Source organism: Streptomyces sp. NPDC017940, from assembly GCF_044328435.1.
Taxonomy (GTDB): domain Bacteria; phylum Actinomycetota; class Actinomycetes; order Streptomycetales; family Streptomycetaceae; genus Streptomyces.
Genome location: NZ_JBIRHJ010000006.1, coordinates 169,836 through 283,940 on the forward strand (window position 1 = coordinate 169,836; position 114,105 = coordinate 283,940).

A 114,105-nucleotide genomic window follows, 5' to 3' on the forward strand; every position below is an offset into this window, starting at 1 on the left:
AGGGGCGCCGCGGCGAAGGCGGGGGACGGCGCCGCGAAGGCCGCGGTCGCCGTCCGGGCCGTGTCCCTCAGCAGCCCCATGGTGCTGCTCGCCGCGGCCACGCTCGTCGCGGGCGCGGTCATCGGCAACTGGTTCGCGCTGACCGCGGGCTGGGTCGTCGCCTGGTTCTCGCGCAAGCTCAGCGGCGCCGAGAAGAAGGTCGGCGTGTTCGTGCTGCCCGGGCTCTCCGTCGCCGCGGGTGTCGGCTGGCTGTGGGGGCGCTCGCAGGGCAAGTGGGGCGAGACCATCGTCAAGGGCCATATGAACGAAGCCGTGGCCGAGACCTGGCCGTGGGTGGTGCGCGGCGCCGCCGTCGCCTCCGCGCTGTTCCTGGTGTGGCGGTCGCAGCGGCGGGGGCCGGTGGAGGAGTAGCGGCTCCCGGGGGCCGGGAGCCGGGGGGCGGGACCCGTCAGCCGGGTCCCGGCGGGCCTACTTCCTCGTGAGGTCCGCCCGCAGCTCGTCCAGGATCTTCGCGGCGGCGGTGTAGCCGATGCCCTGGATCCACAGCTCGTCGTCGACGACGTGCACGTCACCGGACTTGACCGCCCGCATGTTCTTCCACAGGCCGCTGCCCACGGTCTGCGTCTGCTTGGCCTTCTCCGGATCGCCGTACGTGGACCGGAAGATGACGTCGGCGTCAGCGAGGTCGATCTTCTCGGGCGACACGTCGTAGGAGAAGCCGTCCTTGGCCTTCGCGGAGATCGGCGCCCGCCCGAGGCCCACGTCCTTGAGGATCGTGGCGATGTAGGTCTGCTCGCCGTAGACGCGGATGTCCGCGCCCTCGATGAAGCGCAGGACGTTCACCTCGGTCGCCCCGGCCTTCGCGGGACCGCCGAGCGCCGCCGTGACCTCCTTCGCGTGGGCGGTGTAGTCGGCGACGGCCTTCTTCGCCTCCGCCTTCCTGCCGAGGGCGTCGGCGTGCGTGCGGAAGTTGTCCTTCCAGGGGTAGCCGGTGGTCTCCGTCATCACCGTCGGGGCGATCTTCTTCAGCTGGTCGTACTTCGCCGCGTGCCGGATCTTGGAGGTGAGGATCAGATCGGGCTTCAGCGCGGCGATGGCCTCCAGGTTCGGGTTCGTCATCTCGCCGACGTCCTTGACGCCCGCGACCTCGTCCTCCGGCAGATAGCTCAGGAACCCGCCGGACGCCGAGACGTGCGTGGCGCCGACCGGCTTCACCCCGAGAGTGATCGCGGAGTCCAGCTCGGCGGTGTCGAGCACCACGACCCGCTCGGGCCTCTCCTTGACCTCGACGTCACCCATGGCGGTCTTGACGGTACGCGTCCTGCCCGCGCCCGCGCCGGAGCCGCCCGAGTCGTCGGAGGAACCGCAGGCCGACAGCGCGAGCACACAGGACAGGACGAGGGCGCCGGACAGGGCGAGGGGGCGGCGGGAGGATCCGTTCATGAGGCAGGCCTTTCGTCGGGAGAGGGCTTGCGGTCCTGGGGATCTGCGGGGTCTTAGGGAACTGCGGGGTCTTCGGGGTCGGCGGGTTCTTCGGGGGTGGCCGGGTCGGCCGGGGGGCCGGGGGCCGGTGCCTCCGCGGCGGGGGGCGGGGGCTGCCACGGTGTGCCGGGCACCACCAGCGGGGACCCGGTGACCGGATCGGGGACCACCACGCACTCCAGGCCGAAGACCTCGCGTACGAGGTCCTCGGTGACGACCTCGGCGGGCGTGCCGGTGGCGGCGATCCGCCCGTCCTTCATGGCGACGAGGTGGTCGGCGTACCGGGCGGCCTGGTTCAGGTCGTGCAGGACGACCACGACGGTCCGCCCCCGGTCGTGGTTGAGCTGCCGCACCAGGTCGAGGACCTCGACCTGGTGGGCGATGTCGAGGTATGTCGTCGGCTCGTCCAGGAGCAGCAGCTCCGTCTCCTGGGCGAGCGCCATCGCGATCCACACGCGCTGCCGCTGCCCGCCCGACAGCTCGTCCACGGGCCGCTCGGCGAGCGCGGTCACGTCGGTGCGCTCCATCGCCTCGGTCACCGCCCTCTCGTCGGCGTCGGACCACTGCTGCCACCAGCGCTGGTGCGGCTGCCGGCCGCGCGCCACCAGGTCGGCGACGGTGATGGCCCCGGGGGCGAGGGGGGACTGCGGGAGCAGCCCGATGCGCTGGGCGATGTGCCGCGTGGGCAGCTTCGCGAGGGCTTCGCCGTCGAGCAGGACCGCCCCGCCCCTGGGCTTGAGGAGGCGGCCGAGCGCCCGCAGGGTCGTGGACTTGCCGCAGGCGTTCGGGCCGACGACGACGGTGACCCGGCCGTCGGGGACCGCGAGGTCGAGGCCGTGCACGACCGTGCGGTCCTCGTAGGCGAGGGTCAGCTCGCGGGCCGCGAGGCGGGCGTGGGCGGGGGTGCGGGCGGGGGCGGTCACGCGGTGCCTCCATCGCGGACGGTACGGCTGCGCACGATCAGCCAGATCAGGTACGGGGCTCCCACGGCCGCCGTCAGGACGCCCACCGGCAGCTCGGTCGGCGCGAACAGCCTGCGGGCGAGGAGGTCGGCGGCGACGACCACGAGGGCGCCGAGCAGGGCCGAGGAGAGCAGCGGGATCTGCGCGGTGCGGGTGAGGCGGCGGGCGATCTGCGGGGCGAGCAGCGCGACGAAGTCGACGGGGCCCGCGGCGCCCGTCGCCAGCGACGCGAGGACGACGCCGAGCAGGACCAGGCCGAGGCGGACGCCGCCCAGGCGGGTGCCGAGCGCGGTCGCCGTGTCGTCGTCCAGGGTGACCGCGCGCTGGGCCCGTGCCGCCCAGGCCACGAAGGGGAGCAGGGCGAGGAGGGTGAGGGCGAGGGGTTCCGCCTCCGGCCAGCCGCGGCCGTTCAGGGAGCCCGTCATCCAGATCTGCGCCTGCTGGGCGACCAGGTGGTCGCCCTTCGTCAGGAACAGCGTGGTCACCGAGCGCAGCGCGATGGCGAAGCCGATGCCGACGAGGACGAAGCGGGTGGCGTGCAGGCCGCCCCGCCAGGCGAACACGTACACCAGGGCGGCGGCCAGGGTGCCGCCCGCCACGGCGAGGTACGGGAGCGCCGTGTGCCCGGTGAGGCCGTACGTCATCGCGCCCACCGTCAGGGCGCTCGCGCCCTGGCTGATGCCGATGATGTCCGGGCTGGCCAGGGGGTTGCGGGCGACCGTCTGGATGAGGGCGCCCGCGACGCCGAAGGCTCCGCCGACCAGGAGGCCGACCGTCATCCTCGGGGTGCGGAGGGTGTTCACCACCAGGTCGTGGGGGGTGGGGTGGCCGAAGAGGGCCTTCAGGGCTTCCTCGGGGGGTACGTAGGTCTCGCCCGTGCAGAGGTACGCCAGGCAGGCGGTGGCCAGTAGGGCGGCCAGGGCGGCCGCTACCGCCCCGGAGCGGCGGTGGACCAGGAAGGTCGCTTGCCGGAACCGGAGTACCGCGTAGCCGGGTGGGCGCATACGTGACGGCTGGCCGGAACATGGGCTGTGCCCACCCGTTCCGCCCTCTGGGCGAACCGGTTGCCCACAGAGGTTGGAGACCTTCACGCCGTCACCGCCCTTCTGCGCACCAAGGTCACCAGGAACGGCACCCCGATCAGGGCGGTCATGACGCCTGCCGGGACCTCGCTCGGGGGGAAGAGGATGCGGCCGGTCGTGTCGGAGGTGAGGAGCATGACGGGGCCGAGGAGGGCGGCCAGGGGGAGGGTCCAGCGGTGGGCGGTGCCGACGAGGGCGCGGGCGATGTGGGGGACCGCGAGGCCGACGAAGGCGACGGGCCCGGCGGCGGCGACGCCCACGGCGGTGAGGACGGTGGCGCCGAGTCCGCCCACGACCCGGACCGCCGCGACCTTCTGGCCGAGCCCCTTCGCCACGTCGTCGCCGAGGGCGAGCGCGTCGAGCCCCCGGGCGACGGACAGGACGAGGAGGAGGCCCAACAGGAGGAACGGCCAGATCCTGGCGGCGATGTCGGCGTCACGCCCGGACAGCGAGCCGACCTGCCAGAAGCGGAACTCGTCGAGCGCGGAGGCCTCGGTGGTGAGGACGGCGGTGGTGACGGAGACGAGCAGGGCGTTGACGGCGGCACCGCCGAGGGCGAGCTTCACGGGGGTGGCGCCGCCCCGCCCGCTGCCGGCGATGGCGTACACCGCGACGGCGGCGACGCACGCACCGGCGAAGGCGTACCCGACGTAGCCGGTCAGCGTGTGCGCGCCCGCCCAGGCGATGGCGAGGACGACGCCGACGGAGGCGCCCTGGCTGATGCCGAGGATGCCGGGGTCGGCGATGGGGTTGCGGGTGATGCCCTGGAGGGCCGTACCGGCGACGGCGAGCGCGGCGCCCACCATCACCCCGACGAGGGTGCGGGGCACCCGCATCTCCCGGACCACCTCGGCGGCGTCACCCTGCCCACCGCCGACGAGGGCGTCGAAGACGTCGTACGGAGAGATCGCGCGGGCGCCGACAGCGAGGCTGAACAGGACCGCGAGCAGCAGGGCCACCACCGCCGCCGTCATCGCGACAGCGCGTCGGACGGACACACGCATCGGGACAAGTCTAGAGCGGAAGGGGCGCCCGCGCCCCGGTATCAGGGCGCTCGGCAGAATGGAGTCATGACCTCACGGACCGACCGGGCACCCGGCGCACTCACCGTCGGCTTCGACCTCGACATGACCCTGATCGACTCCCGCCCCGGCATTCGCGCCTGCTACCTGGAGCTTTCCGCGCGCACCGGTACATACATAGACGCGGACCTCGCGATCACCCGGCTCGGGCCTCCCCTGGAGGAGGAACTGAGGCACTGGTTTCCAGCCGATCACGTGGCGCCCATGGCCACGCTCTACCGTGAGCTCTACCCCGCGTACGCGATCGAGGCGTCGCCCGCGATGTCCGGCGCCCGCGAGGCCGTCGCCGCGGTACGGGCGGCGGGCGGGCGCCCGCTGGTCGTCACGGCGAAGTACGAGCCGAACGCCAGGCTCCACATGAAGCACCTGGGCTTCGACGTGGACCTCGTCGGCAACCTGTGGGCCGAGCAGAAGGCGCAGGCCCTGCGCGAGTACGGGGCCTCGGTGTACGTCGGCGACCACACCGGGGACGTACGCGGCGCGCGTACGGCGGGCGCGCTGTCCGTAGCGGTGCCGACCGGGCCGTGCGACGCAGCCGAACTGCGCGCCGCGGGCGCCGACGTCGTACTCGACGACCTGAACGCCTTTCCGGCCTGGCTGGCCGCCCGCACCGCCTACGGTGCCGAGGGGCCCGCGGCTGACCTGGCCTGACGGCGCTGGTGGGCGATGGAGCGCAGCACACCTCCGCCCGCGATGAGGAAACCGACGCCCATCAGCATGCACACGGCATAAGCGACGGGCGGGAATGGGTCCGCGCCGAGGAACAGCGGGGCCACCGTGACCAGAGTGGCCACGGCGCCGACGAAGAAAACGATCGCGCCAATCCGGACGAGTCCGTCGCCCGGCCCGGTGGAATTCGCTTGGGTTTTGTCACGCACCGGACCAGGGTAGTTCCCAGCGCGAAGGAAGAAACCGGGGACGTCTTGTCACCGGCGCAGGGACCCATAGTCTTGGAGCCGGCGGGTCGGGCGACCCGCTGTACTGCTATCCAGAGCCGATTACGCATGCCCGGCGGGCCGTACGGTCCGCCGGGCGGCGTCGCGGCACCCACGTGTACACCCACGTGTACGACGACGAGTACGAGGACGAGGACTTCACGTGCCTACCGGCAAGGTCAAGTGGTTCAACAGCGAGAAGGGCTTTGGCTTTCTCTCCCGCGACGACGGCGGCGACGTCTTCGTGCATTCCTCCGTACTGCCCGCCGGCGTCGACACACTCAAGCCCGGCCAGCGCGTCGAATTCGGCGTGGTGGCGGGCCAGCGCGGGGACCAGGCCCTTTCCGTGACCCTTCTCGACCCGACCCCGTCGGTCGCCGCGGCCCAGCGCCGCAAGCCGGACGAACTGGCGTCCATCGTCCAGGATTTGACGACCCTGCTCGAAAACATTACGCCCATGCTGGAAAAGGGGCGTTACCCCGACAAGGCCTCCGGCGCGAAGATCGCCGGTCTGTTGCGGGCGGTGGCGGACCAGCTCGACGTGTGAGCGTCCACGTTCGGGTGGCCGCGGCGCGCCGCGCCGCGGATCGCGCTGCGCGCTCGTCCTCGAACGTCGTCCTCAAACGCCGGACGGGCTGAGATCTCCGCCGCATCCAGCCCTCAGGGAAACTCCAGGGCGCCCGGGCGCAGGGCAGGGACCAGGCCTTCCGCGGCCGCGCGGGTGAGGAGGCCGCGGACCGCCGCGTAACCGTCCTCGCCGAGATCCGCCGTGAACTCGTTCACGTACAACCCGATGTGCTGATCGGCGACGGCGGGATCCATCTCCTGGGCATGGTCGAGGACATAGGGACGGGAGGCCTCGGGATCGTCCCAGGCCATCCGCACGGACGTGCGGGCGGCCGAGGCGAGCCCCCGCAGGGCCTCCTCCCCGAGCCCGCGCCGGGCGACGATCGCCCCGAGCGGAATGGGCAGCCCGGTCGCCGCCTCCCAGTGCTCACCCATGTCGGCCAGCTTGTGCAGCCCGTAGTCGCGGTAGGTGAACCGCGCCTCGTGGATGACGAGCCCGCCGTCCACCTTCCCGTCCCGCACGGCGGGCATGATCTGGTCGAACGGCAGGACGACGATCTCGGCGACACCACCGGGCAGCACATCGGCGGCCCACAGCCGGAACAGCAGATAGGCGGTCGACTTCTCGCTGGGCACGGCGACCGTCCCCCCGGTGAGGTCGACCCCTGCCTCCCGGGTGAGGACCAGCGGCCCGCACCCGCGCCCGAGGGCGCCGCCGCAGGGCAGCAGGGCGTACTCGTCGAGGACGTAGGGCAGGACGGCGTACGACACCTTCAGGACGTCGAAGTCGGCGTCGGCGGGGGCCCGGCCGTGCGCGGTGGCCTCCGCGATGCCGTTGGTGATGTCGATGTCGGCGAAGGTCACGTCGAGCGCGGGGGCGCCGGGCACCCGGCCGTGCGCCCACGCGTCGAAGACGAAGGTGTCGTTAGGGCAAGGCGAGTAGGCGATCTTCAGGGGGCGGTCCGGGTATTCAGTCATGCCTGTTCCAACTCTCCAGTACGGGCGTGAACTTCCCGAACGCCCCGGTGAGCGCGGCGAGGGCGGCGCCGATGCGCCAGGCGGCGCGGTCGCGCGGGCCCACCGGGTTGGAGATCGCGCGGAGTTCGATGACGGGCAGGCCGTGCGGGGCGGCGGCCTCGGCGACGCCGAAGCCCTCCATCGCCTCCGCGAGGGCCCGCGGGTGCCGGACACGCAGCTCGGCGGCGCGCTCGGCGGTGCCGGTCACGGTGGAGACGGTGAGGACGGTGCCCGTCGTGGCGCCCGTCGCGGTGGCCAGGGCGGCGACGAGGGCGGGCGGGGGTTCGTGGGTGACCCGGCCGAAGCCGAGTCCGGTCACGGGCACGAAGCCGTCGGGCGTCTCGGCGCCCAGGTCGGCCGCGGTGACGGCGTCGGCGACGACGAGCGAGCCGACGGGCGCGTGCGGTGGGAAGCCGCCGCCGATCCCGGCGGAGACCACCAGGTCGTACGGGGTGCCCTGCGCTTCGGCGAGGGTGAGGGCGCGGGCCGTGGCGGCGGCTGCGGCGGCCGGTCCGACGCCGGCGACCAGCAGTTCGACGACGGGGCCCGCGGGGGAGCCGTCGGCGCCGTGCAGGCCGGACGCCACCGCGTCCCTTTCGGCGGGGACCGCGGTGGCGATCAGGACTCGCGGGCCCGGGGGCCGGGTCCGGGGCGGGGTCCCGGTCAGGCGTCCGAGTCCTTCTTGAACTTGAACGACCACAGACCGGTCGCCTTCGCGCCGCCCTCGGCCTTGCCGCCCTCCAGGAGGCTCACCGTGGTCGACTTGCCGCCGCCCCCGTACTGCTGGTTGAAGAACACGCTGCCCGGGATGACGACGTACGTCTTCTTGCTGGCCTCCGTCAGCGGCTGCCCGTTCATCAGGAGCGTCCAGCCCTTGTCGGCGACCTCCGGGTCCACCCCGAAGCGGACCTTCTCGTCCGGGTCGACCGTGATGGACTTGATGTCCGTCTTGTCCTTCAGGCACTTCTGCACCTCGGACGGCTTCAGCTCCTTGCCGTCGTTGTAGCAGGCGGCCTCGGAGTGCACGGACTTGCTGCCGACCGTCACGGTGGCAAGGGGCGTCGGCTTGTCACAGGCCGACAGGACGAGGAGTCCGGCGGAGACGGCGCCGAGGGCGGCGACGGTGCGGCGGCGACGCGCCGAGCGGAGTACCAGGAGGGTCATACCCGAAGGTTATCGGGCCAGGGCCCGACGCCCCCCAGGCGGGGGTACGGCGTGCCGTGCCCCGTCAGGGCCACGGGTGCGCCCCGTCAGGGGCGCGGGGAACGGCGCGAGCGGCCGACGACTGGCCGCAGTCGCGTCTGCGTGCTTGCTCGGCAGATGCGTCTGCGGCGTTTCCTGGGCTGAGCGCGCAGTTCCTCGCGCCCCTGGGCGGGGGGTGCGTGTGGTGCCCCGTGAGGGGCGCGGGGAACTGCGCGAGCGGCCGACGACAAGCCGCAGACGCGTCTGCACAGTTGCTCCGCAGACGCGTCTGCGGCGTTTCCTGGGCTGAGCGCGCAGTTCCCCGCGCCCCTGGGCGGGGGGTGCGTGTGGTGCCCCGCGCCCCGGGCGGGGGCGCGTTAGACGACTCGGGGGCGGCCGAGGCCGCCGGTGCGGCGGGAAGCTGTCAGGAGGCCCTTCGCCGTGGGAAGCCACCCCGCCGCGACGATCACGGCGGCGACGGTCAGGCCGAGCGTGCCGTTGAGGGGCAGCGCGATGCCGATGCCACCGCCCACCACCCACGCCATCTGCAACAGCGTCTCGGACCTGGCGAACGCCGACGTACGGACGGCCTCCGGCACGTCCCGCTGGATCACGGCGTCCAGGGACAGCTTCGAGAGGGCCTGCGCGAAACCCGCGACGGCCGCGAGCGACGCGATGCCCACCGGCCCGTAGAACAGCACCGCGCACACCGCGACCCCCAGCACCACCGCCACCACGGTCACGATGATCAGCTCGGGGGCCCGCGCCTTCAGCCACGCCCCGACAGCCGTACCGAGCGCGTTGCCCGCGCCCGCCGCCACGCCCACTATCCCCAGGGACACCGCCGCGCTCTGCCCGCCCATCGGATGCTCGCGCAGCAGGAACGCGAGGAAGAAGATGAGGAACCCGGACAGCCCGCGCTGCGCCGCGTTCACGACGAGCCCGTGCGTCACGGACGGGCCGACGGTACGCAGCCCGAGCCGCCCCCGACGCGAGGTGTCGTCGTCCCGGTCCTGGCTCCGGTCCTGGCCCGCGTGCCGCTCGCGGTGCCGCTCCCGGGCGCGCTTCAGACGCAGGTGCTCCTCGTCGGCCGCGAGCAGCGCCTTGCTCTCACCCTTGGCCGAGTCCACCTTGTGCGGCAGCGTGAACGACAGCACCGTGCCCGCGATGAACAGCGCGAAGGCCCCGTACAGAGGCCAGCGCGCCCCGAGCGCCTGGAGCCCCGCCCCGACGGGCGCGGCGACACCCGTGGCGAGCAGCCCGCTGAGCGTCACCCGGGAGTTGGCCTTCACCAGCGAGAAACCCATGGGCAGCAGCCTCGGCACGACGGCGCTGCGCACGACGCCGTACGCCTTGGAGGCGACGAGCACGCCGAGCGCGGCCGGATACAGCTCAAGACCGCCCGTCACGACGGCGCCCGACAGCATCAGGGCGAGCAGGGCACGCGCCAGCATCGCGCCCGCCATCGCGGCACGGCGGCCGTGCGGCAGGCGGTCGAGGAGCGGGCCGATGACGGGGGCGAGGAGCGTGAACGGGGCCATCGTGATCGCCAGGTACAGCGCGACGCGGCCGCGGGCCTCGTCCGTCGGCACGGAGAAGAACACCGTCGACGCGAGCGCCACGGTGACCATGACGTCACCCGCGCCGTTCACCGCGTGCAGCTCGATCAGCTTGCCGAGCCCCGACTCGCCCGCACCGTGCGCGTGCGTGGCCTTGCGGATGCCCTTGGCCGTACGTGTGAAGGGCCACCGCAGGGCGCGCCCGAGCGCCCGGGCGGCCCGGGTGCCCGCACCCGGCCGCCCGGTGGGGCGGGACGATGACCACTTGACGCCAGTCACGCAGTCATAGTGCCCCGTAGGACGCAGGACTAGCGGGATATTCGCATCGGGTGCGCAGCCGGGGGCCACCAGCCCGCCCGCCCTTCGAGGACGAGCGAGGACGAGCGAGGACGAGGAGGACGAGTGGAGATGAGCGGAGGCGAGCGGAGGCGAGCGGAGGCGGGTGGGGACGAGTGGAGGCGGGTGGAGACGAGTGGAGGCGGGTGGAGACGAGTGGAGGCGGGTGGAGACGAGTGGGGACCAGAGCCGAGGCCCGAAACGAGTGGGGACGAGGGCCGAAGGCCCGAAAGCGGGGGGACGGGGGCGCCGCCCCCACAGCCACCCGGTACGCCGGTGTGGGCCCAGGGGCCAGAAGAAGGTAGCGTGCGTAACGCGCTACGGCGGTTGTCCTCGGCCGCGCGCCTCACGGTCATCCCGCAGAATGGATGGCGAAGGTGCGCCCGGCGACGTCGGGCGCGGACGTCGACGCGGCCCCCTGGTCCGCTCCGTTCGTGCCCCCGCGTCAGGGTGGCGCACTCGTGAGACGGCGTAGGAGAGAAGCGATACCTGTGAGCGCAGCGACAACGCGAAGCCGTACCCCGCGCACCCCGCGTACCCCCGACCGTCTCTGCGCCGAGGCGGTGGGCCTCGCCCGCACGGCCGCCGAGGAGGCCGCCGCGCCGGGCGTGGTCGGCGAGCACGTCGAGGTCGTCGTCGAGGGCGACCGCGTGGTCACGCATCTCTTCGAGTGCAAGGAGCCGGGCTACCGCGGCTGGCGGTGGGCCGTGACGGTGGCCCGCGCGTCCCGCGCGAAGTTCGTCACCCTCGACGAGACGGTGCTTCTGCCCGGGCCCGACGCGCTGCTCGCACCCGAGTGGGTGCCGTGGAGCGAGCGGCTCCGGCCCGGCGACATGGGGCCCGGCGACCTGCTGCCCACAGACGCCGAGGACCTGCGCCTGGAGCCCGGCTACTCCGGCGACGACGAGCCGCCGCCCAACTCGGTCGCCGCGGGCCCCGCCGGCGTCCCCGGCGTCCCCGGCGGGCGCGGTGTTCTCGCAGCCCCCGACGACTCCGGCCCCTCCGACGCCTCCCGCTCCTCCCGTCCCGCGCGCCCCTCCGTCCTCTCCGGCGAGCTGGCCGAGCGGGCCGACGCGGAGGACGCCGACGTCACCCCGGTCCCGCCCGCCGAGCTGACCATCACGCCCGCCCGCGGCTCCCTCGCGTCGATCGCCGACGAGCTGGGCATGCGGCGCGCCCGGGTGCTCTCGCGGTACGGGCTGCACACCGCCGCCGACCGGTGGGACGAGGCGTACGGCGCCAAGACCGCGATGGCGCAGGCCGCGCCCGCCGCCTGTGTGAGCTGCGGGTTCCTGGTGCCCATCGGCGGGTCGCTCGGGCAGGCGTTCGGGGTCTGCGGCAACGAGTTCGGTCCCGCCGACGGGCACGTGGTGTCCCTCGCCTACGGCTGCGGAGGGCACTCGGAGGCCGCCGTCATGCCGAAGCCGCCCCGTCCCGCGCCGCCCGTCCTGGACGAGACCAAGGTCGACGTGCTGCCGCTGCGGCCCGATCCCGACTCGGGGTCGGTCTCGCTCGCGGGGGTCGGCGAGGACCTCGGCCACTCCTAGCCCCCACGGTTCCTGGGACTCCCCCCTGACCCCGCACGGCCGGGCCCGCCCGCCCCTGCCGGGCGTCGGGCCGCGCGTGCGCACCCCCCGGCGGGGACCGGCCACCGCGCTACCGCCCGTCGGGTCCTCCGCCTGCCCGTGACCGTCCGCCTCGCGTGTCAGGACCCTCGTGTGCGGCGGGGCGCGCGGAGGGGAGCCCACGACGCGCGGTAGCGCGGCGGAACCGGTCACCGGGCCGCACCCGGAGCCCGGTACCCGGGGACGGGGAGCGGGAGGGCACCGGCGGTCCACCCACCGCCGGGACGCGGTACCGTCGGCCCCCGACCCACCACCACCGCCACCGACCGCGGCCGCGGGCCCCGCGGCGCAGGCAGAGGGAGAGCGAGCACCGTGAGCAAGTTCGTGCGGCCGGCCGCCGAGGGGAGCGACCCGTTCGGCACCGCCCGCCTGCGCCGCTCCGTCCTGGAGACATGGGCGGCGAGCCCGGCCCGGTTCCGGGAGGACGCCAACGCCGAGGAAGACCTCGCGCTCGGCGGCTACCGCGACCGCCTGGTCGTCGAACTCGCCCAGAACGCCTCCGACGCCGCCGCCCGCGCGGGCGTACCGGGCCGCCTGGCCCTCACCCTGCGGGACGGAACCCTCGCGGCCGCCAACACCGGCGCCCCGATCGACGCGACGGGCGTGGAGTCCCTCTCCACGCTGCGGGCCTCCGCGAAGCGCGCGGACCGCGACGACCGCCTCGACCGCGCCCTGCCCGACCGCGCCACGGCCGGGCAGGACGAGGCACCCCTCGCGGACCCCGCCGCACGGCGGACGACGGGCCGCTTCGGCGTGGGCTTCGCCGCCGTACTCGCCGTCTCCGACGAACCCGCGGTCGTCGGACGCACCGGCGGCGTCCGCTGGTCCCTCGCCGAGGCCCGCGAACTCGCCGACGAGACCGCACGCTTCAGCCCGGGCCTCGGTGACGAGATCCGCCGCAGGGAGGGCCACGTACCGCTGCTGCGTCTGCCGCTGGCAGCGGAGGGCGCCGCTCCGCAGGGGTACGACACCGTCGTCATCCTGCCGCTGCGCGACGCGGCGGCAAAGGACCTGGTGACCCGCCTCCTCGACGGGGTCGACGACGCGCTGCTGCTCGCGCTGCCCGGCCTCGACGAGGTCACCGTCACCGTCCAGGACGCCCCGCCGCGCACGCTGCGCCGGTCCGCCGAAGGCCCGTACACCGTCGTCGAGGACAGCCGCGACGGCACCACCCGCTGGCGCACCGTCAGCGACCAGGGCACGCTGGCCGCCGAGCTGCTCGCCGACCGGCCCGTCGAGGAGCGGCAGCGCCCGTACTGGCACCTCACCTGGGCCGTGCCCGCCGGGCCCGACGGCGCCCCGGAGCGCCCCCGTACCACCGCGGTCCTGCACGCGCCGACCCCCAGCGACGAGCCCCTCGGCGTCCCCGCCCTGCTCATCGCCTCCTTCCCGCTGGACACCAGCCGCCGGCACGCCGCGCCGGGGCCGCTCACGGACTTCCTGGTGGAGCGCGCGGCGGACGCCTACGCCGAACTCCTCGCCGGGTGGCGCCCGGTGGGCGAGGACATCATCGGTCTCGTACCGGGCCCGCTCGGCAGGAGCGAGCTGGACGGGGCGCTGCGCCAGGCCGTCCTCGACCGGCTGCCGCGCACCGAGTTCCTGCCGCCCGCCGTCCCGCCCGCCGCGACCGGCACCGGCACCGACGCCACCGACGCCGACACCGGTCACCACGACTGGCCCGACGCCGAGACACCGGTGGCCCTGCGCCCCCGTGACGCCGAAGTCGTCGAGGGCGCGGGCGCGGACACCGTGCGGGTGCTCGCCGAGGTACTGCCCAGCCTGCTGCCCGCGGGCCTGGAGCGGCGCAGCGAGCTGCGCACGCTCGGCGTCGCCCGCGTCCCGCTGACCGACGCCATCGACAGGCTCGCCGGTCTGGAGCGCGAACCGGCCTGGTGGCGGCGGCTCTACGACACCCTCGCGGGCGTCGACCCCGACCGGCTCTCGGGCCTGCCGGTGCCCCTGGCGAACGGCCGGACCACCATCGGGCCCCGCCAGGTCCTGCTGCCCGCGCCCGGCGCGTCCGGCGGAGCCGCCCCCGAGGCCCTGGCCCGCCTCGGCCTCAAGGTCGCGCACGCCGACGCCGCCCATCCCCTCCTGGAGAAGCTGGGCGCCCTGCCCGCCACGCCCCGAGCCGTCCTGACGACTCCGCAGGTGCGGGCCGCGGTCGCCGCCTCCCTCGACGACGACGACAGCTGGTACGGGGACGCCGACGCGGGGGTGGGCGGGCTCGGCGCCGACGACCTCGCCGACGTCGTCCTCACCCTCGTACGCGACGCGGAGCTGGCCCCCGGCGACGAGCCCTGGCTCGGCGCCCTCGCGCTGCCCGACGAGGACGGGGAGCAGGCGCCCGCCGGTGAACTGGTGCTGCCCGGCAGCCCCTTCGCGCAGGTCGTGCGGGAAGGGGAGCTGGCCGAGGTGGACGCGGACCTCGCCGGGCGGTGGGGGGAGCAGCCGCTCGCCGCGTGCGGGGTGCTCGCCTCCTTCGCCCTGGTCCGCGCCACCGACGTCGTCCTCGACCCGGACGACCTGGAGCCGCGCGACTCCGACTTCGCCGAACCCGACGACGCGGGGCTGCTCGACGCCGTCGACGTGTGGTGCGAGGACGTGCTCGACCGGCTGCCGGACACGCCGGTGCCGCCGGTCGCGACGGAGCTGGTCGCCGTGCGCGACCTCGACCTCGTCGACGACGCGCACTGGCCGCGGGTCCTCACGATGCTCTCCCGGCCGCCGCTGCGCGACGCGCTCGTGCACCCGGTGCGGGTGCTGCTTCCTGACGGTACGACGGAGAGCGTGCGGTCCTACACCGCCTGGTGGCTGCGCGGGCACCCGGTCATCGGGGGGCGGCGGCCCGCGGGGCTGCGGGCCGCGGGCGGGGACCCGCTGCTCGACGGGCTCTACGACGACGCCGACGCGACCGGGTTCGAGGACGAGCAGGTGCTGCGGGCGCTCGGCGTGCGCACCTCCGTCGGCTCGCTGCTCGCGGAGCCGGGCGGCGCGGCGGAGCTGCTCGACCGGCTCGCGGACCCCGAGCGGACCGTGTCCGCCGCGCAGTTGCACGCCCTGTACGGGGCGCTCGCGGATTGCGACCCGGACCGGGTGACGCTGCCGGACGACGTGCGGGCCGTCGTGGACGGCGAGGTCGTCGTCGTGGACGCCGCGGACGCCGTCGTCGCCGACGCCCCGGACCTGCTGCCGTTCGCCGCCGGGCTGCCGCTGCTTCCCGTCGCCCCGTCGCGGGCGGCGGACCTCGCCGAGCTGTTCCAGGTGCGGCGCCTGAGCGAGCGGTTCCCCGCGGCGGAGGCCGTCGCCTCCGGGGACGGGGTCGAGCACGAGGTGCCGGACTCGGTGCGGGTGCTGCTCGGGCCCGCGACCCCGGCCACGTACCGCGAGTACGACGAACTGCTCGTCGACGGCGTCGACCTGGAGTGGCGCCGCACCGCCGACGGCGTCGTGCACGCGGCCACCCTGGAGGGCGTCGCCGCCGGCCTCGCCTGGGCCGCCCGCCAGTGGCCGCGGCGCTTCGAGGTGGCGGCGCTCCTCGAGGACCCGTCGCGCACGGAGGAACTGGCCAGGGACCGCTGGTTCGACTAGGGGGCGGGGCCGTCGGGGGGTCCGCCTGCGGGTCTGCCGATGGGTCCGCCTGCGGGTCTGCCGACAGGCCCGCCTGGGTCTGCGACGGGCCCGCCTGCGGGTCCGCCTCCGGGCCTGCCTGCGGGGCCTGAAACAGCCTGGCGCAAAACTTCCCCCGCGCGTACAACCCCTGGCCATGGCTGGGGGTCTGATCTGCCGGGTCAACAGACTCCTAGATCATCGGGACCTCGTGTGCGGGCGTCAGCGCCGCGGGGCCCCCTTCTCCCCCTGGGGACATCACCATGCGCATCCGTGCCACCGTCGCCGCCGTCTCCGGCACCCTGGCTCTGTCCGCTCTCGCCGTTCCCGCCGCGCACGCGGGCGACGGCCCCGCCGCCCCCCGGCTGTCCGCGTCCGTCGCCGACGCCTCCGAGGCCGCGGGCGGGCAGCGCGTCGCCGCCGCGGCGGGCGACATCAAGGTCACCAAGGTCACCGTGAACGACGGCAAGGACGTCTCGATCGGTACGACGGCGAAGAAGCGGTTCAAGCTCGCCTTCACCGCGACCGCCCCGTCCGGCATCGACGTCTCCAGCGGCTTCCTCTGGCTGGGCCGTGACCTCGACACCGCCGACGTCATCACTCCCGCGACCCCGGCGGAGTACAACCCCACCTGCGTCGACGTGAACGACACCACCTCCACCTGCACGCTCTACGTCACCGCGGACCCGGCGCGGCTCGGCAACGCCGGTGCGGGTGTGCGCTGGAACGCCTACGCGGCCGTGACCGACAACGAGGGCACGCAGGTCAAGCTGAAGAACCTGAAGTCGGACGTCCGCCTCCAGCGCGCCTCCCGCCTGACGGTCAACGCCTCCCCGGAGCCGGTGAAGAAGGGCCGGACGATCACCGTGGCCGGTGCCCTGACGCGCGCCAACTGGGACACGAAGAAGTACGCGGGGTACACGAAGCAGTCCGTGAAGCTCCAGTTCAAGAAGAAGGGTGCCTCGGCCTACACCACCGTCAAGACGGTCAAGTCCGACAGCAAGGGCAACCTGAGGACCACGGTGAAGGCGTCCGTGGACGGCACCTTCCGGTACGTCTTCGCGGGCACGTCCACGACCCCCGCCGTCACGTCGGCGGGCGACGCCGTCGACGTCCGCTGACTTCCCGAGCGGCTCGCTCCTGAACCGCCGGCTTCCTGAGGCGTCTGCTTCCCGACCCGCTCGCTCTCTCACCCGCTCACCCGACCCCGCGGTATCGCCCCCCGGCGTGCCGCGGGGCTCCGCACCCCCCCGAGGACCACATGCGCATCCGCACCACCACCACCACCGTCGCCGCCCTCTCCGGCGCCGTCGCCCTGTCCGCCTTCGCCGTCCCGGCCGCGCAGGCCGCCGACTCGGTGCAGGGCAGCACCAGGATCACGAAGGTCGTCGTCAACGGCGGCAAGGACCTCGTGGTCGGCACGTCCACCAAGCGGTTCACCGTCACCGTCACGGGCACCGACCCCAAGGGCATCAAGGACGGCATCGCCCTGCTCTGGCGCGGCACGAAGTTCGAGCCGGAGCTCCTCACGGGCGTCCTCGCCCCGGGCGACGAGGCCAAGTGCACCAAGGTCGACGCGACCACCGGAACGTGCAAGCTCTCCTTCGAGGCCTCCCCGCGCGAGACCCTCGCGAACCGCAACGCGGGCCAGTGGAAGGTGCTTGCCGGACTCCTCGCCAAGGGCAGCGCCGAGGACCACGTCGTGAAGGAGAGGTACAAGACCGTCACCGTCAAGCGCGCCGCGAAGCTCACCGTCAACGCCTCCCCGGAGCCGGTGAGCAAGGGCCGGACGATCACCGTGGCCGGTGCCCTGACGCGCGCCAACTGGGACACGAAGAAGTACGCGGGGTACACGAAGCAGTCCGTGAAGCTCCAGTTCAAGAAGAAGGGTGCCTCGGCCTACACCACCGTCAAGACGGTCAAGTCCGACACCAGGGGCAACCTGAGGACCACGGTGAAGGCGTCCGCGGACGGCACCTTCCGGTACGTCTTCGCGGGCACGTCCACGACCCCGGCCGTGACGTCCTCGGGTGACGCCGTCGACGTGCGCTGACGGCGGCGGCGTCCACCCGGGGGCGGAAAGGGGGGCCGGGGCTAGGCGGTGAAGCGGCGGTCCACCCAGCGGAAGGCGATCTCGATCAGCGCTGACGCGACCGCCGCGATCCCGACCGCCGCCCACGGCATCGTCGTACCCACCAGCTTGAGGGCGAAGAAGTCCTGGAGCCAGGGGACGACGAGGACCAGCAGGAAGCCGAGGCCCATCGCGGCGACCAGGCCGACGCGCCACCAGGTGTAGGGGCGGGCGATGATCGCCAGGACCCACAGCGACACCAGGAAGAGGGCCAGCGTCGCCGCGCTGGTCTCGGCCTCGCGGGCGCCCTCGCCGGTGTAGTGGTGCCGGGCGACGAGGTACGTCGCGAACGTGGCGAGCGCCGCGATGATGCCGCCCGGAAGCGCGTACCGCATGACCCTTCGGACGAAGTGGGGCTTGGCCCGCTCCTTGTTGGGCGCGAGCGCGAGGAAGAACGCGGGGACGCCGATCGTGAGGGTCGAGAGCAGCGTCAGGTGGCGGGGCAGGAAGAGGTACTCCACCTGCGAGCAGACCACCAGCAGGGCGATGACCACCGAGTAGACGGTCTTCACCAGGAAGAGGGTCGCCACGCGGGTGATGTTGCCGATGACGCGGCGGCCCTCCGCCACCACCGACGGCAGCGTCGCGAAGCTGTTGTTCAGGAGGACGATCTGCGCGACCGCGCGCGTCGCCTCCGAGCCCGAGCCCATGGACACGCCGATGTCCGCGTCCTTCAGGGCGAGGACGTCGTTCACCCCGTCGCCCGTCATCGCGACCGTGTGGCCCTTGGATTGCAGGGCGCCCACCATGTCCCGCTTCTGCTGGGGCGTCACCCGGCCGAAGACGGAGTTGGCGTCCAGCTCCTCGGCCATCTCGGCCCGGTCGTCGGGCAGCCGCCGCGCGTCCACCGTGTTCGCCGCGCCGGGCAGGCCGAGCTTGCCCGCGACCGCGCCCACGGACACCGCGTTGTCACCGGAGATGACCTTCGCCTGGACGTTCTGCTCCTCGAAGTACCGCAGGGTGTCGGCGGCGTCGGGGCGCAGGCGCTGCTCCAGGACGACCAGGGCGGTCGCGCGGGCGTCCCTGGCGACCTCGGGGGCGTCGAGGTCGCCGGCCGCGCGGGCCAGGAGCAGGACGCGCAGGCCGTCGTGGTTGAGCTGCTCGATCTCGTCGAGGGCCGGGTCGCCGGAGGGAAGCAGCACGTCCGGCGCGCCGAGCAGCCACGTCGAGCTCTCGCCGTCGCCCTCGCTGAAGCTCGCCCCGCTGTACTTGCGGGCGGAGGAGAACGGCAGCGCCTGGGTGCAGCGCCACTCCTCGCTGTCGGGGTAGGCGTCGATGATCGCCTGGAGGGACGCGTTGGGGCGCGGGTCCGACTCGCCGAGCGCGCCGAGGACCTTGCGTACGTACGTCTCGTCCGCGCCGTTCAGCGGGCGCAGCTCCGTGACGTCCATGCCGCCCTCGGTGAGCGTGCCCGTCTTGTCCAGGCAGACCGTGTCGACGCGGGCCAGGCCCTCGATGGCGGGCAGCTCCTGCACCAGGCACTGCTTGCGGCCGAGCCGGATCACGCCGATCGCGAAGGCCACGGAGGTGAGCAGGACGAGACCCTCGGGGATCATGGGGACGATGCCGCCGACCGTGTAGGCGATCGACTCCTTGAAGTTGTCGTCCTTGACGACCAGCTGGGAGATGATCAGGCCGATCGAGGTCGGGACCATCAGCCACGTCACGTACTTCAGGATCGTGGAGATGCCCGAGCGCAGTTCGGAGTGGACGAGCGTGAAGCGGCTCGCCTCCTCCGCGAGCTGCGCCGCGTACGCCTCGCGGCCCACCTTCGTCGCCGTGAACGCGCCGCCGCCCGCCACCACGAACGAGCCCGACATCAGCTTGTCGCCCGGCTTCTTCAGGACCGGATCGGCCTCACCGGTGAGCAGGGACTCGTCGACCTCGAGGCTGTCGGCCTCGACCGTCTCGCCGTCCACAGGGATCTTGTCGCCGGGGCCGAGCTCCACCAGGTCGCCGAGGACGATCCCGGAGGTGGAGATCTCCGCGGCCACCCCGTCGCGCCGCACGGTGGGCTTGGCCTCACCGATCACCGCGAGGCCGTCGAGGGTCTTCTTGGCCCGCAGCTCCTGGATGATGCCGATGCCGGTGTTGGCGACGATCACGAAGCCGAAGAGGCTGTCCTGGATCGGCGCGACGAACAGCATGACGACCCAGAGCACGCCGATGATCGCGTTGAAGCGCGTGAAGACGTTGCCCCGGACGATCTCCGATGTGGACCTGCTGCTGCGGACGGGTACGTCGTTGACCTCGCCGCGGGCGACCCGCTCGGCGACCTCCGCCGCCGTGAGACCGGTGGCTCGTCCCGCAGGGGGCGCCGCCGGGTGGACCGGGTCCAGCTCGGCGCCCGCGTCGATATGCGTCATGGCACCGACGGTACGGGGGGAAGGTGGCCGGCACCCCTTGAGTAGGGGAAAGATCCGACCTCGGTAGGACGGGATCCGCCCTCAGGTCGTACGCCGTACTGCCTGGGTACCAGAAACCTCCGCGGCGGCCCGCTTGATGGCCGCCTCCCGCCCCCGGACGTACCGGATGCCGATGAGGCCGAGACCGCCGCCCGCGAGGCACGTCCACACCCACCAGGTGAGGTCCCGGTCGTCGAACCAGCCGTAGAAGGGCAGCTGTACGAGGAAGAGGACGAACCAGAGGATCGTGCCGCCGGTGATGGTGGCGACGACGGGGCCCTCCAGGGGCTCCGGCGCCTCGTGCTTGGGGGTCCACTTCGCCATACGGACACTTTATGCCGGGCGCGGTGGGGTCCGGAGAGGCGGGGTGTGTCGATGCCCATAGGGGTCTACGCGCGGAGATAGCAATTTGAGTCTCATGTATTCATACTGAATCGGTTCGCAGATGGCCGGTAGTTTTCGTGCGAAGACACAAAACCCGGCGCCGGGCAGACGCTCCGGCACCCTCCCCTTCCCTTACCCCTCCCCTTAGGTCATGAGGTCCCGCATGTCCCCCTCGACCCCCACGCCGGTCGACGCCAAGCAGCCGCCACCCTCCTCCCAGGGGGGCCTCGACGGCTACTTCAAGATCACGGAGCGGGGTTCGACCCTGGCGCGGGAGGTCCGCGGCGGCTTCGCCACCTTCTTCGCGATGGCCTACATCGTCGTCCTGAACCCGATCATCCTCGGCAGCGCCAAGGACATGTACGGCCATCAGCTCGACAACAAGCAGCTGGTCACCGCCACCGTCCTGACCGCCGCGTTCACCACGCTGCTCATGGGCGTCATCGGCAACGTGCCGATCGCCCTGGCCGCGGGCCTCGGCGTGAACACCGTGGTGGCCCTCCAGCTCGCGCCGCGCATGTCCTGGCCGGACGCCATGGGCATGGTGGTGCTCGCGGGCTTCGTGGTGATGCTGCTCGTCGCCACCGGGCTGCGGGAGCGCGTCATGAGCGCCGTACCGCTCGGTCTGCGCAAGGGCATCGCCATCGGCATCGGCCTCTTCATCATGCTGATCGGCCTCGTCGACGCCGGATTCGTCTCGCGCATCCCGGACGCCGCCCACACCACCGTGCCGCTCCAGCTCGGCGGCGACGGACACCTCAACGGCTGGCCGGTCCTCGTCTTCGTGCTGGGCGTGCTGCTCACCCTCGCGCTCCTGGTGCGCAAGGTGCCGGGCGCGATCCTGCTCTCGATCGTCGTGATGACCGTGGTCGCCATGGTCATCCACGCGCTCGCGGACGCGCCGTCCTGGGGCCTGACCACGCCCGAGTGGCCCGGCAACCCGGTCTCGACGCCCGACTTCGGGCTGATCGGTGAGATCAGCCTGTTCGGCGGCTTCGAGAAGGTCGGCGTCCTCACCGGCGTCCTCTTCGTCTTCACCGTGCTGCTCTCGTGCTTCTTCGACGCGATGGGCACGATCATGGGCGTCGGCGACGAGGCCCACCTGACCGACGACAAGGGCAACATGCCCGGCATGAACAAGGTCCTGTTCGTCGACGGCATCGCGGTCGCCGCGGGCGGCGCCTCGTCCGCCTCCGCCACCACCTGCTTCGTGGAGTCCACCGCGGGCGTCGGCGAGGGCGCGCGGACCGGGTTCGCGAACGTCGTCACCGGCGGTCTGTTCGCCGTGGCGCTCTTCCTCACACCGCTCGCCACCATGGTGCCCTCGCAGGCGGCCACGCCCGCGCTGCTCGCGGTCGGCTTCCTGATCCTGTCCGGCTCCATCGGGCAGATCGACTGGAGCGACCCCACGATCGCGATCCCGGCGTTCGTGACGATGCTGATGATGCCGTTCACGTACTCGATCACCAACGGCATCGGCATGGGCTTCATCGCCTTCACCGTGCTGCGGCTCGCGGCGGGGCGGGCCCGCGAGGTGCCGGTGGCGATGTACGCGGTGTCGGCGGTGTTCGCCTTCTACTACCTGATGCCGGCGCTGGGGCTCACGTAGCCGCCGCCTCGGGCTGAGCGCCGTCAGCCACTTCCTTCCACGTCCCCCGGGCCGGAGCCCGCGCCGTCAGGCGCCGCTCTCGTCCGGGGGACGTTCCGCTTTCCGGGCCGCATCGCTCGTACGAGTGACGAATGGGGCCTGTGTGCCACATCACGGGCAGGTCGGGCGCCGAGGCGCGATACCGGGTGGTCTTTAGCGAGAGTAATGAGTTAAGCTAAAGAACATGCCGGACCTCTCCCATGGCGACAATGCTGCCGCCGTGAACTCGCTGCGCTCCGCCGTGATGCGCCTGTCCCGTCGACTCAAGCACCAGAGGGTCGACGAGTCGCTGAGCCCGACCGAGATGTCGGTGCTCGGCACCCTCGCCCGCTGCGGCAGTGCCACCCCGGGCGAGCTCGCCCGCAAGGAGCATGTGCAGCCGCCGTCGATGACCCGCATCGTCGCGCTCCTGGAGGCGAAGGGCCTGGTCAGGCTCGAGCCGCACCCGGAGGACCGCCGCCAGAAGGTGGTGACCCAGACGGAGCGGGCCGAGGCGATGCTCGAAGAGAGCCGTCGCAAGCGGAACGCCTGGCTCGCCGGCCTGGCAGCCGACCTCGACGAGGACGAGTGGGAGCGGCTGCGCGCCGCCGCACCGGTCCTGGAGAAGCTGGCCCACCTCTGACCCCCCCGACCGTCCCGGGGGCGGACCCTCTCAGGGTCCCCCCCCGGCCATCCGCACGCCGCGCCAAGGAGGCGACCTCTTTTGAGTACGGGATCCGGAGCAGACTCCGCCCCCGCACCAACCACCCTCGACAAGACCGTCCGCCCTCCCCGGACCGCCCGGACCTCGATGTTCAGCTCCCTGCGGATCCGGAACTACCGGCTCTTCGCCGCCGGAGCCGTCGTCTCCAACACCGGCACCTGGATGGCCCGCATCACCCAGGACTGGCTGGTGCTCAGCATCACCGGATCCTCCGCCGCCGTCGGTGTCACCACCGCGATGCAGTTCCTGCCGATGCTGCTCTTCGGCCTGTACGGCGGCGTCATCGCCGACCGCTTCGCCAAGCGGAACCTGCTCTTCGTCACCCAGGGCGCCATGGGCCTCGGCGGCCTCTTCCTGGCCGCGATGACGCTCTCCGGCCACGTGGAGGTCTGGCACGTCTACGTCACGGCGTTCTTCACCGGCCTGGTGACCGTCGTCGACAACCCCACCCGGCAGTCCTTCGTGTCCGAGCTGGTCGGCCCCGACCAGGTCCGCAACGCCGTCTCCCTGAACTCCGCGAACTTCCAGTCCGCGCGCCTGGTCGGCCCCGCCGTCGCGGGCATCCTCACCGCCGCGGTCGGCCCCGGCTGGGCGTTCCTCGCCAACGGCCTGTCGTTCGTCGCGCCCCTGGTGGGCCTCGCGCTGATGCGCACCGGCGAGCTGACCCGTACGCCGCTCGCGCCGCGCCGCGGCAAGGGCCAGCTGCGTGAGGGCCTCACCTATGTCTCCCTGCACCCCGAGCTGATCTGGCCGATCGTGCTCATCGGCTTCATCGGCACCTTCGGCTTCAACTTCCCGATCTGGCTGAGCGCGTACGCGGACGACGTCTTCCACGGCGGCTCCGGTCTGTACGCGGCGTTCACCACGCTGATGGCGGCCGGTTCGCTGATCGGCGCGCTGCTCGCCGCGCGGCGGCGGTCCTCGCGGCTGCGGATGCTCGCGGGCGCGGCGGGGCTCTTCGGTGTCCTGCTCGTCGTGGTCGCCGCGGTGCCCAGCGTGTACGTGTTCGCGGCGCTGCTCGTGCCCGTCAGCGCGGTCGGTCTGACCGTCAACGTCACCGCCAACTCCTCGGTGCAGATGGCCACCGACCCCGAGATGCGGGGGCGGGTGATGAGCCTGTTCATGATGGTCTTCGTGGGTGGTACGCCGCTCGGCGGGCCCCTCTTCGGCTGGCTCACCGACGCCTACGGCGTCCGCGTCAGCTTCGCCCTCGGCGGGGCGATCGTCGCCGTGGCCTCGCTGGGGGTCGGCCTGATGCTGGCCCGCGCCGCGAATCTGCGCCTGCGGGTGGATCTTCGCCGCGGGCGGCAGCACGTACGGTTCGTGCCCCGCGAGCGGACGCCCGAGCCCGTCCCCGAACGGGACCTCGCGTCCGTGGCGTGACGCCGCCGGCGGTCTTTGCTGCCTGCGGGTGTGTGGGGGTTGCTCGCGCAGTTCCCCGCGCCCCTGACGGGGCCCGCTTCAGACCCGGGGGCGGGAAATTCAGCCCCTCCGGCGTTTGAGGAGCGGGGTCTGGGGCGGAGCCCCAGGAACGGGGAGGGGCGGCAGGGTTACACCCTGCGCTCAAGCACCTGGCCGGGCCATGCGCCGTCCTTCGCCGCGAAGGTCTGAGCCCGCACGAACCCATTGCTCTCGTAGTACGCGACCAGCTTCCCGTCATCACCCGCGTAGCAGTCCACCCGCAGCAGAGACACCCCCGCGGAGCGGGTCTCGGCGGCGGCGTGCGCAAGGAGCGCGCGCCCCACCCCGCGCCCCGCGAAGCGCGGATCCGACGCCAGGAAGTGGACGTACCGCTCGGGCTCCGCCACGGCGGGGATGTAGGAGGACGGCTCGTCGGTGAGGAGGAGCATGCCTGCCGGGGCCCCGCCCACCTCGGCGATCCAGGGCGAGCCGACAGCCACGTACTTCTCGACCAGCTCCACGGTCCGCGGACTCCGCGACAGCGGCTTCGTGCCCCACTGCCCCGTGCGCCCCTGGGAGACCAGCCAGTCGACGGCACTGTCGAGGATGCCGAGGAAGGCGGGAACGTCGGCGGGACCCGCCGCGCGGATGCGTATGCCGGCGTCCGCGTCCCCGGGCTCTCCGGGCCGGCCCCCGGTGTGATCGAAGTCGTCCATGGAGGCAGGCTAGTGGAGGCGGGCTGAGGGAGGCGGGCTGAGGGAGTCGGGCCGGGGGAGGCAGGCTGGTCGTATGAGACTCTTCGCGGCGGTGCTGCCCCCGGACCCCATCGCGGACGAACTGGCCCGGTTCGCGGCGGCGTTGCGGACCCTCAAGGGTGTGGACACGGACGCGGTGCGCTGGACGGAGCGCGCGAACTGGCACTTCACGCTGGCGTTCATGGCCGAGGTCCCCGACGGCGCGGTACCGGACCTGACCGGGCGCCTGGAGCGGGCGGCACACCGCACGGCACCGTTCCGGCTCTCGCTGCGCGGCGGCGGTCACTTCGGCGGCCGGGCGCTGTGGGCGGGGGCGGGCGGCGCGGTGCCCGAGCTGAGGATCCTGGCGGGCCGGGCCGGGGCGGCCGCCAGGAAGGCGGGCGTCACGATGGAGGAGCACCGCGCCTACCGCCCGCATCTGACGCTGGCGCGCTCGCGCGGCGAGGCGGACCTCGGCCCGTACGTCGAGGCGCTCGCCGCGTTCGACGGCACGCCCTGGACGGTGGCCGACCTCGCCCTCGTGCGCAGCAACCTGCCGAGGAGCGGGGTGCCGGGGGAGCAGCCCCGGTACGAGGTCGTCGGCCGGTGGCCGCTGGGAGGCGCCGACGGGGACGGAGCCGGGGCCGGTTAACCTCGATGCCGTGGACCCAAGGACCAGGAACCGGATCATGGCCGGTGTGCTCGTGCTGATGTTCGTCGTCGTGGCGCTGACGGCGGCGCTCGGGAAGTAGCCGAGACCGCCGCCGCCCGCGCGCACGAGCGCCGTATCCCGCCGGGCCCTGCGGCTACCAGGCGAAGGCCTCCGGGGCGGGCCCAGGCCCCGGGAAGATCTCGTCGAGCGAGAGCACGACGTCCTTGCTGAGCTTGAGGTCGACGGCGCGCACGGCGGACGCGAGCTGCTCCGCGGTGCGCGGGCCCACGATCGGGCCCGTGACGCCGGGACGGCCGAGCAGCCAGGCCAGGGCGACCTCGCCGGGTTCGAGGCCGTGCTTGTCGAGCAGGTCCTCGTACGCCTGGACCTGCGCGCGCGTCGCGGGGTCGGCGAGCGCGGACGCCGCCCGTCCCGAGGCGCGCCGGCCGCCCTCGACCTCCTTCTTCAGGACGCCGCCGAGCAGTCCGCCGTGCAGCGGGGACCAGGGGATGACGCCGAGGCCGTACTCCCGCGCGGCGGGCAGGACCTCCATCTCGGCGCGGCGCTCCGCGAGGTTGTACAGGCACTGCTCGGTGACCAGGCCGAAGCCGCCGCGGCGGGCCGCCGCCTCGTTGGCCTGGGCGATCTTGTAGCCGGGGAAGTTGCTGGAGCCCGCGTACAGGATCTTGCCCTGCTGGACCAGGACGTCCACCGCCTGCCAGATCTCCTCGAAGGGAGTGTTCCGGTCGATGTGGTGGAACTGGTAGACGTCGATGTGGTCGGTCTGGAGGCGCCTGAGGGAGGCCTCCACCGAGCGGCGGATGTTCACCGCCGAGAGCTTGTCGTGGTTCGGCCAGGGCGCCGTGCCGTGCGGCGACATGTTCCCGTACACCTTGGTGGCGAGCACGACCTTGTCGCGGCGCTCACCGCCCTGGGCGAACCAGGTCCCGATGATCTCCTCGGTACGGCCCTTCTTCTCGGGCGCGCCGTACGTGTTCGAGGTGTCGAAGAAGTTGATCCCCGCGTCGAGCGCGGCGTCCATGATTCCGTGGCTCTCCGCCTCCCCCGTGTGCGGCCCGAAGTTCATCGTGCCGAGAGTGAGGCGACTGACCCTGACTCCTGTGCGTCCCAGCTGCGTGTACCTCATGGGATCAGCCAAGGGGGTGGAGTGGGCTCAGGGCAAGGGGGCCGGTGGATCAATCACGGGGGAAGTCGGCAGTCCCGAGGGTCAGGCCGAGAGGGGTCTGGGTGAGGTCGATATCCGTGCCGAAGGGGACGGGGGGCCAGGTTTCGGCGTAGTCGCCGCTCTTCGGCTGAGCGTATACGTGGACGCTGCCCTGGTAGGGGTCGGCGATGAGATAAAGGGGGACCCCGGCGGTGGCGTAGGCGGTCTTCTTGGGGCCGTAGTCGTTCATTCCGGTACCGCGAGAGATCACTTCGGCGACGAATTCGACATCCTGCCACCGCCAGCGACCCTCGTCGTCGGCCTGCGCTCCCTCGGCCAACAGCGTCACGTCGCTGCACAGGCCGTTGTGGTCACCGGGATAGTCGATGCGTACGTCGGAGAAAACTCGCCGCTGCGGGAACCTGTTCGTGAGCTGCGTGACGATCTTCCAGATGATCTCCCAATGAGTTGCCCTCTGTGGCGTCATGTGAACGTTGCCTTCCACGACCTCGATCCGCATTCCTTCGAGGACGGGCAACCCTTCGAACGCGTCGAACATCGCGTCCAGACTCTGCGTGTTCTCGTCAGCCATCCTGATCGTGTCGCTTTCTGCGACGGACATGGCGGCGCTGCTCCCCGGCCGCCGACCTCCTGTCCGCGGCCGTGCAGTACAACGATATGCGCGGGGGCAGGGTCACGCCCCGCCCAGCCACCCCGCCGCGTCGAGGCGGAAGGACTCCGCGGGGACGACCGCGCGCAGGTCGGACTCCAGGGCGCGGACGCGGTCCGGGCCGAGTTCCCGGGTCCACTCCGCGCGCAGGGCGTCGAAGATCGCCGCCGAGCGGGCCAGGGCGTCGAGGCCGTGCGGGGTGAGGCGAACGAGTTTGCGGCGGGCGTCGGCCGGGTCGTCGGCGCGCTCGGCGTACCCGAGGGCGACGAGGCGGTCCACCGTCTTGCCCGCCGCCTGCTTGGTGACGCCGAGCCGCCGCCCGACCTCGCTCGCGCTCGCCCCCGCCGCCCCGACGGCCTGCATCGCGAAGCCGTGCGCCGGGCGGAGGTCCGAGTGGCCCTGGCGGGCGAGTTGGGCGTGTGTGCGGTCGATGAGGGTGCGGAAACCGGCGAAGAGCAGGAGGGGCAGCTCGTAGCCGGGAGTGTCGGGACGCTCCTGCCCCCGCGCGCGGTCCGACGGGCCCCCCTTCCCTTTTTCGACAACCTGGTTTACCTTCTTGTCGTCAACCATGTTGTCTATTTTAGGGGTCGCCCGACATGTTCGCCGCCCACACGGTCGAGTCCGCACCCGAGGCGTCACGCGCCGCCATGGAAGGGGTCACGCGGGCCTTCGGGGTGCTGCCGGACGCCGTCGCGCGTCTCGCCGCTTCGCCGGAGACGCTCACCGGATTCCTGGAGCTGAGCCGGAAGTTCGAGCGCGCCACGCTGGACCCGCTGGCCCGCGAGACCGTCGTCATGACCGTCGCCGTGCGCAACGCGTGCCATGTGTGCGTCGAACTGCACACCGCCAAGCTGCGCGAGCTGGGCGCCGACGACGGCCTCGTGGCCGCGCTCCGTGCGGGGCGGGAACTCCCCGGGGAGCACGCGCGGCTCGAAGCCGTGCGCACGTTCGCCGTCCGGGTCATCGCGTGCGCGGGCGGGGTCGACGACGCCGACGTGCGGGCCTTCCTGGACCACGGTTTCACGGAGCGCAACGCCCTGGAGGTCGTCATGGGCATCGGTGCGTACACACTGTCCACGCTCGCGAACCGGCTGACGGGGGCGGTCTGAACCGCCGCCCCCGCCCGGTGGCCCCCGTCAGCTCAGGGACGCCCACTCCTTCCAGTACGCCGCGTCACCGAAGGCGACCCGGTCGGCGAACGTGCCGTTGCCCTTGCCCGCGTTGAGCCACAGGCGGCCCCCGGTGTCCCGGGAGAGCAGGTCGTGCCTGCCGTCGCCGTTCACGTCACCGGCACCGACGACGTCCTTGTAGGAGGCGCCCCAGTCCTTGAAGACGCGCACGCGGTCCTTGAACCTGCCGGTGCGCAGGCCTTCGTGGCGCCACAGCGCACCGGACCGGTCCAGGGTGAGGACGTCACCGACGCCGTCGCCGTTCAGGTCGCCCGCGCCGACGACCCGGGTGTAACCGGTCCAGGCGGAACGCACCTTCACGCGTGCCTTGAAACCGTCGGCGCCGTCGTGCGCGTACACATACACGTCCCCGGAGGCCTTGTCGCGGGCCAGCAGGTCGGGGCGGCCGTCGCCGGTCTGGTCGCCGCTCGCGAACAGCGTGTCGTAGCGGCTCCAGTCGCGGGCGAGCCGCTTGTACGGCGACGCGGGCGTCGGCAGGCCACCGGGGACCGGTGTGTACAGCCGGGCCTCGCCGCCGGGCAACCGCACGACCAGGTCGTTGGCGCGGTCGCCGTCGAAGTCGCCGAAGGGGACGACGCGCGTCCGCTCGTCCCAGGGCGCGGCGGAGAACGTCACGGTGGGGTTCGAGGCGTCACCCGTGTAGAGCCTCATCGCGTCGCCGGTCGACAGGCCCACGACGTCCCCGCGGGTGTCGTCGGCGTAGTCGTGCCACTTCGGCTTCGCACGGGTGCCGGTGGTCGCGGTGTACGACGTGCTCGGGCCGCCGCCGACGGCCGGGTCCGCCTGCGTCCACACCGCCACCGGGCGGCCCTTGGCGTCGACGGCCGCACGGCCCGAGCTCCAGGTGCCCTTCACCCGCGCGCTGAGCGTGCGCGGCTTGGCCGGGTCGCCGCCGCGGACGGTCTGCGCCACGAAGTCCTTGCGGACGGTGCGGCTCGCTTCGAAGCGCTTCTGCGTGTACGTGACGACGACCGTGCCGTCCGCGGTGGCCGCCGCGCCCAGCGAGTCGGCGTCGAGGGACGAGGCGAGCTTGCGGGCGCCGCCCCACCTGCCCTCCTCCGCCCGGCGTACGGCCGCGCCCGCCGTGCCGGGGCCCGTCATGCCGACCGCCGTGACGTCGCCGTTCGGTGCCGTGAGGAGGTCGGCGGGCGCGTACGCCGACGCGCCGACGCCGGTCTGCTCGGCCTCGCTCCAGGCACCCGCCCCTGCCGCCCCCGCCGACTTGCGGGCGTAGGCGCCGCCCGCGAGCAGGTGGAAGCCGCCCTGCGGGTGCGCGGCGAACGCGACCAGCTTCGGCTTCTCGCCGAGCTGCGGCAGATCGCCGGGCTCGGTCCACGACGCGGTGCGCCCCGCGGACGGCTCGGCGGACGACTTCGCGGACGACTCCGTGGCCGCATCCGCGGGCTTCTCGACGTACTTGTAGTGCCACTTGTACGCCGTCGGGTCCGGGTCCACGCCGTCGCCCGTGTAGTGGCTGTTGCCGCCCCAGAGCACGCCGACGGCGCCCGCCTTGTCGACGGCGAGGCGCAGGTCCCAGAGCGTGTAGTGATAGACGTTGTCGTCGCGGACGATGGGGTCGGGGAGCCGGTCGAGCGTCTTCGGCGCGGACCAGGCGCCGCTCGGGCCGCTCTGCTCGACGACGGCCAGACGGTGCTCCTCGTCCATCCACGCGACGGCGCGGTGGCCCGCGGCGTTGGCGGCGAGAGTGGTGCGCTGCGTGCGCGCATGGGCCCGGTCGCCCGCGAGGGTGCCGGTCGTGATGGCCTCGGCGGGCCCGAACGCGGTGCCGTCCGGGGCGAGTCGGGACGCCTTCAGTGTCCGTGTGCCGTCGTCCGCCGGGTCCGTCCACCACAGCAGGGAGACGGCGCCGTCGTCGGTGCGGTGCAGCGCCGCGCCGGGGGCGGGCGCGGGGGTGGCGGGCTGCCAGGCGGTGGCGCCCGCGGGGCGCACCGCGAGTACGGCCTTGCCGTCCTGCGTGAACAGGCCCGCCACGGTGCCGCCGCTCGTCGCCTTCAGGTCGGTGACGCCGGTGACGCCCGGCAGTTCCTTCGGCGCGGTCCAGGGGCCGAGGGCGGTCGGGACGGCGGTGGCGGCTGCTTCGGCCGGTGCGGCGGGTGCGGCGGGTGTGACCGCCTGGGCGTGCGGTGCGGCGACGCCGAGGGCGAGCACGGAGGCGAGTGCGCTCCCCAGGAGCGTGCGGGCCTGCCGGGACCGGTCGGCCGCCGGTCTCCGGGTGGTGTCGGTTGCCGGTCCGGCGTGGGTGTCGGCTGCCGGTCCGGCGCGGTGGGTGGTCATGTGTGGGAGCCCCCCCGGGCTTGAGTGGTGGTGAGAGAGACGGGGCGACGGTCCCGCCGGGCGGCGGGACCGTCCTTGACGAGTGGTGTGTGGCGGGTCCGTCGGTCACGAGTGGTGTCTGGCGGGTCCGTCGGCCACGAGTGGTGTCCCGCGGCTCAACCGACCATGCGATAGCCGAAGTTGCCGCCCCCGGTGGGGCCGCCGACCGTCCCCAGGTGGAAGCTGGTGGCGCCCTCGCCCGTCACACCGGAGGTGCCGGTGGCGAGCTTCCAGACGCGGCCCTTGTAGCCGTCCTCGCCGTTGCCGCCGACGTAGAGGTCCGTGGCGCCGTCCCGGCCCGTGGTGACCAGGGCCGCCGAGGCGCCGAAGTGGTCGTTGTTCTCGGACGTGCTCGGTATGGAGCGGGTGTTCTGCGTGAACGACTTCGCGCCGGTCGTGGTGATGCCGTCGGCGCCGCCGCGCAGGACCGTGACCGCGCCGGACTTCGCGGTGGTGGCGGCGTCGGAGCCGGTCTCGTACGAGGCGCCCACGACCAGGTCCGCGTACCCGTCCCCGTCGGTGTCGCCGACGGCCACGGCCGAGCCGAACCGGTCACCGGCCTCCTCCACGCCGGGCACGCCGGCGCTCGCCTGGGTGTAGGCCCGGGACTCCAGGGTGGTGGAGACGCCGTCCTTGCCGCCGTAGGTGACGAACACGGTGTTCTTCTCGGGGTGGCCGGACACCAGGTCCTGGAAGCCGTCCTTGTTCAGGTCGCCGAACGCGGAGGGGTTCTCGGTGCTGCGCGGGCCGGGGAACGCGCTGCCCTTGACCCAGCCGCCGGGGGAGCCCTTGAGGACCACGCCGCCCGGCTTGCCGCTGCCGAGGACGACGCCGCCGCTCGCCACGACGTCGTCGATGCCGTCACCCGTGAGGTCACCCACGTACACGGTGCCGATGACGAGGTTGTCCTCCTCGGCACTCGCGCGGTTCCAGACGGCGGCCGGCCTGCCCGTGGTGCGGTTCAGCGGGCCGATGAGGGCCGAGACGCCGAACTCCATGCCGTGGTGGGCGCGGGTGACGATGTCGGCGACGCCGTCGCCGTTGACGTCACCCACGCCCATGCCGCCGCCGAGGAGCTTCGGCGAGTCCTTGGTGTAGTTGCCGGGCGGCAGGGCGGTGCCCTCGCCGGTGACGCCGTCCTGGCCTCCCCACAGGACCATGTTCCGCTCCAGGTAGTGCAGCAGCAGGTCGTCGTAGCCGTCGCCGTCCAGGTCGCCCGCGGCCCGGACCTCGCGCCACTTGCCGTCCGCCTCCGGGTCGCCCGGCACGCCCGGGGTGCCCTTGCTGATGATCTGCGACGTCTCGTACCGCAGACCCGTTTCCGAGCCGTACGCGACGGTCACGACACCGGCGCGCTCGACGTCGCCGACCTTCGCCGTGTGCGCGCCGACGGCGAGGTCCTGGAAGCCGTCACCGTTGAAGTCGGCGCCCTTGTCGGCCTTCGCCGCGGCCGCCGGTGCCACGGGTGCCTTCGGGCCTGCCGGTGCCGCCGGTGCCGCCAGGGCCCCGGATGCCAGTCCCGTCGTACCGACCAGGGTGGCCGCGCAGACGGCGGTCGTGATGAGTGCTCTGTGGCGCATGTGGTCCCCCCACTGTCCCCCGGCGGCCCCGGCCCCACCCGGGAGCTGGGCGCCCGGGACATCCGCCAAAAGATCAAAAGTTCAAATTAAGCCAGATGATAAGCACAATCGGCCCGGGAACGCTCATGTTCTTTTCGCGTACATCAGGCGCCGCAGTACGGCCTCGGCGGGACCGCGCTTGCCTCGCAACTCCAGGGCGTACGCTCCCGCGACCGTCACCAGCCACACCGCGAGGGCCACCAGGACCATGCTCGCGCTGCTCAGATGTCCGCCGAGACCGAGGCCCCAGGCCGCGAGGAGCGGGGCGAAGAGCAGGGAGTGCGTCAGATAGCACGACAGGGAGCGCTTGCCGACCGCCGACACGGCCGTGATCGCCTTCGCGCCGCGGCGGTGCGGGCGCCGCGTCCACCAGTGCACGAACAGGGCGACCGCCGCGATGTAGCCGAGGCCGGCCACGTTGCCCGTGACGTCCCGGAGCGTGAACAGTACGCCCGTGTCGCTCTCCGCGTCCGCCGGTACGTCGAGCGCCCCCACGTGTGCCAGGGCCGCGGGCAGGGCGCCGAGCCAGCCGATGCCTGTCCCGATGACCGCCGTGCGGCGCAGCAGCTTCAGGTGCCTGCCCGGTTCCTCCAGGATGCGGCGCCTCGCCGCCCAGTACCCGACCAGGAAGATCACGAAGCCCCCGGAGACCAGGACCAGCGGTGCCGCGACGCCTATCAGGAACAGTCCCGTCGTCATGCGCGTGCCCGCCGCCGCGAGCCAGCTCTCCTCGCCCGCCGCGTACGCCTCGCCGCCCGGGTCCGCGCCCGCGTCACCCATCGACCAGACATCGCCGCCCGTCAGCGCCGTCGCGACGAACGGCGCCGCCGCCAGGACCACGAGCACCGCCGCCGCTGTGCCGATCCACCACTTCAGGGCGCGGTCGCCGCGGCGCAGGAACAGCCAGCCGAGCACCAGGCTGACCAGTCCGTAGAAGCCGATGATGTCGCCCGCCATCAGGAGGGACGCGTGCGCGAAGCCTATGACGATCATCCACAGGCTGCGCCTGCGCAGCAGCCGCACCACCGCGCGCTCGTCCTGGCCGGAGGCCTTCTGGCGCAGGAACAGCTGCATCATGCCGTAGCCGAACAGGAACGCGAACAGGGGGTATACGCGCAGGTCCAGGCCCACGATCATCGCGAACTGCACGGTGTGGTCGAGCCAGTTCCCGGTCACCGGCTGCCAGCCCGACGGGCCGTACTCGGAGTTCCACAGGTGGAAGGCCGTGTTCGACATCGCGATGAACAGCAGCATCAGCCCGCGCCCGAGGTCCGGCGCGAGGGCGCGCTCGGCGGCGCGGATCCCTGTCGGGCGGGGCTTGTCGAGGGGGTCCTCGGCATGGGGCTGTACGTGGGGTTGCCGGTTGGCGCCGGCTTCGACCGTCATGCCTTCCACGCTAGGAATCCCCACCGGGGGCGGGCATCATCCGATCGGCTATCGGCGGCTGCCCAAAGGATGGAACGGGGCGGGGAAGAGGGGACGTTCAGCCCGGCGGGGTGACGGCCGCCGCGCCCTGACCGGGAAGCGCCCCGGCCTGCGCGTCCCGGCCGAGCCTGCGCAGGAGCCGGGCGAGGATCACGGCGAGGTAGTCGAAGCCCAGCCGGGGCGGGGTTGGGGCAACGCACTGACACGTGGTGGACCTGCACCGGGGGTCGGGAAGCTAACGGCGGTCGGTCGCGCGGGGATGCGCTGTCCCGGCGTACGTGACCCAACAGGTGCTGTGTGCCACGTCGACGAGGTACCAGACGCGTCCGCCACCCATTACCTCGATCTGCCACTGCTCACAGGTCCTGGCACGGTACGAAAGTCCCGCTGTCGGTATCGCCCGCACGAGGGACCGCCGCCCGCCCCCCCCGGCGCCGCAGCGGCCCCGCTGGAGCCTAGGGTTCCAGCGGGCCCCCCAGGTCCCACGCCTCCCACATCGCCCCGGCGAACGCCGCCGCCAGCTTCCGTTCGCCCTGTTCGTTGGGGTGGGTGCCGTCGTACGTGTCCAGATGGATGTCGTACGCGGGCGGTGGTGAGGCCAGGAGGAGGGCGGAGGACGAGGTGTCCAGGTCGGCGACCGCCTTGGCCAGGAGTTCGTTGAAGCGGGTGACCTCGCTCGCGAAGGCGGGCTCCGTGTCGGCGCGGACGTTCGGTATCACGGGCAGGACGGCGACGGCGATCCGCGGGTTGGCGGAACGGGCCTCGGCGACGAAGCGGCGTACGTTCTCCGCCGTCTGCTCGGCGTTGGTGTAGAAGCCGAGGTCGATCAGGCCGAGGGAGACGAGCAGGACGTCGGCGCGGTGCGCGGCGACGGCGTCGGCGATCAGCGGGGTCATGTGCGACCAGCCCTCGCCCCAGCCCGCCAAGTGCCGTCTGGGGAAGTCCGGTTGCGCGTACTCGTAGGACGTCGCGTCGCCCGTGGCCTTGTCGTGCAGGGCCTCCCGCGGGCCGACGATCTTGAACGGGGCGCCGTACGCGGCACACAGGTGCCGCCACATCCAGTAGCGCCAGGTGTGCTCCCCGGCGCTGCCGATGGTCATCGAGTCGCCGACGAACATGAACCTGAGCATCCGCTCATCATCGCGTGCGCGGCAGGGGTCCGAAGGCCCCGCCGGGTGTGAGGATGAGCACGCCCCGCGATCACCCGGCCGCAGCCGCCGCGCGGATGGCACGCTTGTCGCCATGCGCTCGCTTCCGCCGGTCGTCCCCGGTGCCGCCACCGCCGTCGCCCTGTGCGCGGTGCTCGCCCTGACCGCCCCCGCCGCCCACGCCGACGGCAAGCCGGGCAACGACGGGTTCACCATCGAGGACCCCCGCGTCACGGAGTCCAGCGGACTCGTCGCCTCCCGCGCCCACCCCGGCGTCTACTGGACCCACAACGACCAGGACAAGGGCGCCTTCCTGTACGCGGTCGACAGCAGAACGGGCAGGACCGTCGCCACGATCACGATGACCGGCGTCGGAACGCCGCGGGACGTCGAGGCGATCTCCATGGGCCCCGACGGCGATCTCTACGTCGGCGACATCGGCGACAACCTCGGCGGCAAGTGGTCCTTCGTATGGGTCTACAAGCTGCCCGAGCCCAAGGAGCTGAAGGACCAGAGGATCCGTGCCACGCAGTACGTCGTGAAGTACTCCGACGGGCCGCGCGACGCCGAGGCCCTGATGGTCCACCCCAGGACCGGCCGCGTCTACATCGCGGACAAGAAGGAGGACGGCGGGAGCCTGTACGAAGGACCGCCGGTCGCGCGGATGTCGACCTCCAGGCCCAATGTCTTCGAGCGCGTCGCGACCACCGACCTGTGGGTCACCGACGGCGCCTTCTCGCCCAACGGCAGACAGCTCGCCCTGCGCGGCTACTTCGGCGGCGTCTCCTTCCGCTGGGAGGGCGCAGGAAAGATCAAGCGCGAGGGGCGGCTGAGCGTTCCGCTCCAGCGCCAGGGCGAGTCCGTCGCCTACAGCCCGGACGGCACCCGGCTGATGTACGGCACCGAGGGCGAGGCCAGTGACGTCGAGCCGGTCGACGTCAAGGGCGTGGGGCGGCCCGCAGGCGCGGCGGACGACGCGGGCGGCGACGGCGACGGCGGGAACGAGGGCATCAGCGGCAACTACAAGAAGGGCATCCTCGTGGCGGGGGCCGCGCTGCTCGCCGTCATCGGCCTGAAGCGGTTGTTCCGGCGTTCGGGGGGATAGTCCCCTCAGCGGTCGGCGTGGTCCCGGCGGGCGCGCTCGGCCACCAGCACGTCGAGCCCGTCCAGGATGCGCTGGAGCCCGAACTCGAAGTGGTCGAAGTCCATGCCGAACGCGTCCTCCGACAGGCCCGCGACCAGCGGGTAGCGGCCGCTCTCCATGGCCCGCTCGAGGACCGGGAGCTGCGCCTGCCAGAACGCCTCGTCCGACAGCTGCGACTCCTCGGCCGCCTGCGCCGCCTGCACCTGGGTGCGCGCGACCCCGGACACATACCCCTCGACCATCACGAGGACCGAGATCAGCTCGGGGTCGCTCAGACCCATCGGCTTGATGTAGGTCAGGAGCTTCTCCAGACCGCCGAGCGCGCTCGGGCCGAGCACCGGCCGCGTCTGGTTGACCTGGAGCAGCCAGGGGTGGTCGCGGTACTGCTGGAGGGTCTCGCGTCCGTACGCCTCCACGGCCGCGCGCCAGCCGCCGCGGAAGGACTCCTCGTCGTCGGTGGGCGCCTGCACGTGATTGAGCATCAGGTCGAGCAGCTCGGCCTTGCCGGGGACGTAGCGGTACAGGGACATCGTGCCCGCGCCCAGCTCGGTCGACAGGCGGCGCATGGAGACCGCGGCGATGCCCTCGGCGTCCGCGAGGCGCACGGCGGCCTCGGTGATCCGCTCCAGGGTCAGGGCGGGTTTGGGCCCGCGCGTGGGGCGCTCGCCGCTGCCCCACAACAGTTCCAGGCTGCGGGTGACGTCACCGCTGCCGCTGGTCTCCGTGGTCGCCATGGCTCTCACGATAAGCCCTTGGACCGAAACTGGGTACGGTGTACTCTCGTATGAGTACGGTGTACTCAGATATGTGCGCGGTGGGTTCGGCCGCTGGGCGGGACGCACGGTGCACTTCGGACGCCTGGAGGGGCAGTGAACAGCGCGGAGCACGCGGTCCGGGCCCGCGGCCTGGTGAAGAGATACGGCGACAAGCGGGCCCTCGACGGCTTCGACCTGACCGTGGAGCACGGCACGGTGCACGGTCTGCTCGGCCCGAACGGCGCGGGCAAGACCACGGCGGTGCGCATCCTCGCGACGCTGCTCCGGCTCGACGGCGGCCGGGCCGAGGTGGGCGGGGCGGACGTCGTGCGCGACGCCCGCGCCGTCCGCGGGCGCATCGGCCTCACCGGTCAGTACGCGGCGGTGGACGAGATCCTCACCGGGCGGCAGAACCTGGAGATGTTCGGCCGCCTCTTCCACCTCGGCGGCCGGCAGGCGGCCCGGCGCGCGGCGGAACTCCTCGAGCAGTTCGACCTGACGGCCGCCGCCGACAAGGGCGCGGGCCGGTACAGCGGCGGCATGCGGCGCCGCCTCGACCTCGCCGCCTCGATGATCCTCGCCCCGTCCGTGCTGTTCCTCGACGAGCCGACGACCGGCCTCGACCCGCGCAGCCGCAGCGAGGTCTGGGACTCCGTGCGGTCCTTGGTGGCGGGTGGAACGAGCGTTCTGCTCACGACGCAGTACCTGGAGGAGGCCGACAGGCTCGCCTCCCGCATCACCGTCATCGACCAGGGCAGGGCCATCGCCGACGACACCCCCGACGGCCTGAAGGCGACCGTCGGCGGCAGCCATCTGGAAGTCGTGGTCGGCGAGGCCGCGGACCTGCCCGCCGCGGTGAAGGCCGTCGCGCGGGTCGCGGACGGCGAGCCGGAGACGGTCGACGCGGAGCGCCGCGTGCAGGCCGCGGTCACCGACCGCGTGGCGGCGCTCACCGAGGTCGCCCGCACCCTCCAGGACGAGGGTGTCGCCGTGGAGGACATCGGCCTGCGGCGGCCGAGCCTGGACGACGTGTTCCTGCGGCTCACGGGGGACAGGCCCCCGGAGGAGTCCGCGGGCGAGGAGACGGGAGCCGCGGCATGAGCGACATCACGACGACCGGCGGGAGGGCGCCGGTGGCCCCCCTGCCGCGCGGACGGGCCCACTGGGCGGTAGCCGACACCCTCAACATCACCCGCCGCTACCTCACGCACTTCCGGCGCCAGCCCGTCAACATCGCCTGGCAGCTGGGCTTTCCCATCATCAGCGTGCTCCTGTACGGCTTCGTCTTCGGCGAGGCGATGAAGGTGCCGGGCGGCGAGGGCGACTACAAGGACTTCCTGATGCCGGGCATGTTCGTGATGACGATGGCCTTCGGCTTCATGAACACCGCGATGGGCGTCGTCACGGACGCCTCCAAGGGCGTCATCGACCGCTTCCGCTCCATGCCCATGGCGCCCTCCGCGGTGTCGGCGGGGCGCGGCCTCTCCGACATCGTCGTGGCCTGCGCCGAGCTGACGATCCTCGCGCTGACGGCCGTCGCGATCGGCTGGCGCCCGGACAACGGCGTCCTGAACGCGATCGCCGCGTTCGCGCTGCTCCTCCTGCTCCGCTTCAGCCTGATCTGGGTGGGCGTCTGGCTCGGCCTCGTGGTGCCGAGCCCGGAGGCGGCAGGCGGCCTCTACGCCGTCGCGTTCCCGCTCACCATGATCTCCAGCGTGTTCGTGGCACCGTCCCTGATGCCGGACTGGCTGGCGCCGATCGCCGCCTGGAACCCGGTGTCGTCCACGGGTACGGCGGCCCGCGAGCTCTTCGGCAACCCGGGCGCGGGCGGCTCCAGCTGGGTGGAGCAGAACGCGGTGCTGATGGGCGTGGTGTGGCCGCTGGTGGTGACGGCGGTGTTCCTGCCGCTCGCGGTACGGCGGTTCAAGCGCCTGAGCCGTTGACGCGGTGGGATCTCTGTACGGGTACGGGTACGGGGCCCGTCCCCGTACCCGTACTGTGTGCTGTCCGTCAGACCTGCTCGGTCACGCTCGCTCGCTCACGGCCGCTCGGTCACGGTCGCTCGGTCACAATTGCTCGGTCACAGTCGCTCGATCACGTAGTCGACGCACTTGGTGAGCGCCTCGACGTCCTTCGGGTCGACCGCGGGGAACATGGCGACGCGCAGCTGGTTGCGGCCCAGCTTGCGGTACGGCTCGGTGTCCACGATGCCGTTGGCGCGCAGGACCTTGGCGACGGCGGCCGCGTCGATCTCGTCGGCGAAGTCGATGGTGCCGATGACCTGCGAACGCTTGGCCGCGTCCGAGACGAACGGCGTCGCGTACTTCGACTCCTCCGCCCAGCCGTAGAGCGCCCGCGCGGACGTCGCCGTGCGGCGCACCGACCAGTCGAGGCCGCCCTGGCCGTTGATCCAGTCCAGCTGCTCGCCGAGCAGGAACAGGGTGGCGAGGGCGGGGGTGTTGTACGTCTGGTTCTTGCGGGAGTTGTCGATGGCCGTCGGCAGGCTGAAGAACTCCGGTACGTGCCGCCCGCCGGCGTGCACGCGCTCGGCGCGCTCGATGGCGGCCGGGGAGAACGCGGCCACCCACAGGCCGCCGTCCGACGCGAAGGACTTCTGCGGGGCGAAGTAGTAGACGTCGCTCTGCGCGATGTCGACGGGCAGACCGCCCGCGCCCGAGGTGGCGTCCACCAGGACCAGGGCGTTCTCGTCGGCGCCCGCCACCCGCTCGATGGGGGCGGCCACACCGGTGGAGGTCTCGTTGTGGGTGAGGGCGTAGACGTCCACGCCCTGCTCGGCCTCGGGGACGGGGTGCGTACCCGGATCGGAGGAGATGACGGTCGGCTCGGCGAGCCAGGGGGCGAGCTTGGCGGCCTTCGCGAACTTGGAGCTGAACTCGCCGAAGGTGAGGTGCTGCGACTTGTTCTCGATCAGGCCGTGCGTCGCGATGTCCCAGAACGCGGTGGAGCCGCCGTTGCCGAGCACCACCTCGTAGCCCTCGGGGAACTGGAACAGTTCGCGTACGCCCTCGCGGACGCGGCCCACGAGGTTCTTCACCGGCGCCTGGCGGTGGGACGTGCCGAGCAGGGAGGTGCCGGTGGCGGCCAGGGCGTCGAGAGCCTCCGTCCGCACCTTGGAGGGGCCCGCGCCGAAACGGCCGTCGGCGGGCTTGATGTCAGCGGGAATCCGGATCTCAGCCACGGGCCGAGCCTAGCCGCTCCCGGGCGCCCGGGCTGCCCCTCGTCCACCTCGCGAGACACCCGCCCCGGGCGAGGCGGCTGTGAGCGCGGGGGCGGCGCTGGGCAGCCTTCGAAGCATGGGTAACGGAAACGACCTGGAGCAGGCCCTGCGCCGAGCGGTCCGGGGGGACGTGGACTTCACGAGGACGGCCCGCGCGCTCGCGACCATGGACGCCTCCAACTACCGCCGCGTCCCGCGAGGAACGGTCGCACCGCGCGACGCGGCCGACGTGGCCGCGGCCCTCGCCGTCTGCCGGGACCACGGCACGCCCGTCGTACCGAGGGGCGCCGCCACCTCCATCGCCGGCCAGGCGACGGGAACCGGCGTGGTCCTCGACTTCACCCGGTACATGAACGAGCTGGTCGACCTGGACCCCGGGGCCCGCACGGCCCGGGTGCAGCCCGGCCTGGTCCTGGACACGCTGCGCGGCGCCGCGGCGCCGCACGGCCTGACCTTCGGCCCCGACCCCTCCACCCACAGCCGCTGCACCCTCGGCGGCATGATCGGCAACAACTCCTGCGGCGCCCACTCCGTGGCGTGGGGCACGACCGCCGACAACGTCCACGAACTGACGGTCGTGACGACGGAGGGCACCGGCGGGGACGGCGGGGACGGCGGCGATCCCCGCACCCCGGGCTCCCGCACCCCGGGCTCCCGCACCCCGGGCCCCCGCACCCTGCGCCCCGGCACCTGGTCCGGCGCCCCCGCGGGTACCGAGGCCCTGGTCGAGGCCCATCTCGCCCTGCTGCGCACCGGCTTCCCCGACCTGCCGCGCCGTATCTCCGGCTACGCACTCGACGCCCTGCTCCCCGAGCGCGGCCCCGACCTCACCCGCCTCTTCTGCGGCAGCGAGGGCACCCTCGGCGTCCTCACGGAGGCCACGGTCCGCCTCGTCGAGGCCCCCCGCGCCCGGGCCCTCGCCGTCCTCGGGTACGCCGACGAGAGCGCCGCGGCCGAAGCCGCGCCCGGCCTGCTCGCGCACCACCCCCTCACCGTCGAGGGCATGGCCGCCGACCTCGTACGGGACACGCGCGGCCTGCCCGGGGGCGCCGCCTGGCTGTTCGTGGAGACGGGCGGCGCGACGGCGGCCGAGGCGCGGGCGCACGCTACGGCGATCGTGCGCGCCGCGGACTGTCTCGACGCCGACGTCGTGGTGGACCCGGCGCGGCAGCGGGCGCTGTGGCGGGTGCGTGAGGACGCGGCCGGCACGGCCACCCGGATGCCGGACGGCAGCGAGGCCTGGCCCGGCTGGGAGGACTGCGCCGTGCCGCCCGCCCGGCTCGGCCCCTATCTGCGGGACTTCCGCGCCCTGTTGGCCGCACACGGCCTGCGCGGCATCCCGTACGGGCACTTCGGCGACGGCTGCATCCACGTACGCATCGACTTCGACCTCCTGACGGGGCCGGGGGTGGCCCGCTTCCGGCGCTTCTCCGAGGACCTGGCGGAGCTCGTCGTCGCCCACGGCGGCTCGCTGTCCGGGGAACACGGCGACGGGCAGGCCCGCGCGGAGCTGCTGCCGAAGATGTACGGGACCGAGCTTGTGGGGCTCTTCGCGCGCGTCAAGGACCTCTGGGACCCGGCGGGCCTGCTCAACCCGGGCGTCCTCGTGCGCCCGGCCCCCCTCGACGCCGGTCTCCGCTTCGCGCCCCTGCCCCGCGAACCCGTCGACGTCGCCTTCGGCTACCCGCACGACGGCGGGGACTTCACCGCGGCCGTCCGCAGGTGCGTGGGCGTCGCCAAGTGCCGTACGGGGAGCGCGGCGTCGGGCGGCGGCGTGATGTGCCCCTCCTTCCGCGCCACCGGAGCGGAGGAGCACTCCACGCGCGGCCGGGCCCGCCTCCTGCACGAGATGCTGGCCGGCGAGGTCATCGAGGGCGGGTGGCGCTCCACCGAGGTGCGGGACGCGCTCGACCTGTGCCTGTCCTGCAAGGGCTGCCGTTCGGACTGCCCGGTCGGCGTCGACATGGCCACGTACAAGGCCGAGTTCCTGCACCACCACTACGAAGGGCGGCGCAGGCCCGCCGCGCACTACGCCATGGGCCGCCTCCCGCGCTGGCTGCGGGCGGTCGCCGCGACCCGCACCGCCCGCCTGGTCAACGTCCTCGCGTCCGTCCCGCCGCTGGCCGCGCTCGTCAAGCGCCTCGGCGGCATCGACCCGCGGCGGCCGCTGCCGCGGGTGGCGCCGCGGACGTTCCGGCGGTGGTGGAACGCGAGGCAGGGGAGCGGTGGTGGCCCCGGCGGGCCGGAGGTCGTCCTGTGGCCCGACACCTTCACCGACCACCTCTCGCCGTCCGTCGCACGCGCCGCCGTACGCGTCCTGGAAGCCGCGGGCCTCACTGTCCTGCTGCCGCCGAAGGGCGTCTGCTGCGGCCTCACCTACGTCTCCACCGGCCAGCTCGACCAGGCCCGCGCGGTGCAGCGCCGCACGCTCGAACTGATGCGTCCGCTCCTCGCGAGGGGCACGCCCCTCGTCGTCCTCGAACCGAGCTGCGCGGCCGCGCTGACGACGGACCTCGTGGAGCTCGCGGCGCCCGGCGACCCGCACGCGCGCGTGCTCGCCGCGTCCGTCCGCACCTTCGTGCAGGCCCTGGAGGAGTACGCCCCCGACTGGCGGCCGCCGCGCGTCGACCGGCCCGCGGTCGGCCAGACCCACTGCCACCAGCACGCCGTCCTCGGTGACGCGGCCGAGCGCAGGCTGCGCGCGAGAGCGGGCCTGGACGGCGAACTCAGCGGCGGCTGCTGCGGTCTCGCGGGGAACTTCGGCTTCGAGAAGGGGCACTACGACGTGTCGACGGCCTGCGCGGACGACCAGCTCCTGCCCGCGGTCCGCCGGGCCCCCGAGGGCGCGGCGGTCCTGGCGGACGGCTTCTCCTGCCGTACGCAGCTGGAGCAGCTCGGCGGCGTACGGGCACGGCACCTGGCCGAGGTCCTTGCGGAGGCGCTGGGCGGCGACTGAACAACCGGGTTTCGCGCCACCGTGACAGTCCATTACCTTGGACGGTGTAGTCCATGAAGCTGGACTACGGCACGTGGGCCAAGGTGGTCTGAAAGTGGTCTGAAGGTGGACTGTACGAGGGGCTGTCGCGCTGGCGGCGGCGGGAAAGGCCTGGCGTGAACATCTCGCGTACGGACGGAGCGGGCGTGGCTGGATCCGCATCCGCGTCCGGATCCGCGTCCGGATCCGCATCGGCGTCCGCATCGGCGGCCGGATCCGCACCGGCGTCCGCATCCGGATACGCATCGGCGGCTGCGGCTGCGGCTGCGGCTGCGGCTGCGGGTCAGGGCGGCCACGGCGGTGTGGCGGGTGCCCCGGCGGCCGTGGAGGCACCGGCCACGGTGGCGACACCGGAGGCGGCGGGGGCGGTGGAGGCCGCGGGTGTGGCGGCGACCGCGGGGGCGGCGGGGGCCGGGCGTGCGGCGGAGGCCGGGCGTGCGGCGGAGGGTGCGGGTTCCGGGAGCGGGCGCCGTGCCGTCCTCGGGCCCGTCGGCCTCGTGCTCGCGGGCTGCGTGTCGGTGCAGTTCGGTGGCGCCGTCGCGGTGAGCCTGATGCCGCGGGCGGGCGCCCTCGGCGTCGTCACGCTGCGCCTGCTGTTCGCCGCCCTCGTCCTGCTCGCCGTGTGCCGCCCCCGGCTCCGCGGGCACTCGCGGGCGGACTGGGGCACGGTGGTGGCGTTCGGCGCGACCCTCGCCGCGATGAACGGCCTCTTCTACCAGGCCGTGGCCCGCATCCCGCTGGGCCCGGCCGTCACCCTGGAGGTCCTCGGCCCCCTCGCCCTGTCCGTCATCGCGTCGCGCCGCGCGGTGAACGTGGTCTGGGCGGGCCTCGCCCTCTGCGGTGTCTTCCTCCTCGGCGGGGGCGGGGAGGGCGGCTTCGGCGCCCTCGACAAGGTCGGCGTGGCCTACGCGCTGGCCGCCGGCGCGATGTGGGCGACGTACATCGTCTTCAGCGCCCGCGCGGGCCGCCGCTTCCCGCAGGCCGACGGCCTCGCCCTCGCCATGGCGTTCGCCGCGGTCCTCGTCCTGCCCCTGGGCATCGTGGAATCCGGCTCGAAACTGACGGTCCCGAGCACCCTCGGCCTCGCCGCGGCCGTGGCCATCATGTCCTCCGTCCTCCCCTACACCCTGGAACTCCTCGCCCTGCGCCGCATGCCCGCGTCCACCTTCGCCGTCATGATGAGCCTGGAACCGGCCATCGCCGCCATCGCGGGCTTCCTCGTACTCGACCAGTCCCTGACCCTCACGGAGTCCCTGGCGATCACCCTGGTCATCGCGGCGAGCATGGGGGCGGTGCGGACACAGGTGGGGCGGGGCAAGGCGAAGACGGGGGTGTGAGGGGGGACTTACCATCGGAGTGCACCTGCCTGAGCGAACGCACTGGGGTGACCGTGAGCAACTGGGCCGAACTGACGACCGGTAGGCGCATCAAGCACTTGCGGGGCTCCGATCTGACGCAGCAGGGCCTTGCCGACGCGGCGGGTGTGTCGCTGGCGCTGGTGCAGAAGGCCGAGCAGGGCCGGGGTGAGCTTTCCGTGGGCTCGCTCCTGCGGCTCGCCCACGCGCTCCGTACCGACGTCGCGGTGATCCTCGGGCAGCAGGCGCCGCGCCGGGGTATGCGCCAGGACACGAGAACCGCCCTGCGGCGGCTCGCCGACGCGGTGCACGACAGTGCTCTCGGGGACTGGGACGGCCTGGACGACCCGAGCACCATCGCTGAGCTGTCGGCCGTTCACGGGCGTGCGTGTTCCGCCTACTGGCGGGGTGAGTACGGTGCGTTGAGCGAACTCGTCGCCAAGGTGCTCCTTGAGGGCAGCGTCCAGTACGGCCAGGCCACAGGGCGGGACCGTGAGCAGCTGGGCTCCTTGCTCGCCGGCACCTATCAGTTCGCTTCCTCGGCGGCCATCCTGCTCGGTCAGCGTGATCTCGCCCTGAGTGCGCTCACCTCGGCCCGGCGTCTGGCCACGACCTCCGGTGACGAGGTGCTGGTCGCGCTGGTGGAGTCGACACTGTCCTGGATCCACCTCCGGAGCGCGAAGGCTGCCCGTGCGGTGACGGTCGCGGAACGGGCTGCCCTGCGTATCGAGCCGTCGTTCAGCAGTTCACCACGCCCACAGCTGCTGGCCTTCGGACGGCTGATGACCTCGGCCGCCGTGGCCGCCTCGCGGAAGGGCGACGCCACGGCAGCGAACGACTACCTGTCGCAGGCGCACGCCGCAGCGGCAAGGCTCGGCCGTGACGAGTCGTTGCACGGAACGCACTTCGGCCCGACGGCGGCCACCACCGAAGCGGTCGGGATCGCCGTGGCGCTCGGAGACCATGGGCGCGCACTGCGGCTGGCGTCACGCACGGAGCTGCCCGGCTCGATGCCCAAACTCGCGCGGAACCGCTACAAACTCGACGTCGCCCTCGCGCAGTGCGCCGCCGGGCTCCACGACCAGGCCGGGGACACCCTGATCGAGGTGGGCCTGGACGCCCCGGAGTGGGTCAGGCACCAGGCGCTGCCCGGTGTGATCGGGCAGCGCCTGGCGAAGGTGTCCACGGCACGGGTGCGCACGATCAGCGAACTGATCGGCGTGCCCCTGATCGCATGAGCCCTACGGATCGTTGCGGACGCGGGTGGGGCGGGGCAAGGCGAAGACGGGGGTGTGAGGGGGGACTTACCATCGGAGTGCACCTGGCTGAGCGAACGCACTGGGGTGACCGTGAGCAACTGGGCCGAACTGACGACCGGTAGGCGCATCAAGCACTTGCGGGGCTCCGATCTGACGCAGCAGGGCCTTGCCGACGCGGCGGGTGTGTCGCTGGCGCTGGTGCAGAAGGCGGAGCAGGGCCGGGGGGAGCTTTCCGTGGGCTCGCTCCTGCGGCTCGCCCACGCGCTGAACGCGGACGTGTCCGTGATCCTCGGGCAGCAGGCCCCGCGCCGGGGTATGCGCCAAGGCGACCGGGCCGCCCTGCGCCGACTCTCGGACGCCGTGCACGAGAGCGCGCTCGGCGAGTGGGAGGGCATCGAGGACCCGAGCACCGTCGAGGAGTTGGGGGTCGCCCGCGATCGTGCGTGGGACGCCTTCTGGGCGAGTGACACAGCGACGCTGAGCAGTTACGCCTCGAAGATCCTTATGGAGGGGCAGGTGCGGTTCGCCGGTGCCACCGGCAGCGAGCGCGAGCGCCTGGGGTCGATCCTCGCCAGCACCTACCGTGTGGCAGCCTCGTGCTCCAACGGCTTCGGGCAACGAGACCTCGCGCTGAGCGCCCTCACGTCGGCGAAGCACCTGGCGAAGGACGTCGACGACCCCGTGCTGACGGCGCTGCTCGAGTCCACGCTGTCGTGGATCTACCTGCGGGGCGCCAAGCTGCCCCGTGCCGTGGCCGTGGCCGAGCGTGCGGCCCTGGCGATCGAGCCGTCCTTCAGCAGCGGTTCCCGCCCGCAACTTCTCGCGTACGGGCGCCTGATGGTCTCCGCCGCCGTGGCGGCGTCGCGGCGCGAGGACGAGAGCGCGGCCGACGACTACCTCTCCCAGGCGCACGCCGCGGCGGCGCGGCTCGGCCGGGAGGAGAAGCTGTACGGAACCAGTTTCGGCCCCACGGCGGCGAAGACGGAGGCCGTGGGCATCCACGTCGCGCTGAAGAACTATGGCCGCGCGCTCGAACTCGCCGGTCAGCCCGACATGAAGCAGCTTCCCGGCTCGATGCCCAAACTCGCGCGGAACCGCTACAAACTCGACGTCGCCCTCGCGCAGTGCGCCGCCGGGCTCCACGACCAGGCCGGGGACACTTTGATCGAGGTGGGCCTGGACGCCCCGGAGTGGGTCAGGCACCAGGCGCTGCCCGGTGTGATCGGGCAGCGCCTGGCGAAGGTGTCCACGGCACGGGTGCGCACGATCAGCGAACTGATCGGCGTGCCCCTGATCGCATGAGCCCTATGGAGCCGCATGAGCCCTACGGAGCGTAGGAGTTGGGGCCTGGCAACCTCGTCCGGTCGTACGCTTCATCACTTCACTCTGGGTGACCGTTCGGGCACGCTTCTCGCATGGTCGGAATCGACGACAGCGGACAGCATGGACAGCGGCGGCCCGGAACCCCCCGCACCGAGGGGGAACTGCGGCGGCGCCGAACGCTCGCGGACGCGGCGGCGGGGGTCGAGCCGGGCGAGCCCGACGTACCGGGGCGGGCCGCGCGGATAGAGCGCTTCCGCTGCGTGATCTACCTGTGCGGCGCCGCCCGTACGAACATCGCGGCGCCCCGCGAGGCGTGCACGCAGTACGCGCGGGCGTTCGGCTGGGAGATCACGGAAGTGATCGAGGAGTACGCCGGGCTGCTCCCGCCGCACGGGCGCCCCGGCCTAGGGCGGGCCGTCGAGCGCCTCACGTCCGGCGAGGCGGGCGCGGTGCTCACGGCGTGGCGCGCGATGATCTCGCCGCTTCCGCAGGAGTACGACGAGGTCGCGCGGCAGATCGAGAAGGCAGGGGGCTTCCTGCACGTCATGGACTCGGTGCGCAGCGCAAAGGGGGCGGCCCTGTGACCCGGCGCGTGTTCCGCTTCGTCCCGTTCACGATCGAGCAGGACCAGACGGCGGAACCGGAGTACGAAGCCCGGTGCGTGTCCGGCGCCGACGCGGACTGCGGCGCGCGATCCGACACGTACGGCACCCCCGGCCCCGTGGAGGAGTGGCAGCGCGGGCACACCCGGGACACGGGGCACGCGCGCTACCGCCGGAACTTCGGGGACTACGCGGTGGTGCGGCCCGCGGGGGAGCTGGTGCGGGCGGAGAGGGGCACGGCGTGAGCGTGGGGGCGATGTGGACGCAGGCGGCAACGGGCAAGCCGCAGATGGAGGCCGGGGGGCGAGTCGTCTACTGCCGCTGTGCGTGCATTGCGCTTATTTCGAATACTGCGGATACTGTGACTATGAGCCAGTCCTGACCGCGATCGCCAGCTCGTCACGCCAGCCCGTTGTCGCGCAGCGGCAGCGGACCTCCACTGGCGCCCACCCACGGAGCCTAGGGGCGCACACATGGCCAAGATCGATGTCCGTCCGGTGAAGCTTCCGGACGACAAGCAGCAATCCGCGAACCAAGCCCTGTCCCAAGTCCGGGCCTACCTGGCGGAACACCAGGACGCATCTCAGATCCACATCACCGTCCAAGGCGAGGGTGAGCGTGAGCCCTTGGCCCTCCCGCGTGAGGCGGTGGAGCTCTTCGCGTCGCTCCTGGCGCACCTCGGAGCCGGCCGCGCCGTGTCCGTCGTTCCCTCCGATGCCGAGCTCACCACCCAGCAGGCGGCGGACATGCTCAATGTGTCCCGCCCCTTCCTGATCGGCCTCCTGGATGCCGGGGAGATCGAGTACCGGACCGTCGGTACGCACCGCAGGATCACCGCGTCGTCCCTGTTGGCGTACCAGCGCAGGGATGATCACCGACGCCGACTGGTGGCCGATGAGCTCACCCAGCTCGGCCAGGAGATGGGAATGATCTAGTTCATGGCATTTGTCGCCGTCTACGATGCCAATGTGCTGTATCCGAGCAGCCTGCGCGACGTTCTCATCCGCGTCGCGCAAGCCGGGCTTGTGCAGGCGAAGTGGACGGACCGGATCCTCGATGAGACGTTTCGCAGCCTGAAGGCGAACCGGCCCCCTGGATCCGGCGAAGCTGGATCTGACGCGGCGGCGGATGGCAGGGGCCATCAGGGATGTGCTGGTCAAGGGGTACGAGCCGCTGATCGACGTCGTTGACCTGCCGGATCCTGACGACCGCCACGTCCTGGCGGCCGCCATCAGGGCGAAGGCGCAAGTCATCGTCACGTACAACCTGAAGGACTTTCCCGCCGAGCACTTGTCCGCTTGGGACGTGCAGGCAGTGCATCCGGACGCCTTCGTCGAAGCGCAGGTCGACCTGTCGCCGGGCCTCGTGTACGCCGTACTGACGCAGATGGCGGATGCGTGGAGGAAGCCACCCGACGCGGTGGTCGCCGACGTGATCGCCTCCTTGGAGCGGGAGGGGTTGGTGGCTTCGGCGGCCGCGCTGCGAGCCCTGACGTAGCCGCCACCCCCCTCTCGGGGCCAGAAAATAACCAAGCACGCTTGATTGTTTCCCTGTGCGCTGCCATGCTCCAGGGCACACCGCCCTGCCGAGGGGAGCGCTCCGTGTCCGACGTACCCACGCCCGCCGCCGCGACCGCCGCAACGGTCGTCGCCGTGCTCGACGACCTGCGGGACGAGAGCGGCGAACTTGACGGTCTGGTCGGTGACTTGGGGGAGCGGAGCTGGGCGCTCGGCACCCCCGCGCCCGGGTGGACCATCGCCCACCAAGTCGCCCACCTCGCCTGGACCGACCGGGCCGCCCTGCTCGCGGCGACCGACCCCGACGCTTTCGCCGCCCACGCCGCCGACGCGATGAAGAAGCCCGACACCTTCGTGGACGACGGTGCCCGGGAGGGGGCCGCGCTGCCGCCCGCCGAGCTGCTTGCCCGGTGGCGGGCCGGGCGTGCGGAGTTGCAGGGGGTGCTGCGGGCCGCCCCTGCCGGGGCCCGCTTCCCCTGGTACGGGCCGCCCATGTCCGCCGCGTCCGTCGGCACCGCGCGCCTGATGGAGACCTGGGCCCACGCCCAGGATGTCGCCGACGCGCTCGGGGTGCGGCGCGTGCCCACGGACCGGCTGCGGCACGTGGCCCGCATCGGCGTACGGGCGCGTGACTACGCCTACGCCGTACGGGGGTTGAGCGCCCCCGGGGAGGAGTTCCGGGTGGAGCTGACCGCCCCGTCCGGCGCGGTGTGGGCGTACGGGCCGAAGGACGCCGTCCAGCGCGTGACCGGGCCCGCCCTCGACTTCTGCCTCCTCGCCACCCGCCGCGCCCACCGCCACGACCTCGCCCTGCACGCCGAAGGTCCCGACGCCGACCGGTGGCTCGACATCGCCCAGGCGTTCGCGGGCCCGCCGGGGCGGGGGCGCGAGGCGGGCGGGGGCGCGGAGGAGAGGGTGGCGCGGGCGTGAGCGGGGCGCGGAGTAGAGGCGTCAGCCCGGCGCGGGGTAAGGGCGTCAGTCCGGCACAGGGCGGGGGCGTCAGCTCGATACGGGGCGAGGGCGTCAGTCCGGCACGGGGCTGGGGTGCCAGCTCGACAGGGGGTTGGGGCGTCAGTCCGGCGCGGGGCGGGGACGTCAGCCCACCACGGGTCGGAGGCGCCAGCCTGACACAGGGCGAAGGCGTCAGCCCACCACGGGTCGGAGGTGCCAGCCCGGCGCGGGGCAGGGGCGTCACCTCGGCACAGGGCGGCGCCGCCACCCCGGCACGGGCCGGAGGCGCCAGCCCGGCACGGGCCGGAGGCGCCAGCCCGGCGCGGGGCAGGGGCGTCACCTCGGCACAGGGCGGGGACGCCACCCCGGCGCGGGGCGAAGGCGTCAGCCCGGCACCGGCCGGAGGCGTCAGCCCGGCGCAGGGTACGGGCGTGGGCCGAGTCGGGGGCGGCGCGTCGTCGCCGCTGCGCATCGGTAATGCCTCCGGGTTCTACGGCGACCGGCACTCCGCCGTGCGCGAGATGCTCACCGGCGGCCCCCTCGACGTCCTCACCGGCGACTACCTCGCCGAGCTGACCATGCTCATCCTCGGCAAGGACCGCCTGAAGGACCCGGCACGCGGGTACGCGAGGACTTTCCTGCGGCAGCTGGAGGAGTGCCTCGGGGAGGCCGTCGACCGGGGGGTGCGCGTCGTCACCAACGCGGGCGGGCTCAACCCCGCCGGTCTCGCCGCCGCCGTACGCGAGCTGGCGGCCGCGCTCGGGTTCGACGGCGTACGCGTCGCCCACGTCGAGGGCGACGACCTCGGCCCCCGCCACCCCGACGCCCTCACCGCCCACGCCTACCTCGGCGGCTTCGGCATCGCGGCAGCCCTGCGCGCGGGCGCCGACATCGTCGTCACCGGACGCGTCACCGACGCCGCCCTCGTCACCGGACCCGCCGCCGCCCACTTCGGCTGGGGCCCGCACGAGCACGACAGGCTCGCGGGCGCCGTCGTCGCCGGTCACGTCCTGGAGTGCGGCACCCAGGCCACCGGCGGCAACTACGCCTTCTTCACCGAGCACGACCCCGCCACCCTGCTCCGGCCCGGCTTCCCGCTCGCCGAGATCCACGACGACGGGTCCTGCGTCATCACCAAGCACGACGGCACGGGCGGCGTCGTCGACATCGGCACCGTCACCGCGCAGCTGCTGTACGAGACGTCCGGCGCCCGGTACGCGGGGCCCGACGTCACCACCCGCCTCGACACCGTCCGCCTCACCCAGGAGGGCCCGGACCGCGTCCGCGTCGACGGTGTACGCGGCGAGGCACCACCCCCCACCCTCAAGGCGGGGCTCACCCGCATCGGCGGCCACCGCAACGAGGTCGCCTTCGTCCTCACCGGCCTCGACATCGAGGCCAAGGCCGCCCTCGTGCGCGCCCAGATCGAGGACGCCCTGGAGCGTGCCGGGTCCCGGCCCGCGGACGTGCGGTGGGAGCTCGCCCGTACCGATCACCCCGACGCGGACACCGAGGAGAGTGCCGGCGCGCTGCTGCGGCTCGTCGTGCGCGACCCGGACGCCGAGGTGGTGGGCCGGGCGCTGAGCGGCGCCGCCGTGGAGCTCGCCCTCGGCAGCTACCCCGGCTTCCACGTCACCGCCCCGCCCGGCAGGGCCAAGCCCTACGGCGTCTTCGAGGCGGCGTACGTCGCTGCCGCCGACGTCCCGCACGTCGTGGTCCTGCCCGACGGACGGCGCCTCGACGTCCCCGCGCCACGGGCCACCCGGGACCTCGCCGACGTCCCCCCACCGCCACTGCCCGAGCCCCTCCCGTACGACCCCGCCCGCGTCCGCCGCGCCCCCCTCGGTCTGGTCGCCGGTGCCCGCAGCGGCGACAAGGGCGGCGACGCCAACGTCGGGGTGTGGGTGCGCACGGACGACGCCTGGCGGTGGCTGGCGCACGAGCTGACGGAGGCGAGGTTCCGTGAGCTGATCCCGGAGAGCCGGGCGCTCGCCGTCACCCGGCACGTGCTTCCCGGCCTGCGCGCCCTGAACTTCGTCGTCGAGGGCCTCCTCGGCGCCGGAGTGGCCTCGCAGGCCCGCTTCGACCCGCAGGCCAAGGCCCTCGGCGAGTGGCTGCGCTCCCGGCACGTCGACCTGCCGGAGGTACTCCTGCGACCGCCCCCGCCCCGCCTCGCGCCACCAGTGGTGCTCCCGTGACCGCCCCCGCCCCGCCCGCCCCACCGGAGGTACGCCCGTGACCGTCCTCGCCTCCGCGCTCGACCCCGCGAGCGCCGAGTACGCCGCCCACCGCGACGCCATGCTCGCCAAGCTGGCCGAGCTGGACACCGAGCAGGCCAAGGCCCTCGCAGGGGGCGGTGCCAAGTACGTCGAGCGGCACCGCAAGCGCGGCAAGCTGCTCGCCAGGGAGCGCATCGAGCTGCTGCTCGACCCCGACACCCCGTTCCTCGAGCTGTCGCCGCTCGCCGCCTGGGGCAGCGAGTACCCCGTCGGCGCGTCCATGGTGACCGGTATCGGCGTCGTCGCGGGCGTCGAGTGCCTGATCACCGCCAACGACCCCACGGTGCGCGGCGGCGCCAGCAACCCCTGGACGCTGAAGAAGGCGTTCCGCGCGCACGAGATCGGGCACGCCAACCGGCTGCCGTCGATCCACCTCGTGGAGTCCGGGGGCGCCGACCTGCCGTCCCAGAAGGAGATCTTCATCCCGGGCGGCGCCCTGTTCAAGCACCTCACGCGGTCCTCCGCCGCCGGGATACCGACCGTCGCCGTCGTCTTCGGCAACTCCACGGCGGGCGGCGCCTACGTACCCGGCATGTGCGACCACGTGATCATGGTCAAGGAGCGCGCGAAGGTGTTCCTCGGCGGGCCCCCGCTGGTCAGGATGGCCACCGGCGAGGAGAGCGACGACGAGTCCCTCGGCGGCGCCGAGATGCACGCCCGCACCTCGGGCCTCGCCGACCACCTCGCCGAGGACGAGCACGACGCCCTGCGCCAGGCCCGCCGCGTCGTCTCCCGCCTCAACCACCGCAAGGCGCACCCCGATCCGGGCCCGGCCGAGGAGCCCGAGTACGACCAGGAGGAGCTGCTCGGCGTCGTCCCCGCCGATCTGCGCACGCCCTTCGACCCGCGCGAGGTGATCGCCCGCGTCGTCGACGCCTCCGACTTCGACGAGTTCAAGCCGTTGTACGGGACGAGCCTGGTCACCGGCTGGGCGGCGCTGCACGGCTATCCGGTCGGTGTCCTCGCCAACGCCCAGGGCGTGCTGTTCTCCGCGGAGTCGCAGAAGGCCGCCCAGTTCATCCAGCTCGCCAACCAGCGCGACATCCCGCTGCTCTTCCTGCACCACACCACCGGCTACATGGTCGGCAAGGAGTACGAGCAGGGCGGCATCATCAAGCACGGCGCCATGATGATCAACGCGGTGTCCAACAGCCGGGTGCCGCATCTGTCCGTCCTCCTGGGCGCCTCCTACGGCGCCGGGCACTACGGCATGTGCGGGCGCGCCTACGACCCCCGCTTCCTGTTCGCCTGGCCGAGCGCCAAGTCCGCCGTCATGGGCCCGCAGCAGCTCGCGGGCGTCCTGTCGATCGTCGCCCGGCAGTCGGCCGCCGCGAAGGGCCAGCCGTACGACGACGACGCCGACGCGGCGCTGCGCGCCATGGTGGAGCAGCAGATCGAGTCCGAGTCCCTGCCGATGTTCCTGTCCGGGCGGCTCTACGACGACGGCGTCATCGACCCGCGCGACACCCGCACGATCCTCGGCATCTGCCTGTCCGCGCTGCACACGGCCCCCGTCGAAGGAGCCCGCGGCGGCTTCGGCGTCTTCAGGATGTGAGACACGGTGACCGAGACCACTGAGACCACCGAGACCACTGAGATCACCGAGACCACTGAGATCACTGAGATCACTGAGACCGCCGAGACCGCCCTGATCTCCAAGCTCCTCGTCGCCAATCGCGGCGAGATCGCCTGCCGCGTCTTCCGCACGTGCCGCGACCTCGGCATCGCCACGGTCGCCGTGCACTCCGACGCCGACGCGGACGCCCTGCACGTACGCGAGGCCGACGAGGCGGTACGCCTGCCCGGAGCGGCGCCCGGTGACACCTACCTGCGCGGCGAACTGATCGTGCGGGCCGCGCGGGCGGCGGGCGCCGACGCGATCCACCCGGGCTACGGCTTCCTGTCGGAGAACGCCGCCTTCGCCCGGGCCGTCGTCGACGCGGGGCTCGTGTGGGTCGGGCCGCCGCCCGAGGCCATCGAGGCGATGGCGTCCAAGACCCGCGCCAAGGAGCTGATGGGGCTCGCGCCACTGGACGTGGACGCGGTCACGGAGGCCGACCTGCCGGTCCTGGTGAAGGCGGCCGCCGGTGGCGGTGGGCGCGGCATGCGCGTCGTACGCGAACTGGACGCCCTCAAAGGGGAGTTGGAGGCTGCGCGGGCCGAGGCGGCGAGTGCCTTCGGGGACGGCGAGGTCTTCGTCGAGCCGTACGTCGAGGGCGGCAGGCACGTCGAGGTGCAGATCGTCGCGGACGCGGCGGGGACGGTGTGGCCGTACGGGACCCGCGACTGCTCGCTCCAGCGCCGCCACCAGAAGGTCATCGAGGAGGCCCCGGCCCCCGGCCTCCCCGACGCCCTCGTGGAGCGGCTCCTGACTCTCGCGACCCGGGCCGCGCACGCGGTCGGCTACCGGGGCGCGGGCACGGTGGAGTTCCTGCTCGCCGCCGACGGCACCCCCCACTTCCTGGAGATGAACACCCGCCTCCAGGTCGAGCACCCCGTCACGGAGGCCGTCTGCGGAGTCGACCTCGTGGCCCTCCAGATCCGCGTCGCCGAGGGCCACCTCTTGGAGGGCCCGCACCCGCCCGGGCCGCGGGGGCACGCCGTGGAGGCCCGGTTGTACGCGGAGGACCCGGCGGCAGGATGGGCCCCGCAGACCGGGGTGCTGCACCGGCTCTCGGTGCCGGAGGGCGTGCGCCTCGACACGGGGTACGTCGACGGCGACACCGTGACAGTGCACTACGACCCGATGCTGGCCAAGGTCGTCGCCCACGCGCCGACCCGCGCGGAGGCCCTCCGCAAGCTGGCCGGCGCCCTGGAGCGGACCACCGTCCACGGCCCCGTCACCAACCGGGAGCTGCTGGTCCGCTCGCTGCGCCACCCCGAGTTCACGGCCGGGCGCATGACCACGTCCTTCTACGACCGGCACCTGGCCGAGCTGACCACCACGGACGCGGGCCCCGACGAACGGCACGCGCCGCTCGCCGCCGCCCTCGCCGACGCGTGCGGGCGCTCCCGGTTCGGCGGCTGGCGCAACCTCCGCTCGCAGCCGCAGGTCAAGCGGTACCGAACGGAGGCAGGCGGTGCCGAGTGCGAGGTGCGGTACACGCACACGCGCGGCGGCCCGACCGCGGCGGGCGTGCGCGTCGTCAGCGTGGCCCCCGCTCTCGTCGTCCTCGAAGCGGACGGCGTACGCAGGGAGTTCCCCGTCGCCCGGTACGGGGACGACCGCGTGTACGTCGGCAACGTGGCCCTCACCGCGCTGCCGCTGCTGCCCGAACCCACCGTGCGGCAGGAGCCGGGCTCCCTGCTCGCGCCCATGCCGGGCACGGTGGTGCGGGTCGCGGAAGGCCTGGCGGAGGGCGCGCACGTCACCGCCGGGCAGCCGGTCGTGTGGCTGGAGGCCATGAAGATGGAGCACCGCGTCGTGGCCCCCGCGTCCGGGCGGCTCACGGCCCTGCACGCGCTACCGGGCGCACAGGTCGAGGTGGGCGCGCTGCTCGCGGTGGTCCACGAGGACGTACCGCCCGCCGGGGACGTGGACGACGTACCGCCCGCCGGGCCCGCTGAGGACGTACAGGTCGTGGACGACGTACAGGAGGAAGCACGGTGAACGCTCCCGTTCTGGAGACCGAGGAACACCGGGCGCTGCGCGCCGCCGTCGCCGCGCTCGGCAAGCGCTACGGCCGCGCGTACATGACGCGGGTGGTCGCGGCCGAGGGCCACCCGGACGAGCTGTGGGCGGAGGCCGCCAAGCTCGGCTACCTGGGCGTGAACCTGCCGGAGGAGTACGGCGGCGGGGGCGGCGGCATCGCCGAGCTGTCCATCGTCCTGGAGGAGCTCGGCGCCGCGGGCAGCCCGCTCCTGATGCTGGTGGTGTCCCCGGCGATCTGCGGCACCGTCATCGCCCGCTTCGGCACCGAGGCGCAGAAGCGGGCGTGGCTGCCCGGCCTCGCCGACGGCAGCCGCACCATGGCGTTCGGCATCACCGAGCCCGACGCGGGCTCCAACTCGCACCGCATCACGACCACGGCCCGCAGGGACGGCGACGACTGGCTCCTGACCGGCCGCAAGGTCTTCATCTCCGGCGTGGACACCGCCGACGCCACCCTGATCGTCGGCCGCACCGAGGACGCCCGCACCGGCAGGCTCAAGCCGTGCCTGTTCATCGTCCCGCGCGACGCGCCGGGCTTCGCGCGAAACCGCATCGACATGGAGGTGCAGGCGGCCGAGAAGCAGTTCGAGCTGGTCCTGGACGAGGTGCGGCTGCCCGCGGACGCGCTGGTCGGCGACGAGGACGCGGGCCTGCTCCAGCTGTTCGCCGGGCTCAACCCCGAACGCGTCATGACGGCGGCGTTCTCCCTCGGCATGGCCCGCTTCGCCCTCGCCCGGGCCGTCGAGTACGCCAAGGAACGCAGCGTGTGGAAGACCCCGATCGGCGCCCACCAGGCCATCGCGCACCCGCTGGCCCAGTCGCACATCGAGATCGAGCTGGCCCGCCTGATGATGCAGAAGGCGGCGCGCCTGTACGACGAGGGCGACGACATGGGCGCGGGCGAGGCCGCGAACATGGCGAAGTTCGCGGCGGCCGACGCCTGTGTGAAGGCCGTCGACCAGGCGGTGCACACCCTCGGCGGCAACGGCCTGACCAGGGAGTACGGGCTCGCCGCGCTCGTCGTGGCGTCCCGCGTCGCGCGGATCGCGCCGGTCAGCCGCGAGATGATCCTGAACTTCGTGTCCCACCAGACCCTCGGCCTGCCCAAGTCGTACTAGGTCCGCGGTGGATAGAACGTTCGTTTCCGAGCTTGGGGAGTTCTCATGGCATCGGTTCTGGTGGCCGGGCCCGACCGGGGTGTCCTCACGCTCACCCTGGACGCGCCCGCGCACCGCAACGCGCTCTCGGCCGCCCTCGTGGGCGAACTGACCGCCGCCCTCACGGCGGCGGGCGCGGACGGCTCCGTGCGCGCCGTCGTCCTCACCCACACGGGGACGACGTTCTGCGCGGGCGCCGACCTGCGCGAACCCCCGGACCCCGGGGCGTTCGTCGCGCTCCTTCGCCGGCTCGTGGAGCTGCCGAAGCCGGTGGTGGCGCGGGTGACGGGACACGTGCGGGCGGGCGGGCTCGGCCTGCTCGGGGCGTGCGACATCGCGGTGGCGGGCGGCACGGACGCGTCGTTCGCGCTGACCGAGGTGCGCGTCGGTGTCGTACCCGCGGTGATCTCGCTGACCCTGCTGCCGCGCCTGGAACCGCGCGCGGCGGCCCGCTACTACCTCACCGGGGAGCGGTTCGACGCGGCGGAAGCGGCCAGGATCGGGCTGATCACGGCGTACGCGCGGGACGGAGCGGACGTCGGCACGGTCCTGGAACCGGTGCTGCGGGGGCTGCGCGCGGCGGCTCCGGGGGCGCTGGCCGACGCGAAGAAGCTCCTCACGGCTAGGGTGCTTGACGCATTCGACAAGGAAGCGGACGCCCTCGTCGCCCTCTCCGCACGCCGGTTCGGTTCCGCCGAGGCCAAGGAGGGGATGGAGGCGTTCCTGGAAAGACGGGAGCGTTCATGGGCGCTGTGACCGAGGCGGACCGCGCCCCCAAGCAGGACCGCAGCCGGGCCACCCGGCAGCGGCTCCTGGAGGCGGCGGTCGCCTGTCTGGCGGAGCGCGGCTGGGCGGGCTCCACGGTGTCCGTCGTCGCCGAACGCGCGGGGGTGTCGCGGGGCGCCGCCCAGCACCACTTCCGCACCCGCGAGGAACTGTTCACGGCGGCGGTCGAGTACGTCGCCGAGGAGCGCTCCGCCGCCCTGCGCGGGCTGTTCCCCGCGGCCTCGGACCGCGCGGGGGACGCGGCGGGTGCCGCCGCCGACCGGACCGCGGTGGTCGGCGCCCTGGTGGACCTGTACACGGGCCCGCTGTTCCGGGCTGCCCTGCACCTGTGGGTCGCCGCGTCCAACGAGGAGCAACTGGGGCCCCGGGTGGCCGAGCTGGAGGCGCGCGTGGGCCGGGAGACGCACCGCATCGCGGTGGAGCTGCTCGGCGCGGACGAGCGCCGGCCCGGGGTGCGGGAGACCGTGCAGGGCCTGCTCGACATGGCCCGCGGCCTCGGCCTCGCCAACCTCCTCACGGACGACGGGGCGCGCCGCGAGCGGGTCGTGGCGCAGTGGGGGCGCCTGGTGGACGAGGCGCTCGGGTGAACCGTCCGGCGGGGCCGCCCGGCTGAGCTGTTCGGCCGGGTCTGCTCGGCGGGACATCCCAGGTTGGGCTCGTCCCGGGCCGGGCCTGCTCGGAGGGGCAGCCCGGGTTGGGCTCGCCCCGGGGCCGGGGCGGGCCTGGGCAGGGGCCGGCCTAGGCAGGGGCGGGCCTCGGCAGGGTGTGGGCCGGAGCGACCTCGCTCCGGCCCGGTGCCCGCCCCCGTGGGGGACGTGCTCAGCCCTTCAGGTCTCCGTACCCGGAGATGTCCTCGGGGCCGCGCGCGGCAGGACCCACGTACCGCGCCGACGGGCGCACCAGACGGCCCGTGCGCTTCTGCTCCAGGATGTGCGCCGACCAGCCCGCGGTGCGGGCGCAGGTGAACATGGACGTGAACATGTGCGCGGGCACCTCGGCGAAGTCGAGCACGATCGCCGCCCAGAACTCCACGTTGGTGGCGAGGACCCGGTCGGGGCGGCGGGCGTGCAGCTCGTCGAGGGCCGCCTTCTCCAGGGCCTCCGCGACCTCGAAGCGGGGCGCGCCCAGCTCGCGGGCGGTGCGGCGCAGGACGCGGGCGCGCGGGTCCTCGGCGCGGTAGACGCGGTGCCCGAAGCCCATCAGGCGCTCGCCCTTGTCCAGGGCCTGCTTGACGTACGCGACGGCGTCGCCGGTGCGCTCGATCTCCTCGATCATGCCGAGGACGCGCGAGGGCGCCCCGCCGTGCAGCGGTCCGGACATGGCGCCGACGGCGCCGGACAGGGCGGCGGCCACGTCGGCGCCGGTGGAGGCGATGACGCGGGCGGTGAAGGTGGAGGCGTTCATGCCGTGCTCGGCGGCGGACGTCCAGTAGGCGTCGACGGCCTGGACGTGCCGCGGGTCGGGCTCGCCGCGCCAGCGCCGCATGAAGCGCTCCACGACGGTCTCCGCCTTGTCGATCTCACGCTGCGGGACCATCGGCAGGCCCTGGCCGCGCGCGGACTGCGCCACGTACGACAGCGCCATGACGGCGGCGCGCGCCAGGTCGTCGCGGGCCTGGGACTCGTCGATGTCGAGCAGCGGGCGCAGGCCCCACACCGGGGCGAGCATGGCGAGCGCCGACTGGACGTCGACGCGGATGTCACCGGAGTGCACGGGGATGGGGAACGGCTCGGCGGGCGGCAGTCCGGGGTCGAAGGCGCCGTCGACGAGCAGGCCCCAGACGTTGCCGAAGGAGACGTGGCCGACCAGGTCCTCGATGTCGACACCCCGGTAGCGCAGGGCACCGCCTTCCTTGTCCGGTTCGGCGATCTCCGTCTCGAACGCGACGACTCCTTCAAGTCCGGGTACGAAGTCGGACATCAGGCGGCTCCTCGTGATGGGTAGGAAGGGGTGCGTGCCACGGGGTGGGCGCGACCCGGAACCCGGGCTCCGGGATCCGGGGTAACCCGGTGATGCCCCGAGCGGCCGGAGGTCACCCAACCGACACGGATTCGGAACGATAACCCTTGGTGCCACCCTTGGCGATGGGCTCCGGCACTCAGTGCCACACATCACCTCAAGGGAGGCCCCCGCACGGCCGACTGCCGCCGTGTGCCGGGGTGTTCGTATACGGCAAGATGATCGGGTGACCGACTCCCGTGCCACCGCCCCCGACACGAACGGCCCCGCCGCCGACCCCGCCGCGGGCGCCGCCGACCTGGCCGCCATGCGTGCGCACTACGTCGCCGAGGGCATCGCCGAAGCCGACTTCCACGCCGATCCCTTCGAACAGTTCGGACGCTGGTTCGCCCAGGCGGCCGCCGAGGCCGCGGACCCCGCCGGGGTGGTCCACGAGCCGAACGCCATGGTCGTGTCCACGGCGGACGCCCAGGGCCGCCCCAGCTCCCGAACGGTCCTGCTCAAGGGGTACGACACCCGCGGCTTCGTCTTCTACACGAACTACGGGTCCGGCAAGGCGCGGGACATCGACGCGAACCCGCAGGTGTCGCTCCTCTTCCCCTGGCATCCGATGGCCCGCCAGGTGATCGTGTCCGGCACCGCGGTGCGGACGGGCAGGGACGAGACCGTCCGCTACTTCCGCAGCCGCCCGCACGGCTCCCAGCTCGGCGCCTGGGCGAGCGCCCAGTCGTCCGTGATCGGCTCCCGCGCGGAACTCGACGCGGCGTACGCGGACTTGGCCGCGCGCTATCCGGAGGGCGAGCAGGTGCCCGCGCCGCCGCACTGGGGCGGCTTCCGCGTCGTCCCCGACACGGTCGAGTTCTGGCAGGGCCGCACCAATCGCCTGCACGACAGGCTGCGCTATGTCCGCGAGGACGCCGCCGCGGCGTGGACGCTGCGGCGCCTCAGCCCCTGAGGGTCTCAAGGCTCAGCCCCTGAGGGTCTTAGGGCTCAGCTCCTGAAGCCTCTCAGGGCTCAGCTCCTGCTGAAGCCCTTGAGGGGGTCGGGGCGGCAGGTCCTAGGAGCCCGTCAGGACGCCCTCCAGGAATGGCTCGATCGCTTCGCGCCAGCCCGTCGACTGGTCGTAGTGGACGAGGTGGCCGGCGTCCGGGACCTCCGCGTAGGCGCCGCGGGGCAGGACGCGCACCATCTCCTGGGCCTCGGCGCGGCCCAGCTCGCCGTCCAGGCCGCGCACGACGAGGGCGGGGCACTGGACCTGGACCAGCTCCTCCCAGTGCGCGTCGTACACCCAGGTCTCGCGGGACTTCAGCATGTGCGCCGGGTCGAAGACGGGCCGCCAGCCGTCGTCGCCCTCGGTCATCACCTCCGCGAAGAAGCCGCCCCGCGAGGGGTTGGGCCGCTCCACCCAGGGGTCGTCCTCGCCGAACCACTTCCGGACGTCCGCGAGCGTCGCGAACGGCACCGGCCAGGACTTGAACCAGTCCTCCCACTCCCGCTGCGACGCGGCCCCGAGCGCCGAGGCGCGCATATCGCAGATGACCAGGCCCCGGACGAGGTCGGGGCGGCGCGCGGCCAGCTGCCAGGCCGTGAGCGCGCCCATGGAGTGGCCGATGAGGACGGCGGGGGCGAGGCCGAGCTGCTCCAGGGCCGCCTCGGCGTCGTCCACATACGCCTCGCGGTGGTAGGGGCCGTCGGCGGGCTTGTCGCTCTGGCCGTGTCCGCGCTGGTCGAGCGCGACCGCACGGTGCCGCTCGGCGAGCCAGCGGGCCGTGCCCGCCCAGTGCGAGGCGCGGCCCATCAGGCCGTGCAGCAGGAGCACTCCGCCCGGGGACGCCTCGGCCTCCCTGGGCTTGGGTGGGTCCGCGTACTCCCAGGCGGCCAGGTCCACGCCGCCCGCGCCGGTCACGTCGATGCGTCGCACCATGGTCCCAGGCACCCCCCTCGGTTCCGGACGTGTTGTTCGCTCACGCACCCCGGCACGCTATCGAACCCTCATTCGATCTCGGCCGTCCTGCCGCCAACACCCCTCGTTCGGGTGACCGTGCCCAAGGATTGACCGCCGCCGCCAAGGGGAGATCTTCTTCGGGGGGCGGGTCGCTCGGGGAAACCGGCCCGCGGGGGACGACCCTGGGAGCTCGGGGCTCCGGGTCAGCACAGGGGAGGACAGGCCCCGGCGCCCGAGGGCGCCGGGGCCCTCTGTGTGCGCGGGGGGCGTGCGGCGCCGTGCGCACACCCGTTCACCAGCCGGGCTCATCGTCCGCCCCCTCTCCGCCGTGCGGCAAGGACCCGGTGCAGGACCCGGCGACCGCTCGACCGGACCGTCGGCCGGAACCCCGGGTTCCGGGGCCGGGTGACGGCCGGGTCGAGAGTCGTCGCGTCATATGCCTCTCGCGACAGCCTCGCACGCAATGCGTTCCGCCGCTGCGATTCGGCACACTGAATCTTCGGCTCCGGCCGGTCTCGGTCGCGTACCAACTGCCTCTGTGGTCACGGGAGTTGACCGAAACATCCGGTTGGTGACCCGGCTCGGCGCCGGGTGCCGTCAGCGCTTGGCCACGAACACGTGCGACGCGACGTCCGCCCCGAGCTCGGCGGCCTCGCCGCTGCTGCCCACGAGGACTCCGCCGGCGGACTCCGTGACGCTCACGACCGAGCCGGGCTGGACGCCCGCGCGCCGGAGCGTGTACATCAGCTGGGCGTCCGTCTGGATCGGCTCGCCGATGCGGCGCACCACGACCGTCTTGCCGTCCGTGCCGGGGTCGAGGTCGATCAGGGAGACCATGCCCTCGTCCAGGAACGGGTCGGCGCCGTCCTTCTCGCCGAGCTCTTCGAGGCCCGGGATGGGGTTGCCGTACGGTGACTCGGTGGGGTGGCGCAGGAGCTCCAGGACGCGGCGCTCCACCGCCTCGCTCATCACGTGCTCCCAGCGGCAGGCCTCGGCGTGCACCTGCTCCCACTCCAGGCCGATCACGTCGACCAGGAGGCACTCGGCGAGGCGGTGCTTGCGCATCACGCGGGTGGCGAGGCGGCGGCCCTCCTCGGTCAGCTCCAGGTGCCGGTCGCTGGCGACGGCCACCAGGCCGTCGCGCTCCATCCGCGCCACCGTCTGGCTCACCGTCGGACCGCTCTGGTCGAGCCGCTCGGCGATCCTGGCGCGCATGGGGACGACACCCTCCTCCTCCAGTTCGAGGATGGTGCGCAAATACATCTCAGTGGTGTCAATCAGCCCCGACATGGGTGCCCCTCAGAATTCGCTGGTGCGCTGGCCCTGCCCCCAATTCTGACGCATACCACCGACAACCGGGTCGCGCGGGGAGAACAGGCGCTCGGAGACCGTATTGACAGGGCCCCGGCCCAGACCGCACCGTGATCCGCGACACGACGGGACGGCGGCGGCACGAAGGGGTTTCGCGGATGAGCCACGGCATGGCGGCAGGCGGTTCCGACGGGGTCCGCGGGGGCGACGGGACCCGTGCGAAAGACGCGACGGGCACGGGCGCGTCGCCCGCGGCGGACGGGTCGCCCGCGGCGGGCGGGTCGCCCGCGGCGGGCGGGTCGCCCGCGGCGGGCGGGTCGCCCGCGGCAGGCGGTGGTGTTGCCTCCGGTGGTGGTGTTGCCTCCGGCGGTGCGGCGGCAGGCAGGGGTGCGGTGGCGGGCGGCGCGGCGGCAGGCAGTGCGGCGGCGCTCGGTGCGGCTGCGGGCAGCGGTGCGGTGGCGGGCGGTGCGGCGGAGCGCGGTGCAGCAGCAGGCAGTGCGGCTGTGGGCAGCGGTGCGGCTGCCGGGAGTGGTGGGGCCGGGGCGGTCGCCGGGCGGTATATCGACGCCGCGATCGACCTGCTGCGCCGGGTGCGGGACGAGGAGGCCCCGGCGATCACGGCCGCGGGCGAGCTGATCGCCGACGCCGTCGCCGCGGACGGCCGCCTCTTCGCCTTCGGCGCGGGCCACTCCTCGCTCGCCGCCCAGGACGTCGTCTACCGCGCGGGCGGCCTCGCCCTGATGAACCTGCTGGCCGTGCCCGGTGTCGTCGGCGTGGACGTGATGCCCGCGACCCTCGGCTCGGCCCTGGAGCGCGTGGACGGCCTCGCCGCCGCCGTCCTCGACTCGAGCCCGGTCCGCCCCGGCGACGTCCTCGTGATCGTCTCTCTCTCCGGCCGCAACGCGCTCCCGGTGGAGATGGCCATGAACGCCCGCGCCCTCGGCCTGAAGGTCATCGGCGTGACCTCGGTGGCGTACGCGACGGAGACGAAGTCGCGGCACGTGTCCGGGACCTTCCTCAAGGACCACTGCGACGTCGTGCTCGACTCCAAGATCGCGATCGGTGACGCGGAGCTGTCCGTCGACTCCGTCGACGCTCCGTTCGGGCCCGCCTCCACCGCCGTCACCAGCGCGCTGATGCAGGCCGTCACGGCCACCGCCGTTGCCGCCCTGGGGGCGCGGGGGATCCAGCCGCCCCTGCTGCGCTCCGGGAACGTGGACGGGGGCCACGACTGGAACGGGCGGGTCTTCGCCGAGTACGGGGACCGGATCTTCTACCGGCACTGACGGCTCCGCCCGGTGGGTCGTCCTGCGCCCGCGGGCCGGTTGGGGCTTGGCGCGCGGTAAGGGGCCCCGCGAACGGCAGCCCCCCTACCGCGTCCCCGCCAGGTCGAGGGAGGCCGCGACCCGTGCGGCCACGCTCTCCGCGTACATGACGTCCGCCCGCTCGAACTGCGACCGAGCGGCCCCCCGCAGGAAGGTCAGCACCCCCAGGGTCCGCCCCCGGCTGCGCAGCACCGCGCACAGGGCGTGCACCGTGGACTCCGGCCACTGCCGGGCGGCAGCCCACTCACGGGCCCGCTCGGCGCCGCCCCGACCGGCGCCCGCCCGCACGGACCCCAGCCGCTCCACGCACTGCGGCGCCGGATGCCCCTCCGGATAGCGCACGGGCAGCCGGGACTTGCCCCCGGGCACGCGCGGCCCGGGCGCCCCGGCCGGGGACGCGACGGTGCGGACGAGCCGCAGCTCGGGCTCCTCGCCCGCGACCACGTCGATCAGGGCGTGGTCGGCGAACCCGGCGAGGGCGAAGTCGAGCTGGACGGTGACGGCCTCCATCGGGTCCTCGCACTCGGCGGCGGCGCGGGCGGCCCGGTGCAGCTGCTGGGACCTGAAGCGCAGCTGCGCCGCCTCCTGCTCGGTCTGCTTGGCCTCGGTGACGTCCACGAAGAGCCAGCCCACGCCGAGCGGCACGGGCTCCTCGGCGAGCGGCGAGCCGAGCCGCAGGAAGCCGCTGCGCCAGCACCGCCGCTCCGGCTCACCGCCGTCGCCACCTTCCCCCCTTTCCCCGCTCTCCCCGCCGGCACCGCCACTCCCGCGCACGGCCACCCACATCTCGGCCGGCGCGGGCGGCGCCCCCTCGGCGAGTACGTGCGTGAGCGCGCTCTCCAGCTCCTCGACGCCCTGCGCGAGCACCTCGCCGAGCGGCCGCCCGAGCAGCGCCGTGCGGCCCGTGCGCAGGGCACGGGCCGCGTGTTCGTTCACCACGGCGGGGCGCAGGTCGGCGTCGACGACGACGACCCCCCACGAGGCGTTGTCGAAGAGGGCCTCGCTCAGCGCGATCGACCGCTCCAGGTCGATCTGGGCGTGCACCTCGCTGAAGGCGCAGTACACCCCGCTCGGCTTGCCGTCGCCGCCGCGCACGGAGGCGGACTGGGTCCGCACGAGCACCCGCCCGCCGTCCTTGGTGAGCAGGGCGAACTCGTCGACCCGCCGCCCCGGCGCGTGCATGGCCGAGAGCAGCCGCTCCTCGACCTCCGCCGCGTCGGCGGTGCGCACCGCCCAGCCCGCGAACCCGCGCCGCCCGACCGCCTCGTCGGCGCTCCAGCCGAGGATCCGCTCGGCCTCGCGGTTCCAGTGCGTCACGACGCCGTCGGCGTCGAACGCGCACAGCGCCGCGTCCATCCCGTCGAGGAGCGCCGCGAGCAGCTCGGCCCCGCCGGGCCGCGGTTCCTCGGGACCTAGTTCGTCGGTGGTTCCGCTCTGTCGGGAAGCACTCACCCGGACCTCCCTGCATGCCGTGTACTGCACGTCGTACCGCACGTCAGATCATTCAACTTGAACGAGACCCAGCACACAGGAAGTTCCCGGAAGTCGAGGCAACTCGTTGTTGATAGCGCCAATAGCGCCGGTCGCGCCCGCCCCGCCGGTTCCACCGGTCGCGCGCGCCCGAAAAACAGTTGAACGGCCGCCATGGGGTTCCTAGGGTGGGTGTCACTTCAGAGAGGAGGTGGTTCGGCAGATGTATGGAGTCCGGACGGAAGAGGTGACTGCGGGCTAGCGGCCCGCCACCACACCCAGTGCGGTGCCGGACCAGCGCGTGTGACAGGCGCGCAGCCGGCCGTAATCTCAGGCAGTCACCCGACCCGCGAGCCGCCGGTACGTCCGGCCGGCTTCCCCCGCCGCACGGCGGAGGAACCACGGCTCGCGGGTCGCTGCGTGTTCCCGCGCCCCGGCCTGCCCCCCCCGGAGTGCCGTCAGCCCTTGCTCACCGCGGTGAGGATCTCCGGCAGCCGCCCCGCCACCCGGGGAGCGGCGGTGCGCAGCCCCGCCCAGGTGACCGCGGCGCCGTAGGCCGTCCCCACGGGCAGCAGCAGCCACGTCCAGGAGGTGTGGTCCGCGGTGTGCAGCCAGATCGTGAGGGCGAGGACCGGGGCGCACAGGACGGCGGCGGCGAGCATGCCCCCGAAGATGGAGATCCAGGCGAGGCCGACCTGGCCCGGGGCGACGTTCTTGTAGCCCTGCTGCGGGATGGAGTACGGATAGCGGGCCGACGACCAGGCGCCGGTGGCCAGCATGGCGCCGAGGATCGCGAAGGACAGGCCGAGGGTCTCGGGCAGCGCGCGCCACTCGCCGAGCAGGGCCGTGGTCACGACGGTGACGAGGGCCGCGTACGGCAGGGTGACCACGAGCAGGGCGAGCGCGCGGGCGCGCAGTTCCTCGTACGCGTCCCGGGTGCCGGAGACCGTCATGGCGACCATCCAGAACGCCGACGTGTCCTGCCCGAACTGGTTGTACATCTGGATGCCGAGCATTCCGGCGGCGAAGCACGCGAAGTACACGGAACCGGTGTCCTGCACGGCGTTGAACACCGGCACGATCACACCGATGGCCAGGGACGTCACCCAGGCCGCCTTGGTCTTGGGGTCGCGCCACATGTAGCGGAGCGTGCGCTCCATGACGGGCCCGGTGCGGCCCGCGGGCAGCCGCGCGAAGAGACCGCCGCCGCGGCCCTTGCGGTCCGGTTCTGCCGCCGTGAGGGTCGAGCCGTCCGGCGCCGTCATGAGCCGGGTCAGGCTGTGCTGCCAGAAGCGCAGGAGCAGCAGCAGGGCGGCGAGGGACAGGGCGAGCTGGGCCGCCGCGGTGGCGTAGCGGGCCTCGCCGGTCGCGTGCACCGCCGAGAGCGCCGACGCGGGCGGGAGCCAGCCGAGGACGTCCGCGGCCGGGTCCAGCTCGCCGAGGCCCTGGTCGGAGGAGCCGATCCGCTGCGCCCCGAAGTTCACCAATTGCGCGCCGACCGCGATGACGAGCCCGCTGAGCACGGCGAGGTCCCGGCCCCTGCGGCTGGTGAGCAGGCGGATGTTGGCGGTGGCGACCGCGCGCGCGAGCGCCACACACACCAGCAGCGTCAGCGGTACGGCCACGACGCCCACCGCGAGTGCCGCCCCGCCCCGCGCCACGGCGATCACCGCGCCGAGTACCAGGCAGAGGGTGAAGAGCGGCCCGATGCCCACGAGCGAGGCGACGAGGAGGGCGCGCACGAGAGGGCGCGGCCGCAGCGGCAGCATCACCAGGCGGGTGGGGTCGAGCGTCTCGTCGCCGCCGGGGAAGAACAGCGGCATGACGGCCCAGCCGAGCGCGAGCACCGCGACGAGGAGGACCGACACCGTCGCGGCGTGCTCGTCGCCGCGCAGCAGGATCAGGCCGAGCAGCTGGAGCGCGGCGAAGAGCAGCGTCAGGACGGCGGAGGCCACATAGGCGGCGCGGCGGCCCGACGACTGGCGCAGGCCGTTGCGCAGGAGGGACAGCTTCAGGCGTACGAAGACGGGGGTCAGGCCCGGCGCCGCGGTCGGGGCGGGGACCGTCGCGGGGGCCGTCACCGGGTGCTCCCGCCGCCGAGCCAGTCCAGGTCCGTGCCCGCGTCGTGCCCGTGCGCGCCGACGAGTCCGAGGAACGCCTCCTGGAGCGTGGCCGCGTCGCCGCGGACCTCGGCGAGGGAGCCCTGGGCGCGGATGCGGCCCGCCGCGATGACGGCGACCCAGTCGCACAGGGACTCCACCAGCTCCATGACGTGGCTGGAGAAGACCACCGTCGCACCGGAGGCCGTGAAGCGTTCGAGGACGCCGCGGATCGTCTGCGCCGACACCGGGTCGACGCCTTCGAACGGTTCGTCGAGGAAGAGCACGTCGGGGTTGTGCAGGAGCGCCGCCGCGAGACCGATCTTCTTGCGCATGCCGGTCGAGTAGTCGACGACCAGTTTGTGCTGGGCGCCCGCGAGCCCGAGCACGTCCAGGAGCTGCGTGGCGCGCTTGTCGACCTCCGTGCCGGGCAGGCCCCGCAACCTGCCCGTGTACGCGAGGAGTTCCCGGCCCGAGAGCCGGTCGAACAGGCGCAGGCCCTCGGGGAGCACGCCGATGCGGGCCTTGACCTCGGCCGGGTCCTTCCAGACGTCGTGGCCGACGACCTCGACGGTGCCCTGGTCGGGGCGGAGCAGGCCGGTGACCATGGAGAGCGTGGTGGTCTTGCCCGCTCCGTTGGGGCCCACCAGGCCGATGAACTTCCCCGCGGGGAGGGTGAGGTCGATGCCGGCCACGGCGAGTTGCTCGCCGAAGGCCTTCCACAGGTTGTGCACGCGTACTGCCGCCTCGGTCACCGGTGTCCCCTTTTTTGTTGCCGCAGGCCGTCCGTGAACCCTACGTGGGGCTCCGTGAGCGGGGACTTCGCGGGTGACCGGGGTCGGGGCCGTGCCCACCCGTTCCACCCCTCGCGGACCAGTCGCCCACGGGGGGAAGCGCAGGGGAGAAGGGCGGGCGGGTGGGGAGGAACTACCTGCGGCGGGTCTCCCTGCCGCAGGCGTAGGACAGGGGGGAGATGATCTCCTCCGCGTCGGGGAGCCAGCGGTTGGCGGCGGTGGGGCGGCAGGCCCACTGGACGGCGCCGGACGCGCCGAAACGGGTCGGGGGCGCGGCGACGTAACCGCCCTCACCGAGGGTGATGAGGTCGAGCGTCGCGGGCGGCCAGCCGAGGGCGCGGATCAGGTCGGGGACCTTCGCCGCGACGCCGGGGAGCACGAAGAACTGCATGCGCCGGTCGGGCGTGCACGTCACAGGACCGAGCGTCAGCTCCATGCGCTCCATGCGGGCGAGGGCGAGGAACCCGGCGGTCTCGGGGACGTCGATCGCGTCGAACGTGCGCCCGGTGGGAAGCAGGATGGAGGCGTTCGGCTGCTTCGCCCACATGCGCCGGGCGACCGTCGCACTGCCGGTGGCCTGCGTGGGCCAGTCGTCGCGCACCGGGTGTGCGCCGGGCGCGGGGCACGCGTCCGCACCGCACGAGCAGCGCCAGGTGCCCTCGACGGACTCGAGCCAGGCGCCGGGGAAGACATCCCAGTGCCGTTCCTCCGCGTACCGCACGGCCGTGTCGGGCAGGGCCTCTCCGCGCTGCTGGGGGATCTGCGCGGCTGACGTCACTCCGATGGTCTCTTCCACGGAGGTCTCAACTGCCCGCGTCAGCAGGGGTTACGGGCTGTCATGTGCGCGGGGGAGGAGCATCGTTCCCCCCGCGGGGCGCATGGGAGCACAGGTGGGGGCGCGCATGGGCAAGGGGCGTCCGGCACGGGTAGCAAGGTCGAGGACAGTCGGAGTTCACCCAGCTTCACCCGGCTCGCTGACTTGCGCCGCATTCTGCCGTATGAGTCCAAGAAACATGATACTTCGGCAACTTGCTGCGTATCTGTGGTGTTTGTGGTGCATCTTCCGGTTGTCCCCAGGGCATTGATCATCTGGGCGATGCGGGCAAACCGGCCCGGACCGTTCCTCATTCGACATGACATCCGAAGTTCCAGATGGTCCACGGTGCACACCAGGGGGTACGCCATGGCCGCCAGGCCTCTCGTCGCGCGGCAGCCCAACGAACGGCTGCAGGCGCTCATTCAGGAAGCCGGCTGTTCCAACGCCGGCCTGGCCCGTCGCGTGAACATGTGCGGCGCGGAGCACGGTCTCGATCTTCGTTACGACAAGACGTCGGTGGCTCGCTGGCTGCGCGGCCAGCAGCCGCGCGGGCGCGCGCCCGGCATCATCGCCGAGGCGCTCGGCCGCAAGCTGGGGCGCACGGTCACGATCGACGAGATCGGCATGGCGAACGGCAAGAACCTCGCCTCCGGCGTGGGACTTCAGTTCTCGCCCACCGTTCTCGGCGCCATCGAGCAGGTCTGCGAGCTGTGGCGCAGCGACGTGGGCCGGCGGGACTTCCTGTCCGGCTCGTCCGTCGCCGCCTCCGCCCTCGTGGAGCCGAGCAGGGACTGGCTCATCTCCTCGCCGGACGCCCAGGTCGGCCGGACGGCCGGGCCGCGCGTCGGGCTCTCGGACGTGGCCGCCGTCAAGGCGATGACGGAGGCCCTCACCCAACTCGACCACCAGTACGGCAGCGGGCACGTGCGGCCCGTCGTCGTGCACTATCTGAACTCGGTGGTGTCCGGGCTGCTCGCGGGCTCGTACCGCGAGTCGGTGGGCCGCGAACTGTTCGCCGCCGTCGCCCGGTTGACGGAACTCGCCGGGTACATGGCGGTGGACACCGGCCAGCCCGGCCTCGCCCAGCGCTACTACATCCAGGCCCTGCGCCTGGCCCAGGCGGCGGGCGACCGGGCGTACGGCGGCTATGTCCTCGCGGCGTCGATGAGCCATCTCGCCGCGCAGTTGGGCAATCCTCGGGAGATTTCCCAGCTCGCGCGGGCGGCGCAGGAGGGGGCGCGCGGGCGCGTCACGCCGCGCGCCGAGTCCATGTTCTACGCCGCGGAGGCGCGGGGCCACGCGCTGCTCGGTGACGCCCGGTCCACGCAGGCCGTCGCGGGCCGCGCGGTCGAGGCGATGGAGCGGGCCGCGGGCGAGGAGGGCTCGGGCGACGACCCGGTGTGGATCCGCCACTTCGACCCGGCGTATCTGGCCGACGAACTGGCGCACTGCCACCGCGATCTGGGCCAGGCGGACGCCGCCGCCCGGCGCGCGGAGGAGTCCCTCGCCGGGCATCCGCCGACCCGGGCGCGGCGGCGCGCCATCGGTCTCGTCCTGCTCGCCACCGCCCAGGTCCAGCGGCGCGAGGTCGAACAGGCCTGCCACACCGGCATGAAGGCCGTCGAGCTCCTCGGCACCCTGCGGTCCAACCGCGGCGCCGAGTACCTGGACGACTTCCAGCAGCGGCTCGAACCGTTCCGGGAGGAGCCGGTGGTACGCGAGTTCGGGGCGAGGCTCGACCTCCAGGCGGCGTGACGGCCGCCACGGCGACGGACGGGGGCGGTCTTGGGCCGCCCCCGTCCCCGCGGGCTCCCTTTTCGGCCAGGGCGCCTCGTCCCCTCCCCCTCGCGGCAACCCCAGACAACCCTCGACAACCTTCGACCCCCTCAACAGCGTCTCCCCCCTGACTTCTGTTACTCGTGTGCCGTCCGTGACAGGAGCGGCGTGCGGCGGGCTCTGAGCTGCGTGGCAGAGCGCCGCGGGGACCCGGTAGCGTGAGCCGACGTTCCGAAGGTCCCCCATTCGTAGGAGTCCCGGTGACGCAGCAGAGCGGGCAAGGCGCTGCTTCCTCCGAGCCGCAGCAGCCCCCGGCGCGACACGCGTACGAGGGCATCGTGCTGCCCGCGGACGGCAGTGCGCCCCTGATGCCGGGCACCACCGGCGACCACGCCGCCCCACCCGTCGGCAGCCCCTGGGGCGACCCGTGGGGCCCCGCCCCCTCGGCGCCGGCGCCACCTGCACCGGGCGGGGGCGAAACGTGGGGCGACCCCTACCAGGACGCCACGGAACCCTCCGCTCCGCCGCGGACCGGAATGCCGCTGCCTCCCGAGGGCACACCGCCGGCGCGGACGCCGCTGCCGCCCGAGGGGGCGGGCCAGGGGTACGCGCCGACGCCGGGACGGATACCCGGCCAGGACCAGGACCCCCTGTCCGGGCCGGGGCCGATCCCCGCGGAGGGCGGCACCTACCCGCCGCAGCCCCCGTACACCCAGCACCAAGCGCAGGCGCAGCCGCAGGGCGGGTACGAGGGCCAGGGTCATCCGCAGGGCGGGTACGAGGATCAGGGTCATCCGCCGGGTGGGTACGAGGGCCAGAGGCATCCCCAGCATCCGCAGCAGACGCCGCAGCCGTATCAGCCGTACCAGCAGCAGGCCCACCAGGAGCCGCACGCCCAGTACGAGCACCACCACCAGCAACAGCCGCACGCCCAGCACCAGCAGCCGTCGTACCAGTCCCAGGGTCAGCCCCAGGGTCAGCCGCAGAGCGAGTCCCAGGGTCGGCCCCAGGGCGAGTCCCAGGGTCGGCCCCAGGGCGAGTCCCAGGGTCGGCCCCAGAGCATGCCGCTGCCGCCCGCCGCCCCGAGCGTGCCGCTGCCGCCCGTCGACCGGGGCGCCGCGCACGGCGGCCACTTCCCGTCGCCGGGACAGTACGACGCGTACGGGAACACCGGCTCCGGGCAGCACGCGGGCCCCGCGCACACCGCGTACCAGGGCGGCCAGCCCGCCGCCGGGGCCGCCCGCACCGGGGGGACCGGAGGCGGCCGGCACGCGGCGGCCGCGCCGATGCCCACCGGGCCCGACGCCGAAGCCACCCAGTTCATCGCGCCGGTCGCCGACGGGGCCCCGGGCGCGCTGCCGCCCGAGCGCCCCGCCGACGGCGCCACCCAGTTCCTCGGCCGCGCCGCGGACGTCTTCCCGGGCGGCGCCGCGCACGGGGTCCCGGACGACAACGCGCCCACCCAGTTCATCGCTCCCGTCACGGACGGCGGCGCGCCCGCGGGTCCCGCCGCCCAGTCGCCCTCCGCCGGATACGGCGTGCGCCCCGGGGCGCCCGGTGACCGGCAGCCGCCCGCCGAGTTCGACAGTCTCTTCCGCCGGGAGCCGGAGCCCGAGGGACCCGCGTCCACGCAGCAGATGCCCCGGTTCCAGGAGCCCGGCCCCGGCCCCGCCGCCGAGCCGACGTCGATGCCGCAGCCGGACGCCGGGGGGAGGCGGCGCGGGCGCGGCGGTTCCAAGACGCCGTTGCTCGCGGCCGTCGGCGTGGGCATCGCCGTGCTCGGCGTCGGCGCGGGCGCGCTGCTCAGCGGTGGCGGTGGCGGCGGGGGCGACGGCGAGGAGGCCAAGGACGACAGCCAGCCACTGGCCTCGACCGCCGCGCCCAAGCGCGACAAGCCCTCGCCGACCGCGGACCCGGCCAAGAAGCAGGCCGTCGCCCTGGACAAGCTGCTCGCGGACAGCAACAACAGCCGCGAGACCGTGATCGGCGCCGTACGCGACGTGGGGAAGTGCACGAACCTCAAGCGGGCGGCCACCGACCTGCGGGCCGCGGCCAGGCAGCGCGACGGTCTCGTCGGCCGCCTGTCAGGTCTCTCCGTGGACGAGCTGCCCGCGAACTCCCGTCTGACCGCGGCGCTCAACAAGGCGTGGAAGGCGTCCGCGTCCGCGGACAACCACTACGCCGCGTGGGCCGACCAGGTCGCCCGCAAGAAGGGCTGCCGCAAGGGCCACGCCCGCCAGACCAGCCACTCGGCCGCGGGCAACCGCGCGAGCGGCGAGGCCACCCAGGCCAAGCAGCAGGCCGCGACCCTGTGGAACGCGATCGCCCAGAAGCACGGCCTGACCAAGCGGGACAAGGCGCAGCTGTAGGGACGCGGCCGGTGGCCGCGGTCCTCTCAGCGGGCTGATTCCAGCGTCTTCTCCACGTCGACGAACGCCTTGCGGGCAAGGACGAGGCGGCCGTCCCGCACCACCTGGAAGGTGACGGCCGCGTTCACCAGGCGCGGGTAGTCGCTCGCCGCGAGCATGTCCTCGAAGCGCCAGCTCAGCAACGGCGTGAGCCCGCCGGTGTCCACGCGCAGGCCCTGGTCGAGGGTGCGCCGCAGCGAGCGGGGGGTGACGGAGTCGCCGTTCAGCGACTCGACGGCCTGCTTCAGGACGGTGTACGCGATCCAGGTGGTCTGGACGCCCGCGTCCGCCGCGTCCACCCGGTTGTCGCCGAAGGCCTGCTCTCGGATGACCTCGCGCATCTTGGACCAGCGCCGGTCGCTGCCGTCCGGGTACCAGCCGGTGACGTAGGCGCCTTCGTACGGGCCCTTCGCGCCGCCCGTGCGGTCGATCAGGGACTGGTCGACGCTGCCGAGCACGGAGGCGGTGCGCACCGGCGGATAGTCGTCCTCGGTGCGCCGGAAGGAGTCGAAGAACGTGTCCGTGCGGGTGCCGAGCGCGGCCGCGACGCACCCTGCCCTGCCCTGCCCGGCGCGCTTGCCGCCGGAGACGGAGGCGGAGGCGATGCCGGTGCCGCCGCCGCCCCGGGACGCGCGGGCGAGGGCCTGCTCGGCCTGTGCCGTGTAGTCCGTGCCGTCCTCGGGGGCCCGGATGTCCGTGGAGGCGGCGCGGTGGTCCTGGGCGAGGCCGGAGTCGAGGAGCTTGGAGAGGCTGTCGCCCGCGATGGTGTCGGGCCGGACGAGGGAGACCCGTTCGCAGACCCCGGCGAGCTGCCGTCCGTTGCCCGCGAGCAGCGCGGGCTGCCCGCCGTTGACGGGGTACGACAGCGGGCTGGAGAACTCCTCGTCGGTGAGGCCGTAACCGCCGATGTAGGGGATGCCCGCCGACTCCAGGGGGCCCATGAAGGCGCGGCCGTGCTGGCTGTAGGAGCCGACGACGGCGGCCACGTTCTTCTTGACGGCCTCGCGCGCGCAGTTGCCCGCGCTGGTCGGGTCGTTGCGCTCGTTGCAGCTGACGACTTCGAGTTTGCGGCCGTCCAGGCCGCCGTTGGCGTTCACCCAGCGGGCGTAGGCCTCGGCCATCGCGGGCATGCCGGGCTTGTTGGTCGCCCGGGTGTGGTCCGGCGCCCAGGTCATGACCTTGACGGGGTCATCCTCGGCACCCCCCGTGGTACCGGGGATGACCCCGCACCCGACGGCCAGGGACGCACACGCCGTCACGGCAACCATGCCCACCAGCGCTTTTCGCGCTCGATGCGCGGTTTCGACGGGACGGGGAGGGAAGACGCGTCGCAAGGCGGTCATGGACACGCACGATTCCGTCAACGGGCCAACCGCGGAGTGACGCGTACGCAACGGCTGGTGACGGCCGCGTGAACGGGTGGGGCCGTACACGCGGGGATGATGTGGGAACGTACGATCGATGACCGTGCAAGGAACGGAGAAGTCTTCCCGTCGTGGCCGTCGGTCGACGACCATAGGCGGCATGCCAACGAACGACATGCCGTGGTGGCGCTGGCGCAGCAATGTGCGCTCGGCGCTGCACATGCTCTCGGACCCGGTCTTCCAGCGGGAGTGCTGGCTCGCGGGGCGCGAGGAGTACGGGGACGTGACCGACGCCGTGTACCGCCTTGTCGAGGACACGTGGCTGGACAACTGGTCGGCGGAGAAGTACGTCGGGACGATCTTCCGCGACCAGCAGGAGGCGGCGCTCGTCGACGCCGCCGTGCTGCGGGTGCTGCGGATCATGCACGAGGTCGGCCCGGACGCGGCGGTGTCCGTGTACCTGGGCCACCCGGGCTGGCCGGACGCGGTGCGGGCGGCACGGGAGGCGCATGTGCGGCTCGCGGGCGGGGACGGGGACGACCCGGACGGGGAGCCGCGGACCCTTGAGGTCCTGCGGATCCTCACCCGGTCGGGGTGACTCGCTGCTTGTGCTCTTGCGTTCCCGGTCGGGGCGACCTGCGGCGCGGGTACGCGGTCGGGCAGGACCGCGGTGTATGGGACCCTGGGCGGATGAACGAGCAGTCCGCCGTCGCAACTGAGCCGCGCGCCGAGCAGTGCGTCCTCACGCTGTCCTGCCCCGACAAACAGGGCATCGTCCACGCCGTGTCGAGCTATCTCTTCATGACCGGCTGCAACATCGAGGACAGCCAGCAGTTCGGCGACCACGACACCGGGCTCTTCTTCATGCGGGTGCACTTCTCGGCCGAGGCGCCCGTGTCCCTCGACAAGCTCCGGGCGAGCTTCGCCGCGATCGGTGACTCCTTCCAGATGGACTGGCAGCTGCACCGGGCCGACGACCGGATGCGCGTCGTGCTCCTCGTGTCGAAGTTCGGGCACTGCCTGAACGACCTGCTGTTCCGCTCCCGCATCGGCGCGCTGCCGGTGGAGATCGCCGCGGTCGTCTCCAACCACACGGACTTCGCCGAGCTTGCCGCCTCCTACGACGTGCCCTTCCACCACATCCCGGTCACCCGGGACACCAAGCCCGAGGCCGAGGCGCGGCTCCTGGAGCTCGTGCGGGCGGAGAACGTCGAGCTGGTCGTTCTCGCCCGGTACATGCAGGTGCTCTCCGACGACCTGTGCAAGCAGCTCAGCGGGCGGATCATCAACATCCACCACTCGTTCCTGCCGAGCTTCAAGGGCGCGCGGCCGTATCACCAGGCGCACGCCCGGGGTGTGAAGCTGATCGGTGCCACCGCGCACTATGTCACCGCGGATCTTGACGAGGGGCCGATCATCGAGCAGGAGGTCGAGCGGGTGGGGCACGGGGTCACTCCCGATCAGCTTGTCGCCGTCGGGCGGGATGTCGAGTGTCGGGCGCTTGCGCGGGCTGTGCAGTGGCATGCGGAGCGGCGCATTCTCCTGAACGGTCACCGCACCGTCGTCTTCGCCTGACCCTCCCCTCTCCCACCCGCCCGCCCGTTTCCCCCCGGCCACGGGGTGGGCGCCTCCTGCGGGGGTCGCTCGCCGTCGGCGGCTGCGGGGCCGCTCCTGCCCCACCCGCTCCGCGGCCGGATGGCTCCCCACCCGCCCGCCCGTTTCCCCCCGGCCTCGGGGTGGGCGCCTCCTGCGGGGGGTCGTTCGCCGTCGGCGGCTGCGGGGGCCGTTCCTGTCCCGCCCGCTTCGCGGCCGGATGGCTCCCCACCCGCCCGCCCGTTTCCCCTCATCGGCGGGTGGACGCCCCTTGCGGTGCGCACCCGCCGTCGGCGGCTGCGGGCCGTTCCTGCCCCGCCCGTCTCCCCCCGGCCACGGGGTGGGCGCCTCCTGCGGGGGTCGCCCGCCGTGGGCGGCTGCGGCCGTTTCTGTCCCGCCCGCTTCGCGGCCGGATTGCTCCCCACCCGCCCGCCCGTTTCCCCTCATCGGCGGGTGGACGCCCCTTGCGGTGCTCACCCGCCGTCGGCGACTGCGAGCCGTTCCTGCCCCGCCCGCTCCGCGGCCGCATCGCTTCCCGCCCGCCCCGCGGGGGCCCCTGCGGCGGCACCCGCCGACGATGGCCAACCCCCACAGGAGACGTCAACGTGCGGCGGAGCAGAAGCGGGCGGGCGGGTGGGAGAGGTTCGACCCCGCGGAGGGCGGGGGGCGGAAAGGTACCGGAGGGCGCCCCGCCCGGGGGTGCTTACAGGCGGCTCAGGGAAGCCGCCGCGAAGAGGACGTCGCGGATGGCTTCGCGGTCGCCCACCTGGCCGGCGGCCGCCTCCTCGGGAGCGACGTGCCCGGCGGCCAGGCGGCAGAACTCGACCCCGTCGAGCGCGATGTGCGCGACCTCGCACTCGGCGGACCCACTGGCCCCGGGCGAGTCGAGCGGAATGAACCACTCCCCGCCGCCGACCCCCTCCACCTCAAGCCGCAGGCTGCGCCCCGGCGCCCCCGCGACGACCAGCTCACGCGACGGCGCCGCCCGCCCGGCCCGCCGCCGCTCGGCCAGCGTCGCGGGCAGCATCCGCGCGGCCAGGTCGATCATGTGGTGCAGATGCCGGGGCGAGGGCGGCTCGTAGGGATAGTCCACCGCCTCCGCGATGTCCTCCGCGTGGATCCAGCACTCGAAGGCCCGCTCCACCATGGAGTCCCGCAGCGGCATCGCGAACGTCCGGCCACCCCCGTCGCCCTCGGCGTCCGCGGTCGCCGTGCCCCCGGTGCCGTACTCCACGGGGAGCCGCCCCGAGCCGCCGCCCGCGAACGACACCGTCCTGATCAGTTCGTGGGTCTGGTCCCGCCAGGGCCCGCGCACCGCCCGCGTCGGCGGGAAGCGCGACGCGCTCCAGAACGCCTCCGTGCGCCACGTGGGATGCGGCACCGGCGGCGCGTCGGGACCCAGCGGATCGGTGAGGCCGAGCGCGGCCCCCACCAGGCCGTCCACGGCGAGCAGATGGGCGATCACCCCGGCCACGGTCGTCTTGCGGTTCACCGGCACATCGTCCTCGAACCACCTCAGGCGGACCGGGGCGTGCCACTCGGCGTCCCCGATGTCCTGGAGCAGCGCGTCGAGCCGCGCCGTCTCGGCGTCGTACGGAGCGGCCCACTCCGGCAGCGGGATGCGCGGCGGGCGGCGGCCGAGGCAGCTCTCCAGGACCCGGGTGCGCAGCCGCGGGTCCAGGTCGAGGCTCTCCTCGGGGTGCAGCAGGCCGACGGCGTCCCGCAGCCGCAGCGCCTCCTCCGCGCACGGCCCGCACGTGCCCAGATGCTCCTCGACGGCCATCGCCTCCGGCGCCGAACAGGCGGACAGCGCCCAGGCGCCGAGCAAGGACCTCAGGACGTCGTGGCCGAGGCCGTGCCCCACCGGGGCCCCGGGCTCGGCAGGCGCCTCCGGCTCGCCCGTGACCTCGGGCACCTCCGGCAGCGGCAACCCGCTGTCCTCGAGCGACGACCGCGGTGCCGGTATCCGCGGAGCCCCGCGGCCGGGGTGCCGGTTGTCTCCGGGGACTCGGCCCGGCCCCTCGCCGTCGTACGGATCCGGCTGGTCGGGCCTGTTCACAGTGCTCTCCCGTAGCCATGGGCCCCGGTGTCGGTCGGTCCTTCGGTGCGGGCGGGGGTGTCGTGGGCGGTGGCGAGCAGCTGGAGGCCGAGGCGGAGTCTGCGGCGGGCCTCGTCCTCGGTGACACCGAGGTCCGCGGCCGTCTGGCGGTAGTCACGGCGCTGGAAGTAGGCCAGCTCCAGGGCGGCGCGCAGCGGGGCGGGCATGGCCGTGACGATGTAGTCGGCGCGGGCGGCGGCGGAGGCGCGGCGGACCTTGCGCTCCAGGTCCTCCGGGGTGCCGTGGCCGCCGCGGGCCAGGGCGGCGGACTCGGTGTGCCGCAGCCTGCGGACGGCCTGCTGGTGGGCGAGCGTGGCGATCCACGAGCGCAGCGGGCCCTGCCTGGGGTCGTACGCCTCGGGGTTCTCCCAGATGTGGGTGAACACCTCGCGCGTGATGCGGTCGGCCGCCGCCACGTCGCCGAGCACGCGGTACGCGAGGCCGTGCACCAGTGAGGCGAAGTGGTCGTACAGCTCGCCGAGCGCGGCTGCTTCGCCGTGCGCCAGGCGCTGCTGCATGCGGCGGTCCCAGCGGCGTGGCGCGTCCTTCGGCATGCGGCCCCCTCGTGCGCTCGCCGTCGTCCCCGGCCTCGTTGCCCCGGTTGCTTCGAATGTAGTCGGCGTCACTGACAGCGCACCGCCCTTTCCCCTCGCTTTCATGTTCTTTGCGGCAAAGCGGGGCTGTGTACGGCCACGGATGATATTGAAAGCCGCCCCCGGATCCGGGTGCCCGGACCCGGGGCCCCCAAAGCCCTCTTTCGGGACGCATGGGGCCCTGGTGTTTCATGGAACCGCCGCGGGGCAGCCGCGAGAGAAGAAACGAAGGAGCTGCTTCCGGATCGGTGGACGAGGGGCTGGCGCGTGTCGTTGAAGGTGGCCGTGGGTGAGCAGGGCGACTGGGTCGTGCTGCGGGTGTCGGGGGAGATGGACCTCCTGGCCTCGCCCGCGCTGCGCCAGCGCGTGCACGACGCCGTGGCCGACGGCCGCCGCAGCCTGGTGCTCGACCTGTCCGACGTGTTCTTCTGCGACTCGAGCGGCGTCGGCGTACTGATCACCACGCGCCGTCTGATGCGGTCCTGCCGCGGCAGGCTGCGCCTGATCCTGCCCGCGCAGGGCGCGGTCGACGGCTCGCACGTCAACCGCGTGCTGGCCGCGCTCGGTGTGCGGCGGCTCTTCGAGGTCTACCCGGACGCGGAGGCGGCGGTCGACGACGCCGCCGCGCCGCTGACCGCGTAGGGCCGTGACCATGACCGCGAGACGGCCCGGCGGAACCGGAACCCTGATCGGAGGACCGGCCGCGGGGCCGGGCCGCACCCGGGCGACAGCGAAGCGGAACCCTGTCTCCCGGACAAGATCGGTCTCCTGATACAACCGTCCCGGACGGCCCCGTCGTCGCTGCGCCCGCCAGGTCGCACAGGTGTCCGTGACACACCTTTGTCGTGGAATTCCCGCGGTCTTGGCACAGGCGTTGCTTTTCCGCCTCCTGGCGGCCGACGGCGTCGTACGCTCCTGGACAGACACCTGTAGGACGGCTCACGCGGCCCCGGCCGCGGCGGCCGGACCCCCCAACCGCATGAGAAGTGAGGCGGCCCGAAGACCATGGACAGTGCCGAGTACGAACGCAGGATCGCGGCCCGTTTCGCCACCTTCGACCAGGACGGCAACGGCTACATCTCCCGTGAGGACTTCAGCACGGCGGCCAAGGTGCTGCTCGCCGAGTTCGGGGTGGCCGCGCGGTCCGAGAAGGGCCAGGCCCTGTACATCGGGGCCGAGGCGTTCTGGCAGGGCATGGCGGGCATCGCCGACCGGGACGGCGACCAGCGCATCACCAAGGACGAGTTCGTGGGCGGGGCCGTGAAGCGGCTGCGCGACAACCCGGCACGGTTCGCGGAGATCGCCCGCCCGTTCCTGCACGCGCTGATCGCCCTGGCGGACGGCGACGGCGACGCCTCGGTGACCCCCGAGGAGGTCCAGCGGGCCCTGCGCGCCCTCGGCGTGGACTCCTCCCTCGCCGAGCAGTCCGCCGCCGCCCTGGGCCCGGTGACGGAGGACCAGGTGGTCAAGGCGTTCGCGAAGTACTTCACCGTCCCCGAGTAGCGCGCCCGGCTCAGTGTGAGAACCGCTCCCGCAACTTGTACTTGAGGACCTTCCGCAAGCCCTCGTTGCGGGGCAGCGCCGGCACCACCTCGACCTGCTCCGGCACCTTGTACGCCGCGAGGCCCCGCGCACGCAGGTGCGCCGCGGCCTGTGCGAGCGTCAGCCCGGTGGTGCCGGGCGCCCCTTCGACGACGGCGCAGACGCGCTCCCCGCGCTCCGGGTCGGGCAGTCCGATCACCGCCACGTCGGCCACCGCGGGGTGGGTGTGCAGCAGGTCCTCGATCTCCTTGGCGGAGACGTTCTCGCCCTTGCGGATGATGATGTCCTTTGCGCGGCCGGTGAGCACCAGATGGCCGGTTTCCCGTACGTGTCCGAGGTCGCCGGTGATGAGGAAGCCGTCCTCGTCGAAGGCCGCGCGCGTGGCGGCCTCGTCCAGGTAGCCCCGGCAGACCGCCTCGCCGCGCAGCCGCACCTCGCCGTCCGTGCCCGGGGGCAGTTCCCTGCCGTCGGCGCCGGTGACGCGGATCTCCATGCCCGCGGGCGGGCGGCCCTCCGTGGTGGCGAGGTGTTCCGGGGTGTCGTCGGGGTCGCCCATCGTGATCATCGGTACTTCGGTCATGCCGTAGCCGTGGGTGAGGCGGCAGCCGAGCTCGCGGACCACGGCGTGGTAGATCTCGGGCGGTTTGGGGGCGCCGCCGCCCGCGAGCAGCCGGAGCGCGGGGAGCAGCCTGCGGCCCGGCTGCTTGCGCTGCTCGGCGAGGAACATCGAGTAGAACGCGGTGGAGCCGCCCGCGACCGTCACCCCGTGCCGCCGGTACCCGGCCAGCGCGTCCGGGAGCGCGAAGTGCTCGAACATGACGGCGGGGAAGCCGTACAGGAGCAGCATCACCGTGTAGTCGGGGCCCGCGACGTGCGCGAAGGGGAAGGCCATCGAGCCCACGTCGGCCGGGGTGAGGCGCAGGGCGTGCGCCAGGCAGGAGCCGCCGGCGAGCAGCGAACGGTCGGTGTGCAGGACGCCCTTGGGGTCGGACGTCGTGCCGGACGTCCAGTAGATCCAGCGCACCGCCCGGCCGTCGGCGGGTGGTGCGGGCAGCAGCCCCGGATCGCCCTCGGGCAGGTCGTCGTACGCGGTGAACACGCCGCGCGCGCCGAGCCGCCGGGCCATGTCCAGGTGGTCGTGACCCCGCCACACGCCCGGTACGGCGAAGAACTCGGCCCCGGACTCCCTGAGCGCGAAGCCGACCTCGCGGTCCCGGTGGAAGGGGATCAGGGGGGACTGGACGGCGCCGAGCCGGGCGAGGGCGAAGGACAGGACGGCTGTCTCGACGCGGGTGGGCAGCTGCCAGGCGACGACCGTTCCGGGGCGCACCCCCATGCCGTACAGGCCCGCCGCCACCTGCTCGCAGCGCTCCCGCAGGCCGCCGAAGGTCAGCGTCCGGTCGTCGGCGGGGTCCGCTGCGGCCTGGATCAGGGCGGGGGCGTCCGGGGTGAGGGCGGCGCGGCGCTCGACGAGGGCCCAGAGCGTGGCGCAGGCGCTCAGGGCGTGGGCGGTGTCCTGGTGCACGGCGGCCCCCTCGTGGCCCGCGCGGGGTGGAGTGCGGCGCGCGGAAACGTGACTGACGACCCGTCAGGTATGGCGAGAGCGTAGGGCTCTGCTCCTTGTCGGTCCAGGGGTGCGGGGCTAGCCTGCGAACCGGCGCCCAGAACTGACGCAGCATCAGAAACCGTCGCGCGAGGGGACCTCGATGGACCTGACGTACACCGAGGAGGAGAAGTCCTTCCGGGCCGGACTGCGGGACTGGCTCGCGGACGTGCTGCCCGGGCTGCCCGCCAGGCCCTCGCCCGACGACTGGCCGGGGCGGCGGGCGTACGACACCGGATGGCAGCGGATGCTGTACGACGCGGGGTACGGCGAGGTGCACTGGGACGCGGCTCCCGCCCTGCGGTTGATCTTCCTGGAGGAGACGGAGAAGGCGGGGGCACCCTACGTGGGCGCCAACTTCGTCGGGCTGCTGCACGCGGGCCCCACCATCGCCGCCGAGGGCACCCCCGAGCAGCGCGCCCGCTGGCTGCCGCCCGTGCTGCGCGGCGACGAGGTGTGGTGCCAGGGCTTCAGCGAACCGGACGCCGGGTCCGACCTCGCGGCCTTGCGCACGCGCGCCCTGCGGGACGGCGACTGCTATGTGGTGAGCGGTTCCAAGATCTGGACCTCGCACGCCGAGGTCGCCGACTGGTGCGAACTCCTGGTGCGCACCCGGCCCGTGAGCGCGGACGCGCCCAAGCACCGCGGCATCACCTGGCTCGCCCTGCCGATGGACGCCGCGGGCATCACCGTACGGCCGCTGCGCACGCTCACGGGCACCGCGGAGTTCGCCGAGGTGTTCCTCGACGAGGTGCGGGTGCCGGTCGCGAACCGGGTGGGAGCCGAGAACGACGGATGGCGCGTGTCCATGGTGACGCTGTCCTTCGAGCGCGGCACCGCCTTCGTGGGGGAGGTGGTGGCGTGCAGGCGGCTGCTCGGCGAGCTGGCCGGGGAGGCGCGCGCGAACGGGCGCTGGGACGACCCGGCGCTGCGCCGCCGCCTCGGGCGGCTGAGCGCGGAGTTCACCGCCCTGTGGCGGCTGACCCAGTGGAACGTCTCCGCCGCCGGGCGCACCGGGGGCGTGCCGGGCGCCGGGGGCTCCGTCTTCAAGCTGCGCTACTCGCACGCCCGCCAGGAGCTGTACGACGCCGCGGCCGACGTGCTCGGGCCCGGCGCCCTCGACCTGGAACGGCCCTGGGCCGTCGAGCGGCTCTCCGCGCTGTCGTACACCATCGCCGCGGGCACCTCGCAGATCCAGCGCACCATCGTCGCCGAGCGCGTCCTCGGCCTGCCGAGAGGGCGGTGAGCCACGCGTGGACTTCCAACCGAGCGAGGAGCAACGGGCGTTGCGGCACGGCATCAGGGACGTCATGGAGGGCCGCTTCGGGCGGGACGCGCTGCGTGCCGCGGTCGAGGCCCCCGCCCTCGACCGGGAGCTGTGGCGGGCCATCGGCGAGGCGGGGTTCTTCGCGCTGTGCGTGCCCGAGGACGCGGGCGGCGTCGGCCTCGGCCTGCCCGAGGCCGTGCTCGCCTTCGAGGAGGCGGGCCGGGTGCTGCTGCCCGGGCCCGCCGTGGCCACTTTCCTCGCGGCCGGTGACGTCGAGGGCGCCGCGGCGGGCGAGACCGTCGTCACCGCCGTCGAGGGGGAACTCGTGCCCTGGCTGGAGGAGGCCGACGTGGTGCGCGGGGACGCGGACGGCGCGGTGGCCGTGCGCTCCGTGGACCCGCTGACGCCACTGCACCGCGTACCGGCTGCGCCGAACGCCGGGCGCGACCGCCGTGACCTGCGCGACCGGCGCGACTGCGGTGACCCGGGTGGCCGGCATGACCTGCGCGACTGCCGTGACCCGGGCGACCGGCGTCATCCGAGTGACCTGCGCGACCGCCGTGACCCGAGTGACCGGCGCGACCCGCGCCCCCCGCGCCACCCGCCCGCTCCGGCGCACGTCGCCTCCCTCCTGCGCGCCGCCGAACAGCTGGGCTCCGCCGCGCGTACGTGTGAGTCGGCCGTGCAACACGCCCGCTCCCGGGAACAGTTCGGCGGCCCCGTGGGGCGCTTCCAGGCGGTGCAGCACCTGTGCGCCGAGATGCTGGTCCGGGTGGAGCTGGCCCGGGTCGCCGTGTACGCCGCCGCCGTCACCGGTGACCGTCTCGAGGCCGCCGGGGCCCGGCTGCTCGCCGACGACGCCGCCGTGCGCAACGCCCGTGACTGTCTCCAGGTGCACGGCGGCATGGGGTTCACGTGGGAGTCCGACGTTCATCTGCACCTGAAGCGGGCCTGGGTGCGGGCCGGGCTCGGCGCGGGTGCCCGGCAGGCGGAGGAAGATCTTGCCGGGGCCCTGTGAGGGCGGTTCGGCTACGGAGCGTCGATATCGGGTTGTGTCCTACGCGTGACTCGTCACGACGCGGAGTCGGTGCCGGGCTCCGGTACCTTGGGTCAGATGCGAGTGGTCCTGAGGCCGTGCCAGGCCGGTGTTGCCCCCGAGGCGGCTCCGTGCCTGGTGACGCGTGCTTCTCGGCGCGCAGGACAAGGTCGGGGCCCCGCCTGTTCGACCCCCCGCGATGTGCGTCGCACAGTATGCCGCACGCGTACTCCTTCGCGCTGGAATATGCCCGAAGCGCTTGTTGGGGTGACTCAACGTCAACCATGCTGTGTCGCAAGGGGATCACGGTCCGTGATCCCCTGGAGCCACGAGGCGATGTGTCCGCCGGTTCGGATGGTGTGAGCGGTGCAGGTGCTTCAAGTTCAGCTGGAAGTCGGGCCGGATCCCGCGGAAGTGGGCCGGGCGCGCAGATGGGCCCGCTCCCGGCTCGCCGGGTCGGGCATAGCTGCCGACGAGCCGGTGGCCGAGACGCTGATCCTGCTGATCTCGGAGCTCGTCACCAACGCCGTGGTGCACACGGGCTGTCCGGCGGTCCTGAGCATGCTGCTCCCCGGCCTGCCCACCGACGAGCCGGGCACCGTCCGCGTGGAGGTCACCGACCGCAGCACCTGCCCGCCCCGGCCTCGGCGCGCGGAGGGCGACGACACCAACGGCCGCGGCCTGGAACTCGTCGACGGCCTGGCCGACCGCTGGGGCTGGCGGCACGAGGGCGCGGGCAAGAGCATCTGGTGCGAGGTGGACCGCTGCGAGACGGGCACCCCCGCCGACACCTTCGCCGGCACCACCCACCAGGACTTCCACGGCACCACCCACCAGGACTTCGAGGGTGCCACCCACCAGGATTTCGGTGGCTCGTCCCATCAGGGCGTCGCGTACGAAGCCGTGTGACCCCCGGCCGCCCCCCACGCCCTCCCGTGTGCCGTGACACCCCACGACGCGCGCCCCCGCGCCCCCCGAGTCGCCCGGCATGCCGCCCCGTGCGCCGTCCCGTGCCTCCGTGCGCGGCCGTGCGCGGGCATGGGTATATCCGGCAAACACCGCACAACGCCAATTCGGTGTTGACGCGGAGTGACCCATTGATCACGCTGGTCGCAGCGGTCCGCCGCGAGGGGACGCCGAGGGGCGCTGGTGCCTGTGGCCCGGCCCTCGGCGAGGTGCGGGCCGTGATTCGGCGTGGTGCTCCCCCAGGGCGGCAAGGGGGGCGGGGCCCGTACGCCGGAGCCGGATGGCGGCGCGCCGGACAGCGCTCGGGGCGGGCGCGGACGCGCCGCCACCCGACGTCTCCGGCGGGGCGCGGGCCGGGGGCCGGGGTCACAGGACGGCGACCGGGGCCACCGGAGAGCCCGTCGCACCCAGGAAGGGCTCGGGCGTCGCCGACAGCAGGAAGGCGTACCGGCCCGCTTCTCCACAGGCTGTGGACAGTTCCTCCAGATTCCAGTTCTGCCCCTGCGGCATGCCCATCTCGACCAGGTGGAGGGCGTGCACCGGCAGCCACAGGTTCTCGATCTCCGGCGGGAAGATCTCGAAGGTGAGCGTGTCGTTGGCGACGGCCGCCACGTCGCGCGCGTGGAACCACAGCGGTGTCCGCACCGAGAGACCCGGCGACGACCGCGCGTAGGCGTTCCTGTCGCCCGCGAGATACACCTGGACCTGCCCCGTGCGTACGAGGACGATGTCGCCCGCGCCGACCGTGACGCCCCCGAACTCCTCGGCACCGTCGAGGTCTTCGCAGGTCACCGCGTGACCGGCGGGCAGCCGCGGCAGGCCCTTGGCGGCGGCGACGTCGAGGAGGACGCCGCGCGAGACGACGTGGGCGGCCGTGGCGATGGAGCTGAACCTGGCGCCCTCGTGCGCGGTGATCGTGTCGGCGGGGCGGCCGTTGTAGAGCAGGCCCGAGTGCGAGGCGTGCGGCAGGGCGTCCCAGTGGGTGGCCGCCTGAAGGCCCATCGTCACGGTGTCGTCGCTGGTGGCGACCGTGTCCGGGCCGAAGATCCGCTGATTGATCTGCACCATCGTGTGCAGCGGGTTGACGCGGCCGGGGATCGTGCCGGACTGGACGCCGTCCCGGCGCAGCGGCAGCGCGAGCGGCACGCGGCGCCCCGTGCGGACCGTGGCGGCGGCGGTGCGCACCACCGCGTCGGTGATCAGGTTCAGGGTCCCGATCTCGTCGTCGGCGCCCCAGCGCCCCCAGTTGTTCACGCGCCCCGCGAGGTCGAGGTACGCGGGCGGCATGGCACGCGTCGGTGGCACGGCGGGCGGGTCCGGTGTGGTCGGCGCTGACATGGATGCTCCCCGGGGCTTGTCTTCCGGTGTCCGGCGGGCCCTAAAATCTAACGGTCCGTCAGAAACTGCGGGAAGGTGTGCGTCGTGGGGAACTTCTTGGCAGGCAAGGTGGTCGCCGTGACCGGCGCCGGGCGGGGCATCGGCCGGGCGGTCGCCCTCGCCGCCGCGGCCGAGGGCGCGCGGGTCGTCGTCAACGACTACGGCGTGGCCGTCGACGGCGGCGAGCCCTCCAGCGAGGTCGCCGCCGCCGTCGTCGAGGAGATCGAGGCGGCCGGGGGCACGGCGGTCGCCGTCGCCGACGACGTCTCCACGACGGCCGGCGGACAGCGGATCGTCGATGTGGCACTCGCCGAGTACGGGCGCGTGGACGGCGTCGTGTGCGTGGCGGGGATCCTGCGCGAACGGATGCTGTTCAACATGTCCGAGCAGGAGTGGGACCCCGTCGTCGCCACCCATCTGAAGGGCACCTTCACCGTCTTCCGGGCCGCGTCCGCCGTCATGCGGCGGCAGGGCTGCGGCACCCTCGTCGGCTTCACCAGCGGCAACCACCAGGGCTCCGTCTCCCAGGCCAACTACAGCGCCGCCAAGGGCGGCGTCATCTCCCTGGTCCGCAGCGCCGCGCTCGGCCTGCACAATTACGGGGTCACCGCCAACGCCGTCGCCCCCGTCGCCCGTACGCGGATGTCGGCGAACGTCCCCATGGAACTCACGGAGATCGGCGAACCCGAGGACGTGGCCGCCCTCGTCGTGTACCTCCTGAGCGACCGCGCCCGGCAGGAGAAGATCACCGGTCAGGTGTACACCGTGGCGGGACCCAAGATCGCCGTCTGGGCGCAGCCGCGCGAGCTGCGCGCCGGGTACGCGGAGGGCGGCTGGACACCGCAGCGGATCGCCGACTTCCTGCCCGGCACCGTCGGCATCGATCCGATGCCGATGCTGGACAGACTGGAGGAGATGGCGCGGGCCGCCGCGGCGAAGCGCCCCGACGCGACACCGCTGCCCGGGCCCCACGGCTAGGCCGCGCCATGGACTTCGCGTTCGGCGACGCGGACGAGGCCTTCCGGCGGGAGGCGCGGGCCTGGCTCCAGGAGCACCTGGTCGGGGAGTTCGCGCGGGCCGCGGGGCAGGGCGGTCCCGGGAGCGAGCACGAGCGCGGGAGCGTGCGGCGGGCCTGGGAGCGGGAGCTGGGGCGGGGCGGGTGGATCGGGATCGGGTGGGGCGCCGGGGACGCTCGGGACGGGGAGGACGCCCCGGGCGCCGGGGGCCGTCCCTGCGGCACCGGGAACACCCGGGCGGGGCGGGGCGCGTACGGGGTGCGGCGGGCCACGCTGACGCAGCAAGTCGTGTGGGCCGAGGAGTACGCGCGCGTGCGGGCGCCCGGCCGCAGCGGGCACGTGGGCGAGAACCTGCTGGCGCCCACCCTCCTCGCGTACGGCACCCGGGAGCAGCAGGACGCGTTCCTGCCGCCCGTCGCGCGCGGCGAGACCCTGTGGTGCCAGGGCTACAGCGAACCGGGCGCGGGATCCGACCTGGCGGGCGTGCGCACCGCGGCCGTGCGGGACGGTGCCGGGACGTACCGCGTGACCGGCCAGAAGATCTGGACGTCCCTCGCGCACGAGGCGGACTGGTGCTTCGTCCTCGCCCGCACGGAGCCCGGCTCCCACCGGCACCACGGGCTCTCCCTCCTCCTGGTGCCCATGGACCAGCCGGGCCGTGTGGAGGTCCGCCCGATCCGGCAGCTCACCGGCACCAGCGAGTTCAACGAGGTCTTCTTCGACGGCGCCCGTGCGCGCGGCGACCACGTGGTGGGCGGCGCGGGCAACGGCTGGCGGGTCGCCATAGGGCTGCTCGGCTTCGAGCGCGGGGTGTCCACGCTGGCCCAGCAGATCGGCTTCGCGCAGGAGCTGGACGGGATCGTGCGCGAGGCGCTGCGCACCGGGAGCGCCGCAGATCCGGTACTGCGCGACCGCCTGGTGCGGCAGTGGGCGGAGCTGCGCGTCATGCGCTGGAACGCGCTGCGCACGCTGGGGGCCGCCGGTGGGGGCGGCGACGGTGGCGGCGACGGTGCGGGCGCGCCCAGCGTCGCCAAGCTCCTGTGGGGCGGCTGGCACCAGCGCCTCGGCGAGCTGGCGATGGCCGTGCGCGGCGCGGCGGCCGCCATCGGCCCGGCGGACTGGTGTGCGCAGTCCCCGTACGAACTGGACGCGTCGCAGCGCCTGTTCCTCTTCTCCCGCGCCGACACCGTGTACGGCGGCTCCGACGAGATCCAGCGGAACATCATCGCCGAGCGGGTGCTCGGTCTGCCGAGAGAGGCCAAGGGGCCGGTGAGGGGTGCGCCATGAGAGGCGTGGTGTTCGACGGGGAGCGGGCCGAGGTGGTCGACGACCTCCAGGTGCGGGGGCCGGGGCCCGGCGAGGTCCTGGTGGCCGTCGCGGCGGCCGGGCTCTGCCACAGCGACCTGTCGGTGCTCGACGGGACCATTCCCTTCCCGCGGCCCGTGGTGCTCGGCCACGAGGGCGCGGGCGTCGTCGACGCCGTCGGCGCGGGCGTCACACACGTCGCGCCCGGCGACCACGTGGCCCTGTCCACCATCGCGAGCTGCGGGGCGTGCGCCGAGTGCGGCCGGGGCCGCCCCACCATGTGCCGCGAGGCCATCGGCAGGCCGCGACAGCCCTTCACGCGCGCCGGTGCCCCGCTCCACCAGTTCGCCGCGAGCTCCGCGTTCGCCGAACGCACCGTCGTCGAGGCCGTGCAGGCCGTGCGGATCCCCGACCGGATCCCGCTGACGTCGGCGGCGCTCATCGGCTGCGGCGTGGCCACCGGCGTCGGCGCCGTCCTCAACCGCGCGCGGGTCGCGTACGGGGACTCCGTCGTCGTCATCGGCACGGGCGGCGTCGGCCTGAACGTGCTCCAGGGCGCCCGCGTCGCGGGGGCCACGACGGTCGTGGCCGTCGACAACGACCCCGCCAAGGAGGCGGCGGCCCGGCAGTTCGGCGCCACCCACTTCCTTCCGTCGACGGACGGCGTCCCTCAGATCCTGCCCACCGGCGCGGACCACGCCTTCGAGTGCGTGGGCCGCGTGGAGCTGATCCGGCGGGCCGTCGACGTGCTCGGCCCGCACGGCCAGGCGATCCTCCTCGGCGTACCGCCCGCGAAGGCCGAGGCGTCCTTCCTCGTCTCCTCCCTCTTCCTCGACAAGTCGATCCTCGGCTGCCGCTACGGCTCGTCCCGCCCGCAACGGGACTTCGCGCTGTACGCCGACCTGTATCTGGCGGGGCGCCTGCTCCTGGACGAGTTGGTGACGCGGACGTATCCGGTGGAGGAGTTCGCGCTGGCACGGGCGGACGCGGAGGGGGGGAAGGTCGCGCGGGCGGTGCTGGTGTTCTGAGGTGCCCGGCGCGTGCGGGGGGCGTGCGGGGTTCGCAACCCGTCCCGGCGTTCGAGGACGAGCGCGCAGCGCGGCAGGCGGCAAGGGCGGTGGCCCGCACGGGATCAGCCCGGGCTCAGCGCCGTGCGGGGCGCGTGGCCCGGAACGTCCGCCGGTAGGCGGTCGGCGTCACCCCGAGGGCCGCCTGCAAGTGCTGCCGCATCGACTGGGCCGTACCGAAGCCCGCGTCCCGCGCGACCTGGTCGACCGACAGGTCGCTGGACTCCAGGAGGTGCCGGGCCCGCTCCACGCGCTGCCGCGTGAGCCACTGCCCGGGGCTGACCCCGGCCTCCTCACGGAACCTGCGGGTGAAGGTCCGTACGGACATCGCCTCCTGCTCGGCCATGTCCCGCAGCTGGATCGGCTCGTGCAACCGCCCGAGCGCCCACGCCCGCGCCATGGTCGTCGTCGCGACCTGCGGCTCGGGCACGGGGCGGCGCACGTACTGGGCCTGGCCGCCGTCGCGGTGCGGCGGCACCACGGTGCGGCGGGCGACGTCGTTGGCGACCGCGGTGCCGTGGTCCCTGCGCACCAGGTGCAGACACAGGTCGAGCCCGGCCGCGACCCCCGCCGACGTGAGCACGTCGCCGTCGTCGATGAACAGCACGTCCGCGTCCACGTCCACCGCGGGGAAGAGCCGCTGGAAGTGCTCCGCCGACGCCCAGTGCGTGGTCGCGGGGCGGCCGTCCAGAAATCCGGCCGCCGCGAGGACGTAGCCGCCGGTGCAGATGGACACCAGGCGGGTGCCGGGCCGCAGGTGGGCGAGGGCGGCGGCGAGTTCGCCGGTGAGCCTGCCCTCCTCGTACACGGGCCCCAGTTCGTAGGAGGCGGGCACGACGAGGGTGTCCGCGGCGGCGACCGCCTCGGGGCCGTGCTCGGCGAGGATCGCGAAGTCGGCGTCCGTGCGGACCGGGCCCGGCGGGCGGACCGAGCAGGTCACGACGGAGTACAGCGCCTCGCCCGCGGCGTTCCTGGCACGCCCGAAGATCCGCTGCGGGATGCCGAGTTCGAAGGGGATGACGCCGTCCAGGGCCAGGACGACGACCCGGTGCGGCGCGCGCCGCTCCCTGTGCTCCATGGCCCGATCCTAGCGAACGCTGTCCCTCGGGCCACTCGTCGAGGGTGATCGCGTCCCGGATGCTGTCCGACGTGAGCGAGACAACGAACCCGTCGGCACCACGGGCACCGCAGACACCAGCACCGCGGGCGCGGGACGCGGCTACCGGGCCGCAGGACTCGTCGCCCCGGGCCCCGGCCCCCGGCAAGCGGCGCCCGCCCCGCGTCCACCGCGCCTGGTTCGTCGCCGCGGTCGCCTTCGTGACGATCATCGGCGGCGCCGCCTTCAACTCGCTGCCGGGCCTGCTCATCGACCCGCTGCACGACGAGTTCGGCTGGTCCCGCGGCGAGATCGGCCTCGCCGTCTCCATCGACATGGCGCTGTACGGTCTGACCGCGCCGTTCGCCGCGGCCCTCATGGACCGCTTCGGCATCCGCAAGGTCGTCGTGGTCGCCCTCGGCCTGGTGGCGTCCGGCGCGCTGCTCAGCGTATGGATGACGGCGAGCTGGCAGCTGATGCTCTACTGGGGCCTGCTCGTCGGCCTCGGCACCGGCTCGATGGCGCTCGCCTTCTCGGCGACGGTCACCAACCGCTGGTTCGTGGAGCGCCGCGGCCTGGTCACCGGCATCCTGACGGCGGCCGGCGCCTCCGGGCAGCTGGTGTTCCTGCCGCTGTGCGCGTGGATCGTGGACGAGCACGGCTGGCGGCCCGCTTCGGTGACGGTGGCGCTCGCGGCGCTCGTGGTCGTCCCGTTCGTGTGGCTGCTCCTGCGCGACCACCCGGCGGACGTGGGACTCGCCCCGTACGGAGGTGAGTTCGTACCGAAGCCGGAACCGACGCGGGGCGCCGCGCGCCGCACCGTACGCGTGCTGCTCGACGCGGCGCGCACCGGCCCCTTCTGGCTGCTCGCGGGCTCCTTCGCGATCTGCGGAGCCTCCACGAACGGTCTGATCCGCACCCACTTCGTGCCCTCCGCGCACGACCACGGCATGCAGATCACGGCCGCGGCCTCGCTGCTCGCCGTCATCGGCGTCTTCGACGTCGTGGGCACGATCGCCTCCGGCTGGCTGACGGACCGCTTCGAGGCGCGCCGCCTCCTCGCGGTCTACTACGCCCTGCGGGGGGTCTCGCTCCTCTTCCTGCCGATGCTCCTGGCGCCGACCGTGCACATCCCGATGATCTTCTTCATCGTCTTCTACGGCCTCGACTGGGTGGCGACGGTCCCGCCCACGCTGGCCCTGTGCCGTGAGCACTACGGCGCGGACAGCGCCATCGTCTTCGGCTGGGTCCTCGCGTCGCACCAGGTCGGCGCGGCCGTGGTCGCCTTCCTCGGCGGTGTGGCACGGGACGTCTTCGGGTCCTACGACGTGGTCTGGTACGCGTCCGGGGCGCTGTGCGCGGCGGCTGCGCTGATGGCCCTCGTGATCCGGCGCAATGCGCCGGAGGCCGCGCCGGTGGCGTGAGCGTCACGCGCGGGGCGTGAAGTCGCCGAACGCGCCGCGGTGGAAGAGCAGCGGCGGCGCCGCCCCCGGCTCGGCGCCGAGCGCCTCCACGCGGCCCACCACGATGAGGTGGTCGCCGCCGGTGTGCACGGCGTGCACGGTGCAGTCGATCCAGGCCGTGACCCCCGCGAGCCGCGGGGACCCGGTGACCGGGGCGGCGTCGTGGGCCACCCCCGCGAACTTGTCCGCCCCGCTGACCGCGAAGGCGCGGCACAGCGGGCCCTGGTCCGCGCCGAGGACGTTCACGCAGAAGACCCCGGCGCGGGCGATGCGCGGCCAGGTGGTGGAGGTCCTTGCGACCATGAAGGAGACCAGGGGCGGATCGAGGGACAGCGAGGCGAAGGACTGGCAGGCGAAGCCCGCGGGGCCGGGACCCCCGGGTGCCGGGTTCCCGGCAGGAGCCGGGGCCGGAGCCGGGGCCGCGGCGGGGGCCGGGTTCCCCACCGGAGCCGGGTTCCCTGCCGGAGCCGGGTTCCCCGCCGAGGCCGGGTTCCCTGCCGGAGCCGGGGCCGTCGCGGCGGCCGGGTTCCTCGCCGGAGCCGGAGCCGGAGCCGGGGCCGCCGCCGCGGGTCCCGGTGCGGGCGCCGTCACCACCGTCACGCCGGTCGCGAAGTGGCCGAGGACGCGGCGGAGCTCGGCCGCTCCGACCGGCGCGCGCTCGTCCTCGCGGACGGCCCGCAGGTGCGGGCGCGGCAGCGCGTCGACCGTCCGCCCGGCGGAGGTCGGCGCCCCCACCGACCGGAGGTACCTGACGACGGTGGCCGCCATGCCCGCGTGTCCCATCATGCGCCCATTGAACCTGACGGATCGTCAGATCGGAAGGGTCCGGCTCAGCCGCCCCGGAAGGCGGGCTGCCTTCGCTCGACGAACGCCCGCACTCCCTCGCGCGCGTCCGCCGTCGCCATGTTGATCTCCTGGGCGGCGGCCTCCGCGGCGAGGGCCGTGGTGCGGTCCGACTCCAGGGAGGCGTTCACGAGTTGCTTGGTGAGGGCGAGGGCGCGGGTGGGGGCCGCGGCCAGGCGGTTCGCCCAGGCGCGGGTCGTCCGCTCCAGGTCGGCGTCCGGGACGACGCGGTTGACCAGTCCGAGGCGGGCCGCCTCCGTGGCGTCGAGCGCGTCGCCGAAGAACATCAGCTCCTTGGCGCGCTGGGGGCCGACCAGGCGGGGGAGCAGGTAGGCGCCCCCGGCGTCCGGGACCAGGCCCCTGCGGACGAACACCTCGATGAAGCGGGCCGACTCCGCCGCGAGGACCAGATCGCAGGCCAGCGCCAGGTGGGCGCCGAGGCCCGCCGCCGTGCCGTTCACCGCCGCGACGACCGGTTTCTCGCAGTCGAGGACCGCGGTGATCAGGCGCTGGGCGCCCTGCTTGAGGGTGCGGGCGATGTCGCCCGCCCGGCGGTCGGCGGGGGGTGGGGTGCCGGTGCCGGTGCCCGGGCCCGTGTCTGTGCCCGGGCCCGTGTCGCGCAGGTCCGCGCCGGTGCAGAAGCCCTTGCCGGTGGCGGTCAGGACGACGGCTCGTACCGCCGGGTCGGTGGTCGCTGCCTCCAGGAGGGTGATCAGGTCGTCGCGTTGGGCGGGGGTGAGGGCGTTCAGGACGGCCGGGCGGTTGAGGGTGATCCAGGAGATGCCGCCGGGGTCGAGGGTGTGGAGGAGGGGGGCGGTGGGGTCCGGCACGGGGGTTCCTTTCGGTCGGTGGGGGTTCGGGCCCTCGCGGGGCGCCCCGCTGCATCCATCAACGCGCTCCGCGCCCGGGCACCCCTTCCCGAACCAGGGGCGCAGCGCCCCCTGGCCCCCAGCCCTGTCGGCGCTCCGCGCCTCGTCCTCGAACGCCGGACGGGCCGGAAGATGTCGCCAGGCCGAAGGTGGGGAAAGGGCGGGCGGGGGGAAGCAGCCCCTCAGTGGCAGACGGCCAAGGCGTCCAGGGCGACCGCGCCCTGGCCCCGGGGCAGCACCACCAGGGGGTTGATGTCGAGCTCCGCGAGGCAGTCCCCGAGTTCCATGGCCATGCGCTGGACGCGCAGGACGACCTCCACGAGGGCGTCGACGTCGGCGGGAGCGGCCCCCCGTACCCCGTCGAGGAGGGCCCGCCCCCGCAGGGAGGCGATCATCCGGCGGGCCTCCTCCTCGCCGAACGGGGGCACCCGCACCGCGACGTCCCGCAGGACTTCGACGAGTACGCCGCCGAGGCCGACCGTGACCGTCGGGCCGAAGAGCGGGTCGGGGGCGACGCCGACGACCATCTCGACGCCCCGCTCGACCAGCTGGCAAACCAGGACACCGTCGAGGTCGACGCCTTCGTAGCGGGCGATGTCGGTGAGGTCGCGGTAGGCGTCGCGGACCTGGCTCGCGGAGGTGAGGCCGACCTGCACCAGGCCGAGCTCGGTCTTGTGGGCGATGCGGGCACCGGACGCCTTCATCACGACCGGGTAGCCCACGAGCCCGGCCGCCCGCACGGCCGCCGCCGCACTGGTGACCAACTGCTCGCGCGGCACCCGGATCCCGTACGCCCGAAGGAGCTGCTTCGCCGCGTGCTCGCTGAGCTGCTGTCCCGGCCGCAGCAGCGCCTGCGCCTTGCGGAAGGACGGGGAGACGGTGCGCGGCGCCTCGTCGAAGGGGGAGCGGTAGGAGGCGGTGAAGCGGTGGTGGTCGACATAGGCGCGGACGGCGCCGACGCAGTTGGCGAACGTACGGAAGGTGGCGACGCGGGAGGAGCCCAGCAGCGTCTCGCGGTACGCGGCCTCGGTGCCCACCGGCGACCCCCACACCACGCACACCAGCTTGTCCGTTTCCTCGGCCGCCGCCACCAGGTCCTCGGCGAGCCTGTCGCTCATCGGCGGGAAGGGACCCGTGATGGGGCAGATGAGGACGCCGACGTCCGGGTCGGCCAGGATCGCGTCGATGATCTTCCGGCCGCGCCAGTCGCCGACCGGGTGGCCGCCGTTGTCGACGGGGTTGGCGACGTTCAGGTAGCGCGGGATCCAGTCGTGCAGCTCGGCCTGTTTGGCGGCGGACAGCGTCGGCAGGCGCAGGCCCGCCCCGGTGGCCAGGTCGGCGAAGTGGGCGCCGGTGCCGCCGGAGATCGAGTACACGACGACCCCGTCGGACCGCGGTGGCCGCGCCCGAGCCAACAGGGCCGCGGTGTCCTGGAGTTCGTCGAGGCCGTCGACGCGGATCACCCCGTACTGCCGCATCGCCGCGTCCACGACGGCGTCGGACCCCGTCAGCTTGCCGGTGTGCGACGCGGCGGTGCGCGCCCCGGCCTCGGTGCGGCCCACCTTGACCGCGACCACCGGCACCCCGCGCCGGGCCGCCCGGTCCGCGGCGAGCAGGAAGGCGCGGCCGTCCTTCAGCCCCTCCACGTACGCGGCGATGGCGCCGACCTCCGGCTGCTCGGCGAAGTACGAGAGGAAGTCGGCGGTCTCGAGGTCGGCCTCGTTGCCGGTCGGGGCCCAGTGGGAGAGGCGTACACCGAGCTCCTGGAGCGTGAAGAGCGGGCGGCCCTGGTGGCCGGACTGGGTGATCAGCGCGATGGCGGGGCCTTCGAGGTCGTCACGGAACTCCTCGAAGGCGTTGAGGTTGGTGTTCGGGCCGAGCAGGCGTAGGCCCGCCCGGGCCGCCGCCGCGGCGAGTCGCTCCTGTGCGGCCGCGCCCGCGGCACCGGACTCCGCGAACCCGGCGGCGAAGGCGACCGCGAACTTCACCTTCGCCTCGCCCAGTTCCTCGACGACCGGCAGCGGGTCGCCGACCAGGAGGACGGCGAGGTCGACCGGTTCGGCGAGTTCCCCGACCGACCTGACGCAGGGCGTGCCGAAGACGGTGGTGCGGGTCGGGTGCACCGGGTGCAGCCGGGCCCCGACCCGCTCGGCCCAGGCGAGCAGCCGGCGCGTGATGCCGGTGTTGGGCCGCCCCTCGGCGTCCGAGGCGCCGATGACGGCGACGGACTCGGGGCGGAAGAACCGGTCGAGGTCGGGTACGTCGGCGTACAACGGCCTGCCGCCGACGTCCAGGTCGCCCGCGGCGGCCGCGCGGCCGTGGACGGTGGCGGCGGGAAGGTTGCCGCAGGCCACCGCGCGGGCGCGGCGGGGGTCGGAGGTGAAGGTGCCGTATGTCGATCCAAGCATCGGTCCGCCCGCTCCTGTGTGACAGCAACATAACTGACGCTAGGTCAGATTACGGATCCAGGTTACTGAACTGACGACGCGTCAGGAATGGGCTGTGCGTGTTCGACGACGGTGCGGGGAGGTCGTCGTGCGGGGTGGGAGGAGTCCCGTACGGGGGTACGGGGCTACGGGAGTGCGGGGGTACGGGGTGTGCGGGGGTACGGAGGCGTCGCCCGGGGAGGGTGCGGCGGATGCGTACGCCCGGTAACACCACGGAACCGCAGAAACCGGCCGCTGCCAAGGGCGCGGTGGCGAACTGGCCGGTTACTTACGGGTCGGTAGGGCGCGGGCGCGGGCGGGCGGGGCCCTCACCCACGGGCCCCCGCGCGCGCCTGCGCCTTCGCCACCGCCGCCGCGATCCGCCCCGCGTCCCTGGCCAGTTCGCGCAGCATCCCGCTGATGGGGTTGGTGAAGCCGGTGAAGTACAGGTCCGGGGCGCCGGGGGCGGTGCGCGGGCCGTGCGCCAGGGGGCGGCCGCGGGCGTCGAGCACGCCGAGGTGGCCGAGCAGCGGTTCCAGGGCGCGGTGGTAGCCGGTGGCGGCGATGACGGCGTCGGGGCCGACGCGGCTGCCGTCCGCGAGGACGACCTTGTCCTGTTCGAAGGACTCCACGGCCGCGACCGGCTGCACGCGGCCCGCGCGCACGGCGTCGATCAGGCCGACGTCCTGCACCGGGATGGCGCCCTGGCGGACCCGGGAGTACAGGCCGGTCCGCGGGCGCGGCAGCCCCTGCGCCGTCAGGTCGGGCACGCTCACCCGCGCGATCACGCGCGCCAGGCGGTCGACCACGGGTGCGGGGAGGCGGCGGCACAGGATGCCGGAGCGCTGCGCGGGCCAGCCGGCCGTGGACCTGCGCAGGATGTGCGGCGCCGTGCGCACCGCGAGCCGCACCCGGGCGGCGCCGCCCTCGACGAGGTCGACGGCGATCTCCGCGCCGGTGTTGCCGACGCCGACGACGAGCACGTCCTTGCCCGCGTACGGGGCGGGGGCGCGGTAGGCGCTCGCGTGCACCAGGTCGCCGGTGTAGGTCTCGCGTCCCGGCCAGTCCGGCAGGCGCGGGGTGTGGTTGTACCCGGTGGCGATCACCACGGCGCTGCCGGTGAGTTCGCGGCCGCCGGTGGCGCGCAGGAGCCAGCCGGCGCCGTCGGGGGACCGTTCCAGGCGGGTGACCTCGACGCCGGTGACGACCTCCAGCTCGTGGTACTCGGCGTACTTCTCCAGATAGCGGACCACGTCGTCGCGCGCGACCCAGCGCCCGAAGGAGCGCGGCATCGCGAGGCCGGGCAGGCCGGAGAGGCGGCGGGTGGTGTGCAGCCGGAGGCGGTCGTAGTGCGCGCGCCAGGAGGCGCCGACCCGGTCGGACTTCTCCAGGACGACGGCGCGTACGCCGCGGGCGCGCAGGGCGGCCGCGGTGGCGAGGCCGCCGGGGCCGCCGCCGACGACGTAGACCGGGCGGTCGTCGGCCGGGCGCCTGGTCGCCGGGTGCTCGGCGCGGGGGGTGGGGGAGTCGGCCATGTTCTGGAGCGTAACCACGCCGTCACTTGATGGGTGACGGACAAGTCCGAAACCGGTTGCGATCCGATCACGCGAGGGTTCACGGGCACCCGCCGCCTTGTGCTCGCGCCGTCCCGTACGTTGAACTGACGTACCGTCAGGCACGGGGCGCGCGGCGGGTCCGACGTACCCGCATGCGGGCTTGCGGGCTGTTCGGTGTGGCCGCGGAGGCGGTGCGAGCAGGGAGGCGGCGAGCGACGTGAACGCGTTACGGCCCGGCGGTGACGAGGGGGCTCCCGAGCCGGGTGTGCGGTCCGCCGCGGGGTGGGCGGGGGGCGTGCCGGGGGTTCCGGGTCCTGGGGTTTCGGGGTCGACAGGCCCGGGTGCTGAGGCTTCGGAGGCTGACGCAGTGGGGCGCGGCGGACGGTGTCACGATCTTCCCGAGGTCGATGCCTTCACCCGGGTCTACTGGGACGCCGCCGCCGAGGGGCGGCTCCTGATCCGGCGCTGCCACGCCCCCGCCTGCGGCCGCCCGCACCACTACCCCCGCGAGTTCTGCCCGTACTGCTGGAGCGAGGACGTCACCTGGGAGCGGGCGAGCGGCCGTGCCACCCTCTACACCTGGTCCGTGGTCCACCGGAACGACCTGCCGCCCTTCGGGAGCCGCGTCCCCTACACGGCGGCCGTCGTCGACCTCGCCGAGGGCCCGCGCATGATGACGGAACTCGTCGACACCGGGCCGCCCGACGGCACGGGCCCCGGACCCGCCCCGGCCCTGCGCCCGGGCCTGCCCCTGGAGGTCGCCTTCCGCGCCAGGGCGGACGGCTTCGCGGTGCCGGTGTTCCGGCGGCGCGCCGAGACGGGCGGCTGAACCGGCGCCCCGGCCCGAGGTCCGCGCGGCTGAACCGGCGCCCCGGCCCGAGGTCCGCGCGGCCGAGCGGGGACGGCCCGGTCGCCTCAGCCCGCCGTCGAGACCCGCTTCGCGTAGCGGTGGCACGGTACGCGGATGGGGCCGCTGTCGCTCGCCGCCAGGTACTCGAAGAGGCCCTCGTCGGTCCAGCCGTTGCGTTCGTAGAACCTGCGGGCGCGCGTGTTGCCGTTGACCACCGCAAGCCAGGCCCTGGAGTGCCCCCTCTCCGCCACCCGCTGCTCGGCGGCAGCGAGCAGGGCCTTCGACACCCGGGTGCCCCGGTGGTGCGCCGCGACGTACACCTGCTCCACCTCGTCGTCGACCACCATCACGAAGCCCGCGACCGCGCCGCCCACCACGGCCACGACGGTGTCGGTGATCCGCTGGGGCGCCCGCAGCCCGAACGAGTGCGGGGTGCGCACCGCGACCAGCGCCGCGGGTACGTTGCCCAGGTGCCCGTCGGCCCAGCCCTCGTGCCAGATCCTGGCGACGTCCGCCGCGTCGGCCGGCGTCGCCGGGCGCAGCGCCGGTTCCTCGTGGGTCGTCACGGCCACATCAACTCCCTCACCCAGCTGCCGTTCGGCGTCGCGCGGTAACGCAGCCGGACGTGGCGCCTCCGCGCGTCCCCCTGGAAGAATTCCACCTCCTGCGGCACCAGTACGTACAGCGTCCAGCTCGGCGCGTCGGCGTCGGGTTCCGCGCGGGCCCGCTCCCAGGCCGCGTCCGAGGCGCGCGTCAACTCCGCGTACGAGGGGAGAATTTCGCTCTGGCGGCCGACGAGCGCCGCCGCGAGGGCCCCCGTCGACCGGGCGTGCAGGTCCGCGAGCGCCTCGTTGTGCGGTGCCGTCCGTACGGGGCCGCGCAGCCTGATCTGGCGTGCCCGCGCGGGCCAGTAGAAGTGCAGGGCCGCCCGCGGGCGGGCCGCGAGCTGGCTGCCCTTCGCGCTCGTGGCGTGCGAGGCGAAGTGCCAGCCCTCGTCGTCGGCGTCGTGCAGCATCACCGTCCTGGCGTCCGGGTCACCGTCCGGACCGGCGGTGGCCAGCGTCATGGTGTGCGGCTCGGGCTGGCCCGCCGCCACCGCGTCGGCGAACCAGCGCTGGAACAGGTCCACCGGGGCGGGCGGGGCTGCCGCGGGGTCGAAGTCCGGCAGGTCGACGTCCCACACCTTCTGGGCGCGCAGGAGCCGCTGAAACTCTGTGGGGGATGTGGGGGATGTGGGGGGTGCGGGGGGCGTGGGGGGCGAGGGCGCTGCGGAGTCGGATGCCGTCATGAGGTGATTGTCGCCCCACGGCCCCTTCCCGAGTCCCTCTCGCGGGGGGCGACACCGGTCACGTACCGGTCACCGCGCCGTCCTCCGCTGTTCATGAGCCGCGGGGCAACGCGGCTCGCGGCCTCCCTGTCTAACGGGACGACCGCAAGCACCACGGCACCAACAGGCACGCCACACGAACCACACCCACCCTGAAGGGTTACTTCCGCATGCGCGTACACCGGACCGCAGCAGCCGCCGCCACCCTCACCCTGACCCTCGGCACGGCCGCCTTAACGGCGTCCCACGCCCAGGCGACCCCGACCGCCCCGGCCGCCGCCCGGGCCTCGGCCTCCGTCGTCCAGGAAAACGACGAACTCACCTACAAGGCGGCGCCCGGCCAGCAGAACAAGGTGACGGTCGACGAGGTGATCGAGCACCGCGGCGAGAACGACTCCTACTACGTCGTCACCTTCCACGACCGGTACGACATCACCATCTCCGCCGAAGCGGCGGAGTGGGACGAGTGCGTGTACCCCGAGGCGGGCGACCGCACCGCCGTGCGGTGCGCGATCGGGATCCCGGTGAACTCGGACGACTCCGACACGTACCGCATCGACCTCGGCGACAAGAACGACACCGCGACCCTGCCGCCGGCCAGCCGGGCCTGGGCCGGGATCTACGGCGGCAAGGGCGACGATGTCATCAAGGCGTCGGTGTCCGCGATGCTGTACGGCGGCGACGGTGACGACCGCCTCGACGGCGGTGGCGGCCCGAAGGGCTTCGGCCCGTTCGGCGACGCCGGGAACGACACCATCACGCGGTGCAGCCAGGACTGCTTCGGCGGCCCCGGCAACGACTCCCTGAGCGGTACCGGCGAGAACAACACCCTGCACGGCGAGACCGGCAACGACGTCCTGCGCGGCAAGGGCGGCGCCGACGTCCTCAACGGCGGCAAGGGCAACGACAAGCTGTACGGCGACGCGGGCGACGACACGCTGTGGGGCAACAGCGGCGACGACGTCCTGCGGGGCGGCACCGGCACCGACAAGCTGTCCGGGGGGCCGGGCCGCGACGAGGTCCACCAGAGCTGAACGGTCCCCCTGACCGGGGTCCCGGGCGTCCTGCCCGGAACGCGGGTCACCCCTCGACCTGAACTCCCGGGGCGAGGGGTGCCCCGTCCGGCGCCCCGCCCTGCCCGACGTCACACCGCGCGGCCCGCACGGCCCGACGCATCCGGGTGCCTTCGACGCAGTCGCCCTCCGTGCGGCAGAGCGGGCAGGTGTACAGGTGGGTGGTGTGGATGCGGTAGAGCTCGTCGGCGGCCTCGCCCCGCCCGGGTTCGCACTCGTTCTCGGACGCGTTCACGCTTCGAGCACCTCCTCGGTCTCGGCTGTCGACAGCAGGGCGGCAAGATGCGCGGGGTCGCAGAGCTGCCCGCTCCGCTCGGGCGGGACCACCCAGTACGTCACCGGTGAGACCTTCCGGCCGACCCGCGGGACAGCGAGGTAGACACCCTTCCCGAGGCGGTCCTCCGACACGTCCCAGGGGGAGCCCGGGGTGACGAGCACGTAGTAGCGCCCGCTCCCCGTCCGTACGTCACGGACGACGGGTCCGTTCAGCCAGTGGCCCAGGACCGCGGCCACGACGCCGTGCTCACCGCTGCCGACCGCCGCGTGCATCCGGGGCGCGGGCACCCGTACCGCGTCGAACCGCTCACCTAGCGGCAGGAGCGCCACTCCGTGGTTGGCCCACTCCGAGTGGGCTTGGCGCGGGACGGGGTGTGCTCGCGCCAGCCAGTCTGCGACTTCGCGGTTCTCGGTACCGCAGCTGTTCATCGTTGCCTCCACCAGTCGGCTGTCCACCCGACCACGAGCGCTCTGACAATCTGTGATCGGCGTTCGACGCACCGTAGGACCGGATACAACACAGACGGGCACGCAAAGTGCGTGCCTCGATTTCAGGAGCCGCCGTGGACACCGGACGGATTGGTCGGCGTATCGCGTACTGGCGCGAGCGGCGCGGCTACACCCAGGCCGACTTCGGCCGTCTCATGGGGCAGTCGAAGCGCTGGGTACAGGACTTCGAAGGCGGCAAACGCCAGGCGGATCCCCGGCTGTCGGTCCTTGCTCGGGCTGCGCAGGTGCTGCGTGTTCCCCTGGACCACCTCTTGGCCGACGGGGCCCCGTCACGGCCCGTGGTTGCGGGCGCCCCGGCTGAAGTCCTCGCCTTCGTCGACGCCTTGTACCGGTACGACTCTCCGGAACAGGCCGCCCCGCACGACGAGGACCCGCCCCTGCCCGACTTGCTGCGGCGTCGGCTCGCGTACTGTTGCGAGGCGTTCCAAGCCTGTCACTACACGGCCTTGAGCAGGCAGTTGCCGAGTCTCGTCCTGTACGCGCAACGGACTGCGGCGAGCGCGACCGTCCATCGTGAGTGCGAGGCCCAGGCCCTGCTGTCGCGAGTGTTCCAGCTCACCGCTTCCGTGCTGCACAAGTACGGGCGGGCCGCCGCGGTGCAGGCCGCCGTAGCTGCTGACCGGGCGCTGGCCGCCGCGGAGCGTTCCGGTGATCCGGTTCAGATCGGTGCCGCCTCCCGCCGAGTTGCCAGGAGTCTGGTGCAGCAGGGCAGACCGCAGGCGGCCGTCGACTTCGCCACGGCCGCGGCACGACGGCTCACCGCAGACCTGACCGCGTCCGGTCCTCTGGGACTTTCCACGCTCGGCATGCTCTATCTCAACGCCGCGGTCGCGGCATCCGCACAGCCGCGCTCCGCGGCCGCGGTGAGGGCCGCGACGGGATACGTGGATGAGGCTCATGAGGTCGCCCACCTCCAAGGTGCCGACCTCAACGAGGACTGGACGATGTTCGGTCCGACGAACGTCGAGCTGCACCGGGTCGACGTCCTGACGCGCTGCGAGGACGGATGGTCGGCGCTCGACGCCGCCGAGGGGGTCGGCCCGAGGGAACTGGAGTCGATGACCAAGGAACGGCGCGCACAGCACCACCTCACGAGGGCGCGCGCCGCGCTCTTGGTGCGCCGGAGGGGCGACGCCGCGGAGAGCATCCTCGAAGCCGAGCGATGTGCCGGGGAGGAGGTCCACGGGAGGCAGAGCGGCATCGACCTCGTGCAGGACATCATCGATGCGACCCCCGTGCCCAGTGGCAGGTTGCGCGCGCTGGCGGAGCGGTGTGGACTCCGGGCATGAGCCGAGTCCTCTACCTGATCGCCTGCGCCGCAGGCCCCACGCAGTTCATCGACACAGGCGTGCGCCGGGCGCAGGCGGCGGGATGGGACACGTGCCTGATCCTCACCCCGTCAGCCGCCCGGTGGTGGGAGACGCGACTCGGGGAGTTGGAGGCGTTGGCCGGACACGGGGTGCGCTCCCAGTACAAGCTGCCCGGCGAGAGCGACTCCCTGCCGAAGGCCGACGCCATGCTGGTGGCGCCCTTGTCGAGCACAAGCCTGAACAAGTGGGGTGCGGGGATCGCGGACACCCTGGCCATCGGACTTGTCTCGGAGGGCGTGCACATGGGGGTCCCGGTCGCGGCCATGCCGTACTTCAACCGGGCGCAGGGCGCGCAGCCCGCCGTGGCCCGCAGCATCGCCGCCCTGCGTGACCAGGGCGTGCGGTACCTCGACGGCCCCGACGGATACGATCCGCACCCGCCGAAGCAAGGAGACCCGCAGGCCTTCCCGTGGGGCCGGGGCCTGGCCGCGCTCGCCAGCACCTGAGGCGCCGTACGTGGCTGGTCATCCAGGCCCAAGACACCGGCCGCCTCGGACGAAAGCCGCCCACCCCTACCGCCCCAACACCAAAGTCCCGGAAGAGCAGAACCACCCCCCGGTCCCCGACACCACCGCCACCTCCGGCAGCCGCCCCCCGGGCCCCCGCACCTGCCGCCCGGGCCCCCCGGCCAGACCCCGCAACTGCCGTACCGCCTCCACGAGGAGGAACAGGCCCCGCATCCCGGGATGCTGTGCCGAGAGGCCGCCGCCGTCGGTGTTCGTGGGCAGCTCGCCGTCCAGGCGCAGGCGGCCACCGGTCACGAACGCACCCCCCTCGCCCTTCCCGCAGAAGCCGAGGTCCTCCAGGGTCACCAGCGTCATGTACGTGAACGCGTCGTAGATCTCGGCGATGTCGACGTCCGCCGGGCCGAGGCCGGCGCGCTCGAAGGCTAGGCGGCCGCTGACCGCCGCGGGGGAGACCGTGAAGTCCCGCCACTCGGACATCGTCGTGTGCGAGACGTGCTCGCCGGACCCGAGCACCCACACCGGCGCGGACGCGCAGTCCGCCACGTACTCCTCGGCGGCGAGCAGCACCGCGCAGCCCCCGTCGGACCGCAGGCAGCAGTGCCCCCTGGTGAAGGGGTCCGCGATCATCGGGCCCGTCAGGACGTCGTCCACCGTGACCGGGTCGCGGTACATCGCCTCGGGGTTCCCCGACGCGTTCGCCCGCGCCTGCACGGCGACCTGCGCGAGCTGTTCGAGCGTCGTGCCGTACTCGTGCATGTGGCGCCGCGCCGCCATCGCGTACTTGGCGATCAGGGTGTGCCCGTACGGCACCTCGAACTGCATCGGCCCGCCCGCCCCGAACGACAGGTTCGCCGTGCGCCTGCCCGCCCTGAGGTCCGCGCGGGCCGTGGAGCCGTAGACGAGCAGGACCGCGTTCGCGTGCCCCGCCGCGATCGCGTCCGCCGCGTGCGCCGCCATCACCTCCCAGGTCGCACCGCCCACGGACGTCGAGTCCACCCAGCGCGGGCTGAGGCCCAGATACTCCGCGACCTCCGCGGGCGCGAGCACCCCGAGCCCCGTCGAGGCCACGCCGTCGATCACCTCCCGGCCGAGCCCGGAGTCCGCGAGCGCGCGCCGGGCCGCCTGCGCGTGCAGCGCGTACGCCGTCGCCTCCTCCACCCGCCCGCAGTCCGACAGCGCCACCCCGACGGCGGCGACCTTTCGACGCCGGTCCCCGCGGCGGACCGGGGAGCGGGCGGACGCGGCCCTCGCCCCGAAGGGCTCGGGCCCGGGTCCGCGAGGCTGCGATGGGTCGGGGCGCGGCTCCGTCGTCATGAATCTGACGGTATATCAGTTCCGGTGGGGGCGGATAGGCGTCCTGGGGCTGGGAAAGCGGCGGGCGGCGTCCTAGCATGTCCGCCCGTCAAGTGGAGTGACGGACCGTCAGCTGGAGTGATGGGTCGTCAGAGCCGGGTCCCCGAAGGCCCCGGGGGAGGAGCCCACCGATGGACGCCGCCTTCACCGCCGAACAGGACGAGATCCGCCGCACCCTGCGCGAGGCCCTCACCAGACATAGCGGCCCCGACGACGTCAAGGCCGCCGTGCGCACCCCCGCCGGGCACGACGGCGCACTGTGGGCCGCGCTCGCCGGGCGGCTCGGGCTGCCCGGCCTCGCGCTGCCGGAGCGCCACGGCGGGGCCGGCTGCGGGACGGTCGAACTCGCCCTGGCCGCGGAGGAGCTGGGGCGGTCCCTCGCCCCCACCCCGCTCCTGGCGACCGCCGGACTCGCCGCCCCCGTGCTGCTCGCCCACGGCACCCCGCGCCAGCAGGCGGACCACCTCCCCCGCATCGCCGCGGGCGAGCTCACCGCCACCCTCGCCGTCCCCGGCACCGCCCTCGCCACCGCCCTCGGCCTCACCGGCGACAACCGGGGCGACTGGGCGGGCGGCGGCCGCACCGGCGGTGTGCAGGCGCGGGCCGCGGGCGGCGGCTGGCGGCTGTACGGGCAGGCGGACCAGGTGCTCGACGGGCACACCGCACAGCTGCTCGTCGTGGCCGCGCACACCGGCGGCTACGCCCGTTCCCGCACCCTCCTGTTCCTCGTACGCGGCGACGCCCCCGGCCTCGCACGCGTCCGCAGGACCGCCCTCGACGAGACCCGGCCGCGGGCACGGCTCGAACTGCGCGACGTGGAGGGCGAGTTGTGCGGCGACGAGGGCGGCGGCAGTGGCGGCGGGCCTGGTCACGGCGTCGGTGCCGTGCTGGCCACGGTCGGTGACCGCGCCGCCGCGCTGCTCGCCGCCGAAGCCGTCGGCGCCGCCGACCACGCCCTCGCCCGCACCGTCACCCACGTCAAGGAACGTGAGCAGTTCGGGCGCCCCATCGGCTCCTTCCAGGCCGTGAAGCACCGGCTCGCGGACGTGTACGTAGGGGTGCAGGCGGCGCGGTCGGCCGCGTACTACGCCGCGTGGGCGGCGGAGGCGGCCGGGGCGGGCACCGGGGCCGCGGCGGGCCCCGGGGGTGGCGGTGCGGGGGAGCGCGTGGGCGGGCTCGCTCTCGCCCAGGGGCTGGAAGCCCTGCGCCGCGCCGCCGCCGAGGCCGTCCAGCTGCACGGGGGCATAGGCTTCACCTGGGAGCACGACGTTCATCTGTACTTCAAACGGGCTGCCGGTGACGAACTGCTCTTCGGGCCCGCGCATCGGCTGCGGGCGTACGCGGCCGAACGCGCCGGGTTGTTCGCGCGCACGGGTGCGCGTACGGGCGCGAGCGCGGGCGCCCGCGAGGGGGTGGAGCCGCCGGAGCGGGGCGAGCCCGCCGTCCGGGTGGCCGGGGCGGGCGTCTGACGGCGACCGGAGCGGCGGCACGCGAAGAACACCGCGGCGGATCACTGGGAGTGATCCGCCGCGGTGGTGACAGGAACCGTGCGTGACAGAAGCCGTGCGTGACAGAAGCCGGGTGTGACAGGAACCGTGCGTGACAGGACAGGGGTGCTGCGCGTGCCTACTTCGTCGGCTTCTTGCCCGTGACACCCATATGCACCAACATCGCCAGGTTCGGCTTCAGTTCGACCTGTTTGACGCCCCAGGTCTGGAAGCCGCGCTGGTGCGAGGCGACCGCGGCGAGCATGGCGACGAGCGAGCCGGCGAGGGCGGCCGGGCTCACGTCCTTGTCGATCTTTCCCTTGGCCTTGAGGTCCTTGACGGTGTCCGTAAGGGAGTTGTTGACGGAGTTGAGGATCTTCATCCGGATCTTGTAGAACCGTTTGTCGCCCTCCGCGGCGCCGAGGTCGACGACCCGCAGGATCGCGTCGTTCTTCCGCCAGAAGTCGAGGAACCCCTCCACCAGGTCCTGCGAGGTCTGCCAGCCCGCCTTGCCGACCCAGGAGCGGCCCTCGAGGAGCTGCGTCAACTGGGCGCCCTCCGCGGCCATTTGCTCGGCGATCTCCAGGACGGCGCCCTCGACGTCGGGGAAGTACTGGTAGAACGTCGCCGGTGAAGTGCCCGCCTTTCGGGCCACGTCGATGACTTTGACGTCCCGGTAGGGCGATGAGCTGAGCATCTCGCTCAGGCACTCGAGGAGTTTCTGACGTGTCGCCTGACCGCGCCGGCCGGCCACGCGGCCGTCGACGGTACGTACCTGTCCTGTCATGCCGTCAGCTTACCGAGGGGTGATCGGAGCGCGATTCGGCCGAGTGCAAATGGGGTTGAAGGGGCGCCAGAGGGGTGCCGTAGGGGTGTCGCGGGGGTGCGGAGGGTGACGTTCGGCAGGAGTGCGCGCCGTCCGGAAACCGCTTCCGCGGGCGTGCCGTGCCGCCTCCGTCCGCGCGGGGTGGGGAGCGGGCGGCACCCCGTCGTAATGGACCATTTGTTCGAGTCGATGTGCTGCGCGTGCCGGGACGTGCGGCTAGCTTGGCTGTGACGGAGGCCACAGGAGGGCCCTCCGCGGCGAACCGAGGAACGGTCTCATGGATTTCGCGGAAGGCGTCCCGTGCTGGGTGGACGCGATGCTCCCGGACGTCGAGGGCGGCAAGCGCTTCTACGGCGAGCTCTTCGGCTGGACCTTCCAGGACGACGCGGACGGGCGGGGCGGGCAGGACGGGCGAGGCGGGCAGGGCGGGCAGGACGGGCGAGGCGGGCAGGACAGGCAGGACGGGCGAGGCGGGCAGGGCGGCGCGGACGGGGAGCCCTCCCGGTCCGCGCGGTACGGGCGCCCCGCGCGGTCCCGGCAGTACACCCTGGCCCTCCTCGACGGCGAACCCGTCGCCGCCCTCGCCCCCAAGTCGGACGGCCGCATGCCCACCTCCTGGACCGTCTATCTCGCGACCCCGGACGCCCCCGCGCTCGCCACCCGCGTCAAGGGCGCGGGCGGCCGGGTGATCATGGATCCGGTGCCGGTCGGCCCGTACGGGACGGTGGGCCTCGCCACCGACCCCGAGGGCGCGGTCTTCGGGCTCTGGCAGCCGGGCACGCACGCGGGCTTCGGCAGGCAGCGCGAGCCCGGCAGCTTCTGCTGGACCGAGGTGTACGCCCGCTCCGCGGAGGTCGACCTCTTCTACGAGAGCGTCTTCGGCTACGGGAGCCTGGACCTGGCGGACGAGCCGGGAGGCGGGGGCGAGGGCTTCCGTGTCTGGTCGCCCGCCGGGACCGAGGCGGGCTTCGAGACCGCCATCGGCGGCCGCGCCGTCATGTCGGACGCCTTCCCGGCCGAGATGCCCCCGCACTTCCTCAACTACTTCGTCGTCGCCGACTGCGACGCGGCGCTCGCCACGGCGCGACGGCTCGGGGGGCGCGTGCGCGACGAGCCGGTGGACACGCCGTCCGGGCGCATCGGTGTCCTCGTGGACAATCAGGGAGCCGCCTTCGCGGTCCTCCAGGAGCCGGACCGACGTTCCGGCTGATGTCCCCATACATCACCTTTGCCCGGAAACAGCCCGATGTTGCCCCGGGTTCGCAACCGGCGGCCGGGCCAGGAAGAATCAGGGTGCGTGCCGCCGTAGCGGCTCGGTGGTGAGACGCTGCACGGGGCTGCTCCAAGCGGCGGCCGCGCACGGGGAGGTGGCAGGCAAGTGGTGGACCAGCTGACGCAGCACGATCCGCGGCGGATCGGCCCGTTCGAGGTCCTCGGACGGCTCGGTGCCGGTGGCATGGGGCTCGTCTATCTCGCGCGTTCCGCGTCCGGGCGGCGCGTGGCGATCAAGACGGTGCGGACCGAGCTCGCCGAGGACCAGCTGTTCCGGGTCCGCTTCACGCGCGAGGTCGAGGCGGCGAGGGCCGTCTCCGGCTTCTACACGGCGGCCGTGGTCGACGCCGATCCGCGCGCCGCGGTGCCCTGGCTCGCCACGGCGTACGTGCCCGCGCCCTCCCTCGAGGAAATAGTGAACGAGCACGGGCCGCTGCCCACGCAGGCCGTGCGGTGGCTGGCCGCGGGCGTCGCGGAGGCCCTGGAGTCCATCCACGGCGCGGGACTCGTCCACCGCGACCTGAAGCCCTCCAACGTGCTCGTGGTGGAGGACGGCCCCCGCGTGATCGACTTCGGTATCGCGTCCGGCGTCTCCAACACCCGGCTGACCATGACCAACGTCGCCGTCGGCACGCCCGCCTACATGTCGCCCGAACAGGCCAAGGACTCGCGCAGCGTCACCGGCGCCAGCGATGTCTTCTCGCTCGGCTCCACCCTCGTCTTCGCCGCCACGGGACACGCGCCCTTCCACGGCGCCAACCCCGTCGAGACCGTCTTCATGCTGCTGCGCGAGGGCCCCGACCTGGAGGGCCTGCCCAACGAGCTGCGGCCCCTGATCGAGTCCTGCATGCAGATGGAGGCGGTGCGCAGACCGACGCCCAACGACCTCCAGTCCCAGCTCGCCCCGCACCTCTTCGCCTCCGAGGGCAACGGCGACGACAGCGGCACCGCGTCCGCCTGGCTGCCGGAGCGGGCCGTCGCCCTCATCGAGGCCCGCAGGGGCGGACGGCCGCCGGCGCGGATGCCGTCCGGGGCCGGTGGCGGCTCCGGGGGCCGCGGGGGCCGCGCCCCGGGCCCGGTGTCCGCCGTACCGCCGCCGCCACGCCAGGCCCCGGCCCACGCCCCGCCCGCCCCCGCCGTGCCCGCGCACGCCGCGGCCCCGCCCGGGGTGCCCGCCCAGGCGCCGTCCTTCGCGGCGTCCCAGCCGTTCCACGCGCCCCTCGGCGGCGCGCCCGACGCCGGGCCCGTGCAGCTCGCCGGGGCCCAGGTGCCGATCGGCCCCGGGCCGCGGGTCGCCGAGGCGCGGGCCGCCCTGCCGCCGGTGGACTCCGGGCTCGCCGGGTCGTGGTCCCGCTCGGCGCCCGTCCCGGCCCCCGCCCCCGACCGGCAGGGGCACGCCGCGCCCACCGGCCACGGCGCGGGCGGCACCGGCCCGGCCGCCGCCGGGGCCCCGGCCTCCTGGCGGCCCTGGCGCTTCCGCATGTCCAACGACGTGTGGGGCACGCCCGCCGTCGCCGGGAACCTCGTGTACGTCACCTCCTTCGAGGTGCACGCCCTGGACGTCAGCACCGGCAGGCGCAGCTTCAAGACCCGTGACGTCGCCTGGTCCATGGCGGTCGCCGACGGCCGCGTCCACGCCTCCGACGGCCCCACCCTGTACGCCCTCGACGGCGCCGACGGCACCGACCTGTGGCGCGTCCAGACCGACGCCTGGGTGTACGCGCTCCAGGCCGACCGGGGCACCGTCGTCACCGCGACGCGCGGCGGCGGCGTCCAGGGCTGGGAGGCCGCCAACGGCGAGAAGCTCTGGGAGATCACGAACGCCCAGACCGACTTCGAGACGGCCGAGGCCGCGCCCGTCATCGTCGACGGCACCGTGTACGTCTGGAAGGACGCCAGGCTGCGCGCCGTCGACGCCCGCACCGGCATCGAGCGCTGGTCCTACCCCGTCGGTGACGCCGCGTCCTGCGGTGGTGTGCCCGTCCGGGTCACCCAGGCGGCGGACGGGTACGTGTACGTGGCCGCGGGCACCCGGGTCCTCGCTGTGGACGTCGCCGCCGGGCACGTGCGCTGGCACTTCGAGGCGCCCGCGGCGTTCCTCTCGCCGCCCACCTTCGCGCCCGGGCCCGCCGTGACCGGTGGCGGGGTCTACCTCGCGGACTACCTCGGCACCGTGTACGCCCTCGACGCCACCGACGGCCGCGACCGCTGGCGCATCGCCACCGAGTCCCGGTCGTCCGTCGACCCCGTCCTCGTCGCGGACGGGCACGTCCACGTCGGCAGCGGCAAGGGGCTCTACACCCTGGACGCGGTCACCGGCACCCCGAAGTGGCGCTTCCAGGCCGGTGGCGAAGTGGTCGGTTCGCCCGTCGTCGCCGACCGCCGCATCCACTTCGGCGCCACCGACCACCTGCTCTACACCCTCAAGGCCGACGACGGCCGCCTCCGCTGGAAGCTCGCCACCGGTGGCGAGATCACCGGGGCGCCGGTCGTCAGGGACGGGGTGGTGTACGCGTGCAGCAAGGACCGCTGCGTGTACGCCCTCGACGCGGAACGGGGCACGGCCACGGCCCGCTAGCCCCGGGCCCCGGCCCCCGGGTGGGACCCCGCCGTCCGGGCACGGGCGCGCGTGCGGGACGGCCGTCGCACCCGGCACGGAAGGGGCTCAGGACGGCGGCCGTCACCTCGACGCTACGCCGGATGCGCGACCCCCGCGAGGCGAGGCCCCGGGGGCCCTACCGGGTCCGGAACCCCCCGCCCCGCACCCGCGCGGCGAACAGCTCCGCCTGGCGGGAGCCCCCCGCGTTGCCGAGCGCGACGAGGGCCCCCGCCTGCGCCATGGCCTGCGCACGCGCCGCCTCCCTCGCGGACCACAGCGCCCGCACGGTGCCCTGAACCCCTGCCGTGGGGAAGGCGGCGATCGTCGCGGCGGCCCGCACGGCGGCGTCCCGCACCCCGCCGCCCGCCACCACCTCCGACACGAGCCCGACCTCGTACGCCCGCCGCGCGGACACCCGCTCCGCGGTCCCCATGAGCGCCATCCGGGCCACCTCCCCGAACGGCATCCGCTGCGCCATGGCGATGGCCTCGTACGCGCAGACCATCCCGTACGCCGTGTGCGGGTCGAAGAACGTGGCGTGCTCCGCGGCCAGCACGAACTCGCACTCGCCGATCAGGTAGAAGGCCCCGCCGCACGCCATGCCGTTGACGGCGGCGAGCACCGGCTTCCACAGGTCGTTGGCCTTGGGGCCGACGGTCAGGAGCGGGTCGTCGACCGAGTACGGGGACGACGGCTGCGGGACAACGGCGTCGCGGTCGATGCCGGTGCAGAACGCCCGGTCCCCGGCGCCGGTGACGACGACCGCCCGTACCGAGTCGTCGTACCGGAACTCCCGCCACCGGGCGGACAGTTCCGCCGCCGTCGCGAGGTCCAGCGCGTTGTGCCGCTCCGGGCGGTCCAGCGTGACCACGGCGACCCCGGTCGCCGCGTCCCGCTCCACCCGCAGCCCGGCCGCCGCGGGCGTTCCCGCCGGTGTCCCCGCCGGTGTGCGCGTCACGGCCGCTCCAGGACCCACTGCGGCACCACGACCCCGCCCTGGTCCGCGAACACGGCCTGCACCCGCGCCCCGATCCGCACCCGCTCCCGCGGCACCGAGTCGAAGGCCGCGCCCGCCCGCGTGACGAGGTTGCCCACCAGGCGGACGCGGGGGGCGTCGGAGAGCTCGACGAGGACCACGGGGTAGGGGGCGCGTTCCGCGTACGCGGGGAGGAGTGGGGGGTGGGCGACCACGTAGGACCAGATGCGGCCGCGGCCGCTGGTCCTTCGCCATTCGGCGGTGAAGCTCGCGCAGTGCGGGCAGCAGGGGCGTGGGGGGAACCTGGGTTCGTCGCACGTCGCGCAGGTCTGTACGCGGAGTTCGCCTCGGGCGGCGTACTCCCAGTAGGGGGCGCCGTCGTCGTCCACGGCCGGGGTCAGGAGGGGGTCCGGTTTCGCGGGTGCGTCTGCCATGTTGCTCGTCCTTCGCGGGTGCGGAGTTGTTGTGGTTGCTCGCGCAGTTCCCCGCGCCCCTTACGGGGCGCAGAGCAGCAGTGCCGAGGTCGGGACGCCTTCTCCCGCCGTCACCAGGCACGTCGCCGCGTCCGGCACCTGCGCCGTCGAGGTGCCCCGCAGCTGCTTCACGCCCTCGTTGATGAGGTTGAAGCCGTGGACGTAGGCCTCGCTGAGGCCGCCGCCGGAGGTGTTGAGGGGG

The 114,105-nt window shown here is 73.6% G+C and carries 99 protein-coding genes (2 of these 99 running past the window's edge); 52 read left to right on the forward strand and 47 right to left on the reverse strand.

Translation table 11 applies throughout. From position 1 onward, the window contains the following. Positions 1–411: the final stretch of a hypothetical protein gene (locus tag ACH4DX_RS21845; protein ID WP_398156320.1), read on the forward strand. It extends 972 nt beyond the left edge of the window; only the last 411 of its 1,383 coding nucleotides appear in the window; its start codon lies beyond the left edge, outside the window; it ends in the stop codon at positions 409–411. A 57-nt stretch (positions 412–468) separates the two neighbouring features. On the opposite strand, the gene ACH4DX_RS21850 is transcribed toward ACH4DX_RS21845, so the two are convergent. The 4 genes from ACH4DX_RS21850 to ACH4DX_RS21865 all read right to left on the reverse strand — a co-directional run bounded on the left by ACH4DX_RS21850 (position 469) and on the right by ACH4DX_RS21865 (position 4,530). Continuing rightward, on the reverse strand, positions 469–1,443 hold the full coding sequence (locus ACH4DX_RS21850) for an ABC transporter substrate-binding protein (protein WP_398156321.1): 975 nt from the start codon (positions 1,441–1,443) through the stop codon (positions 469–471). A 53-nt stretch (positions 1,444–1,496) separates the two neighbouring features. Continuing rightward, positions 1,497–2,405, reverse strand: a complete 909-nt coding sequence (locus tag ACH4DX_RS21855; protein WP_398156322.1) for an ABC transporter ATP-binding protein — start codon at positions 2,403–2,405, stop codon at positions 1,497–1,499. Further along, positions 2,402–3,448 (reverse strand): FecCD family ABC transporter permease, encoded by a 1,047-nt coding sequence (locus ACH4DX_RS21860; RefSeq protein ID WP_398156323.1) that lies wholly within the window; start codon positions 3,446–3,448, stop codon positions 2,402–2,404. Before ACH4DX_RS21860 ends, ACH4DX_RS21855 begins: the two co-directional genes overlap by 4 nt. A gap of 83 nt (positions 3,449–3,531) precedes the next feature. After that, complete coding sequence (locus ACH4DX_RS21865) at positions 3,532–4,530, reverse strand: FecCD family ABC transporter permease (RefSeq protein ID WP_398121118.1); 999 nt, start codon at positions 4,528–4,530, stop codon at positions 3,532–3,534. A gap of 66 nt (positions 4,531–4,596) precedes the next feature. Between ACH4DX_RS21865 and ACH4DX_RS21870 the strand changes: the two genes are divergently transcribed. After that, on the forward strand, positions 4,597–5,259 hold the full coding sequence (locus ACH4DX_RS21870; protein WP_398156324.1) for an HAD family hydrolase: 663 nt from the start codon (positions 4,597–4,599) through the stop codon (positions 5,257–5,259). Here the strand turns inward: ACH4DX_RS21870 and ACH4DX_RS21875 are convergent. Further along, positions 5,223–5,486, reverse strand: a complete 264-nt coding sequence (locus ACH4DX_RS21875; protein ID WP_398121122.1) for a hypothetical protein — start codon at positions 5,484–5,486, stop codon at positions 5,223–5,225. The genes ACH4DX_RS21870 and ACH4DX_RS21875 overlap by 37 nt on opposite strands. A 220-nt stretch (positions 5,487–5,706) precedes the next feature. Between ACH4DX_RS21875 and ACH4DX_RS21880 the strand changes: the two genes are divergently transcribed. After that, entirely contained in the window at positions 5,707–6,090 is a 384-nt protein-coding gene (locus ACH4DX_RS21880) for a cold-shock protein (protein ID WP_016642928.1), read from the forward strand. Positions 6,091–6,203: 113 nt separating this feature from the next. Here ACH4DX_RS21880 and ACH4DX_RS21885 read toward each other — a convergent pair whose 3' ends face one another. The 4 genes from ACH4DX_RS21885 to ACH4DX_RS21900 form a co-directional block, all read right to left on the reverse strand. Then, positions 6,204–7,088 carry a 1,4-dihydroxy-6-naphthoate synthase gene (locus ACH4DX_RS21885; RefSeq protein WP_398121124.1) on the reverse strand — a complete coding sequence of 295 codons (885 nt, stop codon included), beginning with the start codon at positions 7,086–7,088 and terminating at the stop codon, positions 6,204–6,206. After that, entirely contained in the window at positions 7,081–7,794 is a 714-nt protein-coding gene (locus ACH4DX_RS21890; RefSeq protein ID WP_398156585.1) for a futalosine hydrolase, read from the reverse strand. Before ACH4DX_RS21890 ends, ACH4DX_RS21885 begins: the two co-directional genes overlap by 8 nt. Beyond that, positions 7,791–8,291, reverse strand: a complete 501-nt coding sequence (locus ACH4DX_RS21895) for a DUF2771 domain-containing protein (protein WP_398121126.1) — start codon at positions 8,289–8,291, stop codon at positions 7,791–7,793. Before ACH4DX_RS21895 ends, ACH4DX_RS21890 begins: the two co-directional genes overlap by 4 nt. 395 nt (positions 8,292–8,686) lie before the next feature. Next, the gene (locus ACH4DX_RS21900) at positions 8,687–10,147 is read right to left on the reverse strand and encodes an MFS transporter (protein ID WP_398156325.1); all 1,461 of its coding nucleotides are present in this window, start codon (positions 10,145–10,147) and stop codon (positions 8,687–8,689) included. Positions 10,148–10,695: 548 nt separating this feature from the next. Here ACH4DX_RS21900 and ACH4DX_RS21905 point away from each other — a divergent pair. From ACH4DX_RS21905 to ACH4DX_RS21920, 4 genes are all read left to right on the forward strand, one after another. Then, positions 10,696–11,751 (forward strand): DUF3027 domain-containing protein, encoded by a 1,056-nt coding sequence (locus tag ACH4DX_RS21905; protein ID WP_398121128.1) that lies wholly within the window; start codon positions 10,696–10,698, stop codon positions 11,749–11,751. A 390-nt stretch (positions 11,752–12,141) separates the two neighbouring features. After that, complete coding sequence (locus ACH4DX_RS21910) at positions 12,142–15,420, forward strand: molecular chaperone Hsp90 (RefSeq protein WP_398156326.1); 3,279 nt, start codon at positions 12,142–12,144, stop codon at positions 15,418–15,420. A gap of 281 nt (positions 15,421–15,701) precedes the next feature. After that, positions 15,702–16,559 carry a calcium-binding protein gene (locus ACH4DX_RS21915; RefSeq protein ID WP_398156327.1) on the forward strand — a complete coding sequence of 286 codons (858 nt, stop codon included), beginning with the start codon at positions 15,702–15,704 and terminating at the stop codon, positions 16,557–16,559. A gap of 140 nt (positions 16,560–16,699) precedes the next feature. Beyond that, a complete protein-coding gene (locus ACH4DX_RS21920) occupies positions 16,700–17,491 on the forward strand; it encodes a DUF5707 domain-containing protein (RefSeq protein ID WP_398156328.1) in 792 nt (263 codons plus the stop codon). Between the two features lie 41 nt (positions 17,492–17,532). On the opposite strand, the gene ACH4DX_RS21925 is transcribed toward ACH4DX_RS21920, so the two are convergent. Next, a complete protein-coding gene (locus ACH4DX_RS21925; RefSeq protein ID WP_398156329.1) occupies positions 17,533–19,935 on the reverse strand; it encodes an HAD-IC family P-type ATPase in 2,403 nt (800 codons plus the stop codon). 81 nt (positions 19,936–20,016) lie between these two features. Further along, positions 20,017–20,298 carry a DUF2530 domain-containing protein gene (locus tag ACH4DX_RS21930; protein WP_398156330.1) on the reverse strand — a complete coding sequence of 94 codons (282 nt, stop codon included), beginning with the start codon at positions 20,296–20,298 and terminating at the stop codon, positions 20,017–20,019. Positions 20,299–20,521: 223 nt separating this feature from the next. Between ACH4DX_RS21930 and ACH4DX_RS21935 the strand changes: the two genes are divergently transcribed. From ACH4DX_RS21935 to ACH4DX_RS21945, 3 genes are all read left to right on the forward strand, one after another. Next, the gene (locus ACH4DX_RS21935; protein ID WP_398156331.1) at positions 20,522–21,967 is read left to right on the forward strand and encodes an NCS2 family permease; all 1,446 of its coding nucleotides are present in this window, start codon (positions 20,522–20,524) and stop codon (positions 21,965–21,967) included. Positions 21,968–22,190: 223 nt separating this feature from the next. After that, positions 22,191–22,628: a MarR family winged helix-turn-helix transcriptional regulator gene (locus tag ACH4DX_RS21940; RefSeq protein ID WP_398121141.1), complete on the forward strand. Its 438-nt coding sequence runs from the start codon at positions 22,191–22,193 to the stop codon at positions 22,626–22,628. 81 nt (positions 22,629–22,709) lie between these two features. Then, positions 22,710–24,092, forward strand: coding sequence for an MFS transporter (locus tag ACH4DX_RS21945; protein ID WP_398156332.1), 1,383 nt, complete (start codon positions 22,710–22,712; stop codon positions 24,090–24,092). A gap of 167 nt (positions 24,093–24,259) precedes the next feature. Here ACH4DX_RS21945 and ACH4DX_RS21950 read toward each other — a convergent pair whose 3' ends face one another. Further along, positions 24,260–24,826 (reverse strand): GNAT family N-acetyltransferase, encoded by a 567-nt coding sequence (locus ACH4DX_RS21950; RefSeq protein WP_398156333.1) that lies wholly within the window; start codon positions 24,824–24,826, stop codon positions 24,260–24,262. Positions 24,827–24,899: 73 nt separating this feature from the next. Between ACH4DX_RS21950 and thpR the strand changes: the two genes are divergently transcribed. Next, a complete protein-coding gene (gene thpR / locus ACH4DX_RS21955; RefSeq protein WP_398156334.1) occupies positions 24,900–25,496 on the forward strand; it encodes an RNA 2',3'-cyclic phosphodiesterase in 597 nt (198 codons plus the stop codon). A gap of 154 nt (positions 25,497–25,650) precedes the next feature. Here thpR and ACH4DX_RS21960 read toward each other — a convergent pair whose 3' ends face one another. From ACH4DX_RS21960 to ACH4DX_RS21970, 3 genes are all read right to left on the reverse strand, one after another. Further along, on the reverse strand, positions 25,651–26,643 hold the full coding sequence (locus ACH4DX_RS21960; protein WP_398121148.1) for an aldo/keto reductase: 993 nt from the start codon (positions 26,641–26,643) through the stop codon (positions 25,651–25,653). A 49-nt stretch (positions 26,644–26,692) separates the two neighbouring features. Continuing rightward, a complete protein-coding gene (locus ACH4DX_RS21965; RefSeq protein WP_398156335.1) occupies positions 26,693–27,283 on the reverse strand; it encodes a Uma2 family endonuclease in 591 nt (196 codons plus the stop codon). A gap of 72 nt (positions 27,284–27,355) precedes the next feature. Further along, positions 27,356–27,901: a MarR family winged helix-turn-helix transcriptional regulator gene (locus tag ACH4DX_RS21970; protein ID WP_398156336.1), complete on the reverse strand. Its 546-nt coding sequence runs from the start codon at positions 27,899–27,901 to the stop codon at positions 27,356–27,358. Between the two features lie 26 nt (positions 27,902–27,927). Between ACH4DX_RS21970 and ACH4DX_RS21975 the strand changes: the two genes are divergently transcribed. Next, the gene (locus ACH4DX_RS21975; protein WP_398156337.1) at positions 27,928–28,440 is read left to right on the forward strand and encodes a carboxymuconolactone decarboxylase family protein; all 513 of its coding nucleotides are present in this window, start codon (positions 27,928–27,930) and stop codon (positions 28,438–28,440) included. Positions 28,441–28,467: 27 nt separating this feature from the next. On the opposite strand, the gene ACH4DX_RS21980 is transcribed toward ACH4DX_RS21975, so the two are convergent. The 4 genes from ACH4DX_RS21980 to ACH4DX_RS21995 all read right to left on the reverse strand — a co-directional run bounded on the left by ACH4DX_RS21980 (position 28,468) and on the right by ACH4DX_RS21995 (position 35,029). After that, a complete protein-coding gene (locus ACH4DX_RS21980) occupies positions 28,468–30,816 on the reverse strand; it encodes an FG-GAP repeat domain-containing protein (RefSeq protein ID WP_398121153.1) in 2,349 nt (782 codons plus the stop codon). A 155-nt stretch (positions 30,817–30,971) separates the two neighbouring features. Beyond that, a complete protein-coding gene (locus ACH4DX_RS21985) occupies positions 30,972–32,435 on the reverse strand; it encodes an FG-GAP-like repeat-containing protein (RefSeq protein WP_398156338.1) in 1,464 nt (487 codons plus the stop codon). Between the two features lie 123 nt (positions 32,436–32,558). Then, positions 32,559–33,860 carry a DUF418 domain-containing protein gene (locus ACH4DX_RS21990; protein ID WP_398156339.1) on the reverse strand — a complete coding sequence of 434 codons (1,302 nt, stop codon included), beginning with the start codon at positions 33,858–33,860 and terminating at the stop codon, positions 32,559–32,561. A 494-nt stretch (positions 33,861–34,354) separates the two neighbouring features. Then, positions 34,355–35,029, reverse strand: a complete 675-nt coding sequence (locus ACH4DX_RS21995; protein WP_398121160.1) for an SGNH/GDSL hydrolase family protein — start codon at positions 35,027–35,029, stop codon at positions 34,355–34,357. Between the two features lie 112 nt (positions 35,030–35,141). Here ACH4DX_RS21995 and ACH4DX_RS22000 point away from each other — a divergent pair, with 112 nt between their 5' ends. Further along, positions 35,142–36,152, forward strand: a complete 1,011-nt coding sequence (locus ACH4DX_RS22000) for a WD40 repeat domain-containing protein (protein ID WP_398121161.1) — start codon at positions 35,142–35,144, stop codon at positions 36,150–36,152. A gap of 5 nt (positions 36,153–36,157) precedes the next feature. On the opposite strand, the gene ACH4DX_RS22005 is transcribed toward ACH4DX_RS22000, so the two are convergent. Next, positions 36,158–36,925 carry a TetR/AcrR family transcriptional regulator gene (locus ACH4DX_RS22005; RefSeq protein WP_398156340.1) on the reverse strand — a complete coding sequence of 256 codons (768 nt, stop codon included), beginning with the start codon at positions 36,923–36,925 and terminating at the stop codon, positions 36,158–36,160. A gap of 135 nt (positions 36,926–37,060) precedes the next feature. Here ACH4DX_RS22005 and ACH4DX_RS22010 point away from each other — a divergent pair, with 135 nt between their 5' ends. Both ACH4DX_RS22010 and ACH4DX_RS22015 read left to right on the forward strand, forming a co-directional pair. Then, positions 37,061–38,047 (forward strand): ATP-binding cassette domain-containing protein, encoded by a 987-nt coding sequence (locus tag ACH4DX_RS22010; RefSeq protein ID WP_398156341.1) that lies wholly within the window; start codon positions 37,061–37,063, stop codon positions 38,045–38,047. Beyond that, the gene (locus ACH4DX_RS22015; RefSeq protein ID WP_398156342.1) at positions 38,044–38,889 is read left to right on the forward strand and encodes an ABC transporter permease; all 846 of its coding nucleotides are present in this window, start codon (positions 38,044–38,046) and stop codon (positions 38,887–38,889) included. The genes ACH4DX_RS22010 and ACH4DX_RS22015 overlap by 4 nt, the downstream gene beginning before the upstream one ends. 137 nt (positions 38,890–39,026) lie before the next feature. On the opposite strand, the gene serC is transcribed toward ACH4DX_RS22015, so the two are convergent. After that, positions 39,027–40,145: a phosphoserine transaminase gene (serC, locus tag ACH4DX_RS22020; RefSeq protein WP_398156343.1), complete on the reverse strand. Its 1,119-nt coding sequence runs from the start codon at positions 40,143–40,145 to the stop codon at positions 39,027–39,029. 115 nt (positions 40,146–40,260) lie between these two features. Between serC and ACH4DX_RS22025 the strand changes: the two genes are divergently transcribed. From ACH4DX_RS22025 to ACH4DX_RS22095, 15 genes are all read left to right on the forward strand, one after another. Further along, positions 40,261–43,140: an FAD-binding and (Fe-S)-binding domain-containing protein gene (locus ACH4DX_RS22025; protein ID WP_398156344.1), complete on the forward strand. Its 2,880-nt coding sequence runs from the start codon at positions 40,261–40,263 to the stop codon at positions 43,138–43,140. 380 nt (positions 43,141–43,520) lie between these two features. Continuing rightward, a complete protein-coding gene (locus ACH4DX_RS22030; RefSeq protein WP_398156586.1) occupies positions 43,521–44,516 on the forward strand; it encodes an EamA family transporter in 996 nt (331 codons plus the stop codon). 53 nt (positions 44,517–44,569) lie between these two features. Further along, complete coding sequence (locus ACH4DX_RS22035) at positions 44,570–45,772, forward strand: helix-turn-helix domain-containing protein (RefSeq protein WP_398156345.1); 1,203 nt, start codon at positions 44,570–44,572, stop codon at positions 45,770–45,772. 111 nt (positions 45,773–45,883) lie between these two features. Then, positions 45,884–47,095: a helix-turn-helix domain-containing protein gene (locus tag ACH4DX_RS22040; RefSeq protein ID WP_398156346.1), complete on the forward strand. Its 1,212-nt coding sequence runs from the start codon at positions 45,884–45,886 to the stop codon at positions 47,093–47,095. Positions 47,096–47,208: 113 nt separating this feature from the next. Further along, the gene (locus tag ACH4DX_RS22045; protein WP_398156347.1) at positions 47,209–47,700 is read left to right on the forward strand and encodes a hypothetical protein; all 492 of its coding nucleotides are present in this window, start codon (positions 47,209–47,211) and stop codon (positions 47,698–47,700) included. Next, the gene (locus ACH4DX_RS22050) at positions 47,697–47,963 is read left to right on the forward strand and encodes a hypothetical protein (protein WP_398156348.1); all 267 of its coding nucleotides are present in this window, start codon (positions 47,697–47,699) and stop codon (positions 47,961–47,963) included. Before ACH4DX_RS22045 ends, ACH4DX_RS22050 begins: the two co-directional genes overlap by 4 nt. A gap of 228 nt (positions 47,964–48,191) precedes the next feature. Continuing rightward, entirely contained in the window at positions 48,192–48,653 is a 462-nt protein-coding gene (locus ACH4DX_RS22055; RefSeq protein WP_398121176.1) for a helix-turn-helix domain-containing protein, read from the forward strand. A 193-nt stretch (positions 48,654–48,846) separates the two neighbouring features. After that, positions 48,847–49,215 carry a PIN domain-containing protein gene (locus ACH4DX_RS22060; protein ID WP_398156349.1) on the forward strand — a complete coding sequence of 123 codons (369 nt, stop codon included), beginning with the start codon at positions 48,847–48,849 and terminating at the stop codon, positions 49,213–49,215. A 104-nt stretch (positions 49,216–49,319) separates the two neighbouring features. Further along, complete coding sequence (locus tag ACH4DX_RS22065) at positions 49,320–50,165, forward strand: TIGR03084 family metal-binding protein (protein WP_398156350.1); 846 nt, start codon at positions 49,320–49,322, stop codon at positions 50,163–50,165. Positions 50,166–50,617: 452 nt separating this feature from the next. Next, the gene (locus ACH4DX_RS22070; RefSeq protein WP_398156351.1) at positions 50,618–52,384 is read left to right on the forward strand and encodes an acyclic terpene utilization AtuA family protein; all 1,767 of its coding nucleotides are present in this window, start codon (positions 50,618–50,620) and stop codon (positions 52,382–52,384) included. A 37-nt stretch (positions 52,385–52,421) separates the two neighbouring features. Then, on the forward strand, positions 52,422–54,020 hold the full coding sequence (locus tag ACH4DX_RS22075; RefSeq protein ID WP_398156352.1) for an acyl-CoA carboxylase subunit beta: 1,599 nt from the start codon (positions 52,422–52,424) through the stop codon (positions 54,018–54,020). A gap of 93 nt (positions 54,021–54,113) precedes the next feature. Beyond that, positions 54,114–56,075 (forward strand): acetyl/propionyl/methylcrotonyl-CoA carboxylase subunit alpha, encoded by a 1,962-nt coding sequence (locus ACH4DX_RS22080; protein WP_398156587.1) that lies wholly within the window; start codon positions 54,114–54,116, stop codon positions 56,073–56,075. Then, the gene (locus ACH4DX_RS22085; protein WP_398156353.1) at positions 56,072–57,235 is read left to right on the forward strand and encodes an acyl-CoA dehydrogenase family protein; all 1,164 of its coding nucleotides are present in this window, start codon (positions 56,072–56,074) and stop codon (positions 57,233–57,235) included. Before ACH4DX_RS22080 ends, ACH4DX_RS22085 begins: the two co-directional genes overlap by 4 nt. Positions 57,236–57,280: 45 nt before the next feature. After that, complete coding sequence (locus ACH4DX_RS22090) at positions 57,281–58,030, forward strand: enoyl-CoA hydratase family protein (protein ID WP_398156354.1); 750 nt, start codon at positions 57,281–57,283, stop codon at positions 58,028–58,030. Next, a complete protein-coding gene (locus tag ACH4DX_RS22095) occupies positions 58,018–58,647 on the forward strand; it encodes a TetR/AcrR family transcriptional regulator (protein WP_398156355.1) in 630 nt (209 codons plus the stop codon). Before ACH4DX_RS22090 ends, ACH4DX_RS22095 begins: the two co-directional genes overlap by 13 nt. Before the next feature lie 232 nt (positions 58,648–58,879). On the opposite strand, the gene ACH4DX_RS22100 is transcribed toward ACH4DX_RS22095, so the two are convergent. Next, entirely contained in the window at positions 58,880–59,980 is a 1,101-nt protein-coding gene (locus ACH4DX_RS22100) for a citrate synthase 2 (protein WP_398121189.1), read from the reverse strand. Between the two features lie 265 nt (positions 59,981–60,245). Here ACH4DX_RS22100 and pdxH point away from each other — a divergent pair, with 265 nt between their 5' ends. After that, on the forward strand, positions 60,246–60,974 hold the full coding sequence (gene pdxH / locus ACH4DX_RS22105; protein ID WP_398156356.1) for a pyridoxamine 5'-phosphate oxidase: 729 nt from the start codon (positions 60,246–60,248) through the stop codon (positions 60,972–60,974). Positions 60,975–61,076: 102 nt separating this feature from the next. On the opposite strand, the gene ACH4DX_RS22110 is transcribed toward pdxH, so the two are convergent. Then, entirely contained in the window at positions 61,077–61,943 is an 867-nt protein-coding gene (locus ACH4DX_RS22110; RefSeq protein WP_398121192.1) for an alpha/beta fold hydrolase, read from the reverse strand. A 618-nt stretch (positions 61,944–62,561) separates the two neighbouring features. Then, the gene (locus tag ACH4DX_RS22115; protein ID WP_398121194.1) at positions 62,562–63,254 is read right to left on the reverse strand and encodes a metal-dependent transcriptional regulator; all 693 of its coding nucleotides are present in this window, start codon (positions 63,252–63,254) and stop codon (positions 62,562–62,564) included. Positions 63,255–63,778: 524 nt separating this feature from the next. On the opposite strand from ACH4DX_RS22115, the gene ACH4DX_RS22120 reads away from it, so the two are divergent. Further along, positions 63,779–64,561, forward strand: a complete 783-nt coding sequence (locus ACH4DX_RS22120) for an SIS domain-containing protein (protein WP_398121470.1) — start codon at positions 63,779–63,781, stop codon at positions 64,559–64,561. 84 nt (positions 64,562–64,645) lie between these two features. Here ACH4DX_RS22120 and ACH4DX_RS22125 read toward each other — a convergent pair whose 3' ends face one another. The 4 genes from ACH4DX_RS22125 to ACH4DX_RS22140 form a co-directional block, all read right to left on the reverse strand. Next, positions 64,646–66,052: a PAS domain-containing protein gene (locus ACH4DX_RS22125; RefSeq protein ID WP_398156357.1), complete on the reverse strand. Its 1,407-nt coding sequence runs from the start codon at positions 66,050–66,052 to the stop codon at positions 64,646–64,648. A gap of 476 nt (positions 66,053–66,528) precedes the next feature. Then, complete coding sequence (locus ACH4DX_RS22130; RefSeq protein ID WP_398156358.1) at positions 66,529–68,151, reverse strand: transporter; 1,623 nt, start codon at positions 68,149–68,151, stop codon at positions 66,529–66,531. Further along, on the reverse strand, positions 68,148–68,924 hold the full coding sequence (locus tag ACH4DX_RS22135; RefSeq protein WP_398156359.1) for an ABC transporter ATP-binding protein: 777 nt from the start codon (positions 68,922–68,924) through the stop codon (positions 68,148–68,150). Before ACH4DX_RS22135 ends, ACH4DX_RS22130 begins: the two co-directional genes overlap by 4 nt. Before the next feature lie 172 nt (positions 68,925–69,096). Next, the gene (locus ACH4DX_RS22140) at positions 69,097–69,759 is read right to left on the reverse strand and encodes a bifunctional DNA primase/polymerase (protein WP_398156360.1); all 663 of its coding nucleotides are present in this window, start codon (positions 69,757–69,759) and stop codon (positions 69,097–69,099) included. Between the two features lie 387 nt (positions 69,760–70,146). Here ACH4DX_RS22140 and ACH4DX_RS22145 point away from each other — a divergent pair, with 387 nt between their 5' ends. Both ACH4DX_RS22145 and ACH4DX_RS22150 read left to right on the forward strand, forming a co-directional pair. Next, positions 70,147–71,535 (forward strand): transcriptional regulator, encoded by a 1,389-nt coding sequence (locus ACH4DX_RS22145; protein WP_398121202.1) that lies wholly within the window; start codon positions 70,147–70,149, stop codon positions 71,533–71,535. A gap of 281 nt (positions 71,536–71,816) precedes the next feature. Further along, positions 71,817–73,925: a hypothetical protein gene (locus tag ACH4DX_RS22150; protein ID WP_398156361.1), complete on the forward strand. Its 2,109-nt coding sequence runs from the start codon at positions 71,817–71,819 to the stop codon at positions 73,923–73,925. A gap of 26 nt (positions 73,926–73,951) precedes the next feature. Here the strand turns inward: ACH4DX_RS22150 and ACH4DX_RS22155 are convergent, their stop codons facing one another. Further along, complete coding sequence (locus tag ACH4DX_RS22155; protein ID WP_398156362.1) at positions 73,952–75,307, reverse strand: ABC transporter substrate-binding protein; 1,356 nt, start codon at positions 75,305–75,307, stop codon at positions 73,952–73,954. A gap of 118 nt (positions 75,308–75,425) precedes the next feature. Here ACH4DX_RS22155 and ACH4DX_RS22160 point away from each other — a divergent pair, with 118 nt between their 5' ends. Both ACH4DX_RS22160 and purU read left to right on the forward strand, forming a co-directional pair. Continuing rightward, a complete protein-coding gene (locus ACH4DX_RS22160; protein WP_398121208.1) occupies positions 75,426–75,926 on the forward strand; it encodes a hypothetical protein in 501 nt (166 codons plus the stop codon). A 92-nt stretch (positions 75,927–76,018) separates the two neighbouring features. Continuing rightward, the gene (gene purU / locus ACH4DX_RS22165) at positions 76,019–76,903 is read left to right on the forward strand and encodes a formyltetrahydrofolate deformylase (protein WP_398156363.1); all 885 of its coding nucleotides are present in this window, start codon (positions 76,019–76,021) and stop codon (positions 76,901–76,903) included. Positions 76,904–77,624: 721 nt separating this feature from the next. Here purU and ACH4DX_RS22170 read toward each other — a convergent pair. After that, the gene (locus ACH4DX_RS22170; protein ID WP_398121212.1) at positions 77,625–78,980 is read right to left on the reverse strand and encodes a zf-HC2 domain-containing protein; all 1,356 of its coding nucleotides are present in this window, start codon (positions 78,978–78,980) and stop codon (positions 77,625–77,627) included. After that, on the reverse strand, positions 78,977–79,573 hold the full coding sequence (locus tag ACH4DX_RS22175) for a sigma-70 family RNA polymerase sigma factor (protein WP_398121214.1): 597 nt from the start codon (positions 79,571–79,573) through the stop codon (positions 78,977–78,979). The genes ACH4DX_RS22170 and ACH4DX_RS22175 overlap by 4 nt, the downstream gene beginning before the upstream one ends. 306 nt (positions 79,574–79,879) lie before the next feature. On the opposite strand from ACH4DX_RS22175, the gene ACH4DX_RS22180 reads away from it, so the two are divergent. Further along, positions 79,880–80,254, forward strand: a complete 375-nt coding sequence (locus tag ACH4DX_RS22180; RefSeq protein ID WP_398121216.1) for an STAS domain-containing protein — start codon at positions 79,880–79,882, stop codon at positions 80,252–80,254. A 363-nt stretch (positions 80,255–80,617) separates the two neighbouring features. Continuing rightward, positions 80,618–81,115 (forward strand): EF-hand domain-containing protein, encoded by a 498-nt coding sequence (locus ACH4DX_RS22185; protein WP_398121218.1) that lies wholly within the window; start codon positions 80,618–80,620, stop codon positions 81,113–81,115. A 10-nt stretch (positions 81,116–81,125) separates the two neighbouring features. Here ACH4DX_RS22185 and ACH4DX_RS22190 read toward each other — a convergent pair whose 3' ends face one another. After that, the gene (locus tag ACH4DX_RS22190; protein WP_398156364.1) at positions 81,126–82,679 is read right to left on the reverse strand and encodes a class I adenylate-forming enzyme family protein; all 1,554 of its coding nucleotides are present in this window, start codon (positions 82,677–82,679) and stop codon (positions 81,126–81,128) included. A 181-nt stretch (positions 82,680–82,860) separates the two neighbouring features. On the opposite strand from ACH4DX_RS22190, the gene ACH4DX_RS22195 reads away from it, so the two are divergent. The 3 genes from ACH4DX_RS22195 to ACH4DX_RS22205 all read left to right on the forward strand — a co-directional run bounded on the left by ACH4DX_RS22195 (position 82,861) and on the right by ACH4DX_RS22205 (position 85,969). Continuing rightward, positions 82,861–84,003: an acyl-CoA dehydrogenase family protein gene (locus ACH4DX_RS22195; RefSeq protein WP_398156365.1), complete on the forward strand. Its 1,143-nt coding sequence runs from the start codon at positions 82,861–82,863 to the stop codon at positions 84,001–84,003. A gap of 7 nt (positions 84,004–84,010) precedes the next feature. Next, complete coding sequence (locus ACH4DX_RS22200) at positions 84,011–85,042, forward strand: acyl-CoA dehydrogenase family protein (RefSeq protein WP_398156366.1); 1,032 nt, start codon at positions 84,011–84,013, stop codon at positions 85,040–85,042. Between the two features lie 384 nt (positions 85,043–85,426). Then, positions 85,427–85,969, forward strand: coding sequence for an ATP-binding protein (locus ACH4DX_RS22205; RefSeq protein ID WP_398121226.1), 543 nt, complete (start codon positions 85,427–85,429; stop codon positions 85,967–85,969). A gap of 423 nt (positions 85,970–86,392) precedes the next feature. On the opposite strand, the gene ACH4DX_RS22210 is transcribed toward ACH4DX_RS22205, so the two are convergent. Continuing rightward, positions 86,393–87,313, reverse strand: coding sequence for a cyclase family protein (locus tag ACH4DX_RS22210; RefSeq protein WP_398156588.1), 921 nt, complete (start codon positions 87,311–87,313; stop codon positions 86,393–86,395). A gap of 135 nt (positions 87,314–87,448) precedes the next feature. On the opposite strand from ACH4DX_RS22210, the gene ACH4DX_RS22215 reads away from it, so the two are divergent. The 3 genes from ACH4DX_RS22215 to ACH4DX_RS22225 are packed head-to-tail and all read left to right on the forward strand — an operon-like array spanning position 87,449 to position 90,752. Further along, entirely contained in the window at positions 87,449–88,381 is a 933-nt protein-coding gene (locus ACH4DX_RS22215) for an SDR family oxidoreductase (protein WP_398156367.1), read from the forward strand. Between the two features lie 8 nt (positions 88,382–88,389). Further along, positions 88,390–89,706, forward strand: coding sequence for an acyl-CoA dehydrogenase family protein (locus ACH4DX_RS22220; protein ID WP_398156368.1), 1,317 nt, complete (start codon positions 88,390–88,392; stop codon positions 89,704–89,706). Further along, a complete protein-coding gene (locus tag ACH4DX_RS22225) occupies positions 89,703–90,752 on the forward strand; it encodes an alcohol dehydrogenase catalytic domain-containing protein (RefSeq protein WP_398156369.1) in 1,050 nt (349 codons plus the stop codon). Before ACH4DX_RS22220 ends, ACH4DX_RS22225 begins: the two co-directional genes overlap by 4 nt. A 115-nt stretch (positions 90,753–90,867) precedes the next feature. Here the strand turns inward: ACH4DX_RS22225 and ACH4DX_RS22230 are convergent, their stop codons facing one another. Further along, positions 90,868–91,869 carry a GlxA family transcriptional regulator gene (locus ACH4DX_RS22230; protein ID WP_398121233.1) on the reverse strand — a complete coding sequence of 334 codons (1,002 nt, stop codon included), beginning with the start codon at positions 91,867–91,869 and terminating at the stop codon, positions 90,868–90,870. A gap of 62 nt (positions 91,870–91,931) precedes the next feature. Here ACH4DX_RS22230 and ACH4DX_RS22235 point away from each other — a divergent pair, with 62 nt between their 5' ends. Next, complete coding sequence (locus tag ACH4DX_RS22235) at positions 91,932–93,311, forward strand: MFS transporter (RefSeq protein WP_398156589.1); 1,380 nt, start codon at positions 91,932–91,934, stop codon at positions 93,309–93,311. A 3-nt stretch (positions 93,312–93,314) separates the two neighbouring features. On the opposite strand, the gene ACH4DX_RS22240 is transcribed toward ACH4DX_RS22235, so the two are convergent. The 4 genes from ACH4DX_RS22240 to ACH4DX_RS22255 all read right to left on the reverse strand — a co-directional run bounded on the left by ACH4DX_RS22240 (position 93,315) and on the right by ACH4DX_RS22255 (position 99,023). Then, positions 93,315–94,136 carry a flavin reductase family protein gene (locus tag ACH4DX_RS22240; protein ID WP_398156370.1) on the reverse strand — a complete coding sequence of 274 codons (822 nt, stop codon included), beginning with the start codon at positions 94,134–94,136 and terminating at the stop codon, positions 93,315–93,317. 44 nt (positions 94,137–94,180) lie between these two features. Continuing rightward, complete coding sequence (locus ACH4DX_RS22245) at positions 94,181–95,023, reverse strand: enoyl-CoA hydratase/isomerase family protein (RefSeq protein WP_398156371.1); 843 nt, start codon at positions 95,021–95,023, stop codon at positions 94,181–94,183. Positions 95,024–95,244: 221 nt separating this feature from the next. After that, positions 95,245–97,470, reverse strand: a complete 2,226-nt coding sequence (locus ACH4DX_RS22250) for an acetate--CoA ligase family protein (protein ID WP_398156372.1) — start codon at positions 97,468–97,470, stop codon at positions 95,245–95,247. A gap of 347 nt (positions 97,471–97,817) precedes the next feature. Next, a complete protein-coding gene (locus ACH4DX_RS22255) occupies positions 97,818–99,023 on the reverse strand; it encodes a flavin-containing monooxygenase (RefSeq protein WP_398156373.1) in 1,206 nt (401 codons plus the stop codon). A 388-nt stretch (positions 99,024–99,411) separates the two neighbouring features. Here ACH4DX_RS22255 and ACH4DX_RS22260 point away from each other — a divergent pair, with 388 nt between their 5' ends. After that, positions 99,412–99,873: a Zn-ribbon domain-containing OB-fold protein gene (locus ACH4DX_RS22260; RefSeq protein WP_398156374.1), complete on the forward strand. Its 462-nt coding sequence runs from the start codon at positions 99,412–99,414 to the stop codon at positions 99,871–99,873. Positions 99,874–99,959: 86 nt separating this feature from the next. Here ACH4DX_RS22260 and ACH4DX_RS22265 read toward each other — a convergent pair whose 3' ends face one another. After that, entirely contained in the window at positions 99,960–100,460 is a 501-nt protein-coding gene (locus ACH4DX_RS22265; RefSeq protein ID WP_398121243.1) for a GNAT family N-acetyltransferase, read from the reverse strand. After that, the gene (locus ACH4DX_RS22270) at positions 100,457–101,182 is read right to left on the reverse strand and encodes a pyridoxal 5'-phosphate synthase (protein ID WP_398156375.1); all 726 of its coding nucleotides are present in this window, start codon (positions 101,180–101,182) and stop codon (positions 100,457–100,459) included. The genes ACH4DX_RS22265 and ACH4DX_RS22270 overlap by 4 nt, the downstream gene beginning before the upstream one ends. A gap of 209 nt (positions 101,183–101,391) precedes the next feature. Between ACH4DX_RS22270 and ACH4DX_RS22275 the strand changes: the two genes are divergently transcribed. Continuing rightward, complete coding sequence (locus tag ACH4DX_RS22275; RefSeq protein WP_398156376.1) at positions 101,392–102,255, forward strand: calcium-binding protein; 864 nt, start codon at positions 101,392–101,394, stop codon at positions 102,253–102,255. 46 nt (positions 102,256–102,301) lie between these two features. Here ACH4DX_RS22275 and ACH4DX_RS22280 read toward each other — a convergent pair whose 3' ends face one another. Together ACH4DX_RS22280 and ACH4DX_RS22285 are read right to left on the reverse strand one after the other, a co-directional pair. After that, positions 102,302–102,529 carry a hypothetical protein gene (locus ACH4DX_RS22280; protein WP_398156377.1) on the reverse strand — a complete coding sequence of 76 codons (228 nt, stop codon included), beginning with the start codon at positions 102,527–102,529 and terminating at the stop codon, positions 102,302–102,304. Further along, positions 102,526–102,999 (reverse strand): hypothetical protein, encoded by a 474-nt coding sequence (locus tag ACH4DX_RS22285; protein WP_398156378.1) that lies wholly within the window; start codon positions 102,997–102,999, stop codon positions 102,526–102,528. The genes ACH4DX_RS22280 and ACH4DX_RS22285 overlap by 4 nt, the downstream gene beginning before the upstream one ends. A 134-nt stretch (positions 103,000–103,133) precedes the next feature. Between ACH4DX_RS22285 and ACH4DX_RS22290 the strand changes: the two genes are divergently transcribed. Together ACH4DX_RS22290 and ACH4DX_RS22295 are read left to right on the forward strand one after the other, a co-directional pair. Further along, entirely contained in the window at positions 103,134–104,369 is a 1,236-nt protein-coding gene (locus tag ACH4DX_RS22290) for a helix-turn-helix domain-containing protein (RefSeq protein ID WP_398156379.1), read from the forward strand. Next, complete coding sequence (locus ACH4DX_RS22295; RefSeq protein ID WP_398156380.1) at positions 104,366–104,896, forward strand: flavoprotein; 531 nt, start codon at positions 104,366–104,368, stop codon at positions 104,894–104,896. Before ACH4DX_RS22290 ends, ACH4DX_RS22295 begins: the two co-directional genes overlap by 4 nt. Before the next feature lie 66 nt (positions 104,897–104,962). Here ACH4DX_RS22295 and ACH4DX_RS22300 read toward each other — a convergent pair whose 3' ends face one another. Further along, the gene (locus tag ACH4DX_RS22300) at positions 104,963–106,231 is read right to left on the reverse strand and encodes a thiolase C-terminal domain-containing protein (RefSeq protein ID WP_398156381.1); all 1,269 of its coding nucleotides are present in this window, start codon (positions 106,229–106,231) and stop codon (positions 104,963–104,965) included. Between the two features lie 170 nt (positions 106,232–106,401). Between ACH4DX_RS22300 and ACH4DX_RS22305 the strand changes: the two genes are divergently transcribed. After that, complete coding sequence (locus ACH4DX_RS22305; RefSeq protein ID WP_398156382.1) at positions 106,402–107,739, forward strand: acyl-CoA dehydrogenase family protein; 1,338 nt, start codon at positions 106,402–106,404, stop codon at positions 107,737–107,739. A gap of 157 nt (positions 107,740–107,896) precedes the next feature. Here ACH4DX_RS22305 and ACH4DX_RS22310 read toward each other — a convergent pair whose 3' ends face one another. Next, the gene (locus tag ACH4DX_RS22310; RefSeq protein ID WP_398156383.1) at positions 107,897–108,544 is read right to left on the reverse strand and encodes a TetR family transcriptional regulator; all 648 of its coding nucleotides are present in this window, start codon (positions 108,542–108,544) and stop codon (positions 107,897–107,899) included. A gap of 316 nt (positions 108,545–108,860) precedes the next feature. Here ACH4DX_RS22310 and ACH4DX_RS22315 point away from each other — a divergent pair, with 316 nt between their 5' ends. Both ACH4DX_RS22315 and ACH4DX_RS22320 read left to right on the forward strand, forming a co-directional pair. Continuing rightward, positions 108,861–109,793: a VOC family protein gene (locus ACH4DX_RS22315; RefSeq protein WP_398156384.1), complete on the forward strand. Its 933-nt coding sequence runs from the start codon at positions 108,861–108,863 to the stop codon at positions 109,791–109,793. Positions 109,794–109,961: 168 nt separating this feature from the next. After that, positions 109,962–112,433 (forward strand): PQQ-binding-like beta-propeller repeat protein, encoded by a 2,472-nt coding sequence (locus tag ACH4DX_RS22320; RefSeq protein ID WP_398156385.1) that lies wholly within the window; start codon positions 109,962–109,964, stop codon positions 112,431–112,433. A gap of 157 nt (positions 112,434–112,590) precedes the next feature. Here ACH4DX_RS22320 and ACH4DX_RS22325 read toward each other — a convergent pair whose 3' ends face one another. The 3 genes in view from ACH4DX_RS22325 to ACH4DX_RS22335 are tightly spaced (at most 60 nt apart) and all read right to left on the reverse strand, a layout consistent with a single transcriptional unit that may run on beyond the window. Continuing rightward, a complete protein-coding gene (locus ACH4DX_RS22325; RefSeq protein ID WP_398156590.1) occupies positions 112,591–113,361 on the reverse strand; it encodes an enoyl-CoA hydratase/isomerase family protein in 771 nt (256 codons plus the stop codon). A gap of 47 nt (positions 113,362–113,408) precedes the next feature. Then, positions 113,409–113,864, reverse strand: coding sequence for a Zn-ribbon domain-containing OB-fold protein (locus ACH4DX_RS22330; RefSeq protein ID WP_398156386.1), 456 nt, complete (start codon positions 113,862–113,864; stop codon positions 113,409–113,411). A gap of 60 nt (positions 113,865–113,924) precedes the next feature. Beyond that, on the reverse strand, positions 113,925–114,105 hold the 3' end of the coding sequence (locus ACH4DX_RS22335; RefSeq protein ID WP_398156387.1) for a lipid-transfer protein. The gene runs 971 nt beyond the window's last position; only the last 181 of its 1,152 coding nucleotides appear in the window; the start codon falls outside the window, past its right edge; the stop codon is at positions 113,925–113,927.

Bases quoted from the DNA above. Each gene is read 5' to 3' on its own strand.
- ACH4DX_RS21850 (WP_398156321.1), bottom strand. From the start codon at position 1,443: ATGAACGGATCCTCCCGCCGCCCCCTCGCCCTGTCCGGCGCCCTCGTC.
- ACH4DX_RS21860 (WP_398156323.1), bottom strand. From the start codon at position 3,448: ATGCGCCCACCCGGCTACGCGGTACTCCGGTTCCGGCAAGCGACCTTC.
- ACH4DX_RS21865 (WP_398121118.1), bottom strand. From the start codon at position 4,530: ATGCGTGTGTCCGTCCGACGCGCTGTCGCGATGACGGCGGCGGTGGTG.
- ACH4DX_RS21870 (WP_398156324.1), top strand. From the start codon at position 4,597: ATGACCTCACGGACCGACCGGGCACCCGGCGCACTCACCGTCGGCTTC.
- ACH4DX_RS21885 (WP_398121124.1), bottom strand. From the start codon at position 7,088: ATGACTGAATACCCGGACCGCCCCCTGAAGATCGCCTACTCGCCTTGC.
- ACH4DX_RS21895 (WP_398121126.1), bottom strand. From the start codon at position 8,291: ATGACCCTCCTGGTACTCCGCTCGGCGCGTCGCCGCCGCACCGTCGCC.
- ACH4DX_RS21915 (WP_398156327.1), top strand. From the start codon at position 15,702: ATGCGCATCCGTGCCACCGTCGCCGCCGTCTCCGGCACCCTGGCTCTG.
- ACH4DX_RS21920 (WP_398156328.1), top strand. From the start codon at position 16,700: ATGCGCATCCGCACCACCACCACCACCGTCGCCGCCCTCTCCGGCGCC.
- ACH4DX_RS21925 (WP_398156329.1), bottom strand. From the start codon at position 19,935: ATGACGCATATCGACGCGGGCGCCGAGCTGGACCCGGTCCACCCGGCG.
- ACH4DX_RS21930 (WP_398156330.1), bottom strand. From the start codon at position 20,298: ATGGCGAAGTGGACCCCCAAGCACGAGGCGCCGGAGCCCCTGGAGGGC.
- ACH4DX_RS21935 (WP_398156331.1), top strand. From the start codon at position 20,522: ATGTCCCCCTCGACCCCCACGCCGGTCGACGCCAAGCAGCCGCCACCC.
- ACH4DX_RS21940 (WP_398121141.1), top strand. From the start codon at position 22,191: ATGCCGGACCTCTCCCATGGCGACAATGCTGCCGCCGTGAACTCGCTG.
- ACH4DX_RS21950 (WP_398156333.1), bottom strand. From the start codon at position 24,826: ATGGACGACTTCGATCACACCGGGGGCCGGCCCGGAGAGCCCGGGGAC.
- thpR (WP_398156334.1), top strand. From the start codon at position 24,900: ATGAGACTCTTCGCGGCGGTGCTGCCCCCGGACCCCATCGCGGACGAA.
- ACH4DX_RS21960 (WP_398121148.1), bottom strand. From the start codon at position 26,643: ATGAGGTACACGCAGCTGGGACGCACAGGAGTCAGGGTCAGTCGCCTC.
- ACH4DX_RS21965 (WP_398156335.1), bottom strand. From the start codon at position 27,283: ATGTCCGTCGCAGAAAGCGACACGATCAGGATGGCTGACGAGAACACG.
- ACH4DX_RS21970 (WP_398156336.1), bottom strand. From the start codon at position 27,901: ATGGTTGACGACAAGAAGGTAAACCAGGTTGTCGAAAAAGGGAAGGGG.
- ACH4DX_RS21975 (WP_398156337.1), top strand. From the start codon at position 27,928: ATGTTCGCCGCCCACACGGTCGAGTCCGCACCCGAGGCGTCACGCGCC.
- ACH4DX_RS21980 (WP_398121153.1), bottom strand. From the start codon at position 30,816: ATGACCACCCACCGCGCCGGACCGGCAGCCGACACCCACGCCGGACCG.
- ACH4DX_RS21985 (WP_398156338.1), bottom strand. From the start codon at position 32,435: ATGCGCCACAGAGCACTCATCACGACCGCCGTCTGCGCGGCCACCCTG.
- ACH4DX_RS21990 (WP_398156339.1), bottom strand. From the start codon at position 33,860: ATGACGGTCGAAGCCGGCGCCAACCGGCAACCCCACGTACAGCCCCAT.
- ACH4DX_RS21995 (WP_398121160.1), bottom strand. From the start codon at position 35,029: ATGCTCAGGTTCATGTTCGTCGGCGACTCGATGACCATCGGCAGCGCC.
- ACH4DX_RS22000 (WP_398121161.1), top strand. From the start codon at position 35,142: ATGCGCTCGCTTCCGCCGGTCGTCCCCGGTGCCGCCACCGCCGTCGCC.
- ACH4DX_RS22005 (WP_398156340.1), bottom strand. From the start codon at position 36,925: ATGGCGACCACGGAGACCAGCGGCAGCGGTGACGTCACCCGCAGCCTG.
- ACH4DX_RS22015 (WP_398156342.1), top strand. From the start codon at position 38,044: ATGAGCGACATCACGACGACCGGCGGGAGGGCGCCGGTGGCCCCCCTG.
- ACH4DX_RS22025 (WP_398156344.1), top strand. From the start codon at position 40,261: ATGGGTAACGGAAACGACCTGGAGCAGGCCCTGCGCCGAGCGGTCCGG.
- ACH4DX_RS22045 (WP_398156347.1), top strand. From the start codon at position 47,209: ATGGTCGGAATCGACGACAGCGGACAGCATGGACAGCGGCGGCCCGGA.
- ACH4DX_RS22055 (WP_398121176.1), top strand. From the start codon at position 48,192: ATGGCCAAGATCGATGTCCGTCCGGTGAAGCTTCCGGACGACAAGCAG.
- ACH4DX_RS22060 (WP_398156349.1), top strand. From the start codon at position 48,847: ATGGCAGGGGCCATCAGGGATGTGCTGGTCAAGGGGTACGAGCCGCTG.
- ACH4DX_RS22090 (WP_398156354.1), top strand. From the start codon at position 57,281: ATGGCATCGGTTCTGGTGGCCGGGCCCGACCGGGGTGTCCTCACGCTC.
- ACH4DX_RS22095 (WP_398156355.1), top strand. From the start codon at position 58,018: ATGGGCGCTGTGACCGAGGCGGACCGCGCCCCCAAGCAGGACCGCAGC.
- ACH4DX_RS22100 (WP_398121189.1), bottom strand. From the start codon at position 59,980: ATGTCCGACTTCGTACCCGGACTTGAAGGAGTCGTCGCGTTCGAGACG.
- ACH4DX_RS22110 (WP_398121192.1), bottom strand. From the start codon at position 61,943: ATGGTGCGACGCATCGACGTGACCGGCGCGGGCGGCGTGGACCTGGCC.
- ACH4DX_RS22115 (WP_398121194.1), bottom strand. From the start codon at position 63,254: ATGTCGGGGCTGATTGACACCACTGAGATGTATTTGCGCACCATCCTC.
- ACH4DX_RS22145 (WP_398121202.1), top strand. From the start codon at position 70,147: ATGGCCGCCAGGCCTCTCGTCGCGCGGCAGCCCAACGAACGGCTGCAG.
- ACH4DX_RS22155 (WP_398156362.1), bottom strand. From the start codon at position 75,307: ATGACCGCCTTGCGACGCGTCTTCCCTCCCCGTCCCGTCGAAACCGCG.
- ACH4DX_RS22160 (WP_398121208.1), top strand. From the start codon at position 75,426: ATGACCGTGCAAGGAACGGAGAAGTCTTCCCGTCGTGGCCGTCGGTCG.
- purU (WP_398156363.1), top strand. From the start codon at position 76,019: ATGAACGAGCAGTCCGCCGTCGCAACTGAGCCGCGCGCCGAGCAGTGC.
- ACH4DX_RS22175 (WP_398121214.1), bottom strand. From the start codon at position 79,573: ATGCCGAAGGACGCGCCACGCCGCTGGGACCGCCGCATGCAGCAGCGC.
- ACH4DX_RS22185 (WP_398121218.1), top strand. From the start codon at position 80,618: ATGGACAGTGCCGAGTACGAACGCAGGATCGCGGCCCGTTTCGCCACC.
- ACH4DX_RS22195 (WP_398156365.1), top strand. From the start codon at position 82,861: ATGGACCTGACGTACACCGAGGAGGAGAAGTCCTTCCGGGCCGGACTG.
- ACH4DX_RS22210 (WP_398156588.1), bottom strand. From the start codon at position 87,313: ATGCCGCCCGCGTACCTCGACCTCGCGGGGCGCGTGAACAACTGGGGG.
- ACH4DX_RS22220 (WP_398156368.1), top strand. From the start codon at position 88,390: ATGGACTTCGCGTTCGGCGACGCGGACGAGGCCTTCCGGCGGGAGGCG.
- ACH4DX_RS22225 (WP_398156369.1), top strand. From the start codon at position 89,703: ATGAGAGGCGTGGTGTTCGACGGGGAGCGGGCCGAGGTGGTCGACGAC.
- ACH4DX_RS22230 (WP_398121233.1), bottom strand. From the start codon at position 91,869: ATGGAGCACAGGGAGCGGCGCGCGCCGCACCGGGTCGTCGTCCTGGCC.
- ACH4DX_RS22240 (WP_398156370.1), bottom strand. From the start codon at position 94,136: ATGATGGGACACGCGGGCATGGCGGCCACCGTCGTCAGGTACCTCCGG.
- ACH4DX_RS22250 (WP_398156372.1), bottom strand. From the start codon at position 97,470: ATGCTTGGATCGACATACGGCACCTTCACCTCCGACCCCCGCCGCGCC.
- ACH4DX_RS22255 (WP_398156373.1), bottom strand. From the start codon at position 99,023: ATGGCCGACTCCCCCACCCCCCGCGCCGAGCACCCGGCGACCAGGCGC.
- ACH4DX_RS22270 (WP_398156375.1), bottom strand. From the start codon at position 101,182: ATGACGGCATCCGACTCCGCAGCGCCCTCGCCCCCCACGCCCCCCGCA.
- ACH4DX_RS22275 (WP_398156376.1), top strand. From the start codon at position 101,392: ATGCGCGTACACCGGACCGCAGCAGCCGCCGCCACCCTCACCCTGACC.
- ACH4DX_RS22285 (WP_398156378.1), bottom strand. From the start codon at position 102,999: ATGAACAGCTGCGGTACCGAGAACCGCGAAGTCGCAGACTGGCTGGCG.
- ACH4DX_RS22295 (WP_398156380.1), top strand. From the start codon at position 104,366: ATGAGCCGAGTCCTCTACCTGATCGCCTGCGCCGCAGGCCCCACGCAG.
- ACH4DX_RS22300 (WP_398156381.1), bottom strand. From the start codon at position 106,231: ATGACGACGGAGCCGCGCCCCGACCCATCGCAGCCTCGCGGACCCGGG.
- ACH4DX_RS22305 (WP_398156382.1), top strand. From the start codon at position 106,402: ATGGACGCCGCCTTCACCGCCGAACAGGACGAGATCCGCCGCACCCTG.
- ACH4DX_RS22310 (WP_398156383.1), bottom strand. From the start codon at position 108,544: ATGACAGGACAGGTACGTACCGTCGACGGCCGCGTGGCCGGCCGGCGC.
- ACH4DX_RS22315 (WP_398156384.1), top strand. From the start codon at position 108,861: ATGGATTTCGCGGAAGGCGTCCCGTGCTGGGTGGACGCGATGCTCCCG.
- ACH4DX_RS22330 (WP_398156386.1), bottom strand. From the start codon at position 113,864: ATGGCAGACGCACCCGCGAAACCGGACCCCCTCCTGACCCCGGCCGTG.